Origin of the sequence: Hymenobacter mellowenesis (genome assembly GCF_030581005.1) — a bacterium.
In the GTDB taxonomy this organism is placed as follows: domain Bacteria; phylum Bacteroidota; class Bacteroidia; order Cytophagales; family Hymenobacteraceae; genus Hymenobacter; species Hymenobacter mellowenesis.
This window is the reverse complement of the sequence record NZ_JAUQSX010000016.1, coordinates 1-115343: the sequence shown is the minus strand read 5'-3', so window position 1 is coordinate 115343 and position 115343 is coordinate 1. Positions and strand designations below refer to the sequence as shown.

General features: G+C 62.8%; 81 protein-coding genes and 1 tRNA gene (1 of these 82 running past the window's edge). 46 read left to right on the top strand and 36 right to left on the bottom strand.

The features are described 5' to 3' along the window. The 4 genes from Q5H92_RS23690 to pxpB all read right to left on the bottom strand — a co-directional run. Positions 1-634, bottom strand: the 5' portion of a protein-coding gene (locus tag Q5H92_RS23690; RefSeq protein WP_305014054.1) for an NRAMP family divalent metal transporter. It extends 569 nt beyond the left edge of the window; 634 of the gene's 1203 nt are visible here — the first part of the coding sequence; it begins with the start codon at positions 632-634; the stop codon falls past the left edge of the window. Beyond that, positions 631-1413 carry a LamB/YcsF family protein gene (locus Q5H92_RS23685; protein WP_305014053.1) on the bottom strand — a complete coding sequence of 261 codons (783 nt, stop codon included), beginning with the start codon at positions 1411-1413 and terminating at the stop codon, positions 631-633. The genes Q5H92_RS23690 and Q5H92_RS23685 overlap by 4 nt, the downstream gene beginning before the upstream one ends. A 132-nt stretch (positions 1414-1545) precedes the next feature. Then, positions 1546-2553: a 5-oxoprolinase subunit C family protein gene (locus tag Q5H92_RS23680; RefSeq protein ID WP_305014052.1), complete on the bottom strand. Its 1008-nt coding sequence runs from the start codon at positions 2551-2553 to the stop codon at positions 1546-1548. Beyond that, the gene (gene pxpB / locus Q5H92_RS23675) at positions 2543-3289 is read right to left on the bottom strand and encodes a 5-oxoprolinase subunit PxpB (protein ID WP_305014051.1); all 747 of its coding nucleotides are present in this window, start codon (positions 3287-3289) and stop codon (positions 2543-2545) included. The genes Q5H92_RS23680 and pxpB overlap by 11 nt, the downstream gene beginning before the upstream one ends. Positions 3290-3333: 44 nt before the next feature. On the opposite strand from pxpB, the gene Q5H92_RS23670 reads away from it, so the two are divergent. From Q5H92_RS23670 to Q5H92_RS23660, 3 genes are read left to right on the top strand one after another with little or no spacing between them, the layout of a single operon-like run. Further along, positions 3334-6036, top strand: coding sequence for a M1 family metallopeptidase (locus Q5H92_RS23670; protein ID WP_305014050.1), 2703 nt, complete (start codon positions 3334-3336; stop codon positions 6034-6036). 31 nt (positions 6037-6067) lie between these two features. Further along, positions 6068-6607, top strand: coding sequence for a hypothetical protein (locus tag Q5H92_RS23665; protein WP_305014049.1), 540 nt, complete (start codon positions 6068-6070; stop codon positions 6605-6607). Between the two features lie 57 nt (positions 6608-6664). Further along, positions 6665-7357 carry a hypothetical protein gene (locus tag Q5H92_RS23660; protein ID WP_305014048.1) on the top strand — a complete coding sequence of 231 codons (693 nt, stop codon included), beginning with the start codon at positions 6665-6667 and terminating at the stop codon, positions 7355-7357. Here Q5H92_RS23660 and Q5H92_RS23655 read toward each other — a convergent pair. Continuing rightward, on the bottom strand, positions 7354-7911 hold the full coding sequence (locus Q5H92_RS23655; protein WP_305014047.1) for a GNAT family N-acetyltransferase: 558 nt from the start codon (positions 7909-7911) through the stop codon (positions 7354-7356). The two genes, Q5H92_RS23660 and Q5H92_RS23655, sit on opposite strands and share 4 nt — an antisense overlap. A gap of 379 nt (positions 7912-8290) precedes the next feature. On the opposite strand from Q5H92_RS23655, the gene Q5H92_RS23650 reads away from it, so the two are divergent. Then, complete coding sequence (locus tag Q5H92_RS23650; RefSeq protein ID WP_305014046.1) at positions 8291-12289, top strand: HYR domain-containing protein; 3999 nt, start codon at positions 8291-8293, stop codon at positions 12287-12289. 186 nt (positions 12290-12475) lie between these two features. On the opposite strand, the gene Q5H92_RS23645 is transcribed toward Q5H92_RS23650, so the two are convergent. The 3 genes from Q5H92_RS23645 to Q5H92_RS23635 form a co-directional block, all read right to left on the bottom strand. Then, a complete protein-coding gene (locus Q5H92_RS23645) occupies positions 12476-14047 on the bottom strand; it encodes an ABC transporter permease/substrate-binding protein (RefSeq protein ID WP_305014045.1) in 1572 nt (523 codons plus the stop codon). Beyond that, entirely contained in the window at positions 14035-14967 is a 933-nt protein-coding gene (locus Q5H92_RS23640; protein ID WP_305014044.1) for an ABC transporter ATP-binding protein, read from the bottom strand. Before Q5H92_RS23640 ends, Q5H92_RS23645 begins: the two co-directional genes overlap by 13 nt. Before the next feature lie 139 nt (positions 14968-15106). Further along, positions 15107-15460 carry an ASCH/PUA domain-containing protein gene (locus tag Q5H92_RS23635; RefSeq protein WP_305014043.1) on the bottom strand — a complete coding sequence of 118 codons (354 nt, stop codon included), beginning with the start codon at positions 15458-15460 and terminating at the stop codon, positions 15107-15109. Positions 15461-15843: 383 nt separating this feature from the next. Between Q5H92_RS23635 and Q5H92_RS23630 the strand changes: the two genes are divergently transcribed. From Q5H92_RS23630 to Q5H92_RS23580, 11 genes are all read left to right on the top strand, one after another. Then, the gene (locus Q5H92_RS23630; protein ID WP_305014042.1) at positions 15844-17496 is read left to right on the top strand and encodes a M28 family peptidase; all 1653 of its coding nucleotides are present in this window, start codon (positions 15844-15846) and stop codon (positions 17494-17496) included. Between the two features lie 215 nt (positions 17497-17711). Next, on the top strand, positions 17712-18830 hold the full coding sequence (locus tag Q5H92_RS23625) for a glycoside hydrolase family 43 protein (protein ID WP_305014041.1): 1119 nt from the start codon (positions 17712-17714) through the stop codon (positions 18828-18830). Between the two features lie 286 nt (positions 18831-19116). After that, positions 19117-19539 carry a BrxA/BrxB family bacilliredoxin gene (locus tag Q5H92_RS23620; protein ID WP_305014040.1) on the top strand — a complete coding sequence of 141 codons (423 nt, stop codon included), beginning with the start codon at positions 19117-19119 and terminating at the stop codon, positions 19537-19539. Positions 19540-19726: 187 nt separating this feature from the next. After that, positions 19727-21850 carry a TonB-dependent receptor plug domain-containing protein gene (locus Q5H92_RS23615; RefSeq protein ID WP_305014039.1) on the top strand — a complete coding sequence of 708 codons (2124 nt, stop codon included), beginning with the start codon at positions 19727-19729 and terminating at the stop codon, positions 21848-21850. A gap of 162 nt (positions 21851-22012) precedes the next feature. After that, positions 22013-22636 carry an HmuY family protein gene (locus Q5H92_RS23610; RefSeq protein ID WP_305014038.1) on the top strand — a complete coding sequence of 208 codons (624 nt, stop codon included), beginning with the start codon at positions 22013-22015 and terminating at the stop codon, positions 22634-22636. 60 nt (positions 22637-22696) lie between these two features. Further along, positions 22697-23530: a heme/hemin ABC transporter substrate-binding protein gene (locus Q5H92_RS23605; RefSeq protein ID WP_305014037.1), complete on the top strand. Its 834-nt coding sequence runs from the start codon at positions 22697-22699 to the stop codon at positions 23528-23530. A 153-nt stretch (positions 23531-23683) separates the two neighbouring features. After that, on the top strand, positions 23684-24802 hold the full coding sequence (locus tag Q5H92_RS23600) for a FecCD family ABC transporter permease (RefSeq protein WP_305014036.1): 1119 nt from the start codon (positions 23684-23686) through the stop codon (positions 24800-24802). 29 nt (positions 24803-24831) lie between these two features. Then, positions 24832-25239 carry a DUF8817 family protein gene (locus Q5H92_RS23595; protein WP_305014035.1) on the top strand — a complete coding sequence of 136 codons (408 nt, stop codon included), beginning with the start codon at positions 24832-24834 and terminating at the stop codon, positions 25237-25239. Positions 25240-25374: 135 nt separating this feature from the next. Then, positions 25375-26178: a heme ABC transporter ATP-binding protein gene (locus tag Q5H92_RS23590; protein WP_305014034.1), complete on the top strand. Its 804-nt coding sequence runs from the start codon at positions 25375-25377 to the stop codon at positions 26176-26178. Positions 26179-26316: 138 nt separating this feature from the next. Continuing rightward, positions 26317-27354 (top strand): hemin-degrading factor, encoded by a 1038-nt coding sequence (locus tag Q5H92_RS23585; protein WP_305014033.1) that lies wholly within the window; start codon positions 26317-26319, stop codon positions 27352-27354. A 37-nt stretch (positions 27355-27391) separates the two neighbouring features. Continuing rightward, a complete protein-coding gene (locus Q5H92_RS23580; RefSeq protein ID WP_305014032.1) occupies positions 27392-27781 on the top strand; it encodes a DUF6686 family protein in 390 nt (129 codons plus the stop codon). Positions 27782-27787: 6 nt separating this feature from the next. Here the strand turns inward: Q5H92_RS23580 and Q5H92_RS23575 are convergent, their stop codons facing one another. Together Q5H92_RS23575 and recQ are read right to left on the bottom strand one after the other, a co-directional pair. Continuing rightward, the gene (locus Q5H92_RS23575) at positions 27788-28297 is read right to left on the bottom strand and encodes an EamA family transporter (RefSeq protein ID WP_305014031.1); all 510 of its coding nucleotides are present in this window, start codon (positions 28295-28297) and stop codon (positions 27788-27790) included. 164 nt (positions 28298-28461) lie between these two features. After that, the gene (recQ, locus tag Q5H92_RS23570; protein WP_305014030.1) at positions 28462-30666 is read right to left on the bottom strand and encodes a DNA helicase RecQ; all 2205 of its coding nucleotides are present in this window, start codon (positions 30664-30666) and stop codon (positions 28462-28464) included. Between the two features lie 326 nt (positions 30667-30992). Here recQ and Q5H92_RS23565 point away from each other — a divergent pair, with 326 nt between their 5' ends. The 3 genes from Q5H92_RS23565 (at position 30993) to Q5H92_RS23555 (ending at position 33839) form a co-directional block, all read left to right on the top strand. Further along, entirely contained in the window at positions 30993-32009 is a 1017-nt protein-coding gene (locus Q5H92_RS23565; RefSeq protein ID WP_305014029.1) for a KpsF/GutQ family sugar-phosphate isomerase, read from the top strand. Between the two features lie 195 nt (positions 32010-32204). Next, on the top strand, positions 32205-33287 hold the full coding sequence (locus Q5H92_RS23560) for a mannose-1-phosphate guanylyltransferase (protein WP_305014028.1): 1083 nt from the start codon (positions 32205-32207) through the stop codon (positions 33285-33287). A gap of 24 nt (positions 33288-33311) precedes the next feature. Beyond that, the gene (locus Q5H92_RS23555) at positions 33312-33839 is read left to right on the top strand and encodes a hypothetical protein (RefSeq protein WP_305014027.1); all 528 of its coding nucleotides are present in this window, start codon (positions 33312-33314) and stop codon (positions 33837-33839) included. Positions 33840-33962: 123 nt separating this feature from the next. On the opposite strand, the gene rlmB is transcribed toward Q5H92_RS23555, so the two are convergent. From rlmB to Q5H92_RS23530, 5 genes are all read right to left on the bottom strand, one after another. After that, positions 33963-35024 carry a 23S rRNA (guanosine(2251)-2'-O)-methyltransferase RlmB gene (gene rlmB / locus Q5H92_RS23550; protein ID WP_305014026.1) on the bottom strand — a complete coding sequence of 354 codons (1062 nt, stop codon included), beginning with the start codon at positions 35022-35024 and terminating at the stop codon, positions 33963-33965. Next, the gene (locus tag Q5H92_RS23545) at positions 34961-36259 is read right to left on the bottom strand and encodes a GWxTD domain-containing protein (RefSeq protein WP_305014025.1); all 1299 of its coding nucleotides are present in this window, start codon (positions 36257-36259) and stop codon (positions 34961-34963) included. Before Q5H92_RS23545 ends, rlmB begins: the two co-directional genes overlap by 64 nt. A 170-nt stretch (positions 36260-36429) precedes the next feature. Next, positions 36430-39435 carry a glycosyltransferase family 117 protein gene (locus tag Q5H92_RS23540; protein WP_305014024.1) on the bottom strand — a complete coding sequence of 1002 codons (3006 nt, stop codon included), beginning with the start codon at positions 39433-39435 and terminating at the stop codon, positions 36430-36432. A 287-nt stretch (positions 39436-39722) separates the two neighbouring features. Further along, positions 39723-40373, bottom strand: a complete 651-nt coding sequence (locus Q5H92_RS23535) for a T9SS type A sorting domain-containing protein (protein ID WP_305014023.1) — start codon at positions 40371-40373, stop codon at positions 39723-39725. A gap of 251 nt (positions 40374-40624) precedes the next feature. Further along, positions 40625-41383, bottom strand: a complete 759-nt coding sequence (locus Q5H92_RS23530; RefSeq protein ID WP_305014022.1) for a biotin--[acetyl-CoA-carboxylase] ligase — start codon at positions 41381-41383, stop codon at positions 40625-40627. 67 nt (positions 41384-41450) lie between these two features. On the opposite strand from Q5H92_RS23530, the gene rsfS reads away from it, so the two are divergent. From rsfS to Q5H92_RS23495, 7 genes are all read left to right on the top strand, one after another. Continuing rightward, positions 41451-41831 (top strand): ribosome silencing factor, encoded by a 381-nt coding sequence (rsfS, locus tag Q5H92_RS23525; RefSeq protein ID WP_305014021.1) that lies wholly within the window; start codon positions 41451-41453, stop codon positions 41829-41831. 252 nt (positions 41832-42083) lie between these two features. After that, positions 42084-44210, top strand: a complete 2127-nt coding sequence (gene ftsH, locus Q5H92_RS23520; RefSeq protein ID WP_305014020.1) for an ATP-dependent zinc metalloprotease FtsH — start codon at positions 42084-42086, stop codon at positions 44208-44210. 74 nt (positions 44211-44284) lie between these two features. Next, positions 44285-44932, top strand: coding sequence for a LutC/YkgG family protein (locus Q5H92_RS23515; RefSeq protein ID WP_305014019.1), 648 nt, complete (start codon positions 44285-44287; stop codon positions 44930-44932). Between the two features lie 126 nt (positions 44933-45058). Continuing rightward, the gene (locus Q5H92_RS23510) at positions 45059-45844 is read left to right on the top strand and encodes a UDP-2,3-diacylglucosamine diphosphatase (protein ID WP_305014018.1); all 786 of its coding nucleotides are present in this window, start codon (positions 45059-45061) and stop codon (positions 45842-45844) included. A 163-nt stretch (positions 45845-46007) separates the two neighbouring features. Then, positions 46008-46901, top strand: coding sequence for a hypothetical protein (locus Q5H92_RS23505; RefSeq protein ID WP_305014017.1), 894 nt, complete (start codon positions 46008-46010; stop codon positions 46899-46901). Between the two features lie 114 nt (positions 46902-47015). Further along, complete coding sequence (locus Q5H92_RS23500; protein ID WP_305014016.1) at positions 47016-48182, top strand: zinc-dependent alcohol dehydrogenase; 1167 nt, start codon at positions 47016-47018, stop codon at positions 48180-48182. Positions 48183-48286: 104 nt separating this feature from the next. Then, on the top strand, positions 48287-50920 hold the full coding sequence (locus tag Q5H92_RS23495; RefSeq protein ID WP_305014015.1) for a S8 family serine peptidase: 2634 nt from the start codon (positions 48287-48289) through the stop codon (positions 50918-50920). 84 nt (positions 50921-51004) lie between these two features. Here the strand turns inward: Q5H92_RS23495 and Q5H92_RS23490 are convergent, their stop codons facing one another. Next, on the bottom strand, positions 51005-51694 hold the full coding sequence (locus Q5H92_RS23490) for a M57 family metalloprotease (RefSeq protein WP_305014014.1): 690 nt from the start codon (positions 51692-51694) through the stop codon (positions 51005-51007). A gap of 510 nt (positions 51695-52204) precedes the next feature. On the opposite strand from Q5H92_RS23490, the gene Q5H92_RS23485 reads away from it, so the two are divergent. Both Q5H92_RS23485 and Q5H92_RS23480 read left to right on the top strand, forming a co-directional pair. After that, positions 52205-53965, top strand: a complete 1761-nt coding sequence (locus Q5H92_RS23485; RefSeq protein ID WP_305014013.1) for a PSP1 domain-containing protein — start codon at positions 52205-52207, stop codon at positions 53963-53965. A gap of 37 nt (positions 53966-54002) precedes the next feature. After that, positions 54003-54494, top strand: coding sequence for a gliding motility lipoprotein GldH (locus tag Q5H92_RS23480; protein WP_305014012.1), 492 nt, complete (start codon positions 54003-54005; stop codon positions 54492-54494). Positions 54495-54654: 160 nt separating this feature from the next. Here Q5H92_RS23480 and Q5H92_RS23475 read toward each other — a convergent pair whose 3' ends face one another. Beyond that, on the bottom strand, positions 54655-54849 hold the full coding sequence (locus tag Q5H92_RS23475) for a cold-shock protein (protein WP_305014011.1): 195 nt from the start codon (positions 54847-54849) through the stop codon (positions 54655-54657). A gap of 158 nt (positions 54850-55007) precedes the next feature. Here Q5H92_RS23475 and Q5H92_RS23470 point away from each other — a divergent pair, with 158 nt between their 5' ends. Beyond that, positions 55008-56204: a hypothetical protein gene (locus Q5H92_RS23470; protein ID WP_305014010.1), complete on the top strand. Its 1197-nt coding sequence runs from the start codon at positions 55008-55010 to the stop codon at positions 56202-56204. Between the two features lie 161 nt (positions 56205-56365). On the opposite strand, the gene Q5H92_RS23465 is transcribed toward Q5H92_RS23470, so the two are convergent. Then, positions 56366-57343, bottom strand: coding sequence for a hypothetical protein (locus Q5H92_RS23465; RefSeq protein WP_305014009.1), 978 nt, complete (start codon positions 57341-57343; stop codon positions 56366-56368). A 116-nt stretch (positions 57344-57459) separates the two neighbouring features. On the opposite strand from Q5H92_RS23465, the gene Q5H92_RS23460 reads away from it, so the two are divergent. Continuing rightward, a complete protein-coding gene (locus Q5H92_RS23460; RefSeq protein ID WP_305014008.1) occupies positions 57460-58059 on the top strand; it encodes a DinB family protein in 600 nt (199 codons plus the stop codon). Positions 58060-58069: 10 nt separating this feature from the next. On the opposite strand, the gene Q5H92_RS23455 is transcribed toward Q5H92_RS23460, so the two are convergent. After that, entirely contained in the window at positions 58070-58882 is an 813-nt protein-coding gene (locus tag Q5H92_RS23455; protein WP_305014007.1) for an outer membrane beta-barrel protein, read from the bottom strand. 202 nt (positions 58883-59084) lie between these two features. Between Q5H92_RS23455 and Q5H92_RS23450 the strand changes: the two genes are divergently transcribed. Both Q5H92_RS23450 and Q5H92_RS23445 read left to right on the top strand, forming a co-directional pair. Then, on the top strand, positions 59085-65285 hold the full coding sequence (locus Q5H92_RS23450; protein WP_305014006.1) for an alpha-2-macroglobulin family protein: 6201 nt from the start codon (positions 59085-59087) through the stop codon (positions 65283-65285). Positions 65286-65415: 130 nt separating this feature from the next. Then, positions 65416-66105 carry a hypothetical protein gene (locus Q5H92_RS23445; protein WP_305014005.1) on the top strand — a complete coding sequence of 230 codons (690 nt, stop codon included), beginning with the start codon at positions 65416-65418 and terminating at the stop codon, positions 66103-66105. A gap of 254 nt (positions 66106-66359) precedes the next feature. Here the strand turns inward: Q5H92_RS23445 and Q5H92_RS23440 are convergent, their stop codons facing one another. The 5 genes from Q5H92_RS23440 to Q5H92_RS23420 all read right to left on the bottom strand — a co-directional run bounded on the left by Q5H92_RS23440 (position 66360) and on the right by Q5H92_RS23420 (position 73078). After that, the gene (locus tag Q5H92_RS23440; RefSeq protein WP_305014004.1) at positions 66360-67925 is read right to left on the bottom strand and encodes a family 43 glycosylhydrolase; all 1566 of its coding nucleotides are present in this window, start codon (positions 67923-67925) and stop codon (positions 66360-66362) included. Between the two features lie 541 nt (positions 67926-68466). Then, positions 68467-69783: an Ig-like domain-containing domain gene (locus Q5H92_RS23435; RefSeq protein ID WP_305014003.1), complete on the bottom strand. Its 1317-nt coding sequence runs from the start codon at positions 69781-69783 to the stop codon at positions 68467-68469. A gap of 83 nt (positions 69784-69866) precedes the next feature. Continuing rightward, positions 69867-71519, bottom strand: a complete 1653-nt coding sequence (locus Q5H92_RS23430; RefSeq protein WP_305014002.1) for a sensor histidine kinase — start codon at positions 71517-71519, stop codon at positions 69867-69869. Positions 71520-71563: 44 nt separating this feature from the next. Then, the gene (locus Q5H92_RS23425; RefSeq protein WP_305014001.1) at positions 71564-72013 is read right to left on the bottom strand and encodes a hypothetical protein; all 450 of its coding nucleotides are present in this window, start codon (positions 72011-72013) and stop codon (positions 71564-71566) included. Between the two features lie 12 nt (positions 72014-72025). After that, positions 72026-73078, bottom strand: a complete 1053-nt coding sequence (locus tag Q5H92_RS23420; RefSeq protein ID WP_305014000.1) for a hypothetical protein — start codon at positions 73076-73078, stop codon at positions 72026-72028. A 362-nt stretch (positions 73079-73440) separates the two neighbouring features. Between Q5H92_RS23420 and Q5H92_RS23415 the strand changes: the two genes are divergently transcribed. From Q5H92_RS23415 to Q5H92_RS23405, 3 genes are all read left to right on the top strand, one after another. Then, complete coding sequence (locus Q5H92_RS23415; protein ID WP_305013999.1) at positions 73441-74121, top strand: PA2169 family four-helix-bundle protein; 681 nt, start codon at positions 73441-73443, stop codon at positions 74119-74121. A gap of 304 nt (positions 74122-74425) precedes the next feature. Beyond that, a complete protein-coding gene (locus tag Q5H92_RS23410) occupies positions 74426-74665 on the top strand; it encodes a helix-turn-helix domain-containing protein (protein ID WP_305013998.1) in 240 nt (79 codons plus the stop codon). Between the two features lie 76 nt (positions 74666-74741). Beyond that, a complete protein-coding gene (locus Q5H92_RS23405) occupies positions 74742-75173 on the top strand; it encodes a hypothetical protein (protein WP_305013997.1) in 432 nt (143 codons plus the stop codon). A gap of 20 nt (positions 75174-75193) precedes the next feature. Here the strand turns inward: Q5H92_RS23405 and Q5H92_RS23400 are convergent, their stop codons facing one another. Continuing rightward, the gene (locus Q5H92_RS23400; RefSeq protein ID WP_305013996.1) at positions 75194-76126 is read right to left on the bottom strand and encodes a DNA adenine methylase; all 933 of its coding nucleotides are present in this window, start codon (positions 76124-76126) and stop codon (positions 75194-75196) included. Positions 76127-76687: 561 nt separating this feature from the next. Between Q5H92_RS23400 and Q5H92_RS23395 the strand changes: the two genes are divergently transcribed. After that, entirely contained in the window at positions 76688-77092 is a 405-nt protein-coding gene (locus Q5H92_RS23395) for a hypothetical protein (RefSeq protein ID WP_305013995.1), read from the top strand. A gap of 152 nt (positions 77093-77244) precedes the next feature. Here Q5H92_RS23395 and Q5H92_RS23390 read toward each other — a convergent pair whose 3' ends face one another. Together Q5H92_RS23390 and Q5H92_RS23385 are read right to left on the bottom strand one after the other, a co-directional pair. Then, positions 77245-77643: a hypothetical protein gene (locus tag Q5H92_RS23390; RefSeq protein ID WP_305013994.1), complete on the bottom strand. Its 399-nt coding sequence runs from the start codon at positions 77641-77643 to the stop codon at positions 77245-77247. A gap of 778 nt (positions 77644-78421) precedes the next feature. Then, the gene (locus Q5H92_RS23385; protein ID WP_305013993.1) at positions 78422-80731 is read right to left on the bottom strand and encodes a GH92 family glycosyl hydrolase; all 2310 of its coding nucleotides are present in this window, start codon (positions 80729-80731) and stop codon (positions 78422-78424) included. A 97-nt stretch (positions 80732-80828) separates the two neighbouring features. On the opposite strand from Q5H92_RS23385, the gene Q5H92_RS23380 reads away from it, so the two are divergent. Both Q5H92_RS23380 and Q5H92_RS23375 read left to right on the top strand, forming a co-directional pair. Beyond that, positions 80829-82853: an IPT/TIG domain-containing protein gene (locus Q5H92_RS23380; protein WP_305013992.1), complete on the top strand. Its 2025-nt coding sequence runs from the start codon at positions 80829-80831 to the stop codon at positions 82851-82853. An 18-nt stretch (positions 82854-82871) separates the two neighbouring features. Next, the gene (locus Q5H92_RS23375) at positions 82872-83384 is read left to right on the top strand and encodes an HNH endonuclease signature motif containing protein (protein ID WP_305013991.1); all 513 of its coding nucleotides are present in this window, start codon (positions 82872-82874) and stop codon (positions 83382-83384) included. A gap of 43 nt (positions 83385-83427) precedes the next feature. Here Q5H92_RS23375 and Q5H92_RS23370 read toward each other — a convergent pair. Both Q5H92_RS23370 and Q5H92_RS23365 read right to left on the bottom strand, forming a co-directional pair. Next, a tRNA-Arg gene (locus Q5H92_RS23370) sits at positions 83428-83499 on the bottom strand. Positions 83500-83530: 31 nt separating this feature from the next. Further along, positions 83531-84889, bottom strand: coding sequence for a Pycsar system effector family protein (locus tag Q5H92_RS23365; RefSeq protein WP_305013990.1), 1359 nt, complete (start codon positions 84887-84889; stop codon positions 83531-83533). 196 nt (positions 84890-85085) lie between these two features. Between Q5H92_RS23365 and Q5H92_RS23360 the strand changes: the two genes are divergently transcribed. From Q5H92_RS23360 to Q5H92_RS23340, 5 genes are all read left to right on the top strand, one after another. Then, complete coding sequence (locus Q5H92_RS23360; protein ID WP_305013989.1) at positions 85086-89195, top strand: metallophosphoesterase; 4110 nt, start codon at positions 85086-85088, stop codon at positions 89193-89195. A gap of 328 nt (positions 89196-89523) precedes the next feature. Continuing rightward, entirely contained in the window at positions 89524-90837 is a 1314-nt protein-coding gene (locus Q5H92_RS23355) for a M43 family zinc metalloprotease (RefSeq protein WP_305013988.1), read from the top strand. 284 nt (positions 90838-91121) lie between these two features. After that, positions 91122-92888, top strand: a complete 1767-nt coding sequence (locus tag Q5H92_RS23350) for a GEVED domain-containing protein (protein WP_305013987.1) — start codon at positions 91122-91124, stop codon at positions 92886-92888. A 382-nt stretch (positions 92889-93270) separates the two neighbouring features. Next, on the top strand, positions 93271-99258 hold the full coding sequence (locus Q5H92_RS23345; RefSeq protein WP_305013986.1) for a right-handed parallel beta-helix repeat-containing protein: 5988 nt from the start codon (positions 93271-93273) through the stop codon (positions 99256-99258). 370 nt (positions 99259-99628) lie between these two features. After that, a complete protein-coding gene (locus Q5H92_RS23340; RefSeq protein ID WP_305013985.1) occupies positions 99629-100237 on the top strand; it encodes a porin family protein in 609 nt (202 codons plus the stop codon). A gap of 74 nt (positions 100238-100311) precedes the next feature. Here Q5H92_RS23340 and Q5H92_RS23335 read toward each other — a convergent pair whose 3' ends face one another. The 5 genes from Q5H92_RS23335 to Q5H92_RS23315 all read right to left on the bottom strand — a co-directional run bounded on the left by Q5H92_RS23335 (position 100312) and on the right by Q5H92_RS23315 (position 104563). Then, positions 100312-101274 carry a hypothetical protein gene (locus tag Q5H92_RS23335; protein WP_305013984.1) on the bottom strand — a complete coding sequence of 321 codons (963 nt, stop codon included), beginning with the start codon at positions 101272-101274 and terminating at the stop codon, positions 100312-100314. 12 nt (positions 101275-101286) lie between these two features. Beyond that, positions 101287-101733, bottom strand: coding sequence for a DUF6932 family protein (locus Q5H92_RS23330; protein ID WP_305013983.1), 447 nt, complete (start codon positions 101731-101733; stop codon positions 101287-101289). A gap of 233 nt (positions 101734-101966) precedes the next feature. Then, a complete protein-coding gene (locus Q5H92_RS23325) occupies positions 101967-102968 on the bottom strand; it encodes a Fic family protein (protein WP_305013982.1) in 1002 nt (333 codons plus the stop codon). Positions 102969-103261: 293 nt separating this feature from the next. After that, the gene (locus Q5H92_RS23320; protein WP_305013981.1) at positions 103262-104107 is read right to left on the bottom strand and encodes an alpha/beta hydrolase family protein; all 846 of its coding nucleotides are present in this window, start codon (positions 104105-104107) and stop codon (positions 103262-103264) included. Positions 104108-104311: 204 nt separating this feature from the next. Beyond that, positions 104312-104563 (bottom strand): HNH endonuclease signature motif containing protein, encoded by a 252-nt coding sequence (locus Q5H92_RS23315; protein ID WP_305013980.1) that lies wholly within the window; start codon positions 104561-104563, stop codon positions 104312-104314. 207 nt (positions 104564-104770) lie between these two features. On the opposite strand from Q5H92_RS23315, the gene Q5H92_RS23310 reads away from it, so the two are divergent. The 3 genes from Q5H92_RS23310 (at position 104771) to ppk1 (ending at position 109934) form a co-directional block, all read left to right on the top strand. Continuing rightward, on the top strand, positions 104771-107032 hold the full coding sequence (locus Q5H92_RS23310) for a pectate lyase family protein (RefSeq protein WP_305013979.1): 2262 nt from the start codon (positions 104771-104773) through the stop codon (positions 107030-107032). Positions 107033-107200: 168 nt separating this feature from the next. Next, positions 107201-107695, top strand: coding sequence for a SixA phosphatase family protein (locus Q5H92_RS23305; protein WP_305013978.1), 495 nt, complete (start codon positions 107201-107203; stop codon positions 107693-107695). 157 nt (positions 107696-107852) lie between these two features. Next, positions 107853-109934 carry a polyphosphate kinase 1 gene (gene ppk1 / locus Q5H92_RS23300; protein ID WP_305013977.1) on the top strand — a complete coding sequence of 694 codons (2082 nt, stop codon included), beginning with the start codon at positions 107853-107855 and terminating at the stop codon, positions 109932-109934. A gap of 187 nt (positions 109935-110121) precedes the next feature. On the opposite strand, the gene Q5H92_RS23295 is transcribed toward ppk1, so the two are convergent. Then, positions 110122-113181, bottom strand: a complete 3060-nt coding sequence (locus tag Q5H92_RS23295; protein WP_305013976.1) for a beta strand repeat-containing protein — start codon at positions 113179-113181, stop codon at positions 110122-110124. Positions 113182-113470: 289 nt separating this feature from the next. Further along, on the bottom strand, positions 113471-114577 hold the full coding sequence (locus Q5H92_RS23290) for a DUF6268 family outer membrane beta-barrel protein (protein WP_305013975.1): 1107 nt from the start codon (positions 114575-114577) through the stop codon (positions 113471-113473). 350 nt (positions 114578-114927) lie between these two features. Between Q5H92_RS23290 and Q5H92_RS23285 the strand changes: the two genes are divergently transcribed. Then, positions 114928-115343 (top strand): hypothetical protein (locus tag Q5H92_RS23285; protein WP_305013974.1); only part of this gene is annotated, 416 nt, incomplete at its 3' end.

The window sequence follows — 115343 nt, the reverse complement described above, 5'->3', positions numbered from 1 at the left end:
CCGCATCGAGCAGCCGGTGCGCGCCCGAAAACGTGATGTAGCCGCCCACCGTGCCGCCCACGATGGTAACAATGGCCGCCGCGCTAATCTGTGTGGGCAGTACCGTGTGGTGCAGCGCCTGCAGCAAGGGCGGGTGCGCGCTGACGGCAATGCCCAGGGTGAGCAGAATCTTCACGGTGCCCAGAATCTTGGTGAAGCCGTCGAGCATCTTCCCTACCTCCTGCACCCAAAACAGCAGCAGCGCCACTGCGCAACTTATCAGGGCGCCCTGCTCATAGCTCAGGCCGGTGAGCACATTCAGACCCAGCCCGCAGCCGGCAATGTTGCCGATGTTGAAAGCGAAGCCGCCCAAAATCACCATCGCGGCCAGGAAGTAGCCCAGGCCCGGCAGCAGCTTGTTGGCCAAATCCTGGGCCCGCAGCTCGCTCACCGTGAGAATGCGCCAGGTATTTAGCTGCGCGCCGATATCGAGCAGCACCGAGAGCAGAATGACGAACCCGAAGCTGGTGAGCAGCTGCTGGGTAAACACCGTGGTTTGGGTCAGAAAGCCCGGACCGATGGACGAGTTCGCCATCAGAAACGCCGCGCCGAGCGTGGCCCCGCCCCACCAGCGGGCCTTGGGCAGCGGCCTCATGGGGCCACGGCCGGGCGGGCCGCTTGCAGCTGCACACCGGCGGCGCGCAGCTCGTGGTGCAGGCGCTGGGCAAATTCGAGGGCGTGGGCGCCGTCGCCGTGCAGGCACACGGTATCGGCGCGCAAGGCCACGTCGGGGCCCTGCTGGGAGCGGACCTGGCCGTCCATCACCAGGCGCAGCACCTGGGCAATGGCAGCGGCGGCATCGGTGATGAGGGCGTCGGGCTGGCGGCGCGGGGTGAGGGTGCCGTTGGCCTGGTAGGTGCGGTCGGCAAATACTTCGTGGGCCGTGCGCAGGCCCAGCTTCTCGCCGGCCCGGGTTAGCTCCGAGTTGGCCAGGCCGTAGAGCACCAGCTCAGGGGCGACTTTGTACACGGCTTCAGCAATGGCTTCGGCCAAGGCGGCGTTGGTGGCAGCCATGTTGTAGAGCGCGCCGTGGGGCTTGAGGTGGTGCAGCCGGCCGCCCTCGGCCTTCGCCACGGCATTTAAGGCACCCAACTGGTAGGCCGTCATGTCGAAAGCTTCTTCAGGCGAGATATCCATATTGCGCCTTCCAAAGCCCACCAAATCGGGCAGGCCGGGGTGGGCGCCGAGGGCCACGCCGTGCCGGAGGGCGGCGCGCACGGTTTGCCGCATCACGCCCGGGTCGCCGGCGTGGAAGCCACAGGCAATGTTGGCCGAGGTGATGAAAGGCAGCAGGGCCGCGTCATTGCCCAGGGTCCAGGCACCGAAGCTTTCGCCCATGTCGCAGTTGATATCGATGGTAGGAGTTGGGGGCATAGAGGGAAGATGGGCGGAGTATTCAGAACGTCATGCTGAGCGCAGTCGAAGCATCTCTACCTCAATACTAATCCAATCGGCTCAATGAAGCGGTAGAGATGCTTCGACTGCGCTCAGCATGACGTTCCTAGATTAGCTGCCGAATACAGTTGCAATCCCCCGCCGCAACGCCCGCAGCGCCCGCTCTTGCGCAAGGTACAGCGCCTGCGCCTCGTACAACGACACCTCCTGAAACCACAGCTGCTGCCCCAGCCGCACCTGCGCCAGCGCCGAAAAATCGGCCGAAATCACCTGCGCAATTCGCGGATAGCCACCGGTAGTCTGGTGGTCGGCCATGAGGACGATAGGCTGCCCGCCTGCCGGCACCTGCACTGTGCCAAACGTGACGGCGCTCGACAGCATCTCACCCTTGGTTTGGCGCACCAGCCCTAGCCCCTGCAGACGGTAGCCCATGCGGTCGGCCTCGGGCGTGACGGTGAAGGGCTGCGTCCAAAAAGCACATTGGGTTTCCGGCATGAACTCGCCGTATTCCGGCCCTGCCACGGCTCGGATGGTGGGGTTCGGCTGGGGCGTGGGGCGTAGCGCCGGGCCGGGCGTCCAGGCGGCCTGAGCCCAGGACTGGGAAGCTGCGGTAGTAGCTAAAGCGGCTATCAGTTTCCGGCCCACCGGGGTAGGCGCGCCACAAGGAATTACATCGCCGGACCGCAGCGCGCGGCCGTGCAGCCCGCCGAAGCCGGCCCGCAGGTAAGTGCTGCGGCTGCCCAGCACTGGCGCCACGGCCACCCCGCCCGCCACCGCCAGATAGGCCCGGCTGCCCGCCACCGGCGCTCCAAAAGCCAGTTCGGTGCCGGCCGCCACCCACACGGGCCGGTGTTGGCCCACCGGCCGGCCGTCGAGGGTGGGGGAGAGGTGGGCGCCGGTGAGGGCGATGAGCAGGTCGGCTTCAAACCGAATTTTGGGGCCTAGCAGCGTAATTTCTACGCCCGCGGCATTCTCCGCATTACCCACCAGCAGGTTGGCTACGCGCAGGGCGCGGGCGTCCATGGTGCCGCTCACGATGATGCCGTCCTGCTGGTAGCCGAAGCGGCCGAGGTCCTGCACGGTGGTGAGCAGGCCGGGACGGAGGATGCTAAGACTCATGCCGCTGGAGTTGCTGAAATTCGGCCTCGCTGATGGGCACGAAGCGCAGGTGCTGCCCCGCCTGGAGGCGGCTGGGCTGCGGCCATTCAGGATTAAAAAGCCGGAGCGGCGTGCGACCGATGAGCTGCCAGCCGCCGGGCGTGGGCAGCGAATAGATGCCGGTCTGGGCACCCGCAATGCCCACTGCGCCGGCCGGCACCAGCGGGCGCGGCTGGGTTCGGCGCGGGGTGGCCAGCCGCGCATCAATTCCGCCCAGGTACGGGAAGCCGGGCGCAAAGCCAATCAGGTGCACAAGGTATTCGGGCGCCGAATGTCGGGCAACTACCTCTTCGCTGCTCAGCCCGGTGTGCGTGGCCACTACTGCCAAATCAGGCCCGAACGCGCCCCCGTAGCAGACCGGAATTTCCACCAAAGTCGCCTCCGTAGACACTGCAGTAGCCAGCGCGGCGGGCAGCAGCTGTCGCAGTAATGCCGCCACCCGCTCATAGGGCGGGTAGCGGCCATTGTCGCTCAACTGCCACGGGTCGTAGTATAGGGTGAGGGTGGTGAAGGCGGGCACCAACTCGCGCAGACCCGCAAAGGGCTGCTGCGTGAGGTAGCCGCGCACGGCTTGGATGGCGCAGTGCGTTTTGGGGCTGATGCTGGTGCCGAATTCAAGCACCACGGCCGCGTCGCCCAGCGGAAACAGCCGCACAGAGGCAGGCAGCGTAGGCAGGGGCTCGGGCGTGGGGGACACGGGTTGGCGGTTACTTTTGGGCTCGTTGCACCGAGCTTTTGTCGATGAATTTTAGCTTCCGTAAATATGGCAGAGCCGGTGGGTTTCTGCTGGCGATGCTGGCCGTGGCCTGCCAGCGTACGCCCATTGTTCAGACCGGGCTGCCCGCCGCTGATACCGCTTCGGCGGTACCGCCGCGCCCGCTGCCGCCCGTCGAAAAAGGGGTTTCGGAAACGCTGGCCGTGGCGCGCAAGCAGAACATCAGCGGTGTAGCCTACCAGCTCAGCCTGCATATCCCGGACAAGAAAGCCGACCCCATTGCCGCCGAAGAAACCGTGAGTTTCACGCTGCGCGACAGCCGCGACCCGGTGCAGCTCGATTTCAAAGCGCCCACCGCCAACTTGCACGGCCTAAAGGTGAACGGCCAAATCGTGGCCATCGACCACCGCAACGAGCACCTCGTGCTGCCCGCCGCCACCCTGAAAGCCGGCCGCAACGTGGTCGAAATCAGCCTCGCCGCCGGCGAGCAGTCACTCAACCGCAACGCCGACTACCTCTACACGCTGCTCGTGCCCGACCGCGCCCGCACCGTCGTGCCAGTCTTCGACCAGCCCGATTTGAAGGCCACGTTCAAGCTGTCACTCACGGTTCCGTTAGCGTGGCAGGCCGTGGCCAATGCGCCGGTGCGCGACTCCGCCACAACGTTGGACGGGCGAATACCCGGTTCAAAAACTTACCGATTCGCCACTTCCGACAGCATCAGCACTTACCTGTTTTCCTTCACGGCCGGCAAGTTTACGCGCCTGAGCCGCACGCTGAACGGGCGGCCGATGACGTTGCTGCACCGCGAAACCGACCCGGCCAAGCTGCGCCTGAGCCTCGGCCCCATCTTCCAGCTGCACGCCGATGCGTTGCAGTTTATGGAACAGTACACGGGCATTCCGTACCCGTTTCAAAAGTTCGATTTCACAGCCATTCCCGACTTTCAGTACGGCGGCATGGAGCACGTCGGGGCCATCGATTACAAGGCCTCAACCTTGTTTCTGGACGAGGGCGCGACGCAGGACCAGGTGCTGGCCCGTTCCAATCTGGTTTCGCACGAAACGGCCCATATGTGGTTCGGCGATTTGGTGACCATGCGCTGGTTCAACGACGTGTGGATGAAGGAGGTGTTTGCCAATTTCATGGCCGATAAAATGGTGCCAGAAGAAAAACAGCGGCGTATTGACCCGGAAGAGAATTATTGGCTTGGCAGAGAGTTGAGTTATCGGCCACTACCTCGGCAGTTACAAGACCTTAAATTTGTCGTCGACCACTATCCGGCCGCCTACGGCATCGACCGCACGGCCGGCGCCAACCCCATCCGCCAGCCGCTGGCCAACCTGCAGGACGCGGGCTCGCTCTACGGCAACATCATCTACCACAAAGCGCCCATCATGATGCGCCAGTTGGAGCGCCTGATGGGTCCCGCAGCCTTCCAAGCCGGCCTGCAGGAATACCTGCGCAAATACGCCCACGGCAACGCCACCTGGCCCGACCTCATCGAAATCCTGGATGCCCGCACCCCCGCCGACCTGCAGGCCTGGAACCAAGTGTGGGTGAACCAGCCCGGCCGCCCCCTGTTCAGCTACCGCATCAGCGGTGGCCACGACCAGCGCTACGGCCTGTATGTGACGCAGACGGCCGAGGACGGCTCCGACCGCCTGTGGCCGCAGGAGTTTGAGGTCCTGATTGAATCGGCCAGCGGCGAGCAACAGCAGCTGAGCGTGAAAATGGAGGGGAAAGAAAAGGGCATCCGGATTCCTTTCCTGCCGAAGCGTATTGTGTTCAATTCCACGGGTGTGGGCTACGGCGTGTTTCCGGTGGCGCCGGAGTTGCTCAGCACCGTGACACAGCTGAAAAACCCGGTGACGCGGGCGGCCACCTACGTCAACGTTTATGAGAACATGCTCCGCGGCGAAACGGTCAAGCCGCTGGAACTGCTCACGCGGTACCGCCAGGCCCTCACCCGCGAGCCCGAAGAGCTGAACCTGAAGCTGCTCACGGGCCAGGCCAGCGCCATTTTCTGGCAGTTTCTCACGCCGGCCCAGCGGCAGGCCGTGGGCCCGGGCCTGGAAGCCGACCTGTGGGCCGCGCTGCTGAAAAATCCGGCGGCGAATTCCAAAAAGCAGCTTTTCAAGACTTATCAATCCATTGCCCTCACCAAGCCGGCCCAAACGCGCCTCTACCAAATCTGGCAGTCGCAGCAGGCCACGGCCGGCGTCAAGCTCACCGAGGACGACTACACCGCCCTGGCCCTGGCGCTGGCCGTGCGCGACTATTCGGCCACTACGCCCATTCTGCCCCAGCAGCTGGCCCGCATCAAAAACGTGGACCGCCGCCAGCGACTTGAATTCCTGATGCCCGCCCTCGCGTCCGACGTGGCCACGCGCGACGCCTTTTTTGCCACCCTGAAAGACGAGAAGGGCCGCGAAAAAGAAGCCTGGGTGACGGCAGCGCTGGGCTACCTGCACCATCCGCTGCGCCAGGCCACGTCGGAAAAATACCTGCTCGCCAGCCTCGATTTGCTGGAAGAAATTCAGCTCACGGGCGACATTTTCTTTCCCTATTCGTGGTTGCAGGCCACGCTGGGCAGCTACCAGTCGGCCACGGCCGCCGCCACGGTGCGGGCCTTCCTGGCCGCCCACCCCAGCTACAACCCCCAGCTGCGCGCCAAGCTCCTGCAAGCCGCCGACGACCTGTTTCGGGCCGAAAAGCTGGCGCGGTAGGCCGGCCTGCGCCACTATTCCTCCCCAGCCAATGGCCGCCACCATCCAACGCCTGAAACGCAGCTTTCGGCATTCCATCCGGCTTGGTACCGGCCGTGCCCACCTGCTGGCCTGGGCCCACCCCGAAATCGATTTCTCGCCCTATATCATCGAGGCGGCGCGGAAGAATTTTGCCTACGACGGACAGGCGGAGCCCAGTCGCGCTTCCTACCTCTACGAACTGTACGGCCATTCGGCGCAGCGGGCCCGGATTCGTCGGGCCGTGCTGAAAGCCCTCGCCACCGAGCAGGCTGATACCTGGACGCTGACGCAGCTGTTTGCGCTGGCGCGGCTCTTTGCCCGGCAGGGCGATGCCCAGGCCCGCGCGGCCATTTACCGCCGCTTTCTGAATCGTCCGATTGAGGGCTCCGACTGGGTTGGTGAGCAGGAGATTATCGAGCTGGATGGCCTGGCCGGCCTGCAATACATTGCCCGTAAGTACGGGCGGGCTTTCGCGAAAAACCCCCAGCTGTGGACGGACGACGGGCTCATTCGCTCTTTCCAGGAAATGTACCCGGCCGTGGATGCCTAGGCCGAGCTGCGGCAGCTGGCGACGCACGACGCGGCTGTGCGGCGCTACCTGCAGTTCGTGCAAGCCACGCTCGACCTCCGCGTCGCGCCCGCGCCGCCCGCCGCCGCGTCCAGCCTGGAAAGCCTCCTGCACACCACCAGCCGCGCCTACGGCCGCTTCGCGCTCCGCCGCAAAGCGCTGCAACCACCCGAAATCCAGCAGCTGGCCGAGCGCCTGCTGACGGAGGAAAACCCGGTTGTGCGCCGGAACCTGCTGCACATTTTCACCCGGGTTAAATTCCCGTTGGACTACCGGCCCATTCTGGCGTTGGCGCGTCAGAAAATGACCAGCGGCAACCGCCTCGCCACCGAATACGCCATCGAGGACCTGCAGCACCTGCGTGCGCCCGCCATCCGGGCATTTGCGCTGCAGCGGCTGGCCAGCACTACCCAACCCGGCCGCTACGCCGGCCTGCTGGTGAGCAACTACGAGCCGGGCGATGCCGCGCTGCTCACGGCGCTGGTTGGCCGTTTCCACAACGAGCACACGGTGGAGGCGCTGGCCGTCAGCTGCGTCGATATTTACCGGGCCAACCCCACGCCCGAGTGCGCGGCTCCCTTGCTGGCCCTCTACCACAAAATGAACTGCGGCCTGCACCGGAAAGAGGTGGTGCAGCTGCTCCTCGAAAACGACGTGCTGCCCACCGAAGTGAACGAGGAAATCGCCTTCGACAGCTTTCTTCCAACCCGCCAGCTGCACCGGCCGGCTTAGCCAGCCATTGGGCCCGGGGGTGCCTGGGCTTCGACCAGGCTTTTCTCCAGCACCAGCAGCGTGAGCGGCTGCCGCGGCACGCCGAAGCGCGGGTCGGTGGGAAAGGGCTCGGTGGCGCCGGTGGGGCGGTAGCCCTGGCGCGCGTAGTAGGCCAGAAGCTCGGCCCGCACCGAGATGACGGTCATCTTGCTGGTGGTGCAGCCGTGCTGCCGGCCGTAGTCCTCGGCGGCATGGATGAGGAACTTGCCCACGCCGTTGGTTTGGCGCCCTGGCTCCACGGCCAGCATGCCGAGGTACACCTTCTCGCCCGTGGCGTGGGCGTAGAAGCTGCCCAGCAGCTCATCGTTCGCGCCCAAACACATGAGGATGGCGGCGCCGGGCACGGCCAGCATTTCGCGCAGGCCGTCTTCGTCGATGCGCTGGCCGTCGAGCAGGTGGGCCTCGGTGGTCCAGCCTTGGCGGGAGGCGTCGCCGCGGTAAGCGCGGTTCACGAGGCGGGTGAGGCGGGGCACGTCGGCGGTGGTGGCAGTTGCGAGATACAAGGGAACGGTCATGCGGCGCAGATTCAGAGTATCTAACAGCACTTTTAGCTCAGAGCACTACGGATAAAATGAGCCTTGGATTTTAATTATTTCAATAAAAAAAATAAAATATTGTTTGCAATACATTCAGCCCATCTATATTTGTAAATTGAATTAAAGTAAGTTGAAAAATAACTTTAGTCTTTCTGGCTCTCAAATTCTCATTGCCTGCCATTTTCCCAACTCCTGTATGCAAAAACACTTTTACGCAACATCTGCAACCGTTCCGTTAGCGTCTGCAGTTGCCCCTAGCCATCGGGGCTATGCCGCGCTACGGCTCCTGGTTCTCTGCTTTGTCCTGGCGTTTGGGGCAACCGCGCCCGCGCTGGCCACGCACTTTCGCTACGGCAGCATGACGTGGCGCACGGTGCAAACCGATGCGACCAAGCGCACCGTGCAATTCAAGGTGAGCATGGCTTTCCGGCGGTCTTATTTCGGCACCCCAGCTATTGGCGCCACGGTTAATACCGGTGTTCCGCTGATGTTTGGCCACGCGGCGGTCACGGGCTCGCCCACGTCTGCCACTATCAACCTGACGGTTACGTCGGTTGATGTGACGGCGGATATTCTGTACGGAGAAGCGACTATCACCCACGTTTATCCGGCCAGCATTGCCTACACGGCTTATTTCACGCAATGCTGCCGCATCACGGCGGCGGTCGGCCTGATGAACAATGCGGAGAAAGATTTCACCGTGCGCACGGTGGTGAACGCCGGAACGGGCAACAATTCGCCGGTATCGACGCTGACGCCGATAGTGAATTTGTCGGTGGGGCAAGCGGCGGCATCCTTTCTACTGCCGGCCAGCGACCAGGACGGCGACCCGCTGACGTTCAGCCTGGCTACTGCTGCGGACCTTGCGCTGACAACGGCTACTTTCGTGAATGCACCTGGTCTGGCCGTGAATGCAACGACGGGCAACGTGACGTTCAACACGGTGGGCCTGACCATTGGCAAGCTCTACAACGCGGTTATTAAGGTGAGCGACGGCAAAACCAGCACGCTGGTAGACTTCCTCATCAAGGTAGCGCCCGTGTCGAACGCGCCGATTTTTGACTACAGCGTGACGCCGCCCAATGCCTACGTCTACAAAGTGGCTCCCGGCGACCCCATCGCCTTCACGGTGCGGGCCACCGACAGCGATGCCGGCGATATCGTGACGCTGCAGGCCATTGGCCTGCCCACAAGTGCCATTATGACCCCCGCTCTGCCCGTGAGCGGCAACCCGGTAGCCAGCTCGTTTTCCTGGACGCCCACTACGGCCAACCTGGGCACCACCATTGTGAACTTTGTGGCGCAGGATGCCCAGGGCGTGCAGCGCAACAGCTCGGTCACCATTCGGGTGAGCCAGGACCCCGTGTTCAATGTGCCGCCTACGCCAGCCAATGGCAGCGTATTTCAGGTGACGCCCGGCACAGCGCTGAACTACACCATTCAGGCTTCCGACCCCGACCCAACGGACCGGGTAAGCCTGGTGGGAGCCACGGGCCTGCCCAGTGCCGCGGTTTTCACGCCGGCTCTGCCCACAGCGGCGGCTAACCCGGTCACTACGCAGCTCAACTGGACGCCGGTGCTGGCCGATTGGGGACAACACGCCGCCGTATTCACGGCCCGCGATACCTACGGCGATGAATCGACGCACACCCTGAACCTGATTGTTAACTCGGCACCGTCCTTCATTTCGACGCCCGGCACACTGTCGGTGGTGGCGGGGCAGGTGTTCACCTACGACATCGCGACCACCGACCCCGACCTGCCCTACGGCGACGAGCTGGAAATTGAAACGCCGGTTTTGCCCGCCTGGCTGACGCTGGTAGACAATGGCGACGGCACGGCCACCCTCAGCGGCACGCCCACCGTTGCCGATGCGGGCGTGAACCCGGTTTCGCTGGTGGCGGCTGATATCTACCACCACGGGGCCAGCTACGGCCTTATCCGGCAGTCGTTCGACATCACCGTGATTCCCTGCAACACCCAGCTGAGCGCCACTGGCACCAACGTGGACTGCAACGGCAAGAGCAACGGCAGCATTGCGCTGGCCGTGAGCGGCGGCACCGCCCCCTACAGCTACGCCTGGACCGGCCCGAACGGCTACACCTCGGCCGCCCAAAGCCCCAGCGGCTTGGCCGCCGGCACCTACACGGTGACGACCACCGACGCCAATAACTGCCACGAAACCACTCAAATCACCCTAACTGAGCCGGTGCTGGAGCTGCCGCAAATCAGTTGCGCGGCCAGCGTGGCGGTGGGCAATGACGCCGGCGCCTGCGGGGCGGTGGTGAGCTACGCCGTGCCCCAGGGCACGCACTCCTGCCGCAACGTGACCACGACGCTGACCGCCGGCCTGGCCAGCGGCGCGCTCTTCCCCCTCGGCATTACTACCGTTACCTACACCGCGACCGATGACGCGGGCAACACCGCCGCGTGCAGCTTCACGGTGACCGTGACGGACACGGAAGCGCCCACCATCACGGCTCCTGCTGCGCTCACGGTGAGCACCGATGCCGGCCAGTGCGCCGCTACTGGCGTGGCCCTGGGCCAGGCTACGGCAGCTGATAACTGTGCGGGCGTGACGGTAACCAACAACGCCCCCGCCACTTTCCCCAAGGGCCTGACGACCGTAACCTACACCGCTACCGATGCCGCTGGCCTCACCGCCACCGCCACGCAGGTAGTAACCGTGACCGATACCGAAGCGCCCGTGGTAGTAGCCCCGGCCGCCGTAACGGTATCGGCTGATGCCGGCCAGTGCTCGGCCAGCAACGTAACCCTTGGCACCGCTACCGCCGGCGACAACTGCGCGGGTGTGACGGTAACCAACAATGCCCCTGCCGTATTCCCCAAGGGCACCACCACCGTCCGCTGGACGGCGACGGACGCCACGGGCCTTACCGCTACTGCCACGCAGGTGGTGACGGTGGTTGATGCCGAAAAGCCAACCATCACGGCTCCAGCCGCCCGCAGCGTGAGCACCAACCCTGGCCAGTGCAGCGCTACGCAAGTGGCCCTGGGCACGCCCACGGTAGCCGACAACTGCACTGGCGTGACGGTGGCGAATAACGCCCCCGCCACCTTCCCGAAAGGCACTACCACCGTAACCTGGACGGCTACTGATGCGGCCGGTAACACGGCTAATGCCACGCAAGTAGTGACGGTGAACGATACCGAGCGGCCTGTGCTAGCTGCCTTGGCTAATATCACTGCCAACGCGCCCGCCACGCAGTGCGGCGCCGTGGTGAGCTTCAGCCCCACTGCTACCGACAATTGCGCCGGCGCTACGGTGGTAGCCAGCTCGGCTTCGGGCAGCACCTTCGCCGTGGGCATTACCACCGTGAACGTAACCGCTACCGATGCCAGTGGCAACACCAGCACCGGCAGCTTCACCGTGACGGTGCGCGACGTGACTGCTCCCACGGCCCTCGCCAAAAACGTAACTGTGACGCTGGTTAACGGTGCGGCTTCGGTGACGCCCGCCCAAGTGAACAACGGCAGCGCCGACGCCTGCGGCATCGCCAGCGTGACGCTGAACAAGACGACCTTCACCTGCGCCAACATCGGTGCCAACCCCGTGACCCTGACCGTGACCGACGTGCACGGCCTCGTGAGCACGGCTTCGGCCGTAGTGACGGTGACGGGCACGGTGCCCACGCCCGGCATCACGGTGACACCCGCCGGCAGCGTGTACACCGGCGGTGTGGCCACCAACCTGTACCTGGGCTATGGTGCCCAGAGTGTTACGCTCACGGCAACCGGCGGCGTGAGCTACGCCTGGAGCCCGTCGGCTGGCCTGAGCAACTATAAGGCGGCCAACCCGACGTTCACGGCCAGCACCCCCGGCACCTTCACCTACACGGTGACGGCGACCAATGCCTACGGCTGCACGGCCACCAAAACGGTGACCCTGCGCGTAGTGGACGTGCGTTGCGGCAACAACAACGACAAAGTCATTGTCTGCCACAACGGCCACGAAATCTGCATCTCGCCCAATGCCGTGGACACCCACCTCACCGGCCACACCGGCGACCAGTTGGGCACTTGCTCCAGCGCGGCCCGCGGCGTGGCTGAAGCGGCCTCCGTTGCTGTAGCTGCCAAAAACGAGCTGTCGGCTTTCCCAAATCCGGTGACGGAAAATGCCACCGTGGCTTTCCGCACGGCCCAGGACGGCCCCGCCCAGGTGCTCGTGTACAACGAGCTGGGCCAGCGCGTGGCCACCTTGTTCGACGGTGCCGCTACAGCCGGCCAGCAGTACTCACTCACGCTGAACGGCCAGCGCCTGACTTCCGGCCTGTACGTGTGCCGCTTGGTGACCAACGGCAAAACCGAGACCCTGCGCCTCACCATCGTGCGGTAAGGATTAGGTTTTAGGTTAATGAAAAGCCCCTGTCGGAATTTCCGGCAGGGGCTTTTTTGTGCGGCGATAGATGCTTGGCGGCTGTCATCCTGAGTGCCGCGAAGGACCTTTTCACATTTGAACAGATGGTTCAACCGATAGATGCTTGACAACACTCAGGATGACAGCTACCAAATGCCGCCCCACCTACTTTCGCAGGTACCCGCCCAAATCCGACACGCTGGCAATGCCTAGCGCCTGCGCCTGCTGCCCGCGCATCAGCAGCGCATACGTATTGTTGAAGCCCAGTGGCGCCAGCCACTCCAGCCCGTAGCGCCGCCGGAATTCGGCCCGCACGTAGCCCAGCACCGCCGCCGGGCGCCCGCCCAGCGAGTCGATGACCTGCGGCCGGGGCTGAAGCAGCACCAGCAGGCCAGTGCCGGTGTACTCGGGATAAAGGTCGATGGCGCCGGTGCGCAGGGCCTCGAAGCAGATGCTGGTGGCGCCCAGGCCGGTTTTGATTTCCACAGCCAGGTCGGTCTGGCCCCGGATGAGGGCGGCGTACATCTCGATGAGAATGTATTGCTCAGCAAAAATCTTGGAGCCCAGCCGCACCACGGGCGCGCCGGGCACGGCCGGCCGCGCATCACGCCACAGCCCGCGCCGCCGCAGAAAAGCTTCGGCAATGGCCCTGGGGTCCTGGTGCAGGTAGTCGGCCCGGTAGTTCAGCTCGGTCATGGCCGAGTCGGAAATCTGCCCATCGAGCTGGGCCAGCACCGGGCGCAGCTCGGGGTGTTCGCGCAGCAGGGCGGGGCGCACCACGGGCACGGCGTAGTAGGGCGGAAACACCCGGCGGTCGTCGCGCAGCACGCGCAGGCCGTAGGCCCGGATGCGGCCGTCGGTGCTGTAGCCGTCGATGACGTCAACGTTGGCGCTGTGGGCAGCTTCGTACACCAGCGCGGGGGCCAGCACCACGCTGGGCAGGTGCGTGAGGCCATAGGCCTTGGTGAGGCCGGGCAGACCGTCGGCGCGGCCCACGAATTCGGGGCTGAAGCCGGCCAGCAGCTTGCCCGTGGCCCGGGGCAGCAGGTAGGCGCCGGCCAGCAGCGGCAGCGCCAGCAGCAGCGCCGCGCCGGTTTGGCGCAGCCGCCGGGCGCTGAGCTTCTGCACGCCGCCCAGCAGCGCATCGAAGGCCAGGGCCAGCCCGGCGGCCGGCAGCGCCCCGGCCAGTATCATCACCGGGTTGTTGAGGTTGATGCCGCCGAAGATGAACTCGCCCAGCCCGCCGGCCGCCACGTAGGCCGCCAGCGTGGCCACGCCCACGTTTATTACCGTGGCCGTACGAATGCCGGCCATGAGCACCGGCAGCGCCAGCGGCAATTCCACCTGCCGCAACACTTGCCCGTCGGTGAGGCCCAGGCCGCGGGCGGCTTCCACCATGGCCGGCGGCACGCCCTGAATGCCCGCCAGCGTATTGCGGATGATTGGCAGCAGCGAATACAGAAACAGCGCGAAAATGGCTGGCTTCGGCCCAATGCCCAGCAGCGGAATCAGGAAGCCGAGCAGCGCGATGCTGGGCACCGTCTGGAGCACGCCGGCCAGGCCCAGCACGGCTGGGGCCCAGCGCGGCCGACGCGACAAAAACAGCCCCAGCGGCCCGCCCACCAGCACCGCCAGCAGCAGCGACGCCGCCGTGAGGCCGATGTGTTGCAAGGTTTGCTCGCCCAGTTTCCCCGCCTGCTCGTGCCAGAAAGTGAATAGCGCGCTTAGCGTTTCCATGCGTCCTCCTCTCGTTGCAGGGCTTCGCCAAAAGCGGCCATCAGTTGAGCGACGGTGAATGTATCCGAGCCGTCGGCGGCTGCGCCTGTCAACTGCTCCAGCGCCTCGTGCACGGTGGTGGTTCGATTGGCTTCAGTTAGATTTTCTTCCCCAAAAACGTCGCCCAGCGTGAGGACGCGCAGCTGCAGCGCCAGCCGCTCGGCCGCGAAAAAGAGGCGCACAAAGTCGTTGGCGGGCCGAAAAAGCAGCTCGCGCGGGGTGCCCATCTGCTGCACCCGCCCGGCGTCGAGCAGCAGAATGCGGTCGGCCAGCTCGAAGGCCTCCGTTACGTCGTGCGTCACGAGCACCACGGTTTTGCTCCGCAGCTCGTCCAGCTCCCGAAACTCGCGCCGGATGCTGGCCCGGGTAATGGGGTCGAGGGCGCCAAAAGGCTCATCCATCAGAATGATGGGCGGGTCGGCGGCCAGGGCGCGGGCCAGGCCCACGCGCTGCTGCTGCCCGCCCGAAAGCTGGTGCGGCAGCTGCCCGGCGTAGCGGGCGGGCGGCAGGTGCAGGCGCGTGAGCAGCGCCTCGGTGCGCGCCGCGATGGCGGCCGGGGCGTGGCCCAGCAGCTTGGGCACCACCGCAATATTCTCGGCCACGGTGTAGTGCGGCAGCAAGCCCACCTGCTGAATAACGTAGCCCATGCCGCGCCGCAGGACCTCGGGGCGCTGCGCATGCACGTCGCGCCCGTTGATTTCGACCGTGCCGGCGTCGGGCTCAATCAGGCGGTTGAGCATTTTGAGCAGCGTGGTTTTGCCGCAGCCGCTGGGGCCCAGCAGCACCAGCGTTTCGCCGGCGGCCAGCTCGAAGGACACGTCCTGCACCACGGGCTGGGCGCCGTAGCGTTTGTGGAGGTTCGTGGCGCGGATGGTGGTCATTGGTAGGGGCGGAGAGGTAGAGGAACGTCATGCTGAGCGCAGCGAAGCATCTTTACCGCAATGGTAATCCAATCGAAAGGTTTACTACTACGGTAAAGATGCTTCGCTGCGCTCAGCATGACGTTCCTTTCCTAGCTCCTCACCACAGCCGGATATCCGTCATGCCCGTCGGGATGGGCGGCACGTCGCTGAAACCCAGCACGCACCAGTTGTCCTGCACGCCGAAGGCCCCACCTTCCAGCACGTAGCTCACCCAGCGGGTGATGGTGTGGCCGGTGTACTGCCCGGTTTCGGGCTCGAACTCGCGCAGCAGCAGCTCGTCGCCGATTTGAAAGCCTCGGTCGTTTTCGCGCACGTCGAAGGGCTTGTTGCCGGCCTTCACCGCCGCGAAGCAGGACGGCCAGATTTTCAGCTCGTGGTTTTGGTGCTGCGAGGGGTTGGTGATGTGAAACTGGGGAACGAATTGGTCGGCAAAGGTCAGGTTCGAAGTCATGGGGAAGAGATGTTGAGGAAGGAGCGGCCGGCCGGCGGGCTGCCCGTTGGGGCGGCATCGGAGGCGGGGCTTAGGCTCCCTCGGGTGAAGAGTTGTTTTACTCAAGTTAAGCAAAAAACAAGGCCAAGATGCTTCAACGCCAAGGAAATCAGGAGGGTTCCGGCGCAATTGTCGGCGGGACTCAGGGCCGGGTAGCGCTGATTCGGACCCGTCCAACGGCTCACACAATCGATTGAACGCCCCGCGTTAGAGGCTTTTTATACCGAATTGAGGCTGGCGCCAGCGCCGACGAAGAGCCTGCTGCGGCCAGCCAGCCGACGCGAAAAAATAATAGTGCCGCGCCTGTCATGCCGTTCTTTGGTACCTCACTGCACATGCTATTTATGAAAACGCGTTTCCCGACTCTTGCCCTTTTCAGCCTCCTGCTGGGCGCTGCGGCCCACGCCCAGGCCCCGCTCACCGTGCCCAAGCCCGTGACCGCCGCCCTGGAGCAGGTGCGCCCCGCCGACATCAAAGCCCACATCGCCTACCTGGCCGACGACCGCCTGCAGGGCCGCAAAGCCGGCACGCCCGGCTACCAAATGGCCGTCGACTACGTCACCCAACAGCTCAAAACCCTGGGCGTGCAGCCGGCCGGCGAGGGCGGCACCTACCTCCAGAAAGTGCGCCTGCGCCGCGCCTTCCTGCAACCCGGGGCCACCTTCGAGGCGCACGATGCCCAGGGCGCCGCCCTGCCCCTGGCCGCCGGCCCCGACTACGTGCTCTACCCCAGCCCCGAGCTGCCGGCCACCCGCGTCAGCAGCGCGCCGCTGGCTTTCGCGGGCTTCGGCATCAGCGCCCCCGAGCTGGGCTACGACGACTACGCCGGCCTCGACGTGCGCGGCAAGGTAGTGCTCATCGTGCGCGGCGCGCCCCGCACGTTCGTGTCCACGGTGGCCTCGGCCAGCCAGGATTTGGCCGTGCTGCTCAAAACGGCCGTCGGGCACGGCGCGGTGGGGCTGCTGGTGGCTTCCACCCGCGCCGCCGCGCCGGCCAGCGTCAAGGCCGGCACCTACAGCTTGCTGGGCGCCAATGGCCGGGTGGCGGCCTCGCGCACCTTCGCGCCCGGCAGCCAGCAGCAGCTCTACGGCGCGGTGAATGCCGTGGCGCTCCAGCGGTTGCTGCAAACCTCGGCACTCGATACCACGGCGGTTTTTGCGGCCATTCGGGCCGGCCGGCCGGCCTCGGCCGTGCTCAAAGCCACCATCTCGGCCAGCGCGCAGTCCCGGTATCAGGACCTGGAGAGCTACAACGTGGTGGGCCAGTTTCCCGGCTCCGATGCCAAGCTGAAAAGCGAGTACGTGGTGCATTCGGCCCACCTCGACCACCTCGGCATCACGGCCCCGGTGCGGGGCGACTCCATCAACAACGGCGCCCACGACAATGCCTCGGGTGTGGCCTGCGTGCTCGAAATCGCCAGAATCTACTCCAAGCTCAAGGCGAAGCCCAAGCGCACCATGCTTTTCGTGTTCATGACCGGCGAGGAGCTGGGCCAGTTGGGTTCCACCGCCTTCGCCACCAGCCCCACCGTGCCCAAGGCGAGTATCGTGGCCGACATCAACATGGACATGCCCACCCTCATTGCCCCGCTGCTGAGCGTGGTGGCGCTGGGCGCGCCGCATTCCACCCTCATCGAGCCCGTGAAAAAGGCCTGTGCCTACATGGCCATCGACCTCGAAGACGACCCCGAGCCCGAGCAAAACCGCTTCATCCGCAGCGACCAGTACAGCTTCGTGACGGCCGGTATTCCGGCCCTGCACCTCAAATACGGCAACAAAACCGCCGACGGGAAGAACAACCTCAGCGCCGAAGTGCAGCAGTGGCGCGCCGTGACCTACCACAAGCCGCAGGATGACATCAACGGCCGCTTCGACTTTGACGCTGGCCGCAAGTACGTGCAGCTCTGCTTCCTCATCGGCTACCAGGTGGCGCAGGACGCCACGCGCCAGGCCTGGAACAAGGGCGACTTTTTTGGGGTGCGCTACGGCAAGCGGTAGGCTGGCCGAACGACGGCGCGGCGGGCCGTTTGCCGGCTGGCTATCGGCATCGATTGCGGTAGATTGCGGCTAAAATGACTTAAAAATCAAATGGTTGAGCGGGCGAAAGGCGCGTCTATATTTGCGCGAGCTCATGCCTGGCCCCGTATTGGGCGGCCGTTAGTCTAAAGCTGCGGCCGGAGCTTTTTCCGCGTTTTCAACCCCTAAAATTCCCCATGCGCAACCCCTTGAAATTGAAAGCCCCGGCCTCGGCCCTGGCCGCCTCACTGGCCCTGCTGGCCGCCTGCCAATCCACCGAAACCAAACAGGAAACTACTGCCGCCACTGCCCCCACCGAAACCTCCAAAGCGGACACTGCCGCCGCCAAAAAGTATCTGTCGGAGCCGCTGGTGAAAGAAATTTATACCGCCGACCCCTCGGCGCACGTCTTCAACAACAAAATTTACATCTACCCCTCGCACGACATCGAGGCTGGCATTCCGGAAAACGACAAGGGCGACCATTTCGCCATGAATGACTACCACATTCTGTCGATGGACAGCGTGGGCGGCAAAATCACCGACCACGGCGTGGCCCTGGCCGTGAAGGACATTCCCTGGGCCGGCCGCCAGCTGTGGGCCCCCGACGCGGCTTTCAAAAACGGCACCTACTACCTCTACTTCCCGGTGAAGGACAAGCAGGACGTCTTCCGCATCGGCGTGGCCACCAGCAAGTCGCCCGCCGGCCCCTTCGAGGCCGAGGCCACGCCCATGGCCGGCAGCTTCAGCATCGACCCGGCCGTATTTCAGGACACCGACGGCCAGGCCTACATGTACTTCGGTGGCCTCTGGGGCGGCCAGCTGCAGCGCTGGCAAAAAGGCGCCTACGACGCCAACGCCCCCGAAAAAGAGCCCAACGGCGCCGTGCCCGCCCTCAACGCCCGCGTGGGCAAGCTCAGCGGCGACATGAAGCATTTCGACGGCCCGGTGCGGGAAATCCAAATTCTCGACGAAGCCGGCAAGCCTCTGCTGGCCAGCGACACCAAGCGGCGCTTCTTCGAGGGCGGCTGGCTGCACAAGTACCAGGGCAAGTACTACTTCTCCTACTCCACCGGCGACACGCACCTGCTGGTGTACGCCACCAGCGACAAACCCACCGGCCCCTTCACCTACCAGGGCGTCATCATGGAGCCCGTGCAAGGCTGGACCACCCACCACTCCATCATCGAAAAAAATGGCAAGTGGTACATCTTCTACCACGACACCCAGCTCTCGGGCAAAACCTGGCTGCGCAACATCAAAGTAACCGAGCTCAAGCGCCGGGCCGACGGCGGCATCGAGACGATAGTGCCGTAGCGACTCGCCGGGCGAAACCTCACCCCCGGCCCCTCTCCTGCGGAAAGGGGAGCCTGACGAAACTGACGAAAGCCTCGGTTTAATTTTGAGTCGAGGCTTTTTCATGCAGAATAGAACGTGCTATAACGTCCCGCCGGGGCTCCCCTCTCCGCAGGAGAGGGGCTGGGGGTGAGGTTTCGCCGGGCGAACGACGCGCGCCGAAACTTTCCCCGGCCCTCATTGCTTTAAGCATTCGTATTTTTGCATCCTCACGCGGCCCGGCCGCTTTTTATAAATCATTACGACAATGGCAGTTTATCCCGAATACATGGTGGCGCCCATCCGCCAGGACCTCACCGAGGTTGGTTTTGAGCAGCTGATGACCCCCGAAGAGGTTGATTCCACCTTTGCCTCGAACGAAGGCACCGTGCTGGTAGCCGTGAACTCGGTGTGCGGCTGCGCCGCCGCCAAGGCTCGCCCCGCGCTCAAAATGGCCCTCGCCAGCGCTGAGAAAAAGCCCGGCAAACTCGTAACGGTGTTCGCCGGCATGGAAACCGACGCCGTGGCCAAAATGCGCGAGCACCTGCTCCCGTACCCGCCCTCGTCCCCTTGCATCGCCCTCTTCAAAGACGGCGAGCTGGTGCACATGATTGAGCGCTACCACATCGAAGGCTCCGACGCCATGCGCATCGTGAACAACCTGCAAGGCGCGTTCGAAGAGTACTGCTAACGGTCCTTTCAGCTGATTATAGCTGATTGGTTGCACGAATTTCAAACACAAAAAAGCCGCTTCCATCATGGAAGCGGCTTTTTTGTGTTTGAAAAGTTTATTTAGAATTATTCTAAATAAACTTTGGCGGAATGATTTCCGCGAATACCTTTGCCACTGTTTAGAATAATTCTAAATAAGCAACTCAATGGCTTTCGCTCGTTTCTTCTGCATTTCGTCGCTGTCTGGGCTGGCGCTGCCGGCCTTGGCCCAGCAGCCCACCGACACGCTGCGCCGCCAGCAGCTGGGCGAAGTGGTGGTGACCGCCACGCGCACCGAGCGCAGCATCTCCGAAGTGCCCATTCCGGTGACGGTGGTGGGGGTGAAGCAGATAAAAGCCATGGGCGCGGTGCGGCTGAACGACGTGCTGGGCGAGCAGACCGGCCTGAGCATCGTGGCCGACCACGGCCGCGGCGTGCAGATGCAGGGCCTCAACCCCGAATACACCCTGATTCTGGTGGACGGCGAGCCGCTGATTGGCCGCACGGCCGGCACGCTGGAATTGTCGCGGGTGGCCGTGGGCAACATCCAGCGCGTGGAAATCGTGAAGGGCCCGGCCTCGGCGATGTGGGGCTCGGAGGCGCTGGCGGGCGTGGTCAACATCATCACCCAGAAGCCGCAGGACGGCACCAGCGGCACCCTGCGCCTGCGCTACGGCAGCAACCGCACCGCCGACGTGAGCGCCAGCGTGAACACACAGGGCGAGCGCCTGGGCCTGACCGCGTTTGTGAACCGCTACAGCTCGGCGGGCTACACGCTGCGGCCCGAGAGCGGCACGGCCAGCGTGCCGCCCTTCGCCAACTACACGGCCCAAAGCCGCCTGACCTATAAACTGGGCGAGCGCACCAGGCTGAGCGTGTCGGGCCGCTATTTTACCGAAAGCCAGGCTAGTACCTACCCGGTGGCGGCCGGCACCGGCACCGCCAGCGTGCGCTACGAAAGCCGCCAGCAGGACTACAGCTTCAACCCCGTGCTGACGCACGGCACGGCCAACGGACGGCTGTTTGCCACGGCCCGCTTCTACCTGGCCGGCTACCGCACCCGCGAAAACTACACCTACGCGGCCGACGGCGCGCCCTACGACAACACCTACTTCAACCAGACATTCCTGCGGCCCGAAGTGCAGCTCGACTGGCGGCTGGGCAGCAAGCACACCCTGACCGGCGGCGCGGGCTACATCAACGAAGGCGTGGAGGCTACGCGCTACGATGCCGTGCAGCACATGCAGTCCTACTACGGCTTCGTGCAGGACGACTGGACCCCGCTGCCGGGCCTGAACATCGTGGCCGGCGCGCGCTACGACGGGCATAACCAGTACCCGGGGCAGCTGAGCCCGAAGGCCTCGGCGCGCTACCAGGTGCGGCCGTGGCTGGCGGTGCGCGGCTCGGCCGGGCGGGGCTACCGGGCGCCGGATTTCCGGCAGCTGTATCTGAATTTCTCCAACCCGGTGGTGGGCTACAGCGTGTTTGGTACCCAGGAAGTGCGCGCGCGGCTGGCGGCCCTGGCCGCCGCCGGCCAGCTGGTGCCGGACCCCGCCACGGGCTTGCCGCTCATCAACAACGCGCTGCTGGACCGGGCCAGCAGCCTGCGGCCCGAAAGCTCGGTGGCCTACAACGCCGGCCTGCAGCTTGACCCCACCGACAAGCTCAGCCTCACGGCCAGCTACTTCCGCAACACCCTGCGCGACCTGATTGAAACCACCCCGTTGGCCCAGAAAACCAACGGCCAGTCGGTGTTCACCTACTACAACGTGAGCCAAGCCTACACCCAGGGCGTGGAGGCCGAGGCCGGCTACCAGCTACGGCCGGGCCTGCGCCTGAGTGGCGGCTATCAGTTCCTGCTCGCCAAAGACCAGGCCGTGGAAGCCCGGCTGGCCACCGGCGACGTGTACCGCCGCGACCCCACCACGCTCATCACCGAGCGGGTGAAGGCGGCCGACTACGGCGGGCTCTTCAACCGCTCGAAGCACTCCGGCAACGTGAAGCTGTTCTACGAAAGCCCGGCCAAGGGCCTCACGGCCAGCCTGCGCGGCATCTACCGGGGGCGCTATGGCTTTCAGGATTTGAACGGCAACGCCATTCTGGACACCGACGCCGAATACGTGCGCGGCTACACCCTCTGGAACGTGGCCGCCAGCAAAACCTGGCAGCAGCGCTACACCCTGCAGGTGGGCGTGGACAACGCGCTGGGCTACACCGACCCCGCCTACATCAGTACGCTGCCCGGCCGCCTGCTCTACGCCAGCGTGGAGCTGCGCCTTAGTAAGAAATAAATAACCGAAAACACTGAGCCGTCATGCCGAGCGCAGCCGAGGCATCTCGCGTGTGGTAGTAAACCAATCGAATGAATTGCGCTGCGCAAGCGAGATGCCTCGGCTGCGCTCGGCATGACGGTCTACGAATCCTAAACACCAAATATCCAGCACTTAATTTTCATGAAAACCACTTCCACCTTTGCCCTGCTCGCTCTCGCCATTGGTTTCAGCTCCTGTTCTGATGACAAGGACGAAACTGCGGTGGCACCCGCGCTGCAAGCCACCACGGTGAACAACCTCGCCGCCGGCGTGACCACCGCCAACGGCGGCGGCGGCCAGCCCACGTCGGCCACCAAATACACCTTTTTCAGCTTCGCCAACAACGCCCAGGTAGCCACGGCCGACTCCAACACCACCAAGTGGGACGTGGGCTTCCGGGGCACCACCATCATCATCAACGGCGGCAACAGCGGCCCCGGCCAAGGCGGCGCGCTGGTGCAGTCGGGCCTGTTTGCCGACATTGCCACGGCCCCCGAAACGGGCTTTAAGGTGGATGCCGCCAGCGGCAAAGCCATTACCACGGGCTCGGGCATGGGCTGGTACAACTACGACGGGGCCACCAACATCGTGACGCCCATTGCGGGCAAGGTCATTCTGGTGCGTACGGCCACGGGCAAGTACGCCAAGGTGGAAATCGTGAGCTACTACCAGAACGCCCCTGCCACGCCCACGGCCACCAGCGTGAGCCGCTACTACAGCTTCCGCTACGTGTACCAGCCGGACGGCTCGCGCAATCTGAAGTAGGCCGGGGGTGAGGTTCCACCGTCCGCGCCATTCGCATTTACCCTTTTGTCTTTCTGAGCAATGAAAAATCCCCTGTTAAAATTCTGCCTGCTCCTGCTAGGCGCCCTGCTGAGCATGGGCCTGGCGCAAGCCGCGCCCGCGCCGCGCGTCGTGTCGTTGAGTGGGACGACCAGCGAAATCATCTGTGCGCTGGGGCGGCAGGGCCAGCTGGTAGGCGTGGACGTAACCAGCACATATCCCGCCGCGCTGGAAAAGCTGCCCAAGGTGGGCCATTCGCGCAACATCTCGGCTGAAGGCGTGCTGGCCCTGACGCCTACGCTGGTTATCGGCACCACCGAGTCGCTGAAGCCTGAAGTCGCCGCGCAGCTGAAATCGGCCGGCGTGGCGGTGCAGCTCTTCAAGCAGGACTACTCCGTGGCCGGCACCAAGCAACTGGTGAAAGACGTGGCCGCCGCTTTTGGCGCCACGGCCCAGGTGCCCGCCGTGCTCCAGAAGCTTGATGCGGATTTGGCCCAGGCCCGGAAGCCCGCCAAAGCCCCAAAAGTCCTCTTTATCTACGCCCGGGGCACAGGCACGATGATGGTGGCCGGCACCGGCACCCAGGCCGCGAAGGTCATCCAGCTGGCCGGCGGCCAGAACGCCGTCACCGATTTCGCCGATTTCAAGCCCCTCACCGCCGAAGCCCTGGTGGCCGCCAACCCCGACGTGCTGCTGCTCTTCGACAGCGGCTTGGCCAGCCTGGGCGGCCCGGCCGGCCTCCAGAAAATCCCCGGCATCGCCCAAACCACCGCCGGCAAAACCGGCCGCGTGGTGGAAATGGACGGCCAGTTGCTCACCGGTTTCGGCCCGCGCCTGGGCCAGGCCGTGACGGAACTGGGCCAGAAGCTGAAGTAATAGAACGAGCTATAAGAACGTCATGCTGAGCGCAGCGAAGCATCTCGCGTGCCGCCACTACTCCTTTTTCAACGATTGAGTTACTGCCACACGCGAGATGCTTCGGCTGCGCTCAGCATGACGTTGAAATAAAAACCACATTCATCCCCCAAAATGCCCGCCACCGCCACCCAACCCGTTCTCACCCCGGTAGCGCCGCCGCTGCCCAAGCCCACGCGCCGGCCGCGGCTGGTGCTGCTGGCGCTGGCCGTGTTGCTGGTGGCAGCGGTGCTGCTGGGGGTAGGCATTGGGGCAGTGAGCATCCCGGCGCCGGCGGTGGTGGGCATCTTGCTGGGCAAAATCGGCATCACCGGCTGGGCCTTCGAGCCGCAGCAGGAGGGCGTGCTGATGGCCATTCGGCTGCCGCGGGTAGTGCTGGGGCTGCTGGTGGGCGCGGCGCTGGGCTTGTCGGGCGCGGCCATGCAAGGGCTGTTTCGCAACCCGCTGGCCGACCCTTCGCTGCTGGGCATTTCCTCGGGCGCGTCGTTGGCGGCGGTGGCTACCATTGTGATGGAAGTAAAAATCCTGGCCGCTTTTCCGGCGCTGGCCGGGGCGGCGGGCGCGCTGGGGCCGTACGTGCTGCCACTGGCGGCGTTTGTGGGCGCCAGCCTCATCACGCTTTTCGTGTACCGGGTCTCGCGGGTAGGAGGACGGGTGGCGGTGAGCACCATGCTGTTGGTCGGAGTGGCCACCAATGGCTTGTCGGGCGCGTTCACCGGCCTGTTCACCTACGCCGCTACCGATGAGCAGCTGCGCAACATCACCTTCTGGGGGCTGGGCAGCCTGGGCGGGGCCTCGTGGGCCACGGTGGGCACGCTGCTGCCGTTGCTGGCCGTGCCGCTGCTGTGGCTGCCGCGCCTGGGCAAGCCGCTCAACCTGCTGGCCCTGGGCGAAGACCAGGCCGCTCACCTCGGCCTGCCCGTGGCCCGGCTGAAGTGGCAGCTCGTGACGCTGGCCACGCTGGCCGTGGGCGCCTCGGTGGCGCTGGTGGGCACCATTGGCTTCCTGGGCTTTCTGGTGCCGCACCTGCTGCGGTCCATCGTCGGGCCCGACCACCGATTCGTGCTGCCGGCCTCGGCCTTGGGTGGCGCGCTGGTGCTGGTGCTGGCCGATACGCTTTCGCGCACCGTGGTGGCCCCGGCCGAGCTGCCCATTGGCATCCTCACCGCGCTGCTGGGCGCCCCGGTTTTCCTCTGGATGGTGCTGCGCGAACAACGTAATCTGAGCCGCTGATTAATTGTTTGTAAAGTGATTTTGTGAAAATGTCTCCCGCTGTTATCACCGCCATTGTTCCGCAGCTGCCCAGCACTTGCCTGGAGAGCACCAGCCGGTTTTACCGGCAAAAGCTCGGCTTTCGGGAAGTGGGCCGGTACCCCGATTTGCTTATTCTGAAGTGGGAAGAACAGGAGCTGCAATTCTGGCTGGCCACCGATGCCTCACTGGCCGAAACCAGCTCCTGCTACGTGCGGGTGCGGGGCATTGAAGCGCTCTACAAAGCCTACGCGGCCATCCCCGATTTGCTCCGCGCCGAGCACGCCTTGGCGGTACGGGCCTGGGGCATGAACGAGTTCTACGTCCTCGACCCCGACGGCAACCTGCTCAAGTTTGGCGAGGCGGTGCCGTGGGAGCCGGACGCGGGCAAGCTGCCGGAGATGCCTGGTTTTATATGAATGCTTGGTCGGTCATGCTGAGCGCAGTCGAAGCATCTCTACCGCTTCGTTGAGCCAATTGATTTACTACTGCGATAAAGATGCTTCGACTGCGCTCAGCATGACGTTCTTTTTGTTGAAAACTCCCTTCCCACCATGTTTGAATTCACCAACCTGACCTACAAAATCGGCTCGAAAACCCTGCTGCAACAGGTTTCGGGCTGCGCCCGTCCCGGCGAAATACTGGCCGTGGTGGGAGCCAACGGGGCGGGCAAATCGACGCTGCTGCGCCTGCTCAGCGGCGACCTGAAGCCCAGCGGCGGCGAACTGCTATTCGGCGGTGGGCCGCTGGCGAAGTGGCCGCTGGCCGGGCTGGCGCGGCGGCGGGCGGTGTTGGCGCAGCAGCACTCGCTGGCGCTGGCCTTTGAGGTGCGCGAGCTGGTGCTGCTGGGCCGCTACCCGCACTTCGGCGGCCAGCCCACTGCCCACGACCACGCCGTGGTGGCGGCAGCCCTGGCCGCCGTGGGCCTCGCGCACCTGGCCGAACGCAGCTACCCCACGCTCTCGGGCGGCGAGCAGCAGCGGGCGCAGCTGGCCCGTGTGCTGGCCCAGGTGTGGGAGGCCGAAGCCGGCTTCCTGCTGCTCGACGAGCCCCTCACCGGTCTCGACCTGCGGCACCAGCACCACACCCTAGAGGTGGCCCGCGACCTGGCCCGGCAGCGCGGCTTCGGCGTCATCGCCGTGCTCCACGACCTGAACCTGGCCGCCCAATACGCCGACCAGATTCTCATGCTGCGGCAGGGCCGGCCTGTGGCCTGTGGCCCTGCCAACGAGGTGCTGACCTGCGAAAACATCCACACCGGCTTCGGCCTCGAAGTCGAGCTGCTGGCCCATCCGCGGCTGGGCTGCCCGCTCATCGTGCCCTGCCCGCGCCAGTCCACAGTAGCGTGGACTCTGTGAGTCCGCGTCTCGTTGCCGCGCGGCGAAAGCGGATTCAAATGAATAGCCGCGCAAATAGACTGTAATTATTCGCCGCGCTGCGGCGAAACGCGGACTCACAGAGTCCACGCTACTTTTTCAACTTAACTACTTCTCGTTATGACTCCCGAAACCCTCGTTTCCGACCTCGCCGCCCGCTGGGCCGACTACAAAGAAGCCAACCCCAAAGGCCGCATCCGCGACGCGGCCAAGGCCCTGCAATCCAGCGAGGCCGAGCTGCTGGCCACCCAGGTCACCGGCGAAGCTGATTCCCCGGTGGTATTCCTCACCGGCGACTTCCGCGAGCTGCTGAAAGAGGTGCCCACGCTGGGCCACGTCATGGCCCTGACCCGCAACGACAGCGTGGTACACGAGCGCCAGGGCACCTACCACGACATTTCCTTCCAAGGCCCCATGGGCCTGGTGCTGGGCGAGGACATCGACCTGCGCCTGTTCATGATGCATTGGCAATTTGGCTTCGCCGTGAGCGAAAATGGCCGCCGCAGCCTCCAGTTTTTCGCCGCCGATGGTGAGGCGCTGCATAAAATATACCTCACCGAAACCAGCGACGCGGCGGCCTACGACGCCCTGGTGGCCCGCTACCGCTCGGCCGAGCAGCCCACCACCCTCGCCACCGTGCCCGCCCCGGCCGAAAAGGAGGAAGCCCCCGACGACACCATCGACGTGGCCGGCTTCCAGGCGGCCTGGCGCGGATTGCAGGATACGCACGCCTTCTTCGGCCTGTTGCGCGAGTTCGGCGTGAGCCGGACTCAAGCCCTGCGCCTCGGCCCGCCCGAGCTGCTGCGCAAAGTAGAAAACGATGCCATCGAACGGGCCCTGCGCGCCGCCTCGGCCCAGGAGCAAGCGGTGATGATTTTCGTGGCCAGCCGCGGCTGCATCCAGATTCATACCGGCCTCACGCAGCGCATCGTGCCCACCGGCCCCTGGCTGAACGTGCTCGACCCCGAATTCAACCTTCACTTAAAAGCCGGCGACGTGGCCGAAAGCTGGGTGGTTCAAAAGCCCACCGCCGACAGCGTGGTGACCTCCCTGGAGCTGTTCGACGCGCAGGGCCGCAACCTGCTGCTGCTGTTCGGCAAGCGCAAGCCCGGCATCCCCGAGCAGGAATCGTGGCGCGAACTGGTGGCGGCTTTGTAAGTGGTGAACTTGTGAGGTGTGAGGTGGTGAGTTTGATGTGCTACCTGCACCAGTCGAAATTCTGAACATCAAGCTCACCACCTCACCATTCACACCTCACCTAAATATGTGCCGCTACCTGCACCACAACGACCTGGGCTGCATCTCACGCTGCTCCACGGGCTGCTGCCTGCACCTGTATTTCGGCAACGTGGCCCTAAGCCTGAAACGGGCCGAACTGCCCGAGTGGCGCAGCACCGTGGCCATGCTCTACGAGCGGCACGCCCTTACGCTGCCCGACCCGCTGGCTCGCTGCATCACGCTGCCCGGGCCGGTCAGTTATCAGGCGTTCGTCTTCAACCTCGAAGAGGTTTTTCACCTGCACGACCTGCTGATGAGCGCCAGTCTGTTGCTGGAAGCCGAGGCTTTGCTCGCGCCGGCTGCCTAGCAGAGACTAAGCGGACGGCTTTGATTCGTAGATGGTCGCTCCGCTGGCGGGGCGACCATTTTTTGTGCTGCTTTCTTTCTTTTCGGATTGGTCGGAGGGTTTGGTGGTGGCGATGAGGATGGCGCCGGCCACCATCAGGCCCGCGCCCAGCAGCACCTGCCACGTCAGCTTTTCTTTGAGAAAAAGCGCCGCCAGGAATACCGAAAAGATGAGCGCCGTATTCGTGAGTGGCGACACGCGCGAAGCATCGCCCAACGACAGCGCCCGGAACGTGAGCAGCGACGAACCCGCCGTGAGTACGCCCGCTGCTACCAGGAAAATCCAGCTCCGGCGGTCAATTTTCGTAATTTCGGGCAACAGCCCTTCCCACAGCACCGCTCCCCACGACACCAGAATGATGAGCACGGCCTGAATGGCAAACGCCAGACTGGGCGGCACATTTTTCACCCCTGCTTTCGACAGCGTAACGACGGTAGCCGACACCATCGCCGCTAGCAAAGCAAAAACTATCCACATATATCAACCCTGAAATACCTGCAAAACAGCAGAATAGCTGCACCTGTTAATACCCCATCGGAGGATTATTGTTCAAAGTGCCGGCCATTGCAAAAAAAAGCCGCTTCCTGAGAAGCGGCTTTTCACAATTGTGGGGTGGCAATGGCACCCCGAATCAGGAGCCGCTAGTTGGCTACTTCGCTCAGAAATTTCACGCGCACCAGCCGCAGCTCCTCCTCGGTGAAGTCGTCGCCCAGCTCCTTCATGGCCACGGCAATGTTGTCGGTGCTGGCCGACATGAAGTAGTTGTAAATCTCGTCGCGCACTTCCTCCTCCACCATGTCTTCGAGGTAGTAGTCGATGTTGAGGCGGGTGCCGGAGTAGCAGATGTGCTCGATTTCCTCCATCAGCTCGGCCATCGTGATGCCTTTGGAGGAGGCAATGTCCTCCAGCATCATCTTCTTGTCAATCTGCTGAATGACGTAGATTTTGATTTTCGAGCGGTTCACGGCCGACTTCACCACCACGTCCTCGGCGGTTTCAATGTCGTTGTCTTCCACGTACTTCTTGATGGCGGCTACGAACGGCGCGCCAAACTTCTGGGCCTTGCCCTGGCCCACGCCCGACACGTGCGTGAGGTCGTGCAGCGAAGTGGGGTAGGTGGTGGCCATTTCCTTCAGGCTCGGGTCCTGGAAAAGGACGTAGGGCGGCAGGTTTTTCTGCTTGGCCACCTGCTTGCGCAGCTCCTTGAGCTGCGTGAACAGGGCTTCGTCGTGGCCAGCGGCGTGCTGCACTTCCTCCTTTTCCTCGTCGGCCTTCTGCTCCTCGTCGAAGTTGTGGTCGCGGGTGAGGGTGATGGACGTCGGATTTTCAATGAAATCCATGCCTTTGTCGGTGATGCGGACCAGGCCCAGGCTGTCGATGTCCTTTTCCAGAAAGCCGTTCAGCAGGCACTGGCGCAGCACCGAGTGCCAGAACTGCGCGTCGCCCAGCTCCTTGCCCTGCCCATAAATCGGCAGCGCATTATGCGCATAACTCTCAATGTGCGGGTTCATCAGCCCCAGCAGCACCTGGCCGATGTGGTTGAGATTAAACCGCGCCTCCGTCTGTACCACGGCGCGCAGGGCTAGGCCCACGGCCGCCTCGCCCTCAAACCGCTCCTTGGGGTGCTTGCAGTTGTCGCAGAAGCCGCAGTCTTTCTCCAGTACCTCGCCGAAGTAGTGCAGCAGCTGCCGCCGCCGGCATACCGAGCTTTCGGCGTAGTTTGTCATTTCGGCCAGCAGCTGGTGGGCGTTGTCGCGCTCGGTCACCGGCTTGTCTTTGCTGAATTTTTCCAGCTTCAGAATATCATCGTAGCTGTAGAACATCAGGCAGTTGCCTTCCAGGCCGTCGCGGCCGCCGCGGCCGGTTTCCTGGTAGTAGCCCTCAATGGATTTAGGCGCGTCGTAGTGTACTACGAAGCGCACGTCGGGCTTGTCGATGCCCATGCCAAAGGCGATGGTGGCCACAATCACGTCGCACTCCTCGTTGAGGAAAGCGTCCTGGTTATCAATACGGGTATGCTGGTCGAGGCCGGCGTGGTAGGGGCGGGCGCGCACATCGTTCACGCGCAGCAACTCCGCTATTTCCTCCACCTTCTTGCGGCTCAGGCAGTAAATGATGCCAGCCTTGCCCTTGTGCTGCTTCACGTATTGAATCAGCTGCTTTTTGGTGTTGTGCTTGGCGCGCACCTCGTAGTAGAGGTTGGTGCGGTTGAAGCTGGTTTTGAAGACGCTGGCGTCGTCCATCTGCAGGTTTTTCTGGATGTCCAGCTGCACTTTGGGCGTGGCCGTGGCCGTGAGGGCGATAATCGGCACGTTGCCGCCCAGGTTGTCGATAATTCCCCGAATCTTGCGGTACTCAGGCCGGAAATCGTGGCCCCACTCCGAAATACAGTGGGCCTCGTCGATGGCCACGAAGCTGATGGTCGATTTCAGCAGAAATTCAATGGTGTCGTCCTTGGTAAGGCTTTCTGGGGCCACGTAGAGCAGGCGCACCTCGCCGCTCATCACGTCTTTCTGCACCCGCTTCATCTCGGTTTTGGTCAGGGTCGAATTGTACACCTGGGCATTCACGCCGAAGGCGCCAAGCTGGTCGACCTGGTTCTTCATCAGGGCGATGAGGGGCGAAATAACGATGGCTGTGCCCGGCAGCACCAGCGCCGGCAGCTGGTAGCAGAGGCTCTTGCCCGCCCCCGTGGGCATGATAACGAAGGTGTTGCGCCCCGCCAGAATATTTTGAATAACAGCTTCCTGGGTTCCCCGAAACTGGCCGTAGCCGAATACTTCCTTAAGTGTATGTTTCAAATCGGCCGTCAGGACCGGGGATTCTTGGAGGGCAACTGTTGACATAGTTCGAGAGCTCAAATGAGAGGCGTATGGAAGCGCGGTTCTTAACGAAGATAAGCACGCGTATTGGTTTTTATCGTGAAAAATGGTGTTTTTCTTGAATTGTGGAAAACAATTTTATCACGCCGAATACGCAATAGTTCGCTCAGTAAAAAGCAAATGGCAGACGGACAGCCGTTTTTAAACCAGCTGTGGAATATCAAGCATTTGTTGCTTGAAAAACGATTGTTCAGCCAACGGAATTACCTGTCTGAAGCTTTGGCTTGGCATCCTCGCTCGTGGCTAAGTTTCTATCCCCGAATTTTGCCGGGTCATTTCCCGCTCCGCTTATGTCTGTGCCTTCCGAATCCGCCCATTCTGTTACTGCCGCCACTTCTGCTTCGGTTGATGTGCTGCGAATTGCGCGCCACGTGCTGCACGAGGAAGCCGCTGCATTGCACGACGTGGCCGATGCCATTGCCGCCACGCCCGATTTCGAGCGCTGCGTGCAGGCCATTCTGCAATTGAAGGGCCGCGTGGTGGTCACGGGCATTGGCAAAAGCGCCCACGTAGCGGGCAAGATGGTGGCCACGCTCAATAGCACCGGCACGCCGGCCCTGTTCATGCACGCCGCCGATGCCATTCACGGCGACCTGGGCATGATTCAGCCCGAAGACTTCGTCATCGCCATCAGCAAGAGCGGCGACACGCCCGAAATCAAGGTGCTGGTGCCGCTGCTGCGCCGAAAAGGCGTGCCCCTGGCCGCGTTGGTGAGCCGCGCTGACTCCTACCTGGGCCAGCAGGCCACCTTCATTCTGCACGCCCCCGTGGCCAAGGAGGCCTGCCCCAACAACCTGGCGCCTACCACCAGCACCACCGCCGCTCTGGCCCTGGGCGATGCCCTGGCCGTGTGCCTGCTCGAAAGCCGGCAGTTCACCGCCGCCGACTTTGCCCGCCTGCACCCCGGCGGCACCCTCGGCAAGCGCCTCTACCTGAAAGTGGGCGACCTCAGCCGCCAGAACCAGCGCCCGCAAGTGCTGGAAGATGCGCCGCTAAAGGAGGTATTGCTCGAAATATCGGGCAAACGCCTGGGCGCCACCGCCGTGCTGGCGGCCGATGGCGCGCTGGCCGGCATCATCACTGACGGCGACCTGCGCCGCATGCTGGGCAGCTTTTCGGACCTAGAAAAGCTGCGCGCCCGCGACATTCTCACGCCCCGCCCCGCCACGATTGATATCGAAGATTTTGCTGCCGAAGCCCTGGCCCGCATGCAACAGCGCAACATCACCCAACTGGTGGTGACGGAAGACGGGGCGTTTGCCGGCTTCATTCACCTGCACGATTTGCTGCGCGAGGGGCTGGTGTAGCTGGTGCCTACCGGCTAACAGCCCTTTATGCAGAGCGCAGCGAAGCAGCTCGCGTGCCACCACCGACTTCATTCGATAGAATTAGTGGTGGCACGCGAGCTGCTTCGCTGCGCTCTGCATGAGGTTCCTTTCGCTCACTGCTTGTCCAAATAACTCTGTCGTCGCACGTCCGGCTTCGGCCTTACCTTTGCGGCAATGAATTCCACCTATCTCGTCGTAATGGCTGGCGGCATCGGCAGCCGCTTCTGGCCTTTCAGCCGCACCCACCACCCCAAGCAGTTTCATGACGTTCTGGGCGTTGGGCGCTCCATGCTTCAGCTTACCGTCGACCGGTTTGCCGGCGTGTGCCCCCGCGAAAACGTCTTCGTCGTGACCAACCGCGACTACACCCAACTTGTGCAGGAGCACCTGCCCGACCTGCCCGCCGACCAGATTTTGGGCGAACCCATTGGCCGCAACACGGCCCCCTGCATCGCCTACGCCAGCTACCGCATCACGCAGCGTGACCCGCAGGCTACCATCATCGTGACGCCGGCCGACCACGCCGTGCTGCGTGAGGACGAGTTCCGTCGCCTCATCAGCAAGGCCATCGCCGCGGCCCGGGCCAGCGACGTGCTCATCACGCTCGGCATTCAGCCTTCACGGCCCGATACCGGCTACGGCTACATCCAGTACATGGACGAGCAGAGCCTGCCCGGCGGCGAGCTGCACAAGGTGAAGACCTTCACCGAAAAGCCTAATCTGGAGATTGCGAAGATGTTTGTGGACAGCGGCGACTTCCTCTGGAATTCGGGCCTGTTCGTATGGCGGGCCGATGTCATCATCAACGCTTTCCACCAATACCTGAGCGACATCGCCGAGGTATTTGATGAAGGCGCAGCGGTGTTAGGCACCCCGGCCGAAGAAGATTTCATCGGCGAGGCCTACTCGCGCTGCCGCAACATCAGCATCGACTACGGGGTGATGGAAAAGGCCGATAACGTGTACGTGCTGCCCGCCGATTTCGGCTGGAGCGACGTGGGCACCTGGGATTCGCTGCACCGCATCGGCGAGCACGATGCCCACGGCAACATGGTGAGCGGCGACGTGCTGCTTTACGACACCACCGGCTGCGTCATTAAAACGCCCTCGGAGCGCCTAGTGGTGGTGCAGGGCTTGGAAGACTACATTGTGGCCGAGTACGACAACGTGCTGCTCATCTGCAAGCGCAGCGAGGAACAGCGCGTGAAGGAGTTTGTGGCCGACGTGAAAGCCAAGAAGGGCAGCGGCTACAACTAACCCGCTGCAAAGCCCACTGTAACGGTGAAACCCAGTTCCACCTTTTGCTTGCTCGGCAGCAGCTTGCTGCTAACTGCCAGCGCCCCGCCCAAACCAGCTAATCTGAGTTGGGCCGGGGAAACGGTTATTTTTTCCTTCGCAACCAAAACGGGCAAGACGGCTGCCCTCTGCCGGGGGCCTAAAGGCGCCTACTTGGTGTACCGTTTCGGCACGGCGGCCAACGTGGAGCTGCAATACCCCGCCAAGCTGGACGCCAGCAGCTGGCAGAAGTTCACGTACTGGTCTTACCAGCGGGGAAATCCTTACCTCGGAATCGCCGAGCTAAAATTTCAAAACCAAGGCGTACAATACACGATTTCCGACCATACCTCGGCCCAATACGACAAGCAACACGAGGAAATTTACCCCCGGGCAGTAAGCATCTGGGTGACCGTGAAAGGCAAAGAAGTTAGTGTCGTGGGCAATTCGGATACGGCGGTGGGCGAACTGGATGTTGTGCGTAACGACCACAAAGTGAAGCTAGAGAAGGGCATGGCGGAAGGCTCTGAATAAAGAAAAAGCCCCGGCACTGCGCAGTGCCAGGGCTTTCTAATAAAAGGGCGTTTGTGGTGTTGACAGGACGAATTGCTTCGTCGCCGCTTGATGCGCGGAATGCTCGCAATAACAGGCGGCCCCTTACGCCTGCGCCACCCGCTGCCGGGCCACCTCAAACAGCATGATGCCAGCTGCCACGCCCACGTTCAGGCTTTGAATCTGGCCGGTCATGGGCACTTTCAGCTTCACGTCGGCCAGATTCAGCAGGTCGGGCGAGATGCCGTCTTCTTCCGAGCCCATGAGCACGGCTACGGGACCGGTGAAATCAATTTCGGCGGAACCCACGGCGTCCTCGGCTTTCTCGGTACAGGCCACTACCGTGATGCCCGACTGCTGGAGGAAGCGGATGGTTTCGTGCAGGCTCACCTCGCGGCACACCGGCAGGATGTTGAGCGCGCCGGCCGACGTTTTGAGGGCGTCGCCGTTGATTTGGGCGGCGCCGCGGCTGGGCACCACGATGGCCTGCACGCCCAAACATTCGGCCGTGCGGGCAATGGCGCCGAAGTTGCGCACGTCGGTGATGCGGTCGAGCAGCAGCAGGAAGGGCACTTTGCCTTCCTCAAACAAGCCGGACACGATGTTGTCGAGCGGGGCGTAATCGATGGGCGACACAAAGGCCACGGCGCCCTGGTGGTTTTTGCGGGTCAGGTTGTCGAGCTTCTCCACGGGCACCAACTGTACCTGAATGCCGGCCTCACGAGCGGCGGTGGAGATGTCCGTGACGAGGCTGTTTTTGGTGCCGCGTAGCAGGAAAATCTTTTCCAGCGTGCGGCCCGCGCTCAGCGCTTCCAGAATGGGGCGCAGGCCAAACAGCATGTCGATGCTGGACGCCTGGGCCGGGCGGTTTTCGTAGCGCGGGCGGTCGGAGCCGCTACGCGGGCCGCCTTCGCCGCGCTCGCGGTAGGGGGGGCGGCTGTCGCCGCGCTCGGAGCGGTTTTCGGAGGCGTCGCCCTGGTTGTCGGAGCCGCCGCGGCCGCGGGGGCGGGCGGGGCGGTCGTCAAACTCGCTGCCGCCGCGGTCGGGGCGGAACTGCTTGGGGGTGACGGGCCGGTTGGCACCATCGTAGAAGCGGCGGCCGGCTACCGGGCGGGCAGGGCGTTGGGGGCGTTCGGGCCGGTCAGGGCGGTCGGTGGGGTTCTCCATTTTTCAACGGCGGCATACCAGGGCAGTTCGTACTCAGGTCGGCGCACCAATTCGTAGTAATCAGGGGCAAAGGTACTCGGCCGGGGCCGGAAGCTGTAGGTGACGGGTCCGCCGTCGAGGTTGCCGTCGGGATAATACCACCGCTCCTCGCCATCGAACAGGCGCCGGACGCTGGGCGGCGGCCCCAGCACCACGTAGAGCAGGCCCCTATCTGTAAGCCAGCCGGCCTTGTGGGCAGCAAAAAGCTCGTTGGCCGCTATCACGCGGCCATAGTAGCGCCGAATCAATTCCTTTGCCAGCTTCTGGTTGCCCTTGGCGATGTCGAGCCAGAATTTATCGACGGCGCGCTTGGGGTTGGGCGCGTCGGTGAGCTTCTGGCGCTCCTGGCTGGTGGTGAGGTAGCGCAGCGGCTCAATCAGCTCGGCCGCGGTGGTGAGGTCGGGGTACTGGTTGGCGGCCACCGTCACAGCCAGGGTGCGGGGCACCACGCCGCCGGCCCCGCCTACGCGCAGGGCATACAGGCCGGGCTCCTCAAAGCGCAGGGGCTGCCCGGGCCGGGTGCTGGCCGAGTCGAGCACGGCTAGGGTGCGCGGGCCGGCGGGCATGGCGGCCGGGTTGGTCATGGGGGGCAGGGCGGGGGCGGGGCTCACGGCGTAGCGCTTCCAGCGCACGGGCTGATAGAGGCCGAAGCAGTCGACGCCGAAGGGCTCGCCGGCCTGCACGTAGCGCCGCAGCAGGGGCTGGCCCACCGAATCCACGAGCACGAAGGGGCGGGCCAGCATGGCCTCCGTCAGGCGCAGCCAGGCCGTGGTGGTGGCTTCCTGGTAGTCTTCCTTGGCATCGGGCGGGGCGGTGCTGAGCTGCAGCACGGTGCCGGCTGGCAGCCGGCTCGCGGCTACGCAGAAGCTCAGGCGCACCCCGTCGGGGAAGGGGATGGGGCGCTGCTGGCGGCGGGGCACGCTGTCCTGCCACAGGGGCTGGCGGGCCTCGTAGCTGGGCCAGGCGGTGAGGCGCAGCGGGTGGCCGGGGCCCAGGCGGGCGGGGGCGGGCAGGCGCAGGTAGAAGCGCAGGCTGTCGCCCTCGCGGCGGGTGTCCACGTCGAGGTGCTGCACGTCGCGGTAGAGGCCGGCGTAGTCGGGGCGCGGGGCCAGGGGATGATGGGCCACCCCGGCCGCCAGCGTGGCCCAGAGCCCGAGGCCGATGGCACCTAGGCCGGAAATGCGTTTTAAAGCCATGATGATGCGGGGCGCGGGTAACGGAAGTACCTCAAAGTAGCGGTTTTTCCTGGCAAACGCCCGGAAGTGGCCATTGTTTCAGTTGAACCAGAAAAACGATATTCAATGAAAAGGCCGGCCCGCACTGCGCGGACCGGCCTTTACTCATTTACTCAGTTGCCAACTTACCGCTACCGCGGGTAGTACTGGCTCATCAGCCCATAAGCCTTCTGGCCGCGGGCGCTGTCGCCGCTCATTTCGGCGGCGCGGTACACGCTTTGCAGGCCCAGCAGGTAGCCGCGCATGTCGTCTTCAAACAGGCTGGCGTCGGGCTTGCTGGTGTAGTAGGCCAGCATCTGCGTCGAGCGGGCTGTCATAGTGTCCAAAATCTGGTTGGCTTTGGCTTTCTCGCCGCCGGCCACCAGGGCGGGCACCAGCTGCGGCGAGTAGTAGTCGTAGGGAATGGCCGCATCGGGCATCAGCGCCAGGCACTTGTCGGCCACCTCCTTGGCTTTGGCGGTGTTGCCGGCGGCCAGGTAGGCGTTGGCCAGGCGGGCGAATTTGTCGCGGTAGTTGGCCGGGAAGCGCAGGTTGTTTTCGTCGTAGAAAATGCTGGCGTCGGTCAGGCCGCGGTAGCTGAAGTCCTTCAGCAGACGCTGGTAAGTGAGGTCTTTCTCCACGTAGCCCTCCTCGCCGGAGCGGGGGTCGTAGTTCGGGTCTTTGAGGGGCAGCAGGCGGTAAGCCATGCCTTCGAGCTGGAAGTAAGGCTGCAGGTTCATGTAGTCCTGCGGGGCCACGGTGCTGCTGAAGTAGATGGGGCGCTGCCAGTTGTTGGTGGCAATCATGTCGAGAATCACCAGGTTTTTCTTCTCAATGGCGCGCTTGCCCATGCTCCATTCCATACGGCCCACCAGCTGGTTTTCGCGGTCTTTGGGGATGATACCGAGCTTTTTCACTGCCACCGTGTCAATGGGCAGGAAGAAGTTGGGCGTCGGGAAAGAGTTCATGCTCGGGCCGCCTTCCTGGTACTGCACTTGCAGCAGCGGGTTGTTGGAGTTGATGAGCTGCAGGAATTCCTTCAGGTTCACGCTGGGCACGGCGGGGTTGGCGGCGAAGGGCAGCATGTCGTTGGTGCCTTGGGCGTAGGCCTCGGGACCCATGCTGATGGGGAAGGGCTGCGACTTGTAGGCGCGGCGCTTCATCTGGGCAATGTACCAGTCGGTGTTCAGGTAGCTGAGCACGGCCACGCGCACGTCGGTACGTACGCCTTCCACCTCCTGGGCGTACCAGAGCGGGAAGGTGTCGTTGTCGCCGTTGGTGAACAGGATGGCGTTCGGGGCGCAGGAGTTGAGCAGGTTTTTGGCCGAATCCACCGAGTTGTAGCGGTCGGAGCGGTCGTGGTCGTCCCAACCCTGGGCCACCATAATGCCCGGGATGAGCAGGCCCACCACCAGGGCCAGGCCAGCGCGCAGCCCGTCGTTTTTCACCGCTTTGCCAAACAGCTCGGCCAGCCCCAGTACCCCCAAGCCTATCCAGATGGAGAAGGCAAACGTGGCGCCGGTGAAGGTGTAGTCGCGCTCACGTGGCTCGCGCGGCGGCTGGTTGAGGTAGAACACGATGGCCAGACCCGTCATGATAAAGAGCAGGCCCGTCACCCAGGCGTCTTTGCTGTCGCGGCGGCTCTGGAAAAACAGGCCGATAAGGCCCAGAATGAGCGGCAAAGCCAGGAAGTTGTTGTGCGCCGGGCTCTCGCCGATGCGGGCGGGCAGCCCCGCGCTGGAGCTAAAGGGCGTCACGACGCCGGCCTGCTGAATGTCGGATTCGCGGCCTACGAAGTTCCACATGAAGTAACGCCAGAACATGTGACCCATCTGGTAGCGGAACAAGAAACCCAGGTTCTGGCCCATGGTCGGCTTCACGCCATCCTGAATGTCCACCCACTTTTTGTAGTTGGCAATCTGGTCGGGTTCGTAGCTGTAGATGCGCGGGATGAGCATCTTGTCCTCGTCGGCGTAGGTGTAGTCGGGCTGCGGGGGCAGCTCCTTGTACTTGCCAGTCTTGACATCGCGGGCGTAGCGGGGCGCGCCGGGCTCCTGCCCGTTGGGCTGGGCGTTGAACTGCGGGCCGTAGAGCAGCGGCCGCGAGCCGTACTGCTCCCGCTTGAGGTAGCTCACGAAGCTCAGCACATCCTCGGGGTCGTTTTCGTTGATGGTGGGCTGAAACGAGCTGCGGATGGGCACAATCAGATACGACGAGTAGCCAATCAGAATGAACACGAAGCAGAGCATGGCCGTGTTCAGCAGCTGGCTGCGGCGCTGATAGGAGAGGCGGAAGCCAAACCAAATCAGCCCGATAAACACAATAAGGAAGATGAACAGGCCCGAGTTGAACGGCAGGCCGATGCTGTTCACGAAGAACACCTCGAAGCTGCCCGCCAGCGTGGGCAGGCCCGGAATGATGCCTACCAGAATAGACCCCACGATAATCATGCTCACCACCATCACCATAATGCCGCCCGTGAACGAGGGGTTGGCCGTGCGGCGGTAGTAGTAAATGAAGCCCAGCGCTGGCAGCGTCAGCAGGTTCAACAAGTGCACCCCGATGCTCAGGCCGATGACGTAAGCAATGAGCACAATCCACTTATCAGAATCGGGCTCGTCGGCGTGGCCCTCCCACTTCAGCATCAGCCACACCACGGCCGCCGTGCAAAGGGCCGACATAGCGTACACCTCGCCCTCCACGGCGTTGAACCAGAACGAGTCGGAGAAGGCAAAGGCCAGCGCGCCCACCACGCCCGCGCTCAGAATGAGGAAGGTTTGGCCCTGGCTGGGCTCAATACTTTCGGCCGCCAGGTTGCTGTTGCCCACGGCCTCGCGCAGCACCAGCTTGCGGGCCATGCGGGTGATAATCCAGAATAGAAACAGGACGGTAAAGGCGCTGCTTAGGCCCGACAGGGCGTTGATGAGCACAGCCACCTTCGTCACATCGCCAAACGAAAAGAGCGAGAACAAGCGCCCCAGCAGCAGGAAGGTGGGCGCCCCGGGCGGGTGCGGCACCAGCAGCTTGTAGGAGCAGGCAATGAACTCGCCGCAGTCCCAGAACGAGGCCGTGGGCTCCAGGGTGAGCAGGTAGGTGATGGCGGCAATGGCAAAAACCAGCCAGCCCACGAGGTTATTCAGGCTTTTAAAAGAACGCATACAATCGAATGAGGCACGCAACACCGGCCGCCGACAGGGGTGCGGGGCCGGAAAAAGAAGTTAGTATGGAGTAGCAAGTAGTGAGTAATGAGATAGGTATGCAGCAGGAAGCAAAGCAAGACGTTTGCTTTACTCATGACTCAATACTTATTTCTCACTACTCTCCTAAAGGGCAAAAGTAGGCAACGCAGGGTTGCACATTGCACGAACCCGGGAACCGATTCAGATCAGAAACACAAAAAGCAGCCATTGGCTGCTTTTTGATTCTTGATTCAGGCAAAGAAAGCTCAATTCTGCAAGACGAGTCGCTTCGTGCTCACCACCTTGCCATCAACCAGCAGGCTGTAGACGTACATGCCGGCGTGCAGGTCGCTCAGGTCGAGGGGCAAGCCGGCGGCGGTCAAATCAGGCTTGAGGGCTACGGTGCGGATTTCCTGGCCGATGATGTTGCTCAGGCGTAGCTTGTAGTCGGTACCGGGCTTCTGGTCGAGCTTCACCGTCACCTGGCCGCGGCTGGGGTTGGGGTACACGCTGAGCGTCACACCGGCCGCGACGGGGTCGAGGGTGGCGGTGGTGACGGCTCGCACCGTCAGCACGCCGTACTGGCCCGCGCCGGGGGCGCCATGGGCAGTGCAATGGTAAGGGTACACACCCACGGTGTTGAAGGCGGGCAGCGTAACCGAGCGGCTGCTGGCGTTCATCTGGAAGGTGGCCCAGGCCCCGTTGTCCGACATGGTGGGGTGGCTAGACTGGCCCGCGTAGGTGAACGTCACCACGTCGCCCACGTTGATGGTGCGAATGTCGGCGTCGTTCGAGGTGTTGCCGGGGCCGTGGTAAAAGTTGTCGCCCACCACAATGGTGATGTTAGCGGCCAGCACTGGCGCCAGAGGCATGGCCAGAATGGCGGCCACAGCTAAAATACGAGTAAAGAGTTTCATCAGAGAAAAGCAGAAAATGCGTAAGGTGACGGGGAAGTTACGGGTCTAAAACGGAAATACAAGCACCGTGCCGGGTTGAGTAACCAACGCCGGGCCAGCCGTTTCGGTTTGATGGACTGTCGAAATAGCCAAAAGTTGTTTGGCGTCGGAAACAACTCGGCAAAAAAGGCAGTCCGGTTGCCTCTACTCAAAATTATTTTATCAATAAATTTGAATATACCTGACAGATGTCAAAACGACCGGCAGGGTTGCTACACGTGCCGGATTTCTTGCAAACCGAACCGCCGCAGTTCGCTGCCAATGGCCACCGCCAGCCGGCCGTCTTCCTCCACGCCCACAATCTGGCCAAGCACGGTTTGCCCGTTCACTTCAAAAAAATGGGTTTCCTGGTAGCGGTAGAGCACCCGCAGATAATCCTGCCGCAACTGGTCGGTCTGCCCGGCTCGGAGTTGCAGATAGCGCCGCTCCAGGAATTCGAGCAGGCGGGCGGCCACGATGGCGCGGTTGTACACCCGCCCCGTGAGCTTAGCCAGCGACGTGGCCGTGCGCACAGCAAATTCCTGTTGATTGATATTCAGGCCAATACCAATGATGCTGTATTGAATCTTTGGGCCGCTCAGGGTGTTTTCAATCAGGATGCCACCCACTTTCTGGTCGCCGTAGTAGAGGTCGTTGGGCCATTTCAGGCGCAGCTTGGGGTCGGGTCCGAGCAACTTAGCGGCCCAGTCGTGCACGCCCAGGGCCACAGCCTGGCTGAGCCGAAACTGCTGGGCGGCGGCCAGAAAAGTGGGCTGCCACACCACCGAGAGCATGAGGTTTTCGGCGGGGGCGCCTTCCCACTGGTTGCCACGCTGGCCCCGGCCGGCCGACTGAAAGTCCGTAATGACGGTGCAGCCCTCACTGGCCCGGTTTTGGACAATCAACGCCTGCGCCTCCGAATTGGTGGAGGGGCAGGCCGGCAACCAGATAAGCTGCTGGCCCGTGAACAGGGTTTGAGGGGTGACAACCACGGCCTTCTTTCTCGTTTCGTTAACTTCGTAGACTTTCGGCTGTAAAGCTCACACCTAACACCACAATATGAAAAGCACGTTGGTCCGTCAGGATTCAGACACATTGGCAGATTTAGTCGTTCGCGGCATGCAGGACAAGAAGGCGTCCGACATCGTGGTGCTGAATCTGAAGGAATTAAAAAACGCCGTGGCAGATTATTTCATCATCTGCTCGGCCAACTCCGATACCCAACTCGAAGCCGTAGCCCGCTCGGTGGAAGAAGAAATTGAAAAAGTAACCGGCGAAAGCCCCTGGCAAACCGAAGGCCGCACCAACCGCGAGTGGGTACTGCTCGACTATGTGGACGTGGTGGTGCACGTGTTCCTGCGCGACCGCCGCCGTTTCTACGCGCTCGAAGAGCTGTGGGGCGACGCCGACATCAGCTACATCGAGTCGGAGCCGGCGTAATATAGGCTGGGTTGTCAAATAAAAAAGCACGTCATGCTGAGCGCAGCCGAAGCATCTCTACTGTGATGGTAAATAATTGCATTGCGCGGTAAAGATGCTTCGCTGCGCTCTGCATGACCGTTCTGGCTTGACGTTCTTTTTTCAGCCTGTCCAAAATAAAAACCCTGCCGCTGCGTCTTCTGCATCACCGAACATTTGCTTTCGAGGCGGTGTTAGGCCCGTAGTTATACCAGATTCTAACTAGCTATTTTCATGTCGGATAAAAATCCTAATAACAGCAAGAAAAAGAAGCCCCTGACCCCGGCGCCCAACCCGCGTCCGGGCTTGCAGCTTTGGGTACTGGCCGGCTTGCTGGTGTTCGTGTTCGGGGTGTTTGTGATGGGCAGACTGAACGAACCCGCCAAAATTGACCAGCAGAAATTCGAAACCATGCTCGCCGCTGGCGACGTGAAGGAAATCACCATCATCAGCAACCAGAAGGTGGTGGAGGTGCGCCTCAAGCCCGAGGCTCTGCAAAAAACGGAGTATCGCCAGGAGCTCACGCGCCGCACGCCTTTCGGCACGGCCACCACGGGCTCGCAGTTCTACTTTCCAATAGTGGACGCCAAGGTCTTCAAGGAAGACCTGGACAAGCTGCAGAAAGACGTGCCCGGCGCCCAGCGCCTGGGGCTCAATATTGAGGAGCGCAACAGCCCCGGCGATTACCTCGGCAGCTACGGCCTCATTCTGCTGATGATTGTTGGCTTCTGGTTCGTGATGCGCCGCATGGGCAGCGCCGGCGGCCCCGGCGGCCAGATTTTCAACATTGGCAAAAGCAAAGCGGCACTGTTTGAAGGCGGCGACAAGGTAAAAATTACCTTTAAAGATGTGGCCGGCCTCGAAGAAGCCAAGGAGGAAGTGCAGGAGATTGTGGAGTTCCTCAAGAACCCCAGCAAGTTCACCATCCTCGGCGGCAAGATTCCGAAAGGCGCGCTGCTGGTTGGCCCTCCCGGTACCGGCAAAACCCTGCTGGCCAAAGCCGTAGCTGGCGAAGCTGATGTGCCGTTCTTCTCCCTCTCGGGCTCCGACTTCGTGGAGATGTTCGTGGGTGTGGGCGCGGCCCGGGTGCGCGACCTGTTCAAGCAAGCCAAAGCCAAAGCGCCCTGCATCATCTTCATCGACGAGATTGATGCCGTGGGCCGCAGCCGTTCGCGCGGCTCGGTGCCCGGCGGCAACGACGAGCGCGAAAACACCCTGAACTCGCTGCTGGTGGAAATGGACGGCTTCGGTACTGATTCGGGCGTCATCATCCTGGCCGCCACCAACCGGCCCGATACCTTGGATTCGGCCCTGTTGCGTCCCGGCCGCTTCGACCGTCAAATCAGCATCGACAAGCCGGACATCAACGGCCGTACCGAGATTTTTCAGGTGCACTTGAAGCCCCTGACGCTGGGCCCCGACGTGGACGCCAAGCGTCTCTCGGCTCAGACGCCGGGCTTTGCCGGCGCTGAAATTGCCAACGTCTGCAACGAGGCGGCACTCATTGCGGCCCGTCGTGACAAGAAATTCATCACCGATCAAGACTTCACCGACGCCATCGACCGTGTGATTGGCGGCCTGGAGAAGAAGAACAAAATCATTTCGCCTGGCGAGAAGCGCATCGTGGCCTACCACGAAGCCGGCCACGCCATCGCGGGCTGGTTTCTGGAGCACGTCGACCCGTTGGTGAAGGTGAGCATCGTGCCGCGCGGCGTGGCGGCGCTGGGCTACGCGCAGTACCTGCCGAAAGAGCAGTTCCTCTACAACACCGAGCAGCTGATTGACGAGATGTGCATGGCCCTGGGCGGCCGCGCCGCCGAGGAACTGGTGTTTGGCAAAATATCGACCGGCGCGCTGAGTGACTTGGAGCGCATCACCAAGATGGCCTATAGCATCGTGACGATGTATGGCATGAACGCCAAGCTCGGCAACGTGTCGTTCTACGACTCAAAAGGTCAGAACGAGTACGGCTTCTCGAAGCCTTATTCGGAGGCCACGTCGCAGATGATTGACGAGGAAGTGCGCAGCATCATCGAGCAGGCGTACACCCGCACGAAGGAGTTGCTCACGGAGCGGCGCCACGAGCTGGAAGTAATTGCCAAGGAGCTGTTGGAGAAAGAAGTGCTGCAACAGGAAGACCTAACCCGCCTTGTGGGCCCACGCCCCTTCGACACCCAGACCAACTACCAGGCCCACATGGCCGGCACCGACCGCAGCGAAACTGCCAGCGAGGTGAAAGGCGAACAAGCTGCTGGCGGCAAGCTCGGCAGCGACCTGCCCGACCTGAACCTGCCCGGCATGGACGACAACGGCCGCAACAACGAAGCAGCGTCGCCCAGCGGCAGCGCGGTGGCTGGTTAATTCGATAAAATGTGTTTTGAAGAGCCAGCCCTTTTGCGGGGCTGGCTTTTTTATTTTACCGGTACTTTTGCCCCATGTCCGAATCTTCCCGCGACGCTGTTCTCGCCCGCATCCGTCAGGGGCTGGCGGCTGGCCCGGCGCTGCTGCCGCCGCGCCCCGATTTCACTGTCCCCGTGCACCCGCCGCTGGCCAATGCCGACCTGGTGGTGGCATTTGCCGAGAGCTTCCAGCGCGTAGGCGGCGAGTTTTACTACTGCGAGTCGCTGCCGCACCTGGCGGCGCAGTTGGCGGGATTCCAGAAGCGGCAGCAGGTGGGCGTGCCGTTTGTGTGGGAGCCGGAGATGCAGGCGCTGCTCTATAAAGCCGGCGTGGCATTTCGGGCCGATGAAACGGAGTTTATTGAGAAGGCTGATTTGGGGCTGACGTCCTGCGAGGCGCTGGTGGCGCGCACGGGTAGCGTGCTGGTGTCGGCCGCCACAGCCAGCGGGCGACGGCTCAGTATTTACCCCGACCAGCACTTGGTGCTGGCCCGGCCCAGCCAGGTGGTGGCCGAAATCGGCGACGCGTTGCGGCTGATGCAGGCCCGTTACGGCGCGCAGATGCCTTCGATGGTATCGCTCACCAGCGGCCCCAGCCGCACGGCCGACATTGAGAAAACGCTGGTGCTGGGCGCGCACGGGCCGCGCCGCATTGCGCTGTTTTTGCTGGAAGAAGAGGAATAATGAACAGGCCCCGGCCGTCATGCAGAGCGCAGCGAAGCATCTTTACCGCCATAGTAAATAATTGCGTTGCGCGGTAAAGATGCTTCGCTGCGCTCTGCATGACGTTTTGATTATCACGCTTACCGAATGAAGCAACCCCTTACCCTGCCCGATTTGGCGCTGCCGCCCGGCAAAAAGGTTTATTTCGCCTCCGATTTTCACCTCGGCGCGCCCGATGCGGCGGCTTCGCTGGCGCGGGAGCGGCGCATTGTGCGCTGGTTGGATGAGGTGGCGCCCGATGCGGCGGCCATCTACCTGTTGGGCGATTTGTTCGACTTCTGGTTTGAGTACAAGCACGCTATTCCGCGGGGCTTTATCCGGCTGCAGGGCAAGCTAGCGGAACTGACGGACGCGGGCATGCCCATTACCATCTTCACCGGCAACCATGACATGTGGATGTTCGGCTACTTCACCCAAGAAATGGGCATTCCGGTGCTGCGGCAGGAGATTTCGCAGCGCATCGGCAACCAGTTGTTCCACATCGGGCACGGTGATGGGTTGGGGCCGAAGGACTATAGCTACAAGGCGCTGAAACAGGTGTTCACGTCTGGACTGGCGCAGTGGCTGTTTGCCCGGCTGCATCCCAACTTCGGCATCGGCATGGCCAATAAATGGAGTCGCCGCAGCCGCATGCAGGCCGGCAAAGACGACACCAAGTATTTTGGCGACGAAGAATGGCTGCTCCAATACTGCCGCGAGGTCGAAGCCCGTTCTCACCACGACTACTACGTGTTTGGTCACCGCCACCTGCCGCTCGATGTGGAAGTGGCGCCGGGCAGCCGCTACGTCAATCTGGGCGAATGGGTCAATTATTGCAGCTATGGCGTGTATGATGGCAAGGAACTGGCTTTGCGGCATTTTGAGCAGGAGTGAGGACGGCGCCAGCCGTTCACCTCACCCCCTGACCCCCTCTCCTGAGGAGAGGGGGCACCGGTTCGTAAAGACGATTCTTCCCACTATTTCGTCAGGAGCAAATCCAGTGCCCCCTCTCCGCAGGAGAGGGGGGCAGGGGGTGAGGTTGGCCGTGTGCGCCGTCTTGGCATTAGTTCTAACGCCAGCTCACGCCCAAGTCACCGTCCCTTCCGCCGCCTCTACTGCGCCTGCTTCTCAGCAGGTAGTAGCCCCCATAACCCCCGCGCCCGCGCCCCAGGCCGATGCCAGCGCCGCGCCCACCGCCGCACCCTGGAAGCTACTCCGCGACATCAAGCTCCGCAACCCCGGTGCGGCATCGCTGGACCGGCGTGGGGCGCTATATGTGGCCGATGCCGACAACAACCTGCGCCAGTACGGCCCCGAAGGCCTGCCCCTGAATACCTACGCGCCCACGCAGCCGGGCCACGCCGCCCAGGTGGAAGCCTGGAATGTGACCACCACGCTGGTCTTCAACGATGACCGGCAGCAGCTCATTCTGCTCGATAGGTTCCTCTCGCTCATCAGCGAAGTGCGGCTGGCGGACTTTGTGGACGGCACCATTCGGGCGGCCACGCTGGCGCCCGACAACCGCATCTGGCTGCTTGATGAAAGCAACCTCGTGCTGCGCGCCTTCGACCCCAATACCCAGCGGATGGTGCAGAACACCCCGCTTGACTTGCTGATTGGCCGCTCCCGGCCCGACTTCCGTTTCCTGCGCCAGTATCAGAACAATATTTACCTCGTGGACCGCAGCACGGGCATCTACGTGTTCGACAACCTGGGCAACTACAAGAAAAAACTGCCCTTCACCGGGCTGAGCATGATTGGCTTTCGGGGCGATGAGCTGTATTACCTCGACGCCGGGGCGCTGCACTTTTTCCACCTCTACAACCTGACCGAGCGCCGCGTGGCCCTGCCCGTCGGCCTCGACCCGGCGGCGGTACGCCAAGTGCTGGTGGGCGAAACGTACGCGTATATTTTCACGGCGGCGGGAGTGGCAGTCTATCAGATGCCGTAGGGGTGGCCAATGGTTGAGGCTAGCGGCAGCGACGGCTGAGCCGTAGCAACCTGCATGAGGAGGGGCCGTTAGGAAGTACAGTTCTTCCTTTCCACTTCCAATCCTCTTTTTTATATGAAAGCTCTCCGCATTCACGGTGCCCGCGACGTCCGGGTTGATACCGTCGACGACCCTGAGATTCAGGACTCGCGCGACGCCATTATCCGCGTCACCAGCACGGCCATTTGCGGGTCGGACCTGCACATTTACAACGGCAGCATTCCGCAGCCCCGCCCCATGACGCTCGGCCACGAGTTCATGGGCATTGTGGAGGAAGTGGGCAAGGGCGTGACCAACCTCAAGCGCGGCGACCGGGTAGTGGTGCCCTTTCCTATTGCCTGCGGCCATTGCCTGTTTTGCAACCACGAGCTGCCCGGCCACTGCGAAAACTCCAACCCCGAGCACTACGGCCCCGAGGGCGGCCTGATGACCGAAAAAGGCGGCGCCCTCTTCGGCTACACGGATTTGTATGGCGGCTACGACGGCGGCCAGGCCGAATACGCCCGCGTGCCCTACGCCGACTTCGGTCCCCGCAAAGTGCCGGATAACCTGACCGACGAGCAGGTGCTTTTCCTCACCGATATCTTCCCGACGGGCTACTCCGGCATCGACTGGGCCAACGTGAAGGGCGGCGAAACGGTGGCCATTTTTGGCGCCGGTCCAGTGGGTATCATGGCCGCGAAATCGGCTTGGCTGCGCGGCGCCTCGCGCGTCATGATTATCGATACCCAGCAGTACCGCCTCGACCTGGCCGCCAAAGCCGCCCGTGCCGAAGGCATCCTCTGGGAAAGCCACGACCAGGTGGTGGACGAAATCCGTAGCAAAACCCGTGGCTACGGCGCCGATGTGGTGGTGGAAGCCGTGGGCTTCGAGCCCGACCGCAGCCTCGGCGACCGCGCTAAAGCCGTCATCAACCTCGAAAAAGGTTCCGATAAGGTGCTGCTGGCCTGCATGAGCGCCGTGCGCCGCGGCGGCTTCGTGTCGGTGCTGGGCGTGTATTCCTCGCCCTTCGACAACTTCCCCATTCACCAGTTCTTCGATAAGGGCATCATTATGCAGGCCGGCCAGGCCCCGGCCCACAAGCACATCGACAAGCTGCTGAAGCACGTATCGGACGGCGACGTACGGCTCGATGACATCATCTCGCACCGTCTGCCGCTCTCGCAGGCGCCGCACGGCTACGACATCTTCCGCCACAAAAAGGACAACTGCACCAAGGTGGTGCTCAAGCCCGGCTCGTAAGCGGCTGAGTTGCTTTTGAAGCCAAGAGAAACGCCCCGGCCGGTTTGGTCGGGGCGTTTTCTGTGAGGCTTGAATACCTTTGAGTTGCATCGATTACAAATTTTATGAGCCACTGCCCGAAGCGCTGGTCTTTGCTGGCGCTGCTGTTGCTACCTGAGCTGCTGTGGGCCCAGAGCACCGCCCCGCGCGCGCTGCCCGCTAAGCTCGCTCCCGGCCTGCAAGTCGCTAACCGCAACACCCCGCAAACCGTGCGCGTCCGCGTGGCCGACCCTGCCGCTTTTCGCGCTTGGCTGCATCAGCACCTGCCTAATGCCCAGGTTTCGCAGCCTAGTACCTCGCCCTGCACCCTCACCGTGGCCGGCCTCGATGCCGCCGCGCTGGCCCAGCTAGCCGCCAGCCCGTTGGTTGATTTTGTGGATGTGCCCGACCGCCGGGCCCACGAAGAGCGCCGTCTGAATAATTCCGACTTGTCGGTCAACGGCTTCACCGCTGCCCAGGCCCGCTACCCGCAACTCACCGGGCAGGGCCTCACGGTGTCGGTAAAAGAACAGCCTTTCGACCCCAACGATATTGATTTCAAGGGCCGCGTGGTGGCGGCCGGCGCCTTTCCAGGCCCGGCATCCGACCATGCCACGGCCATGGCCACGCTCGTCGGCGGGGCTGGCAACTCCGACCCGCTGGGCCGCGGCGTGGCCCGCGAAGTGCGCTTGGCCACTTCTGACTTCGCCCGCCTGCTGCCCGACGACGGCCCGCAGCTCGCCCAAGCCGGAATTTCTATCCAAAACCACTCCTACGGCGTTGGTATCGAGAATTACTATGGTGTGGAAGCCCTGGAATACGACCGGCAGTGCCAGCAGTACCCGCAGCTACTGCACGTGTTTTCGTCTGGCAATTCGGGCACGGCGGCCAGCCCCAGCGGTACCTACCAGGGTCTGGCCAGCTGGGCCAACCTCACCGGCCAGTTCAAGATGTCGAAAAACACCCTGAGCGTGGGTGCCACCGAACCCGGCGGCCAGGTGGCAGCCCTGAGCTCGCGCGGCCCCGCCTACGATGGCCGCGTGAAGCCCGAGCTGGTGGCTTACGGCGAAGGCGGCTCCTCCGAGGCCGCCGCGCTGGTATCGGGCCTCGGCGCTTTGGTGCAGCAGGCCCACCGCGACCTGCGCGGCAGCCTGCCGCCCGCCGCCCTCGTGAAAGCCGTGCTGCTCAACAGCGCCGACGACCTCGGCCGCCCCGAAGTCGACTTCATCAACGGCTTTGGCCAGGCCGACGCGGTGGGTGCCCTTGCCACGGTGCGCGAAGGGCGTTTCTTCAATGGCAGCGCTACGCAGGGTTCCGTACAAACATTTGCCATCGTCGTGCCCGCCGGCCAGCAACAGCTCAAAATCACCCTGGCCTGGAGCGACCCCGAAGCGGCTGCCAACGCCAGTCAGGCCTTGGTGAACGACCTCGACCTGGAGCTGTTGGATGGGAATGCCGCCCAGCGCTGGCTGCCGTGGGGCTTGAGCACCGCGCCGCGCGCCGATTCCCTGGCCCTGCCCGCCCGCCGTCGCCCCGACCACCTCAACAACGTGGAACAAATCACGCTGGCCGCGCCCGCGCCGGGCATCTGTTTTCTGAAGGTGCGGGGCTTTGCCGTGCCGCAGGGGCCGCAGGCTTTTAGCCTGGCTTACGAGTACAGCCCCGTAACGCTGGAATGGCACCGCCCGCCCACGCCCGGCAACGTGCCGCCCGGCGCGTCCACCACGCTGCTCTGGCACTGGAATGGCTTTGCTGCCGCCACCGGCCGCCTCGAATACCGCCCGCTGGGCCGCACCCAATGGCGGCTGGTGAGCCCCGCCGTGCCGCTGGCGCCCAACCGCTACGCCTTGGCCGTGCCCGATACCACCGCGCTGGCTCAGTTGCGTTTCGTGGTCGGCAGCCAGAATTTTCCTTCCGATACCTTCGCCATTGCGCCCGCGCTAGCCCTGCGGGTCGGCTACACCTGCCCCGACGAAACCCTGCTGCAATGGCGCCGCGTGCCCGGCGCCACCGGCTACCAGGTGTACCAGTTGGGCGCTATCACGTTGGTGCCATTGGGGCTGCCCGTGGTCGATACGGCCCTGGTTCTCAGCCGCGCCCAAATGGCCCAGACGCGCTACTACGCCGTGGCGCCGCAGCTGCGCGGCACCATAGTGCGGCCCGGCACCACCATCGACTTCGCCACCCAAGGCACGGCGTGCTACTTCCGCTCCTTCCTGCCACGCCAATTGGTCGATGAGACTATTCGGTTCGATGTAGTGCTGGGCACGGTGTTTCGCCTAAAATCGGCCACGCTAGAGCGCCAGCGGCCCGATGGCAGCTTCGAGGCCGTGCAAACCATCAGTCCGGTTGCCAGCCCCACGTTTGCGTTCAGCGACCAGCCGCCGGCCGCCGGCCGCTACCTCTACCGCGTGCGCCTCGACAACGTGGCCGGGCAGCAATTCTACAGCAATACCGAGGAGGCATTCCTGCTCCGCGCCGGCCTCATTCAGGCCTACCCCAACCCCGTGCAAGCCGGCGCCCCGCTCACCGTAGTGGCCAACAGCACGGCCCCCGTCACCATCCGCCTCTACGACATGCTGGGCCGGTTCCAGCGCACAGCCACCGCCGAAGGACTTATCAATTTGATTGAAACCACTGGACTGAAGCCCGGGCTTTACCTGCTACAGGTGCAGCAGGACAACAAATCCGGCCAAACGCTGAAGATTGTTATTCAGTAGGCCCGCCGGATTGGGCTGCGGCCAAACAGCAAAAAGCCCCGACTCGAAGGAGCCGGGGCTTTTTGTTTGAAGCACTAACCGAAGTTAGTAGATGTAGTTCAGGGCCGTGAGGTCATTGCTGGTGAAGGGCCGGTTCACGCCGTTGCCCACGCAGGCAAGCATCCAGGAATTGGGCTCGGCTGCCGAGGGCGTGCCGGGAATGAGAATGGCGCCCACCGAGCTGGCGCCTTCGTTGGAGGCGCTGCCGCCGCAGCTGTAGGCGCGGTTGTAATAGTCGGTGTGGCGCATGCCGATGCAGTGGCCCATCTCGTGGGCCATGATGGTGGCAATGTAGTTAACGTTGGTGCTGTTGATGACATTCGGCACCAGCGTGAAGCCCGGTGCGGGGTTGCCGCCGCTGGGGAAACCGCCCGACTGGCCCAGCACGCCCGTGCCCAGGTTCGACGAGTACTTCACTGGCATCTCGGCCCCCGAGCTCACGCGGCGGAAGGTTACCCGCAGGCCAGCGGCGTTGTAGCGCCGGATGGCCTCGTCGATGGCCGACACATAGGCCGAGGGAAACGAGCTGCTGATGCTCACGGTGAGTACGCGCGGCAGGCTGCCCACCAGGTTGGTGGTGCGGTACTGCTCCTCGCCGCCCACGCGGAGGGTGGAGTAGCCGGGGGCACTGGCCAGCAGCTCATTAGTCAAGAGCATGTCGCCCTCCACCACGTAGCCGCCGTCCACGGCTTTCACGTCGGAGGTGCTGAAACCCAAGGCTTTGATTTGAGCCATGGTATCTTGTGAAACGGCCGCTGGGGCAGCGGCAGCCGTTTCCTCTTTTTTGCTGCACGAGGCAAGGGATAGAGTTGCGCCGGTTAGGGCGAGCAGGGAGAGAAGTTTGAGGTTTTTCATAGAACTTTTTGGGGTGAGGTTTTGGTGAAGAATGGGCGAATATATAGAGAGCCAATTGCGAATCGCATCACGGTTAAGCAGAAATTTTAAAATAATTTTAACATAAACCCATTTTATTGGTATTGCAGAGGCTTTTTTAGGCTTTTTAATTGCGAAAAATGACAAAATTTTATAAGTAGCAGTCTAATAAGTTATTGTAATAATTACACGCTTCACAAAGGCGCAAGAAGCTGTTCGAGGGTAACGAAGCCGGCCGTGCGAGCGGCTTGGTCTTGGCCCAATACCCCGGCGGAAGCGCCTGTGCTATTTGTGTATCTTTGCTAGGAACCGAATTTTCGCGGAAAACCAGGCGCTACTGCCATTTTCCCTCAACTATATAATCTCAGCCTCATGGCTTGCTCAACTTGTTCAACCGGTGGGGGCTGCGGCACCACCAAAGTAGGAGGCTGCGGCTCCAAAGGCGGCTGCAGCTCCGGCGGCTGCACCCGCATGAATGTGTTCGATTGGCTCCAGGACGTGGAGGTGCCCGATTCATTTGCCGGGTTCGACATGGTCGAAGTTCGCTTCAAGGGCGGCCGCAAGGAATTTATGCGCAACGACCTGCGCCTGCCGCTCGTGACCGGCGATGCCGTGGTGGTAGATGCCGCCGGCTCCGGCTGGCACCTAGGCCACGTGTCGCTCAAGGGCGAGCTGGTGCGCCTGCAGATGCGCAAGAAGAAAATCCCCACCGACTCCAAGGAAATCCGCAATATCCTGCGCATTGCTACTCCCGACGACGAGGAGCGTTGGCAGGCCGTGCGCGACCTCGAAACCGGTACCATGTTCCGGGCCCGCGCCGTGGTGAGCGAGCTGCGTCTGCGCATGAAGCTCAGCGACGTGGAGTATCAGGCCGACCGTACCCGCGCCCTGTTCTACTACTCGGCCGAAGACCGGGTGGACTTCCGCGAACTCATCCGCCGCCTGGCCGACGAGTTTCGGGTGCGCGTGGAGATGCGCCAGATTTCGCTGCGGCAGGAAGCCGGCCGCATTGGCGGCCTCGGCATTTGCGGACGTGAGCTGTGCTGCTCGACATGGCTCACGGACTTTAAAACGGTGAGTACCACCGCCGCCCGCTATCAGAACCTGAGCCTCAACCCGCAGAAGCTGGCCGGCCAGTGCGGCCGCCTCAAGTGCTGCCTCAACTATGAGCTGGATGCCTATCTGGATGCGCTGAAGGACATTCCGCAGGTGCAGCGCCCGCTGAAAACCAGCAAGGGCGAAGCCTTTTTGCAGAAAACCGACATCTTCCGCCGCCGCATGTGGTTTGCCTTCAAAGGCGACAACAACTGGGTGATGCTCGACACGGCCCGCGTGAAAGAGCTGCTGGAAATGAACAAGCGCGGCGAAATCATCGAAAGCCTGCTGCCACCCCGCGAGGAAGCGCCCGAGCCCGAAGTTTCGGCCATCGTAGAGGGTTCTTTGGACCGTCTCGACGACAAAATCAAATCGAGCAGCAAGCGCAGCAAACGCAAAAAAGGCAAAGGCGAAAAGGAGGGCGACGCCCCCGAAGCCCGCGCCCCGCGCGAAGGCCGCGAGCCCCGCGCTCCGCGCCCCGAGCGTGAGCCCCGCGCCGCCCAGGAGCCAGGCGCCGAGCAGCCGCGCGAAGCCCGCGAGCCGCGTGAAAACCGGGAGGGCCGCCCACCCCGCGAGGGCCGCGAAGGCCGCGCCCCGCGCGATGGCCGCCGTCCGGCTGGTGCCGCACCCGGCGGCCCGCGCCCACCCGAGCAAATGACCAGTCCCGGCCCCGGCGACGCCGATAATACGGTGCCGGCCCTCGGCGATACGCCCGAGCAGCGCGGCCGCCGCGGTGCCGCCGCCCGCCCCCTCAACCGCCGCGGCGGCCGGGGCCGCGACGGTGCCCCGCGCTCCAATGCTAAAGACGGCGCTGCCCCCACCGGCAGCTCCGAGCCGCGCCCCGAAGGCGGCCGCAACCGTCGTCCCAACGCCGAAGGCGGCGAGTCCCGGCCCCGCCGCGAAGGCTCCGAGCCGCGCGCTGAGGGCAGCGGTGGCGAGCGCCGCGAAGGCCGTGGCGGGCGCAATCGTCGCGGCGGCCGGGGCCCAGCCGGGGAGGGCGGCGCGGCCCCGTCAGCGCCCGCACCGGCGGGTTCGTAGACAGTGGCTTTATTGATTTTGAATGCTCATTCTTCGCATGAACCAGCGTTTTGCCTTCCGGGCGGCCATTGTGGCCGTGCTTCTTTGCGTGCTTTCGGCCTGCGACCCCAACCGGGTGTTCGAGAAGAACATCGACTTCCCGAATAACTCTTGGGACGTGCAGCAGAAGCCCTCTTTCACCTTTGCCATTGAGGACACCACGGCGGTGTACGACGTGCATTTCAACGTGCGCCACGCCTCGGCCTACGGCTACTATAACCTCTACGTGAAGCACACCCTGACCGGTCCCGCCGGCCCGGTGGGCCAGCCGGGCCTGCACCAGATGCTGCTGATGGACCCCAAAACCGGCGAGCCCAAAGGCAGCGGTACCGGCGACATCTACGACATCCAGTTTCTGGCCCTACCCAAGCAGCATTTTGCCAAAGCCGGCAACTACACCCTCACCCTTGAACAATACATGCGCCAGGACCAACTGCCCGGCCTCATGGCCATGGGCGTGGAAGTGACGAAGCACGTGGAGAAGAAGTAGGCCCGGGGTGTAGGCTAGATGTTCAAAACGAAAGAACGTCATGCGGAGCTTGTCGAAGCATCTCTACCGCGCAAGTAATTAAGTTTACTGCTGCGGTAGAGATGCTTCGACAAGCTCCGCATGACGTTCTTTTTGCGCGATTTATAGCGCGATTCAATACCTATTGAATACGGGCGACGTCCACGGCGTTCGGGCCTTTTTTGCCGGCTTTGATGTTGAATTGTACCCGGTCGCCTTCCTGAATTTCGTGGATGAGGCCGGTTTGGTGAACAAAGATTTCTTCTTGGTTATCGTCGGCGACGATGAAGCCGAAGCCTTTGGTGTCGTTGAAAAACTTAACGGTGCCGGTGAGCATGTGCGTGGGGTGATGAGAATGGATGGCCGGTCGAGGAGCCCGACGCTGCGCCGATGGCCCAGCTTGGGCAAAGGTAAAATGGGTACGCTGAACCGCGGCTGCACCGGCGCGTATAGCCAGAGAGTTTATTCCTCACCGATTCCCGCCCCAGCCCTCTCATGGACAACGAGCAATTGAACCTGAACACCGAACCCAACGACATCGCCGGCAACCGCATCGACGGACCGGTGGGCAACACCGCCACGCAGCACACCGCACCGGGCGCCGGGGTGGGCCAGCCTGGCGGGCCGCCCGCGTCGCAAAAAGCTTCCAATGCCACCCCCGATGTGAGCAGCCCGGCCGCGCCCGCGTCGAGCGAGTCGCTGGCCGATTCGGAAACCAGCGTGGGCGAGGGGGCCGTGGAGGCCAACCCGAAGCCGCAGGAAAACAAAGAAGCCGACCCTGCCGACCTGGCACCCGAAGGCGCTTACGGCGGTAATTTCAGCAACAGCACCCAGGACAGCTTCAACGACCAGGCCCGCCGCGATAACCAGGACAGCGCCGCCGCTCGTGGCGAGTTCGGCGCGCAGGGCGAAGGCGGCAACACCCACGGCGGCTTCGGCAACCAGAACCGGCTGGCCGACTACGAGCCCCGCAGCTCGGCCGAAGATAAATACTATGGCGGCCCCGGCGCCCCCGGCCCGCAGGACAATGCCTACCGCGACTACGACGGCCACGACCAGCGCCCCGATGCCCGCACCGAATACGGCTTCGAGGCCGGCAATACCGTTTCGCTGGACCCCAGCGCGAAAACCGCCGACACGAACGACAACGGCTCGCCGAAAGGCACCGACAGCGGCTACGCCAGCGATTACGGCCACACGTCGCTGCGGTCGGCCGCAAGCAGCACCCCGCAAGGCGATGCAGCCGGCCTCGACCGCCGCAACCAGACCGAGGATTACATGCCCGCGCCCGCCAGCCCCGCCAATGCCACCGCCGGCACCGCCAACCCCGAAGCCGGCAGCCAGCACTCCGCCAGTGGCCAGGGCTACGGCGACCGGGGCCGCAACCAGCCCAACGAAACCGCAAACCCCAGCACCGGCGACGCCCGCAACGGCTACAACAGCACCGAGGTCAACAAGGGGGACGAAAACAAGGGAATCGGCTCGAAAGGCGGGTCGTACAACGACCAGTACGACGACAGCCAGCCCAACAGCCGCGCCGGCTCGCCAGCCAAAGGCGAGGAACGCACCGAAGACCGCGCCCAGAACTACGGCCAGGAAGCCCGTCAGGAAAACCGCGCCGGCGAGGACAATGCCGCCGACCACGGCGCCCCCAACCGCAACGCCGGTCGTGACGGCGAAAAGGACGAGTAAGGGCGGTGAATGCCTGAAAAACAGAACGTCATGCTGAGCGTAGCCGAAGCATCTCGCGTGTGGTAGTAACTCAATCGGTCAAAGATTTTGATTACTGCTGCACGCGAGATGCCTCGGCTACGCTCGGCATGACGTTCTGTTTAGGCCGCTACGGCAACCTTTTACCGATGCACCTTTACCTTGATATCGTATTGATAGCGAGGCTGCCCGCCGAGCGGGATGGCGAAGAAAGGGAGGGCCGTATCGTATTGGTCGGTCACGTACATCACCATGTCGTTGGGGGCGGGCTTGGTGGAGGTGAGGCGGAAATCGAGGCTGAGGCCGTGCTCTTTGTCGGCAATGGGCAGGGTGCTGCTGGTCCATTCGCCGTCGCCGCTCATGGCGCCGGGCTGGCCGTTTTTGGCGATGCTGAACACGTTGAGCGTGGCCGCGTTGTCCACGTCAAAGTTGCTTTGCTTGATGCTCACCACCTTGTCGTTCACGAAAGGGTAGAGGTGGACCGTGGTTTTGCTGGCCGTGGCCGGCAGCCGGAAGCAGTACTCGTAAGTAAAAGCGTTGCCTCCCTCCACCGACACATTCGCCGTGGGGCTGGTGCTGAAAAAGTAGCGGTACAGGTTGCCGTCGTTGCCGGTGAGGCCGCGGGCCACCAGCTTAAAGACACGGCCTTTGAATTCGTCGACCTGTTCGCCCTCCAAGGGGTTGAGCGGGCCAAAGGTGTACCACTTGCCATCGTATTTGGCGTCGTTGCCAAAGGTCTGGCTTTTGAGCAGGCGGCCGGTGGGGTTGGGGTTGGTGGGGCGCGGGTCGCGCGCCTGGGGGCCGCTGAAGGTGCTGGGGCCGCCGTAGAGGCTGAACGACGTGGTGGTGTTGGCAGCGCCTTTCAGGTCGTCGTTCTGGCCGCCGCAGTCGGGGTCCCACACGCGGATGTAGACGGGGGTGCGCTGGTTTTCAGGGATGAGAAAGAAGAAGGTCTGGCTGAAATCGTCGTCGCCCCACTGCTTGTCCGACTGCGCGCCGAAAGTGACGAGGCTTTCCACCCGCTCGCCAGGATTGGGCACGGCCTGGGCCCGGGCGCCGGCCAGCGGAGCGGCCAATAATGCCACAAAGGCACTCTGAATTAAAAAACGGTGTTTTCCCATGCAGCCAAGATACCGAACGCCGGCCAATTGCCTCCCTACGGCGGAGGTATTATGCCGACGAGTAGGCGGAATCGGTTGCTAAATTGTATGTTTACGGTTCGTTAGTCCCTGCGCCCATGCCTGCTGCCGTTCGCGCCACCGCTGATTTTTTTGACCAAATAACCAACGACCTGCTCGTTCTGCGCGTGGTGGCGCAGCAGCGTTTTCGCCCCCTGAGCGCCGAGGAACTCAACCGCCGCCCCAGCCCCAGCCGCTGGAGCGCCGGCCAGTGCCTCGAGCACCTCAACATTGTGGGCGGCTACTACTTGCCCAGCATTGCGGCCCGCATTGCCAAGGCCCAGGCCCGGGGCTCGAAGCCCGCGCCGTTTGTGAAGCAGGGCTACATTGGCCGCCGGTTTATTGAGGCCATGCGGGCGCCGGTGAGCGTGAAAGCCTACACCTCGCCCCAGCGCTACGCCCCCACCGGCACCCGGCTGCCGCGCACCGTGGCCGAGGTTTTCAGCCGCCAGATTGACGAGCTTTTGCGCCTCGTGCTGCTGGCCCGCCAGGTAAACGCCAACGCCGTGCGAATCCCCAACGCTATTTTTCCGCTCCTGCTGTTTCGCCTCACCGACCAGCTGGAGTTCATGGTGGTGCACATCCAGCGGCACGTGGCCCAGGCCGAAGCCGTGCTGCAAGGCAATGGTGTGGTGGGGGCCAGCGCTTCGGCGGCGTAGCGCCAGGGCGCTATTTGCCGGATAAAAAGTAAGTGGCCGTGAGCTGCAGGCTGCGAAGCGTGCCGGCTTGGTTGGGCATCTGGTAGCTGGCCGGGTAGTCGGGGTTAACGTTCAGCAGGCCAAAGCTGTAGCCCAGCTGGGCCTGCACAGGGCCCACGCGGTAGCCCACGCCGGCCGCCACGCCCGCATCGAAGCGGCGCGCCATGGCGCTGGCCTCGCTGCTGCCCAGGCCGGTGCCGCCGCTGCCGCCGCCCGTGGAGGTCATGAAATCAGGAAACTCATTGCCGAAGGCGAAGCCCACGGAAGAGCTTTCCGATTCGTTGAACGTGGTGCCGGGCTGGCCGGGGCTGGAGCCGCTGACGCTAATGGTATAGTTGGCTTTGCCGCCCACCCCGACCGCCAGATACGGCCCCGCGAAGAACTGGAGGCCGTGGTCGCCGCCCGGCGTGTACACCACGTTGAGCGGCAGCACCAAGTAGTTGACGCGGCAGGTGGCCGTTATATCCTCGCGCAGCTGGATGCCGAAAAAGTCGGCCGTGACGCTGGCTTGCTGCTTCACGCCCTGCTGCGAAAACAAGAGGGCCGGCTGAAAGGCCCATTTATCCCACTGCATGTTGAGCACCAGGCCAATTTGCGGGGCGACGATGGACGACTTGCTATAGTTGTAGGAAGTGCCCGGGGCGACGGTCGTTTCCAGGGTGTTGAACGTGGCCGTGGCCAGGTTGGCACCCACGCGCGGGCCGAACGTGACTTGCGCTTGCGCCTGCGCGCGCGAAACCAGCCCCGCGAGCAGAAGACCGGAAAAAAGTAGCGTTTTCAGCATAACCAAAATGGTTGGGGTTGGGTAGAAACACGGCTGGCTGTGGCGCTCAGCCGAAGCAAATCTACAGAAGTTTGCGAACCATCATGGGGCGCGAAACGGCGGAGTGCTTCGGCCAGCCGGGCCACTATTATGCTGCGTGTGCAATAAAACCACTTGGGGCATCTTTATAACCTCAACCATGCCTTCGTGCTTGTTCCGGCTTATGCGTTTCCTCCTCTTTGCCTGCCTGCTCCTGACCATGTTTTTCAGCGCCGACTCTGCTTCGCCTCCGCCTACCGGCCCCTACGCGGCGCGCTGGAAGAAAATTGACGCCCTGCTGGCCAAAAACCAAACCGCCACGGCCGCGCCGCTGGTGCAGGCCATCTACCAGCAAGCCAAAAAGGCCGGCGACGACCCCGCCTACGTGCGGGCGCTGCTCTACAAAATCCGGCTGCTGCAAGCCAAAGAGGACGATGCCGAAGAAAAGGCCATTGCCTTACTGGAAAGCGACTTGAAAACAGCCACCTTTCCGGCCCGGCCCATCCTACACTCGCTGCTGGCCGAACTCTACACCAACTACCTCAGCCAGAACCGCTACCGCCTCTACCAGCGCACGGCCGGCGCCCAGCCCACGGCTGACGGCGACCAAAAAATCGCTGACGGCGGCACCGGCCTCGCCACCTGGGACATGGGCCGGCTGGGCACAGCCATTGTGCAGCACTACTACCAATCGGTGGAAGACGAGCCCCAGCGTCAGCTCCAAACCACGTTGGCCCAGCTCGGCGACCTGGCCACGGCCGGCGACGCCGAAGGCCGCGCCCTGCGCCCCACCCTCTACGACCTGCTGGCCCACCGCGCCATTGAGGGCCTGAAGAATCAGGAGCTATACATCACTAAGCCCGAGCAGCAATTCCAACTTACGGAGCCCAAGCTGTTTGGTACCGCGCAGGAATTTGCGGCGCTGAAGCTGACGGCCCCGGCCGGCGACTCGCTCAACGGCCAGTTTCATGCGCTGCGCTTGTTGCAGCGCCTCACGGCCGCACGCCTGCCGCTGGCGGCGCAAAACCCGGCCGCGCTGGCCGACGTGGACCGGAGCCGCCTCGACTACCTGCACAGCATCACCGACAACGGCGCCCTGGACGACCAGTACGAGCCGGCGCTGCTGCGGATGATAGAGGCTTACAAAGACCTGCCAATCAGCACGGAGTTCATGGTTGATTTGGCCGAAACCATCCGTACCAGCCGGCCTAATGAGAGTGGTAACGTGGCCGCGCTGGATTGGGTCAAAAAAGCCGAGGCGCGGTTTCCAAAGTCGCGCGGCGCAGCGCGGGCGCGATTGGTGCGGGAGGAAATTGAAGAGCCGGAAGTGGCCTTTGAAGCGTCCGAAATCGTCGTTCCCAACGAACCCTGGCGGCTGGACCTGAAGGCCCGCAACGTGACCGGGCTGCACGCCTGGGCCTACCGCATTTCGTTGAAAGAGTGGGAGAAATCGAAGCAATACGACGAGAAAAACCGCACCGTAGCGCAACGCTATGCCCGCGCCTTGCGGGCCGCGCCGGCCGCTACCTGGGCGGTGCCCGTGCCCGCGCACCCGCAGGACTATAGGGAGTTGAAATTTCCGGTGGCGGGCGCGGCGCTGCCTGTCGGGTACTATTTGGTCATCATCAGCAACCAAGCCACGAAGCCCACGGAGGCGCGGGCCGGTGCGGTGAGCAGCTATGGCTTTGTGGGGGCGAGCGAGCTGAGCGCGGTAAACCGGCGGGATGGTGCTACAGGAGCTGCTCAGCTGCTGGTGTTGCAACGTCAGAGTGGGCAACCCTTGGCCGGGGTGCAGGCGCAGGCCACTTACCAGTATTACGACCGGAAAACCAATAAGTCGGTGACCAAAGTAGGCGCTGCTACTCAGACAAATGCCACGGGCGAAACAGCCTTACTTAATCCGGAGAACTCGACGGCCGACCCGCTTGACTACAGCAGCCGCATCAGCACCGTGCGTATCTGGCGTGGACGCGATACGCTAAAGCTGACCAACATCAACGGCTACTACCAACTCAGCCGACCCGACCAGGCCCAGCGCCACACCTTCCTCTTCACCGACCGGGCCATTTATCGGCCAGGCCAGACAGTTTATTTCAAAGGCATTCTCACTGAAAGCCGGCGCGGCAAGGCCAGCCTGCTCAAAAAAGAAACCGTGAGCGTGCAGTTGATAGATGTGAACGGCCAGACCGTACAAACGCTGCCCTTCGCCACTTCCGATTTTGGCTCCTTCAATGGCTCGCTGGTGCTGCCCACGGGCCTGCTGAACGGCGAAATGCAGCTGCGCACCGACCACGGCAGCCTCAGCTTCGCGGTGGAAGACTACAAGCGGCCCACCTTCTTGGTAACGCTCGACTCAGTGCCCGGCCGGCCGACGCTGGGCCAGCCGCTCACCATTGGCGGGCGGGCGCGGGCCTACGCCGGGCAGGCCACCGATGGCGCCGCGGTGAGCTACCGCGTGACGCGCCGCGAGCTGTTCCCGTTGTTTTACGGCTACGGTGGGCGCGGGCGCTACCTGCCCGGCGCCAACCGCGGCGGCCAGGAAATTGCCCACGGCACCGCCACCACCGACGCTGAGGGTCGGTTCAGCATCACCTTCACGCCGCCGTTGGTGCCCAAGCCTACCGGCCGCCGCTGGGAACCCGGCTACATGTTCGAAATCACGGCCGACGTGACCGACGCGGCCGGCGAAACCCGCACCGGTACCCGCAGCGTGTCCATCGGCCGCAACCCGCTTAGCCTGCAGCTCACCGGCCCCGAGCTGGCCGACAAGCAGCACCTACCCATCTTCCGCTTGCTGAGCACTAACGCCACCGGCGAGCCGCTGCCCGCCACCGGCACTCTGCGCCTGCTGGCCCGCCGCTACCGCCCCAACCCGCCCGGCGTGCCCGGCCCGGCTCCCGAAACCGAGGACAACGAGGCCCCCGCCGAGCTGGTGAAAACGCTGACCTTTGACACCAAAGCCAGCCCGGTGCTCGACCTACAAGCCGCGCTGGCCGCCCTGCCCACCGGCCGCTACCGCCTCGAAGCCTTCACGGCCGAAACCGACACGGCCCGGCACGATTTCACGCTCTACGATTCGCAGGCGGCCACCATACCCTTCGCTACGCCCGATTGGTTTGTAGAACCAGCTGATACCGTGGCGCCCGGCCAGCCAGCCACCCTGCTGCTGGGTAGCAGCGAAACCGACGCCCGCATCCTGCTGGAAGTGGAGCGCGAAGGCCAGCTGCTGCGCTCCGAATGGCTGACGCTGCGCGCCAACGAGCAGCGCCGCCTGAGCATCGAAAGCGGCCCGATAGCGGCCGTGGGCCCGCTCTACATCCACACGCTGCAAGTACGCGACGGTCGCCTCTACCGCCACGATGCCACCGTGCAGGTGGCCGAGAAGCCCCAGCCGTTGCAACTCAGCATTGCCACCTTCCGCGACAAGCTGCAACCGGGGCAGAAGGAAACCTGGCGCGTGAGCATCCATCAGGCCAACGGCAAAGCGGCCGATGCCGAGCTGCTGGCCACGCTGTATGACCAAAGCTTGGACTTATTCCGGTCCCACAGCTTTATGGGACTGGATTTGGGCCAGGCGTATTATCCAGCGCGGTTTGGGTGGCAGGGGAATTTTGAGGAGGTGAATTCGGACCGACTGTTTGGAGACGGAGTGATGGAATTTGATACGCCGGTTCGTTATCCCATGCTGAAAATATGGGACAGCTATGCGGAAGAAGTGCCTGACCAGGAAGAACTAAAAGAAAAATCGGTGAGCCGAGTGACAGTGCGCGGAAACGCAGTCATGAGAATGGATGCAGATATGATGATGGCGGCCCCAGCACCAATGGCCTCGGCAGCAATGTCTGACAAATCAGTAAGAAGCCAGGGCTCGGGCTATATTAATATGAATCAAGAGTCTGAAGCAGGTCTTGTTAGCCAAGTAAATAAGCCCGACCTCACTGCCGTGCCCACCCGCACCGATTTCCGCGAAACGGCCTTCTGGATGCCTGCTCTGCACACCGACAAGAACGGCGACGTGGTACTCGAATTTCAGATGCCCGAGGCCGTGACGCGCTGGCAGCTGCTGGCCCTGGCCCACGACCAGAACCTGCACAGCGGCCAGCTGGCCCGCCAGCTCGTCACCCAAAAGGAAATCCAGATTACGCCCAACGCGCCGCGCTTCCTGCGGCAGGGCGACACCTTCACCTTCCCCGCCAAGTTCTCGAACCTGACCGACCACGCCACCAGCGGCACCGCCCAACTCTTTCTGCTCGACGCCGCCACCGGCCAGGACCTCACCAGCCAGCTGCTGAAGGGCCCGGCGCAACAGTCTGTATCGGCCGCTGCGCACCAAAGCGCCGCGCTGGGCTGGGAAATCAGTATTCCGAATGACTTCGCGCCGGCCGCGGTGACGTATCGGGTCGTTGTTAGTTCTTCGTTGTCAGTTGTTAGCGCAGGTGACACGAAGAAAGGCAAAAAGAAGAAAGGTCTGACAACTGACAACCAACAACCAACAACTAGCTACTCCGACGGCGAGGAAAACACTCTCCCCGTTCTCCCCAACCGCATTCTGCTCACCGAGAGCCTGCCGCTGCCCATCGTGGGGCCCGGCACGCGCACGTTTGAGCTGAGCAAGCTCACGAGTACCAGCAGCCCCACGCGGCGCAACTACAGCCTAACGCTGGAAATGACGGCCAACCCCGCTTGGTACGCCGTGCAGAGCTTGCCCTACCTGATGGAGTACCCCTACGAGTGCTCCGAGCAAACCTTCAGCCGCCTCTACGCCAACCTGCTGGCCGCCCAGATTCTCAAAGCCAACCCGCGCTTCAAAACCGTGCTGGCCGAGTGGAAGCGCCAGGCGCAAAGCGGCACCGCCGCCCAGAAAAACGCCCTCAGCAGCAAGCTGGCCCAGAACCAGGAGCTGAAAAACCTGCTGCTGCAGGAAACGCCGTGGGTACGCGACGCCCAGGGCGAAACTGAGCGACTGGCCCGCCTCACCGAGCTGTTCGATGAAACCCGCTTGGCCGGCGAAACCAGCCGCGCCCTGCTCAAGCTGCAAAAGATGCAGCTGCCCAGCGGGGCCTTCCCGTGGTTTGAGCGCATGCCCGACGACCGGTACATCACCCAGCTCATCGTGGCCGGCTTCGGCAAGCTGAAAAAGCTGGGTGCCTTTGATGCCAGCCAGGACGCCCGCGCGGGCGATATCCTGGCCAGTGCCGTGGGCTACCTCGAAGCTGGTCTGGCCCGCGACTACGCTGAGCTGCGCCGGCAGAAAGGCGTGAAGCTGGCCGACAACCACCTCGGCGACGAGCAGATTCAGGCCCTCTACGCCCGTAGCTTCTGGCCCCTGCTGCCCGAAACGCCCGCCGCTAAAGCGGCCTTCGCTTACTACCGCGAGCAAGCGGCCAAGTACTGGCCCGCCCAAACGCGCTACCTGCAAGCCCAGATTGCCCTGGCGCTGAACCGCCAAAAGCAAGCCGCGCCCGCCGCCGAAATTCTGCGCGGCCTCTCCGAAAACGCCCTGCACTCGCCCGAATTGGGCATGTACTGGAAGGAAGTACGCGGCGGCTACTACTGGCGCGAAGCCCCCACCGAAACCCAGGCTACCCTCATCGAAGCCTTCGATGAAGTCAAAAACGACCAAAAGTCGGTGGACGAGATGAAGCTCTGGCTGCTCAAGCAGAAGCAGACGCACAGTTGGGAAAGCACCCGCGCCACCGCCGATGCCTGCTATGCCCTGCTGCTGCGCGGCTCCGACTGGCTGATGCCCGCCCAGCCCCTGCAAATCACTGTGGGCGGGCAGCCCATCAAGCCCGAAGCCGCGCAAGCCGGCACCGGCTACTTCAAAACCAGTTGGCCCGCCGCTGAGGTGCAGCCGGTCCAAGGCAAAGTGACGGTGACGAAGCCCGACGCGGGCGTGGCCTGGGGCGCGCTCTACTGGCAGTATTTCGAAGACCTCGACAAGGTGACGGCTGCCGCCACGCCGCTCAGCCTGGAGCGCGAGTTCTACCGCGAAACCCGCACGGCCGGTGGCCCGGTGCTGGAAAAGCTCACGCCCACGTCGCCCCTGAAAATCGGCGATGCGCTGGTGGTGCGCCTCGTGCTCCGCACCGACCGCGCCCTCGAATACGTGCACCTCAAAGACCAGCGCGCAGCCGGCCTGGAGCCCATCGGCCAGACCAGCGGCTACCGCTACCAGAACGGCCTGGGCTACTATGAAAGCCCGCGCGACGCCGCCACCAACTTCTTCCTAAGCGAAATGCCGCGCGGTACCCACGTCTTCGAATACCGCTTGCGGGCCAGTCAGGCCGGCGACTTTTCGGGCGGCCTTAGCCAGGCGCAGTGCCTGTACGCGCCCGAGTTTGGGGCCCATTCGGCCGGGGGGCGGCTGCGGGTGGCGCGGTAGCCGCTCATCGGGGTAAAATAGGCCGCTGGGCCTCAGAAATGGCCTCTATAGCGTTTAAAACCACTTTGGCCTTGCATTTAAACGGGGCAGCGTGTAGATTTGTCTTCTGTTGGATTTATAATATTCGTTCATGAAGCATCTGTTAGTAGTCCTTTTGGCCGTGCTCACGTGGAGCAGTGCCCAAGCCCAAAACGAGAAGCAAACGCCCGTCACGAAGCTCCCCGGCGAAGAAAATCTGAGCCTCCGCGAGCGTGCCGAACGTGATTTTCTGATGCCGGTGCGGCGCAAGAAAATCGTGACCGAGGCCCCCAAAGTTGCCGACGACAATACCGCTGCCCCTGAGTCCGACGCTTCTGCCCACTACTCCGAAGCCACCGACGAATCGGCTGCCGTGACGGCCCGCACCGCCCGCAGCTACGAAGCCAGCCACGCCGAAGCCCGCGCTGCCCGCCGGGCCGCCGCCCGCCGCGAGGAGGCCCGCGCCGAAGCTCGCGCAGAGGCCCGAGCCGAAGCCCGCGCCGAGGCCCGCCGCGCCGCCCGCCACAGCAAGTCGAAGTCGCACAAGTCGTCGTCGCACAGCAGCAAGTCCAGCAAGGCGAAGTCGAAGAAATCTTCTTCGCACAGCAGCAGCAAATCGAAGTCGAGCAAGTCGAAATCCAAAGCCAAATCGGAGTCACATTCGAAGTCGAGCAAGTCGAAGAGCAAGAGCAGCAAAGCCAAGGCTTCGTCCTCATCCAAGAAAAGCGCTTCGCACAAGTCTTCTTCGAAGAAAAGCACCCCTTCCAAGTCGAAGAGCAAATCGAAGAAGCACCGCCGCTAAGCCGGTAGCTCAGGCCGCCAAACAGAAACGCCCGACACTGATGTGTCGGGCGTTTTTTTATTTATGGGGGCGTAAGAACGTCATGTAGAGCCGCGACACTTCGCGTCTTATTGTTCGCGCCATTTGGGTGATGTTCGGGCATAAGCTGTCCAACGACGAGACGCGAAGCGTCGCGTCTCTACACCGTTCTATTGGCACAAACAGGCCCGGCCATCATAGGATAGCCGGGCCTGTTTGTTACTACTGTAATCAGCTTACCGCTTGTTGCGCACGATGAAGTTGTTGAACACCGCCGCCGTGCCTTCGGCGCCCTGGGCTACGAGGGCCACGCGCACGCCGCGGTCCCAAGGCGGAAGGTAGGTGCCGTTGAGGGAGAAGCTTTCGGTGGGCAGGGGCTGCCAGGTGGCGCCATCGGTGCTGTAGGCGAAGCGGTAGCGCTGGCCACCCCACACTTCAAGGCGCAACGTGAGGGTGTCGCAGGGCTCGACAAAGAGCTGAGCCAGGCACTGCTGCTTGCCACTTTTGACGTGCCAGATTTGGACCTGGCCGTTGCCGGCCATCAGGGCCAGGGCATTGTAGGGGTCGCCTACGGCGGCAATGCCGGCGTAGGTATCGACGGGCAGGTTGGCGAAATCGAGGGTAGTGGCAGCCTTGTATGTGGCTACATGGGTGCGCCGGGCCACCAGATTGCCGAGGCGCGAAGAACCGGCGGCGAGATGCAACTGGCCGCCGCGCATGGCGGTGTGCGGCTTGGGCGCCGTGATGGGCCACTGCCATTCGAGGCCGAGCTGGTCGCCCTCGAACTCCTCAGCCACGTTGAGGCGCGTCACGTCAGTGAGGGGGGCGGCCTGAGGGCTGCGGTTCACGAACTCGGGCCACTCCTGGGCGTTCCAGGTGAACTCACTCAGCAGGCCCTGGCGGCCCACGAACTCGTGGCTATCGGCCAAGTAGGCGTGGTGGAGCAGGAACCAGCGGCCATCTAGTTCGGTCACCGTCCCATGGCCGGGGCATTTCCAAACGTTGTTGCGGTCGAGAATGGGGTTTTGCGGGTGCTTTTCCCAGGGGCCGAGCAGCGTGCGCGAGCGGGCCACGCCGGTGGCATAGTTGCAACCCTTGCCGCAGCAGCTGTTGCCAGCATAGAAGTGGTAGAACCAACCGTTGTGGCGCACCAGGGCCGAGCCTTCCACCAGCGGGCCTTCCCATTTCACATCATTGGTAAACAGCTCGGTGGCTTCGCCGATGAGGGCAGTGCGCTCGGGGTTGAGGCGCTGGGCCCAGATGGGGGTTTCCTGCTGGCAGGAGTTGCCGTCTTCCTTCCAGACGAGATAGAGGTCGCCGTGCTCATCGGGCATAGCGAAGCCGTCGATGGAGCCGGCTTCCTGGCCTACCAGGATGCCGTGGTCGCGGTAGGGGCCGGCGGGGTGGTCGGCGCTGGCTACGGCTACGCACAGCATGCCGCCCTGCTTGCTGCGGGCGGTGTAGTACATGAAGGTGCGGCCGTTTTCGTGGTGAAACTCGGGGGCCCAGAAGTTGGAGCTGGCCCAGTCGGGCTGCCGGTCGGGGAAGACGTGGCCGACCAGTTCCCAGTCGAGCAGATTCTTCGAGGAGAAGATGGGGAAGATGGCGCCCCACTCGGCGGTGGTGGCGCTGGCCCAGTAGGTGTCGCCAATTTTGGTGACGGTGGGGTCGGGGAAGTCGCCGGGGAGCACGACGTGGTCGTAGCTGATGCGGGCCGGCAACGTTTGGGGGGCGGCGCCTACGGAAACGGGGGCCAGCGGGGCGGTGAATTCTAGTTCGATGGACACGGTGGGAGGGTGCAAAGAGGATAGAAAAGAAAGCTTTCCCCGTAGGGAACAGCTTTTCATGCTAGCAAGGTAGGCGTTTAATTTAAAATCGGCGTCGAAACAGGAATTTTTTAGGACGAGCCACCTGAAATAATCGGCGAGTGCGTCGTTTCGCTAAGCGAATTAATTACGAATAAACACGTAGGGTATTAATCGACGAATAGCCCTGCGTAATTGAAAAAGGCTATATGCCAGCTTGCTTAAGGTTGGGAAATACGTAAGCAGATTTGGGGCCAGGCTGGCACCTAAAGCAGGGTTAGGAAAGATGAAAATTACATTTTGCAAAGAACGACCAAATTCAATTGTTCTGTATTTGGGCTTTTTGACGAGGGGGTAATGGCGAATAAGGGTAGTTTTTATCGGCTGTAACTTGCGAAATGGAGGGGCTAACCTTCACAAATTGTCAGTTTTCGATGGGTGGGGCTTGGGAATAGGGAACAAGTCGCCTCTAATCCATTAAGACTGCTGAACCTTTCTTGCCAGAGCCGCAGCGTGGATGTTCGTCCGTTGAACCCCGCTATTCCCGCGTCCGAAACTGCACCACGTAAGGCACCAATGGGTGACCATCGAGGGCTTGGAAGCCGCTTTCGAGAGTGAAGCCGTAGGTGCGGCCGGGCTGCAGAGTGACCCGGTAGGTGTAGGATTTGCGGTCGGCGGAAAAACCGGTGCGGCCCGTGACGGGGAACTGGTCTTTGCCGCCGGGGCCGTAGCCGGTGCCCGTGTAGGGCCCCATAGGGGCGGAGAAGGTGAAGCGTAGCTCCTTCACGGAGGCATCGAGCAGGCCGTCGGGTGAGAGGGCGGGCGTCATGCTTACAACGGTAGGGTTGCGGGCGGCGTAGGCGCGCAGCAGCTGGGCGCGGTCCAGCGGCTCCGGGTAGTAGTGGCTGTCGCGCAGCAGGGCTTCCACGGCGGCGCCGGAGCCATAGTCGAGCTCGATGAGGCGCTTGAGGGCGGCGGGTTTGTCTTTGGCTTGCCGGTAGTAGGCCCTTGTGATGGCATAGCCCATGTAATAGCCCAGGTCGGACACGTGGGCGGGGTTGTCGGACTGCTGGTTGTAGAACCAGTTGCCGATGGCGGGCGAGAACATTTCGGCCTTGAACTGCTGCTTGAGCGCGGCCTCGTGGGCGGGGCCGTAGGCCATGTAGGGCTGGGCGGGCACGCGGCCGGTCACGAGCTCAGCCACGAGGTCGCAGGTGCCTTCGTAGAGGGCCAGGCTTAGGAGCGGGTCGCCGGGGAGCTTCTGCTGGGTGTGCACGTATTCGTGCACGTTGGTGAGCACGGCTTTGGGCACGGCATCGCCCTGGTAGCTGCGGGCGAGGGTGGCGCGCAGGCCGGGCGGAAACTCCGAGAGGTCGACGCCCGCCCCGCCCAGGGTGAGTTCGGAGCCGATGAGGACCGCGCCATCCTTGATGGTGCCGCCGGAGCGAAACAGGCCCACGGTGAAGTAGATGGGGGCCGGGCGCAGGGCGGGGTAGAGCTGCCGGAGCTTCGTGAGGTATGGCGCGAGGCCGGTGGCTACGGCCGGGGCCTGCCGCGTGTAGGGCCGCAGCGAATTCCAGAACCGGGGGTAGCGCCGGATGGCGCTGATGTACTCCGGGGCGGTGTAGCGGCGGGCTTCCATCATGCTTTGCTGGCCGGGCGTAGCGTTGGCAATGAAAAGCCGCTGCAGGTACCGAAGCTGCCGGAGGCTGTCGGGGGTGGTGCGGATGCTGTCGTAAGCCGTCCAGAAGTGGTCGAGGTCGGAGTAGAAGACTGGCTGGGCAGTGCTTTGGGCGAAGGCGGGAGCGCCGCCGAATAGGCCCAAGAGGAGCAGACGGTAGAAGCAGGGTTTCATAGCGCGAAGTTGGTTATCCAAACTCAGAGCGTGCCGTGCTTTTAACATTCCCAAATAGGCTGGACGGCAAATGCCCGCATCCTTCAGCTCACGGCCACGGAGGTGGTGGCAGGCAGATTGATGGTGAACGTGGTGCTCACGTCCGGGCTGGATTCCACAGTGATGTGGCCTCTGTGCGTCTTCACGATGTCCTGGCTGATGAACAGGCCCAGGCCGGTGCCTTTGGAAGTGGGCTTGGTGGTGAAGAAGGGCGAAAACAGCTGCTCCCGCTCCACGGCCGAGATGCCCGCGCCATTGTCCTGCACCTGAATTTCGACGCCCGCCTCCTGAAAAACCGTGACCACGGTGAGCGCGGCCCGGAAATCGGGGTTGCGCAAGGCCTTTTCGTGCACGGCGTACATCGCGTTGTTGAGCAGGCTGAACAGAACCGCACTCATCTCCGTGGGCACCATTCGGATGGTCATAGTCTCCAAATTGTCGCCCTTCACCAGCGCTAGCGGAATGGCCCGGTAGGCGTCGTCCAGCTCCTGCCGGTACGCGGCCAGCTGCTCCTCCACAAACGCGTTGGGGTCGGTGTCCACGAACTGGGTGGATTTGGTTTGCAGCAGCTTGTCCATGCTGCGCACGATGCGGGTGAGGCTGGAACCGTGCTGCTTGATTTTGCCGATATTGCTTTCCACCATCTCCAGCAAGGGTACCAGTTCGGCCTGCAGGTGCTCATCGGCGGCGTAGGGCGCGGCAGCGAGCAGTTCGCGGCACTCGGCCAGCAGCTCGGTCGAGACGTCCGAGAAATTGTTGACGTAGCTCAGCGGGTTCAGCAGGCGGTCGACCAAGCCCTTGGTGAGCTGGCCGATGGACGCCAGCTTTTCCTGCCGGATGAGCTGCTCCTGGGTGTCGCGCAGGTCGGCCAGGGTGCGCTGGAGGCCTTCGAGCAACTCGTCGGACTTGCGCTTTTCCACCATCAGCTCGCTGGTGCGGGCTTCGAGCTGCTGGCGGGTGGTTTCCAGGTCGGTCACCATTTTGTTGAAGGCAACGCCCAGCTCGCCAATCTCGTCGTGCGAGTTGCTGGCCACGCGCTGGGTGAGGTCGCCGCGGCCCACTTTGGTGGCGGCGTCGCGCAGCTTGAGCACCGGCACCGAGATGTTGCGGGCCAGCACGAAACCGATGCCGATGCCGATGCTGAACACCAGGAGGCTGAAAAACAGCGAGGTAATGCGAATCTGCCGCTTGCTTTGCACGATTTCGCGGGTGGAGAAGGCCAGCATGATTTCGCCGCTCATCATGGGCGTGCGGAAAGCGGTGCGCTTCACCACCGTGGAGTCGTTGGAAGCGGCCTCGACGTCAATCTTTTTGCGCTCGGGGTAGGTTTTGAATTCCGCGCGCTTGATGCGGAACCGGGTGTGGGTCGCGTTCCAGACGGTGTCGGTCTGGAGCAGGCTCACGAACTGCAGCAGCGGGTCCTTCTTCACGAAGTCCATGGCCGTTTGCACACCCTGGAAGTTCTGCTCGGTCATGGCGATTTTCACGCCCAGCGCCACGGTGTTGGCGTGGTTTTGCACGTCCTTGTTGAAGTTGTTCAGCAGGCTGCGCTCCTGAATGACGGGCAAGTAGAGGAGCACAAAAAACGAGAACAGCAGCACGATGCTCGTCACGGCCAGCCAGATTTTGGTCTTGACCGTGAGGCGCAAGTGACGGCCGATGCGCCGAATGGCCGGATGACGGAAGCTCTGTACCATGGCGGGCCCGCTTAATTTAGGAGCAGAAGGGGTTGGGGCGGTGCTTAAATGGACTTCTTGCCTTCGATGGTGATGGTTTTGCTGCTGGGCACGGGCTGGTTCACCACGCCGATGGCGCCGGCGGTCTGGGCCACGAATTCGGCCAGCTCGGCTTCGGAGTTGAAGAAGTTGGGCGCGTCGGCCTTGCCCTGAAACACGAGGGCCAGCCAGTACTTATTCAGCTCGTTGGCGCTCATGTTGTAGATTTTTCGGCTGGTGCTCTGGCCAATGGGCGTGGTGGTTTTCAGCAGGGCGATGACCACCTTGCTGCCGTCGGGCCAGCGCAGTTTTTCGCCGCGCATGGTAGCCTTCAGCTGGGCCAGCTTCATTTCGCTGGGCACGCCCTTGCCGTTGCCAATAATCACGAGGTTCTGGTCCTGCGCCCAGGCCGGGGCACGGCCCGCCACGAGGAGGAAGAGAAGGAGAAAAAACGTCAGTCGGGAAAGCCAGGCCATGTGCATCACGAGTTAAAAGCCAACGGCGATTTGAAAGGTTACCTTGTCGGCCGTGGGGTACATGTGGCTTTTGGTGCGCTGGTACTCCAGTTTCAGCACGGCCAGGTAGCTCATTTCGTAGCGCAGGCCCCCCACGAAAGACTGGGTTTTGTTGTCCATGAAGTACACCTCCCGGTTCTCGGTGAACCGGATGTCATCGACGCGGACGTAGGGAATAATCTTGTCGGTGAGGCGCAGGCCCGCGTACACGTAGGTGGCCATGGCGCGCTGCGTGCCCAGGCTGTCGGAGCGGTTGTTGACCATGCTGGTTTCGGCCAGCAGCTCAAACTTCTTGGAGAAAACCGAGTCGTTGTAGGCAATGGAGCCCGTCAGGATATCCTGGTTGACGCGGGTGAGGGCCACCGGCGTCAGCCCGCCCCCGTGGTTGTGGGCGGTGCTGCCCTTCGAGATGGCGTCGTGGTAATACGAAGCGCCCAGGCGCATGCCGTCGGTGGGCTTCACGTGCACGGCCAGCGTGAGGGATTTCACGGGGTTGTTGTCCACCACATCCCCCGAGCCGATGCCGTTGCCCACCATGGCGTCGTAGCCGAAGCGCAGGGCGCCCAGGTTCTGGCCCTGCAGGCTCACGCCGGTGGTGTGCAGCGGAATGATGCCCTGGGCAAATAGCAGGGGCCGCTCGATGGTGGGGAAGAAGACCCGGCCGTGGTGGTAGGTGTCGTTCCAGTAGTTGATGGGCGTGTGGTGCTTGCCCAGCAGCACGCTGTGGTTGCCGGCGTAGTTGTATTTGAGGATAATGCGCTCGACGCTGATGTTGAAATCGGTGGGCGAATCGGGCGAAAACTTGAACACGGTTTCGCCCAGAAACGACAGCCGCTCCGTTATCACCGACGTGATAAACAAGTCCTGCTCGCCCAGGCCAAAGCTAACCTTGCCATCCTGATAGTAGGCCAGGGCATCCACGAAGCCCCGGATGTCCGTGCGTTGGGTTTGGGCCCGGGCCCGCGGCGCGGCGCCCAGCAGCAGGCCCAGCAGCAGAATAGCAATGGAGTAATGGGTTGTTTTCATACGCAATACGTCACATTTAGAACAGAGCAGAACCAGAGGTAATTTATTATTCCTTCGCTGGCAGGCACCAAGACAGATGCACTGGTTTGGCGCTGTAAAGGCATTGACGCATGGCGAGGCCAACTTGCCAAAGGTAATTCAATAAAAAATTATTTTAGTGCCAAAAGCCGTTTTAATTGCCAGCGGCACAATCAGCCGACATTACCCAATCCAGTATGGAAACCCTGACTTGCTAAAGGCGGCGTCAGTGCGAATCATCATGGGAAAGAGAGGGCCAGCTAGCATTATTCGGGCCCAATGCGAACCACGAAGGCTACCTGCCGTAAGACAGGGAGTTTTACAATCATCTGTTTTTTAGGATAATGAATTCACCCGAAATAAATCCCAATACGGCCGATAAGGCTACTAACGTGTTCGAACAAGCCACTGGCGCGGCCACCGATACTGCCAACGAACTGCTGGCCCAGGTGCCCGACTCGGTGAAAGAAGCCAGCGACAAGGCCCTTGGCGCGTTCAAGAACCTGACCACGACCCAGAAGGTGGTGGGCGGCGCACTGTTGGCAGCCGGCCTGGCCTACCTGGTAGCTCCCAAGAAAAAGGGCAAAGCCAAACGCAAAGCGGCGGCGCTCGACGAGCTGCTGCTGTTCGTGAACGACCGCATCGAGGGCTACAAGCGGGCCGTGGACGAAACCAAGGACGGCGACCTGCGCGCCTACTACCAGCAGCTGGTGAGCCAGAGCCGGCAGTTTGCCGACGAGCTGAACCGCTACCTGACCCGCGAGGGCGGCGAGCGCGAAACCGGCACCACCTTCAAAGGCAAGCTCTACCGCAAGCTGATGGACGCCCAGGCCGTGGTGACGGCCCGCAACGAAAAGGCCATTCTGGCCGCCAACCTCTACGGCGAGAAGTGGGCCATCAAAGCTTACAAGAAGACGCTGCGCCGCAAGGCCCTGAAAGGCGACATCCGCGATGCGGTGCGCAAGCAGTTTGCCCAGTCGAAGAAGACATATAAGAAGCTGAAGCAACTGGCAGCGCAGCAATAATTGCCGTTGCTGCCGAGTGAGCCCCGCCGGGCCGAACCCTTTGCGGGGACGGGCCGGCGGGGCTTTTTGCGTGAGGAGTATATTGGGCCATCCGCTACAACGGCTACACGCAGGCCCACAAGATTATCAACTCCGGCGGCGGGGGCGGCAAGGAGAAACCGGCTGCGGCGTAGGTTTCGGTAGATTTGGAAACGAAGCCGCCCGCTTCAGGTGGGGGAGCGAGCGGGTTTTTCTATTAAGGGCGGTGTTTGAAATGCTACTTATTGTCGGTTGTTGTGCCGACAATAAGTAGCGTGTTTTGAGGGTGCGGGAACAAACATTAAAAGCATTTGGGCAAGAGGTTCGCCACTGGCGCATTGAGCAACATCTTTCGCAGGAAGAACTGGCTAGCCGGTGCGGCTTTCATCGAACTTACATTGGTCAAATAGAGCGCGGTGAACGAAATCCATCACTGCTTAATATCCTGACTTTGTGCCGGACGTTGGGTGTTTCGTTGCCGAAATTTTTTACCCGTTACGAATCAGCTATTGATACGCCCATTTAATACTTCCGGTGGCGGTGCTAACACCAATCGCAATGGATTGGAATTTGAACGCAGTACGGAATTACGTGATGCATTCTTGGAACATCCACGCTATGCGCTACACGGCGATACCGTGGTGGACCGGGCTACGACGTTGCCGGTGGGCGTATTGTTTGAAAAAAACAAGCTCTACAAAAATCTGCTAGCGGCCCGGGGCATTGATTACACGCAACTGGTAAGCAAGCGGCTATTGCCCGATGGAGCCGTTTTGGTCGGCGGTACGCTGTACATCATCGAGAAGAAATTCCAGGCTGGTTCGGGCTCGGTAGATGAGAAGCTCCAAACCTGCCATTTCAAAAAGCGGCAATACGAGAAGCTAGTGGCCCCGTTGGGCCTGCGCGTAGAATTTTATTACCTGCTGAATGACTGGTTTCGGGACCCGTCTTACCGCGATGTGCTGGAATACATTGAGGAAGTGGGCTGTCGCTATTTCTTCAAGGAAATTCCGCTGGAAGAATTAGGGTTGTGAGTAGTTGCGAGCCAGCGGAATTAGGCAAATTGCGCTTCCGGCGCGGGCACGTAGTTGCTAATCAATAGCTCACTTATTTTGCCTCGGCCCTCTGCTTTGGAATTGATGTGCCGCTTGGCCTGAATTCGCCGGATGGTGAAATCGGCATACAAATCATCAAAATAAGAATCGGCGGCATCGGTGTTTTGCGGGTCCGAGTTGCTCAGGAGCCACTGGTTTCCTCGTGCATCCAGCTCGCGGCAGAAGGTGGCCAACCGCTCCTGCGAGGTGGCATCGAAGGTTTCGGTAGCGTAGGCGTTGAAAGCGGCAGTCTTGCTCAGCGGCTTGTAAGGCGGGTCGAAATAGAAGAAGCTGTTGGCGGGCGCGTGGTCCAGGACCTGCGCAAAATCGCCCTGCAGGATAGTGACGCGGGCCAGCAGCTGGCTATCGGCCAGAATGGTTTGCGGGTGGCAAATAGCCGGCTGTTCGTAGCGCCCAAACGGCACGTTGAACCCGCCTTTGCTATTGACGCGATAGAGGCCATTGAAACAAGTCCGGTTGAGGAATATGAGCACGGCAGTATTGCGCACGGCCTCCAGTGGCCGCGTGTTGAACTCGGCGCGTAGCTCCTCAAAGTAAGCGCGACGGACTATTTCGGAAGGCAGGCGATAGTAAGCCTCTTGGATAGCCATCAGGGCTTTGATTAATTCCTGCGGGCGCTGCTGAACGACCTGATAGGCGGTTGCCAGGTCAGGGTTAATGTCGTTGATAATGGCCTGCCGAATATTGGGATAAGCTTGAAGCATCCAGAACAGCACCGCCCCGCCGCCAATAAATGGCTCGACATAGGTCAGGTTATGCGCATGGCGTAGGCTGTCCGGCAGGGCGGCTTGAATGGCGGGAATCAGCTGACGCTTGCCACCCGCCCATTTTAAAAATGGCTTTGCGCCCTGCATTTCCTCAAACAAGTCCATAGCTCAAAGATACAGGTCAGTGGATGGATTAGTAGACAATAAGTATCTTTTGTTGTTTGAGATACAGCAAGCGTTAGTGTTTACTTGGTCGGCCGTGACCCCATCACAAATACCAACACGCCGCCCTTGGCCACGTCCTGTTGCGCCGGAAACGGCTGCGTGAGCCTTTACGGGTTTGCGCAACTATAATGGTTTCCACGTTCCTTTTTTGAAGTACATGTTGCCAAACTTCGGCTGGTTAAACGCCAAGAAGAACCTCCGCACGTCGCGGTATACGGTGGGGGCGGTGGTTAGCATGTGGTGCGCCGTCACCATGGGCCACTGGACTGCGCCGCCGGGGCCCTAATCGGTGCCGGTGAAACGGGCCATGGGGGCGGAAAAGTCGACGCGGATTTCGGTGATGGCGGCATCGGGTAGGCCGTCGGGGCCGGGGGGAGGCGGATGACGACGGGGCGGGCGGGTTCGGCGGGAGTCTGAACAATGCCGAAGGTAAATAATTGGGAACGTGCGCTTCGGTCTTGCCGTAAGTAGCGGTAAACTCAACCATTACGACCCACTGTCATGAAATTGCCCGAAGCCCTCAACGACGCCGCCGACAAAGCCAAAGACCTGCTCGACGACGCGACTTCCGCCACCTCCGATAAAGCCAAGGACTTGCTCGACAAGGCCGCTGATGTGAAAGACGACCTGCTCGACAAAGCCGCCGACCTGAAAGACGACCTGCTCGATAAGGCCGCTGATGCAAAAGACAGCCTGCTCGACAAGGCCGCCGACGCCAAGAGCAAACTGTTCGACAAAGCCGCCGACGCCAAAGACGCCGTGCTCGACCACACGCCGGACTACGCGAAGAAAGTCGGCGAGAAGCTGGTCGATGCGTTCGAGGACCTGTCCACGACGCAGAAAGTGGTGGTGGCTGCCCTGCTGGCCGCCGGCCTCACGTTCCTGCTCACGCGCAACAAGCGCTAAGGTCGCACGCCGGCAGTGCCGGTGCTTGTTTTTAGGAGCCCCGTCGGGCCGTTTCCAGCAGTGGGGGCGAGCCGGCGGGGCTTCTTTGATTGGGCAAATGCCAACTTGCTTTCAGTAGCGCTGTGTTAATTGTAGAGCGTCGGCCGATGGCGTTACAGCGGTTGCCATTTGCCTTTCTTGAAGTACATATTGCCGAATTTGGGCGAGTTGAACACCAGAATAAAGCTCCATATACTGCGGTACACGGTGGGGTTGGAGGCCAAAACGTGGTGCGTCGGCGCGGGCATGTGAATAAGGAGCCGGGCGGAACCGTAGGGAGCGGAAGTTGAAATACGTCCTTCATACACTGTTGCCGGCCCATCCTTGGGAGTTGAGTAGAAGCGGATGGAATTATCGGGGTTAATGGTGAAGTGGAAGTTGTTGTATTGCCAGTCGGCTTGTTTGCCCGGGAAATAGCTGCGGTCAATGACGTACTCGCCATAGTAGTCTTTCTGCTTGAGAACTTTCTTCTCAAACAGGGGCCGGGCAATGGTTGAGAAAACACCAAGCATTATGACAGAAAGCCAGATGACGCCCAGCGCTTTGCCAAAAAAAGCTTTCCTGGTTAGCGCCCAAACTGCCAGTAGCAATAAAGTCAGCGGGATGAGAAAGAGGCCGGCAAGCATGCTGTATTAGTTGCTAGTAGGGCAATAATTTATTTCCGCGCCGGCCGCGCCCCCATCACAAACACCAGCGTGCCGCCCTTCGCCACGTCTTGCTGCGCCAGAAACGGCTGCGTCAGCTGTTGTCCGCTGAGGGTGACTGCTCTATTTAATGGTAAAGGGAAACCCATTCGAGACTAAGGTGCCGGTAAATGCCTTGCAGATTTGGCCGCCGCAGATGTCATGATGATTTAGATGCAGCTTTAGTCTATATGAGTGGCGAGGGAGTAAAGGACGATTGAAGCTTCGGCTTTTCAACTTCATTGTGAAACTGTAGCTGCTATCGGGCGCTACGGTTACTGTGTTCTTATCAGTGAGAGCAATGTGGTCTAAGTCTGCAACCCACTTGCAGGGAAAATATACGCTTTCCTTCTTGGTCTTCGAATCAAGAAGTTCTACATAAGTTAACCGATGGCAGAAATCTCCGTCTCCTTGAGGCTTCAGGAATGTCCGCGTGGAATCGTCGTTTTGCACCTGACCTGTCAGAGTCAGAAAGCCCTCTTTTGTGTCATAGGCAGCTTTTGTTACTGTTAGGCGAACATTATGCTGTTGTGCTCGCGCCAAATTTGGAATCAGCCACGGCAAGAGTGCTACGAGTAAGTGACGGCATTTCATGGCGCACTATTAATTACTTCCGCGCCGGCCGCGCCCCCATCACAAACACCAGCGTACCGCCTTTCGCCACGTCCTGCTGCGCCAGAAACGGCTGCGTGAGCCGCTGCCCGTTGAGGGTGACTTGCTGCACGTAGACGTTTTTGGGGCTTTGGTTTTTGACCTGGATGGTGAAGGACTGGCCGTTTTCGAGGTGCAGCACGGCGCCGTGCACGAGGGGGCTGCCCAGCGCGTACTGGCCCGAACCGGGGGCGACGGGGTAAAAGCCGAGGGCCGAGAAGAGGTACCAGGCGCTCATCTGGCCGCAGTCGTCGTTGCCGCCAAGGCCGTCGGGGGTGGGGTGGTACTGGCGGGCGAGGATGTTCCGGACCTGGGCCTGGGTTTTCCAGGGCTGGTCGGTGTAGTTGTAGAGGTAGGCGGCGTGGTGGGCGGGCTCGTTGCCGTGCACGTAGCCCCCGATGATGCCCTCGCGGGTGATGTCCTCGGTTTCGGCGAAGAACGAGTCGGGCAGGTGCATGGTGAAGAGCGAATCGAGGTGGGGCACGAAGACGCGGTTGCCGCCCATGAGGGCGATGAGGGCCTTGGGGTCGTGGGGCACGGCGAGGCTGTAGTTCCAGGAGTTGCCCTCGATGAAGCCCTGGCCGTTGGTGCTCAGCACGTCGAATTTCTCGCGGAAGTTGCCGTTGGCCAGACGCGAGCGCATGAAGTTGTGGCGCGCGTCGAACACGTTCTGCCAGAAGCTGGCGCGCTTGCTGAACTCCTTTTCCAGGTCGGCGTGGCCGAGCTTGCGGGCCAGCTGGGCAATGCACCAGTCGTCGTAGGCAAACTCCAGGGTGTTGGAGACGGAGGTGCCGCTGCGCTCGTTGGGCACGTAACCGAGGTCGAGATACTCGCCCAGGCCGTCGTACCAGCGGTGGCGGGCGGTGGCCACGCAGGCGGCCAGGGCCCGCTCGGCCTGCGCGGGCGGCACGGCGCCATTGAGGACGCCATCCGCCACGACCGAAACGCTGTGGTAGCCGCTCATGCACCAGTTTTCGTTGGCGTGGTGGCTCCAGACGGGCAGCATGTGCTCGGCGCTCTGGTCGTAGTGGGCCAACATGGACTGCACCATGTCAGCATTACGCTTGGGTTGGATGAGGTTGAAGAGCGGGTGCAGGGCCCGAAAGGTGTCCCAGAGCGAAAAGGTGGTGTAGTTGGTGAAGCCCTCGGCACGGTGGGTTTGCTGGTCGAGGCCGCGGTACTGGCCGTCGGCGTCCTGGTACACGGTGGGGCTGAGGCAGGCGTGGTAGAGGGCCGTGTAGAAGTTCTCCTTATCAGCCCGGTTGGGCGTTTGGATGGTGATTTTACTCAGCTCCTGCTGCCAGAGCTGCTGGCCGGCGCGGCGGGTCTGGTCGAAGTTCCAGCCGGGCAGTTCGGCGCGCATGTTGGCCACGGCCCCGGCCATGCTCACGGGCGAAAGGGCAAACTTGACTTTGATTTTCTCGCCCGCCACGGTGCTGAAATCAAAGTAGAGACGCAACTGGCGGCCGGCCTGCTCGGGCCAGTTCTTGCTCTGGTCGAAGCGGCCCCAGAAGCCCCGGTAAGTTTCCTTCGCATCGTATTTCTTCGCGCCATAGCTGCGGAAGGGCTTCGAGAACTGCATGGCGAAGTACTCGGTGCGGGTGCGGCCCCAGCCGGTGGTCTGGCGGTACCCGGTCACGAGCGAGTCGTTTTCGATGCGCACGTAACTCCACACGTTCTTATCGGGGTAGTTATAAATGCCGGCCATCATATCGAGGATGACGTGCGCCGGTTCGGTACCCGGAAACGTGTACTGGTGGAAGCCCACGCGGGTGGTGGCGGTGAGCTCGGCGAGGATGTTGTGGTCGTCGAGCTTTACCTTGTAGTAAGCGGGTTCGGCCACCTCGTTCTGGTGCGAGAAGGCGGAGCGGTAGCCGCTCCGGGGCCGGTCGGCGGTGCCGGGGTTGAGCTGCAGCGGGCCGGTGGTGGGCATGATGAGGAAGTCGCCCAAATCGGAGTGCCCCGTCCCACTGAAGTGCGTGTGGCTGAAGCCGACGATGGTTTTGTCGTCGTAGTTATAGCCCGCGCAGTACTTGTAGATGTCGGGGTTGTACTTGCCGTTCTGCTCGTAGCTAATAGTGTCGGTATCGGGCGAGAGCTGCACCATGCCGAAGGGCACGGTGGCACCGGGGTAGGTGTGGCCCATCTTCTGCGTGCCCACCATGGGGTGGGCGTATTGGACGAGGTTTTCGGGCGCGGCAGGGGCTTTTTGGGCGAAGGCGGAAGCTGTGGTGAGCAGCAGCAAAGGCATCAGAAGTTGCTTCATGCAGCAAAGTAGGCAGCGCGGCTAAAAAGGCCGTTTGCCGGCTTACTTTTAACGCGCTGAAATGCCCCCTTTAGCAGCCTTTCTTTCTACACACCTAATGAATACAACTTCTACCAATTGCCGCTGCCGCCTGAACAGCAATCTGTTTCCTGCATTTTCGGCCTGTTGTTCCAAAGCCCGGCGGCTCTGGCTGCGGGCCGGGCTGCTCACCGTTTTATTGGCGCTGCTAACCTTCGTGGCCCAGGCGCAGTTTCCGGGCTTCGACTACGCCACCGCCAGCGGGCCCGTAGACGAATCCAACAACCGCATTGCCGCCGATGCTCAGGGCAATACCTACGTGACGGGCTATTTCCACGACACCACCCACTTTGGCGCCTTCACGCTCACCACGCCCGGCCTGCTGACGACCAACCTGTACGTGGCCAAGTTCGGCCCCACGGGCCAGTGCCTGTGGGCGCAGCAAATCGGCGGCAACACCGGGGCTACCGGCTCCGACATTGCCGTGGACGCGGCCGGCTCAGTGTACCTCACCGGATTCGTGGGCGGTGGCACCCTGTCGTTCGGCACCGTCCGCGTGAGCAGTCCCGCCACCGGCGCCCCATTTGTGGCCAAGCTGGACGGCACCGGCCGCTGGCGCTGGGTGAGCCTGGGCAGCGGTACGCAGGTGGGCATCAGTGCCATTGCGCTTGATGCGCAAGCGGGTGTGTTCATCACGGGGACTTTCAACGGGCCCAGCGCCACGTTTGGCACCACGGTGCTGCCCAACTCCGCCGGGCCGGGGCAGTCCATCCGCAATGTGTTTGTGGCCCGGCTGGATAGCGCCGGCGCTTGGCAATGGGCCAGCTCAGGCGGGCCTCTGGTAGCGGCCATCGACGAAGTGGCCGAAGGCCGGGACGTGGCCGTCGATAACCGGGGCAATGTGTTCATCACCGGGCTCTTTGCCCACACCGTGGCTTTTGGCAACACCAACCTCACCAGCGCGGGCAGCATCGATATTCTGGTCGCCCAGCTCAACGCCACCACCGGGGCCTGGCAGTGGGCCCGCCGGGCCGGTGGGGCCGACGAAGACGCGGGCCTGAGCCTGGCCGCCGATGCCACTGGCCACGCCTGCGTCACGGGCACTTTCTACAGCTCGGGGGCGCAGTTTGGCCCGCTACGCGTAAACCCCAGCTACGGCATGTCCGATGTTTTTGTGGCCCGCCTCGATGGCCGCGGCACTTTTCAGTGGGTGGCCACCGGCGGCGGCACTCAGGAAGATTTCGGCAACGCCATCGTGGTCGATGCCAGCGGCGCCGCCTACGTAGCCGGCCAATACCGCGAGGTGCTGGCGCAGTTCGGGCCGTTCCTGCTACCGCACCAGGGCCTGAGCCTCGGCGTGGTCGATATGTTCGTGGCCAAACTCGACTCCATGGGCACTTACCAGTGGGCCGTGGGCGGCGCCAGCCGCGGCAACGACCACGTGGACGGCCTGGCCCTGGCCGGCCCCACCGACGACGTGGTGCTCAGCGGTTGGTTCGAGAGCGACTCGGCCCGCCTGGGCCTGAACGTGCTGGCCGGCGACTCCAACCGCTGGAACCACTTTATTGCGCGGCTCTCGGCCGGCCCGCCGCTGCTGCGCACCGTGGTGCCGAGCACCGGGGTCACGGGGCAGGTGGTGTCGCTCACCGGGCAGCACCTTTCCAACGTGACGGCCGTGCTGTTCAACGGCGTGCCATCGCCGGCGTTCACCGTCCGCTCCACCTCCCAATTACGGGCTACCGTGCCCGTGGGCGCTGGTTCGGGTACCGTCAGTGTGCGCACCGCTGCCGGCCAGAGCGCCGCGGGCCCTACGTTTCAGGTGCAGGGCCTACCCAGGGTGCTCCCCGCCGAGGCGGCCGTAGATGTATGGCCCAACCCCACGGCCTGGGGCGGGGCGCTGCAGGTGCGGCTGCCCGAAACCATGCGCCTCAGCGGCCCCACGCAGGCGGAACTGCGCAACATCCTCGGCCAGGTGGTGCGGCGCCAGCAGTTTGCGGGGCGCCGCGCCCGGGTGTCGGTGCAGGGCCTCGCGCCGGGCGTGTACCAGTTGGCGCTTTTGCCGGCGGGGCAAGCGGTTGTGCGGTGCCGCGTGGTGGTTGAGTAGGGCTAACTAATCTGACGCATGAACACCTGCCTGCACTGCGGTACCCTCACGGCTAATGCCAAGTATTGCTCCCGGTCTTGCGCTAATCGGGTAAATGGAAGCTTGTTTCCCAGCCGCAAGCGTTTGGCTCGACAATGCAAACATTGTGGCACGGCACTGCAAACCCGCCGAACCACATGCGACAGCTGCAACCCCAGCTTCGTTGATTGGCGACTGGTGCCGCTACAGCAACTCAAAGCGAAGGCGCTGCAGCAATACGCAGCCCAAATCCGCAGCCTAGCGCGGGTGGCCTATCGCAAATCAAGCCAGCCCAAAGCGTGCGCGGTTTGCGGCTATGATACCCATTACGAAGTGTGCCACATCAAGCCCATCAACGAGTTTCTGCCCACCGACTTTGTGGCCGACGTAAACAAGCTGAACAACCTCGTGGCGCTGTGCCCCAATCATCACTGGGAGTTTGACCACGGCTTGCTTTCTATCACTGTTATTCTTGCTGCTACAGCCGTCGAAAGTTTGCCATGCAATCAATAAAAAAACCCGCTTTACGCACTGTAAAGCGGGTTTTCAACCAATGTAGCCGCGACGAGAATCGAACTCATATCAAGCGTTTAGGAAACGCCTATTCTATCCGTTGAACTACGCAGCCGTAGCGCAAAGATAAGAACGGACGCCCCAGCCTACATCTTATACAGCAGCGCGATGCCGAACGAGAGCGCCGTCAGAATCAGGCCCACCATGAAGATGGTGTAGCTGGTGCGCAGCAGCCGGTACTTGCGCGTCAGCACCTCGCCGAGGTAGTAGATGTCGGTCACCATGTTATTGTAGAGCATGTCTTTCGTGCGCATCAGCTCGCGCATGCCGCCCTGGAAGTTGTCGAGATTGAGCTTAGTGAACTGGCCGAAGAACAGCAGGTTGACGCGGCGGTTGGTGGCAATTTCGGGGCTTTTCTTGAGCCACGCAAAGCTCGTCACATCGGGCTGGGCCGAGAGGATGGCCGTGATGACCGAACCCAGGGCCGTCACCAGCAAAATGCTGATGGGAATGCCCAGCACAGGGTTGCCGCTCATCATGGGGCCCAGGGCGCCGGCCTTGCCCATTTTGGCGCCCAGGTAGGTGATGATGACCGACATGAGCACGGCGTTGAGCTGAATCATCATGCTGGCCTTTTTGTCGGCCATGTCGCTCAGCTTCATGTGGTTCGAGTACATGGTGCGGAACATCGTTTCGATGCCCCGCTTGGGCTCGGCGAAGGTGTCGGTCTTCTCCTTGTTCTTTTTCTTGTCCTTCTTCTCGCGCTTTTTCAGCTCGTCACGCTGCTCCTCAATGTTGGCTTTGAAATCCTTTTTGTAGCGCTCCTTGCCGGCGTCGGAGTGGTACTTGTGAGCCAGCATGAAGTTGAGCTGCAGCTCGGCCCACTCGGGGTTGGAGTACGATTTGCCCAGCACCAGCTCCCACTCGGTGCGCAGCAGCTCGGCGCGGGAGCGGAAGTCATCGCGGGCCAGGTTGCTCATGTCGGCATCGACGAGCAGCTTTTGCAGCTCAGTTTCGGGTTTTTCGTCGCGGTGCGTAGCCTTTATCATATCCTGCACCTGCTTGATGCGGTCGGGAGCCAGGCCTTTCTCCGTGAGCCAGGCGCCGGCCCGCTCCATGCTGCGGAACTCGTGGCCGTCGTACACGTCGAGGTAGCCGGCGTCGTGAAACCAGGCGGCCAGCAGCAGCAGCTCGGTGTCGTCGGGGCTAAGGTTGGCGGCGGGGGCCAGGGCGCGGGCTTCCTTCACCACGGCCTCGGTGTGGGCGATGGAGTGGTAGGTGAGCTGGGCCGGCATCTCCTTGGCAAACAGCTCGGTGAGGTAGGTTTCGGCTTCCTTCACCAAAGGTGAGGCTTTGGCTTTGGGCGGCTTGCCGTCGGCCTCGGGCGCGGCCGGTACCGGGGCGCTGGCGGTGCCAGCAGCAGCGGCGGGCACGGCGGTTTCCGCCGGGGCAGGCTGGGCAGGGGCGGGGGCCGTTTCGATGGTTTCGGGGGTACTGTCTTTCATAACTTGCGAGGCGCGGGCCGGCTCATCCGGCAGGCTCGCCGGCTTTCAACGCGAAGCGCCGGGCGTAAGTTAAAAACCCGGCCTTAACCGCACGGCTGTGCTTTGCGTAACGGGCGCTACCGGCCCGTCGGAGCCGGCCATTTATTTATCGTCAACTCCCGGCGTTTGCCCCGGGATTTGGCTCGTACTTCGTTCCATGACCTTACTTCGCCGCCTCACTTTTCTGCTGGCTTGCTGCGTGCCCGTCGGGGCTATTGCGCAGGCCCCCAAGCCGCCCAAGCCGCCCAAAGAAACTCAAAAAGAGATACCCTCGCCCGGCGAATCGGACCAGAACCCGCACAACAGCCGCCCCAACTACCGCAAAACCGGCGTGAACTGGGAGCGCAACACCCCGCCCGATTCGAGCCGCATCCGCTACCGCGTATTCCTGATTGGCGATGTGGGCAACCCCATTCCGACCGAGAAGGGCGGCGAGCCCAGCCTCAACTACCTGCGCCAGCAGATTATGAAGGCCGGCAAAAATAGCACGACCATCTTCCTGGGCGACAACGTGTACAACTACGGCATGCCCGAAGAAGGCGCCTACGACCGGAAAATTGCCGAGAAGCGCCTCACCATGCAGCTCGATATTTTCCGGGGCTACCCCGGCGAGAAGTACATGACGCCCGGCAACCACGACTGGATTCAGGGCAACATCGGCGGCTTGGAGCAGGTGAACCGCGAGCAGGCTTTCGTGGAAAACTACATGATGAAGGACTCGACGGCCTTCAGCTACACCGGCGACTTCTTCGTGCCGCGCGACGGCTGCCCCGGCCCCTTCGAGGTGCGCGTGCAGGACGACCTCGTGCTCATTGCGCTCAACTCGCAGTGGTTTGTGACGCCGCCCGCCAACCGCCCCTCGGGCCGCGACGGCAACTGCGGCGCCGAGAATGAGGACGATGTGTACGCGGCGCTTGAAGAAGTCATTGCCCGCAACAAGGACAAGCACATCATGGTGTTTGCCCACCACCCGCTGTTTTCCGACGGCATTCACGGCGGCTACTTCACGCTGGCCGACCACATTTTCCCGCTCAGCATCGTTTTCAAGTACGCTTTTCTGCCGCTGCCCATTATCGGCTCGATTTACCCGTTCGCCCGCAAGTACGGCGGGATTAACCAGGACATTCCGCACCCGGCCTATCAGGCCTACCGCAAGGGCCTGCTCGATATTTTTGCCCGGCACCCGAACGTGATTTACGCCGCCGGGCACGAGCACAACCTGCAGTACTACAAGGAAGGCAGCACCCACTTCATCGTGAGCGGCTCGGGCTGCAAAACCCAGCACGTGAAGCCCGGCGACGGCGGCGGGGCCATTTTCTCCGACAAAGAGAAGGGCTGGGCCCAGGTGAACTACTACGACGACGGCCAGGTGTGGACCGAATACTTCATCCCGCAGGGCAGCGGCACCACGGCGCGGCGCGTGTTCCGCACGCCGCTCTACGCCAAAACCACGGGCGCCATTGCCACCCAGCCGGCCCAGCCCATTTCTGAAACGGCCCTGACCACCACCAACGGCACGCCCGACGGCAAGAAGCTGCCCGAGACGGAGGACGCCATCAAGCAGAAGAAAGAGGACAAGAAAAAGAAGAAAGAAAAAGACGCCGAGGCCATTGCCAAAGCCCCTATCCCGACCAAGCGCCCGGACTACCGCGACAGCACCGTGACTGTGGCCGTGAAGCCCGAGTACGACAAGCACGGCGGCTTCCACAACTGGCTGCTGGGCGAGCATTACCGCAAGGAGTGGGCCACGCCCGTGAAGTTCCGCGTGCTGGATTTGGCTAATGACAAGGGCGGCCTGATGCCTTACAAAACCGGCGGCGGCAAACAAACCGCCTCGCTGAAAGTGCGCAACGACGCCGGCTACCTCTACACCCTGCGCGGCATCGACAAAGACCCCGCCGCCGTGCTGCCTGAGCAGCTGCGCACCGGCCTGGCCAAGGCCGTGCTGCAGGACCAGATTTCGGCCCAGCACCCGTATGCCTCGTTCGTGCTGCCGCCGCTGGGCACGGCCGCCGGCATTCTGCACACCAACCCCACGCCGGTTTATATTCCGCAGGACCCGCTGCTGGGGCAGTACTACGCGCAGTTTGCCAACCTGCCCGCCGCTTTGGAGGAAGACGCCAAGGACAGCCAGGACAACGTGGCCAGCCTGGGCTTCGCCAAAAACCTGGTGAGCACCGACAAGATGCTCACCCGCCTGATTGACGACAACGACAACCAGGTGGACCAGGTGGCCTTTGCCCGCTCGCGCTTGTTTGACATGTGGATTGGCGACTGGGACCGGCACGAGGACCAGTGGCGCTGGAGCGAGAAAAAAGACAAGGACGGCGACCGAACCTTCACGGCCGTGCCCGAAGACCGGGACATTGCCTTCTTCAAGGGCGACGGCGTGCTTCCCTATCTGATTTCGCGCAAGTTTGCGGTGCGCAACTTTCAGAATTTCGGCTACGACTACGCCGACTTCCGTGGCCTGAACCAGACGGGCATGAGCAACGACCGGGTATTCATGAGCGCCGTGACGCGCGAGCAGTGGATAGCCCAGGCCGACTACATGAAAAGCCACCTCACCGACGAGGTGATTGAGAAGGCCTTCCGCGAGAAGTGGCCCAAGGAGATTTACGACCTGCACGGCAAGGAAATCATTGCCAAACTAAAAAGCCGCCGCGACCTGCTGCCCAAGCTGGCCGGTGACTACGCCGACGTACTGGCCGAAATTGTGGAAGTGCGCGGCTCGAAAAAGCGCGAGAAGTTCATCGTGGAGCGCCTGCCCAACCGCAAAACCCACGTGGTGATGCGCAAAATCAACAAGGAGGGCAAGGTGAGCAAGGTGCTCTACGACCGCACCTTCGACGACGACGTGACCGATGAGGTGCGCCTCTACGGCATCGACGGCAAGGACGTGTACGACGTGCGCGGCGATGTAAATCGCGGCGTGAAGCTGCGCATCATTGCCGGCAAGGGCCGCGACACCATCACCACCCGCGACCACGTGGGCGGCCTGCTTCACAAAACCCAGATTTACGACGCCGACACCGGCAACGTCATCAACCCCAGCTCCGAAGCCCGCCTGCGCCTGGAGCCCGGCTACGAGGTGAGCCGCTACGACTACCCGCACCGCTTCGACCTGAAGGACTACCGCCTCGACTACGTGGGCCCGGCCCTGTACTTCGGGTACAACATTGACGACGGCATCCTGCTGGGCGGCGGCGTGACCTACCGCCACTACGGCTTCCGCCGCGAGCCGTATTCGTGGGAGCAGACCATTGCGGCCAACTTCGCGCCGGCCCGCGAGGCCTTCAACATCCGCTACACGGGGCAGTTTACGCGCATTTTCAAGAAGACGGATTTGCACATCGCGGCCCAGTACTACGGCCCGCAGCTGCTCTACAACTTCTTCGGCATCGGCAACAACACCGCCAACCTGGCTACCGAGGACGAGCAGAAGGGCCGTGTCACGGTGCGCTCCGTGAACAGCGCCTACCGCGTGCGCTTCGAGCGGCTCACCATCGCGCCCACTTTTGAGCGCAAGCTGTTCACCTTCCTCAAGTTCGGCATCGGCCCGCAGTATGACCAGTTCCGCATCGCGAAGGACCCCATCGGCTCGGTTATCAAAGACAGCCTGACCAAGGGCGGCGTGACGACCTATGAAAACCGCCGCTTCGGCATCCGCTCCTCCGATTTCCAGACCAACCAGTACCTCGGCGGGCTGATGTACCTCAACCTCGACGCCAGCTCCTCGGCCAAGAACCCGCGCATCGGCCTGCGCTGGTACAACGAGTTCCAGTACAACTTCCAGCTCAACCAGGAAAGCCTGAGCTTCGGCCGCATCAGCACCGAATTCCGGGCCTACCTCACGCCCAATTTCCCCTTCCACCTCACCTACGCCGGCCGCATCGGCTACCAGCGCAACTTCGGCGACTACCGCTTCTACCAGGCCAACACCCTGGGCGGCACCACCAACCTGCGCGGCTACCGCCGCACCCGCTTCGCCGGCCGCACGGCCGTGTACGCCAACTTCGAGCCGCGTCTGGAGCTGTTTTCCTTCAATGCCTACCTCTTCCCCGGCAAGTTCGGCATCATGGGCCTGGCCGATGTGGGCCGCGTGTACTCCGACAACGACACCGGCGAGTACACCGGCATCAACGCCTTCCACAGCGGCTTCGGCGGCGGCATCTACGTCGACATTCTCAAGGCGGCCGTCATCAACGCTACCTACTCGGTAGGGGAGGAGAAGCTGGTTTTCGTCGGGTTCGACTTCCTGTTCTAAGGCGGCGGCTCGCCTGAAAAAAAAGGTTCGCCCCCAGGCTTTGGCAACTTGCCGAAGCCTGGGGGCGAACCTTTTTTCGGGATGCTAAGCGTGCAGAATTATGGGGCGCTTCGCGGGGGGCAAAGTCGGTTTGGGCCACCTGTAGTCATATTCAATTTTGAAAAAATCAGAATTTGCTCAGAATTATTGAAATGAGTAAGGCAATTTGCCTGATGTAATGTGCGAAATGGCAATCAATAGGTGCAGTTAGCCAAATTTTTTTACTAGATTGGCGCCTCGTAATTCTCATTTATCAACTCCTTTCCCACAACCTATTTCGCACAGCTACATGAAAAAAACTTACCTCTCCGCGCTGGCCCTGCTGGGCAGCGCAAGTCCCTTGCTGGCTCAGAACGTGGCCAGCCGCGCCGCCCAGCCAGTTATTGAAGACATTTCGCCGGTTATCCTGCACCGCTCCTGCGCGTCCAATGACGTGCTCCAGGCCCAAATGGCCGCCGACCCGGCCCTGGCCCAGCGCATGCAGGCCATCGAGGCCCAGACGCAGCGCTTTGTGGCGGCTCGGGCGGCGGCCGCTGCTCAGCAGCGCGCCATAGGCGGCACTACGGGCGGCACCGCGGCGCTGCTCAGCGGCCCGGTCACCATTCCGGTGGTGGTGCACGTGCTTTACAACACGGCTGCCGAAAACATCTCCGACGCCCAAGTGCAGTCGCAGATTGCCGTGCTGAACGAAGACTTCCAGAAGCTTAACGCCGACCGCACCAACACCTACCGGTACTCAGGGCTGGCGGCGGCCGCGCCCGTGCGGTTTGTGCTGGCCCCCAACGGCATCGTGCACAAATCGACCAAAACCCGCTCGTGGAGCACCAACGACGCGGTGAAGAGTTCCAAGCGCGGCGGCGACGATGCCTGGGATACTTCTAAATACCTCAACCTCTGGTCGTGCAACCTGGGCAACGGCCTGCTCGGCTACGCCCAGTTTCCCGGCGGCGCTGCCGCCACCGACGGCGTGGTAATTCTGTACTCGGCTTTCGGTAGCCGCGCCAAGTACCCGGCCGGCACCTACAGCACTCCTTACGACCTGGGCCGCACCGCCACCCACGAAGTGGGCCACTGGATGAACCTGCGCCACATCTGGGGCGACGATAACGGTGCCTGCACCGGCTCCGACCTGGTAGCTGACACTCCCAACCAGGGCGCAGAGAACTACGGCTGCCCGGCCGCTACTAAAGCTTCGTGCAGCAACGGCGGCGACATGTTCATGAACTACATGGATTACACCGACGACCGGTGCATGTTCATGTTCTCGCAGGGCCAGGCCACGCGCATGACTGCCGTATTCGATGCCGGTGGGGCCCGCTCCAGCTTTGCCACCAACAGCGGCGTGCTGCGCCAGGCTGCTACGGCTACCGTCGTAACCATCTTCCCGAACCCCGGCCGCGAAGCCGTGAGCCTGACTGTGCCCGCCGGTGCTGACGCCGCCCGGTACTCGGTGCGCGTGTACGACCTGAGCGGCCACGAAATGCGCCAAGCCCGCTACGACGGCCAAGGCCAACTGCAAATCGAAGCCCTGCCCAAAGGCCTGTACTACATCAGCATCAACGACGGCGTGAACACCTCGCGTCAGCGCTTTGAGAAGGAGTAGACTGGTCAAACTCCATCAGTTTAACTAACGCAACGCCCTGCCCCACCGGCAGGGCGTTGTTGTTTTTCAGGGTTTCGCAAAAGAAAATTTCGGAGTGCAGACTGAGAACAAACGATTGCAGGAGTAGCTGTTAACGAGTTTATTAAAAATTTATATTATTTTTTAATAGTAAAGTAAAAATTGTTGCGAATTATACAGGTTTAGCCCGAATTTTATTGTCATTATTTTAAATAATTTTCAATAGCTTGCCGGCGTAATTTTTTCATAATCACAACATTTTTTACATGAAAACAACTGTTTACGCAGTAGCCCTGGGCTTACTTGGACTGTCGTTGGTCGCTACCCCGGCCCACGCCCAAACGGCCCCGCACCGCACCTGCGCCAGCGACGACGTGCTGAAAGCGCAGCTGGCCGCCGACCCCGCCCTGGCCCAGCGCATGACCACCATCAACCAGCAGGCGTTGCAATACGCGGCGGCCCACGTGGGCACGGCGCAACGTACCTCGGCCATCACGGTCACCATTCCGGTAGTGGTGCACGTGCTGTACAGCACGGCTTCGGAGAACATTTCGGACGCCCAGATTCAGTCGCAGATTGATGTGCTCAACGAGGACTACCACAAACTGAACGCCGACTACACCAAAACCCCCAGCGTCTTCGCCGGGCTGGTGGCCGACGTAGGCATCCAGTTCACGCTGGCCAAGCGCACCCCGAGCGGCGTGGCCACCACCGGCATCGAGCGCAAAAGCAGCACCATCACCACCTGGGGCACGGCCGATAAAATCAAGAAAGCCAGCACCGGCGGCCTCGACGCCTGGAATTCGAGCCAGTACCTCAACCTGTGGGTGGGTACCATCGGGGGCGGCATTCTGGGCTACGCACAGTTCCCGGGCGGCGCGGCCGCTACCGACGGCGTAGTGATTTCGCCCGTGTACTTCGGCCGCACCGGCTCCGTGACGGCGCCCTACAACCTGGGCCGCACCGGCAGCCACGAAGTGGGCCACTGGCTGAACCTGAATCACATCTGGGGCGACGATGGCACGGCCTGCACCGGCACCGACAACGTGAGCGACACCCCCAACCAGGCCGACGAAAACTACGGCAAGCCCACCTTCCCGCAGGTGAGCTGCTCGAACGGCCCGAACGGCGACATGTTCATGAACTACATGGACTACGTGGACGACGCGGCCATGTTCATGTTCTCGACCGGTCAGAGCTCGCGCATGAACGCCTTGTTTGCCAGCGGCGGCGCCCGCGCCAGCCTGCTCACCTCGCAGGGCGGCGTGGCCCCCGGCGGCACCACGCCGCCGCCCACCGTCACCTACTGCACCAGCAAGGGCGGCAGCGTAGCCTACGAGTACGTGGACCTGGTGCAGCTCGGCAGCATCAACCGCAGCTCGGGGGCCGATGGCGGCTACTACAATGGCACGGCGCTGAGTACCAGCCTGGCCGCCGGCTCGGCCCAGACCATCTACTTCTCGGCTGGCTTCGCCGGCACGGCGTATTCGGAGTACGTGAAAGTGTACATCGACTACAACCAGAACGGCGTGTTCACCGACGCCGGTGAACTGGTGGTGAATGCGGCGGCCAGCAGCAGCGCCGCCACCCGCTCGGGCTCCTTCACGGTGCCCACCACGGCCAAAACCGGCGCCACCCGCTTGCGCGTGGTGCTGAGCGACAACAGCGGCACCACCAGCTGCAACAGCTACAGCTACGGCGAAACCGAAGACTATACCGTGAACATCACCGGCGGCACGGCCCGCACCGACGGCACGGCTGTGGTGGCCCGCACCAGTAACGCCAACGCCCTGCCCGACCAGTACACCCTTTTCCCGAACCCGGCCACCGACGTGCTGCGCATTGCCCGCCCGCTGAACGCCGACCCCGAGCAGCCTTTCACCGTGCGCGTGTTCGACCTGCGCGGCGCCGAAATCAAGGGCCTGCGCCTGGAAGACGGCCAGCTGAACGTGGCCGAACTGCGCACCGGCATCTATATGCTAAGCGTGAGCGACGGCAGCCGCACCACGCACCAGCGCTTCGTGAAGCAATAGCCCGCATGTGAAGTGCGGCTTGCGCTTCCCTTCATCACAAAAAGCCCCGGCTGCATGGCCGGGGCTTTTTTGCTTTTGGGCGGGTGGAAGCTGGCATTTGGAAGCGGAGCATAATTTTTCCAAAGAAGCCAGAATCTTTTGATACTTAAGGATTCAACTGAAAATTCATCAAATACTCATCATTTTTTGAATGGACGGGCATTTTATTAAAAATGTATCTGATAGCAGGCAACCTGTATTATTATTAAAATGAGATTAAAACAGGGCTTTATTACGCTTTTGATAATTTTTTTGTAACTATGGTATGCTGATTTGTGGAAATCGCAAAACTTTCCATTGCGGTTTTACAGGCAGCAATGTATTTCTCACTCTCCTTTTTTATATGAACACAAATACTTTGTCGTCAACCAAGACGCCTGCATCGGGACGCCAAATGGCCCGGCGCACCAGCCGCTGGGTAGCGCTGATGGCGCTGATGCTGGCCGGACCAGCGGCCTTCGCGCAGCTGGCCGGTACTTACACCATTAACAGAAACGCCGCGACGGGCGGCACCAACTTCGCCTCCTTCACGGAGGCCGCCACGGCGCTGAATACGTCGGGCATTTCGGCCTCGGTGCGCTTCAATGTGCTCAACGGGCCATACAACGAGCAGTTTTCGCTGGGCCAGGTGGCCGGCGTGAGCGCCACCGACACCATTGTGGTGGACGGCGGCGCCAGCAAGCAGACCCTGACCTACACCGGCGTGGTGGCCCAGCCAGCGGCCGTACTGCTGAATGGCACCGACCGCATCACCCTCCAAAACCTGACCATTGACGCCTCGGCGGGCGCCACCTACGGTATTGGTGTGCTGCTGGTGGGCCAGGCCGACAACAACCGCGTGGCCAACTGCGTGGTGATGGGCCCGGCCGCCGCCACCTCGACCACGGCCGATGCAGCCATTGCGGCCAGCGGCGGCGTGACCTCGGGCACCTCGGCGGGCAATGCCAATAACCTGCGCATCGAGAACAACGTGCTCAGTGGCGGCTACTATGGCGTGATTCTGACCGGCACGAGCGCCACGGCGCGGGCTACCGGCCTGCGGGTGACGGGCAACGAAATCCGCGACTTCTACGGCTATGGCCTGGACGTGGAAAACCACAGTGGGGCGCGCCTCCTCAACAACAACATTCACCGGACGAACCGCACCGGCGTGACGGCCTTCTACGGCGTGTATTTGAACGGCTGCGCGGGCACGGCCGTGGAGCGCAACCGCATCCACGACAGCTTCACGGGCAACCCGGCCAGCACCTCGGCCGCTTACGGCATCTATTTCACGGCTTCGGATGGCACGGCGGGCACCGAGAACGACGCGGTGAACAACCTCGTGTACAACTTCAACGGTGCGGGCACGGAGTACGGCGTTTACAACAGCAGCTCGGACTTTGCCCGCTACTACTACAACACGATTTCGCTGGACAGCCAGGCGGGCACGGGCGCGACCCAAACCACCTACGGCATTTACCAGACCACGCTGGCCACGGGCATCGACATCCGCAACAACGTGGTGAGCGTGACGCGCACCGGCGGCACGGGCGAGAAAAAGGCCCTGGGCTTCAACACGACGACTTCGACCATTAGCTCCAACTACAACGACCTGTACATCGGTACCGGCGCCACCTACTTCACCGGCGCTTACGGCACGGCTGATTTCGTGACGCTGGCCAACTGGCGCACCGCTAACGGCGGCATTTACGACGCCAACAGCGTGCAGGTGAACCCCGAGTTTGTGGGCGCCACGCTGGTGCCTTCGGCCAGTCCGCTCAATGGCACGGCCACGCCGCTGGCCCGCGTGCCGCGCGACTTCACCAACGCCTTGCGCAGCACCACGGCCCCCGATATGGGCGCCTACGAATTCACCCCGGCCAGCAACGACGTGGCCGTGGAAAGCATCGACTCGCCCGCCGCGCCGGTAGCCACCGGCGCCCGCACCGTGACGGTGACCATTCGCAACAATGGCCTGGTGCCGCTGAATACCGTGGTGCTTACCTACACCCTGAACGGCGGCACGCCGGTAGCGCAGACTTTCACGCTGACGCCGGGCCTGGCAGCCGGCGCCACCCGCGCCGTGTCCTTCACCACTCAAGGCACCGTGGTGACCGGCCTCAATACCTTGAGCGTGACGGCCAGCCTGCCCAACGGCAGCACTGACTCCAACCCCGGCAATAACACCCAGACGTCGAGCTTCTACCCGGCGCTGGCCGGCACCTACACCATCAATAAGAACGTAGCGACGGGCGGCACCAACTTCGCCAGCTTCACTGAGGCGGCTACGGTGCTGAACGGGGGCGGCATTTCGGCCTCGGTGCGCTTCAATGTGCTGAACGGGCCATATGCTGAGCAATTTGTGCTGGACCAAGTGGCCGGCGTGAGTGCCACCGACACCATTGTGGTGGACGGCGGCGCCAGCAAACAGACGCTGAGCTACACCGGCACCGTGACCCAGCCGGGCGCGGTGGTCCTGAACGGCACCGACCGCGTGACGCTGCAAAACCTGACCATCGACGCCTCGGCCGGCGCCACGTATGGCGTGGGCGTGCTGCTGGTGGGCCAGGCCAACAACAACCGCGTGGCCAACTGCGTGGTGATGGGCCCCACGGCGGCCACCTCCAGCGTGGCCAACGCGGCCATTGCGGCCAGCGGCGGCGTCACCTCCGCTTCTTCGGCCGGCGACGCCAATAACCTGCGCATCGAGAACAACGTGCTCAGCGGCGGCTACTACGGCGTGGTGCTGACCGGCGCCAGCGCCACGGCCCGCAACTCCGGCATTCGGGTGATGGGCAATGAAATCCGGGATTTCTACCTCTACGGCCTCGACGTAGAGAACCAGAGCGGCGCGCAGCTTATCAACAACAACATCCACCGCACTACCCGCCCCGGGTTGAGCACCTTTTATGGGGTGTACCTGGTGGGCGTGGCGGGCACGGCCGTGGAGCGCAACCGCATCCACGACAGCTTCACGGGCAATACGGCCAGCACCTCGGCCGCCTACGGGCTCTACATCTCAGCCGACGGCACGGCCGGCGCCGAGAATGACATGGTGAACAACCTGGTATACAACTTCAACGGCTCGGGTACGGAATACGGCATCTACAACGTGGGCTCGGACTATGCCCGCTACTACTACAACACGGTGTCGCTGGACAACCAGGCGGCCACCGGCGCCACGCAGTTGACCTACGGCTTCTACCAGACCACGCTGGCGACGGGCATTGATTTTCGCAACAACGTGGTGAGCGTGACGCGCACCGGCGGCACCGGCAGCAAGTACGCGCTGTACTTCAATACCATTACGTCGAGCATCACCTCGAACTACAACGACCTGTACGTGAGCACGGGCGCGCTGTACTTCACCGGCCGCTACACCACCGACTTCGTGACGCTGGCCGACTGGAAAGCCGCCAACGGCAGCGCCTTCGACCAGAACAGCGTGCAGGCAGACCCGCAGTTCCTGAACCTGGCCGCCGGCAACCTGCAACCCACGGCCAGCTCCCTCAATGGGGCGGCCACGCCGCTGGCCCGCGTGCCGCGCGACTTCACCAACGCCCTGCGCAGCACCACGGCCCCCGACCTGGGCGCCTACGAATTCACCCCGGCCACCAACGATGTGGCGGTCGAAACCATCACCTCGCCCGTCGCGCCGGCCACGCCCGGCCCCCGCACCGTGACGGTGACCATCCGCAACAACGGCCAGGTAGCTTTGAGCACCGTGCGTCTGGAATATTCTCTGAATGGCGGCACGGCGGTAACCCAGACCTTCACGCTGAGCCCAGCCATTGCGGCTGGCGCCACCGGCACTGTGTCGTTTACGACGCCGGTGACGCTGGTGAGCGGGGCCAACCAGCTGGCCGTGACGGCGAGCCTGCCCAACGGCACCACCGACGCCAACCCCAACAACAACACCCAGACCGTGACCCTGTACACGGCGCTGGCAGGCACCTACACCATCAACAAGAACGCGGCCACGGGCGGCACCAACTTCGCCAGCTTCACCGAGGCGGCGGCGGCGCTAAACGGCGCCGGCATCGCGGCTTCAGTGCGCTTCAATGTGCTGAATGGGCCCTACACCGAGCAGTTTTCGCTGGGCCAGGTGGCCGGCGTGAGCGCCACCGACACCATTGTGGTGGATGGCGGCGCCAGCAAGCAAACCCTGCGCTACACTGGCGTGGTGGCCCAGCCAGCCGCCGTGCTCCTCAACGGCACCGACCGCCTGACGCTGCAAAACCTGACCATTGACGCCTCGGCGGGCGCCACCTACGGCATTGGCGTGCACCTCGTGGGGCAGGCCAACAACAACCGCGTGGCCAGCTGCGTGGTGATGGGGCCGGCCGCCGCTACGTCGAGCACGGCCAACGCGGCCATTGCGGCCAGCGGCAGCGTGACCTCGGCCACCACGGTGGGCGACGCCAACAGCCTGCGCGTCGAAAACAGCGTGCTCAGCGGCGGCTACTACTGCCTGACGGTGACGGGCGCGAGCACCACAGCCCGCAACACCGGCCTGCGCGTGACCGGCAACGAGGTGCGCGACTTCTACTTCTACGGCATCGATGTGGAAAACCAGAGTGGCGCGCAGGTTATCGGCAACGACGTACACCGCACGACCCGCGCCGTGGTAAGCACCTTCTACGGCGTGTACCTGAACGGCTGCGCGGGCACGGCCGTGGAGCGCAACCGCATCCACGACCCCTACACCGGCGACCCCACCGACACGGGCATCGCCTACGGCCTGTACTTCACGGCCTCGGACGGCGCGGCCGGCACCGAGAACGATGCGGTGAACAACCTCATCTACAACTTCACCGGTTCTGGCACGCAGTACGGCATCTACAACGCCAGCTCGGATTTTGCCCGCTACTACCACAACACGATTTCGCTGGACAACGCCTCGGGCGGCGCTACCCAGACGACCTATGGCTTCTACCAAACCACGGTGGCCACGGGCATTGATTTCCGCAACAATATCGTGAGCGTGACGCGCACCGGCGGCTCGGGGAGCAAATACGCGCTGTACTTCGTGACGACGACTTCGGCCATCACCTCGAACTACAACGACCTGTACGTGGGCACGGCCGGCACCTACTTCACCGGCCGCTACGGCACCGCCAACTTCGCCACCCTGGCCGACTGGCGCACGGCCAACGGCAATGCCTACGACCAGAATAGCGTGGCCGCCGAGCCCCGCTTCGTGAACGTGGCCCAGGGCAACTACCGGCCCACCACGGCCCCGCTCGACGGTGCCGGCACCCCGCTGGCCCGCGTGCCGCGCGACTTTGCTGGCGTGTTGCGCAACTCGCCGCCCGACCTGGGCGCCTACGAGTTTGCTCCCATCACCGACGACGTGGCCCTGGTGAGCATCGACTCGCCCAACACCACGGCCACGCCCGGCGTGAACCCGCTGCGCGTCACCATCCGCAACAACGGCGCGACCACGCTCACCTCGGTGGTGCTCACCTACACCCTGAACACCGGCACACCGGTAGCCCAGACCTTCGCGGGCCTCACGCTGGCGCCCAATGCCACCCAGCAGCTCAGCTTCACGCCGGGCCTGAGCGTGCCCCAGCAGGGCACCAACACCCTGACCGTGAGCGCCAGCCTGCCCAACGGCAACCCCGACGGCAACACCACCAACAACACGCTCACCATCACCTTCGACCAGCCCACCCCGCCCAACGACGAGCCCTGCGGCGCCGTGGCCCTCACCAACGGCACCACCACCAGCAGCAGCAACGCCGGGGCCAGCACCAGCGTGCAGAGCGGCATAAACTTCCCGAACTGCGGCGGCGGCCAGCTGCCCCGCGATGTGTGGTTCACCTTCGCCCCGGCGGCGGCCAGCATGACGCTCACCCTCACCGGTGCCCCCGCCGGCACGGTGCGCGTGTACAGCAGCCCCAGCTGCTCGGCCGGGCCGTTCAACCTGGTGCAGTGCGCAGGCAGCGGCGCCAACAGCACCAGCGTGGGCGCGGTGGCCGTGACCGGCCTCACGCCGGGCCAGACCTACTACATCGCCGTGAGCAACTTCGGCTCTTCGGACCCGGGCGGCTCGTTCACCATCACGCCCACGGTGCTCTCGGGCACCCGCAGCGCCAACAGCACGGCCCTGGCGGTGTACCCCAACCCCAGCGCCACCGGCCAGCTCACGCTGCGCCTGGCCACGGGCACGGCCGGCACCGGCAGCGTGGAGCTGCTCAACGCTCTGGGCCAAGTGGTGAAGCGCCAGCCCCTGGCCGGCACCGGCGAGCAGCAGGTATCGACCCTGGGCCTGGCCGCCGGCCTCTACACCCTGCGCGTGCAAGCCGGCGCCGAGGTGCTGACCCGCAAAGTGGTGCTGCAATAAGCGGCGCTGCGTTGTTCTGAGCTATTCTTTCAAAGTTGAAAAGCCCCGGCCGGTTGGTCGGGGCTTTTTTTATGGGGAGAAAGCGCGAAATCTACAGCGGTGAAGCGTCACCTAAAAAGCCCCTGTCATTCACGTAGCCGAAGCTTCTTGGTTGGTGAAAGGGAGGCGGAGCGCATGATATGGAAAGAGTGGGGGATGATATATGTCCTTTTATTTATTCGCCGTCGCTGGACTCGTTGAACCCGTTGATTAAGCTGCGAATTTCTTGAATGCCGGCTGCCAAATCCGCGCTTGTGCGCCGGGCCGGACGTTTCGTCAGCGCCTATCTTGCGGCCCCATCCTTCCATTCCACCCCATCTCCTCCCAATTTATGAAACGGTTTCTTCTACTGGCCACGCTGGCCGGGACGGCTATCGGTATGCCCACCGCCCAGGCTCAGGGCGTACGCTTCGGGCTCAAAGGCGGTCCTTCCTACACCACGGTCGTGGGCGCGCACGTCGACGGGGCGGCCTACAAGTGGGGCTTCCACGGCGGGGTGCTCGTCAACATTCCGCTCAACGACCGGCTTTCGCTCCAGCCCGAGGTGCTGTATTCGCAGAAAGGCGCCCACGAAGAGAACAGCAGCACCCGCATCCGGCTCAGCTACGTGGACGTGCCCGTGCTGCTGCGCCTGGCCACCGGCGTCGGCGGCCTGTTCGTCGAAGCCGGCCTGCAGGTGGGCTACCTGGCCGGCTCGGAAGCCAGCATCGACACCCGTAAGCCGCTGGCGCGCGTCACCTCCGACTTTGCCGGCAGCTACCCTCCCTTCGACGTGGGGTACGCCGCCGGCTTCGGCTACCAGCTAGCCAATGGGCTGGGCCTGGGCCTGCGCGCCAACGGCGGGCTCCGGCACGTGGTCAAAGGAGCCACGGCCGACGACACGGCCCGCAACTTGGCGTTTCAGCTCTACCTGTCGGCCATGGTGGGCCGGCGCGACTGAGGCCGTCCGGCCCGGTTGGGCAGCCGCGAAAGAAGCCCCGGCTGCGTGTGCGGCCGGGGCTTCTTTTGTTGCTACTATATGAGTACTGTATACTGATTTTCTTCTCGAGGGACAATGTTACCCAGCACGAAGCTGGACTTGCGCAGCCCAGTGGTGGTATGAACTACAGTTTGCTTTACCATCGTGCCACTGCATTCTTGCCCAACGTGCAGCCGCTGAATGGACGGCAGGAGAACATCGAAATAGCGCGCTACAATGCGTCCCTGCCTATTTTCTTCTATTTCAACCACGCCTTTTAAGCTCAAACTAATAACAATGCCAGTGAAGGAAAAAGTGACGGGGGCCTCTTGGGTAAGACGGCCCAACATGCTGCTGAGCGAAACTAGGCGGCTTTTGTCTCCATACCAGGTACGGTAGCTGTGCGCTGGGGTATCCCAACTCATTTCGGCTTCAAGGCCAAAGTTGTGCAAGCCCCGCAGATAGCGCTGCAATGCCACTACGCTGTGATGCCCCACTGCCGAAACCTGGTCGAGTACGGCCACGGGCGCTTCGGCAGCTAACAAGTCGAACGTATGGTCAAGGGTTTGGGTGAGGAGGCTGTAGCCAAACAGGTCGGGGCTGGTTTGGCCGGAAATGAATAGGCGAGTAGAACCCGGTGCCACGCTAGCCAAGCGCAAATCGAGGCGCCGCCGCACATCGGCCTCCAGCATTTTGCTTTGCCGGGTGCCAGCCACGGAGTAACGGGAGATGCGCTGCACGGTATCAGAAAATGAACTGGCGATGACCGCCAGCGCATCCAGGGGCAAGGTGCCCCGGCTGGCCGTTTTACCAACGAGGCGGACTTCAACAATCTCCTTTTCGCGCTGCCGCTGCAATTCGATGATTTCGGCCGTCAGGTTATCGCTGCGCTCTTTGGCCTGCCGGTAAGTGAGGCGATAAAACACGTTGTCCGGCGATTGGTCTGCTAGTAGCTCGTGCTCCTGCGCCTGGGCCAGGGCTGCCTCCCGAAGGGCTTGCAGATGGGCGATGCTGCTCATGCGAAAGGCGCGTTAAAGGGTGAGGGTAAAAATGCCTTTGGGCGTGTTGTCGTGGTTGGTTGCGAACTGCTGGGTCCAGCGGTGGCGTTCGGCGGCGTCGCCGATGTCGGCGTGGTATACGTCGCAGGCGTAGCGGATGCGTAGGCGCTCATTGAGCAAAAAACTGAGGCGTATTTGCTCGGCATGAGCCAGCCGGGCTACTTCCCGGTACGAAAGCAGTACCACGAGGTCAATGTCATTCGGCTCGGGGCAGCGGGTGGTGAACGAGCCGTCGAGCCAGATTTCCATCGTCAGGCCCAGCGCGGCCAGGTCGTGCAGGTAGGCCGCCAGCCGGCCCAGCAGGTAGCGCCGGCCGGGCTGGTATTGAGCCTCGAAGTCATCGACAAAGTAGGCCGCCAGTTCTGCTTCGGTGAGCGGATGGAAGCCGCTGGGCGAAATAGGAGTCCACGAGCGTTTCATAGGCAGATGCAATAACGCAATTTAAAACGCATCAAAGAGAGTTGAACAGTTGCGTTAAGTAGGCTGTAGCCCCCCTGCGCCCTCCGATTCTCCCGCCCCGGCCACCACTCTGGCCGCGGGGGTAGCCGCAGCGCCTGCCCCTCGAAGCGGCGGATGCCGTAGTCGGCCCCGCTGAGCTCGCCTAAATCGTCGGCCACGCGCACGCGGTAGTCGGCGTCAATCCAGCGCAACGGCTACCCCAGCCGCGACAGCAGCTCAAATAGCGGCTGATTGACGTAGTAATGAGACGTTACCTGTTTGTGCTTGGTGAGAATGCCGTCTTTGGCCAGTTGGTTGAGGTAGCTGGCGGCCGTGGGTCGGCTCACGTTCAGCTCCTGCTGCAAGAACTCGATGCGGGTATAGGGATGCCGGAACAGGTTATTGAGCAGGTCCTGGCTGTAGAATTTATAGGGGCGCAGCCGTTCCCGGGTGGCTTGCATAAGCTCGCGCATCTCCCGAATCAGCACGATGCTCTCGCGGGCCGTCTCTTCTACGCCGGTGAGCATGTACAGCAGCCAAGGCTCCCACGCGCCGGTGTCGCGCACGGCTTGCAGGTGGTGGTAGTAGTCGGCTTTGTGGTGCGTAATGAACCGGCTGAGATAGAGCACCGGGATATCGAGCAGGCCTTTCAGCACCAGATACAGAATATTGAGAATCCGCCCCGTGCGTCCGTTGCCATCATAAAACGGGTGGATGCTTTCAAATTGAAAGTGCAGCACGGCCATTTTCACCAAGGGGTCGACATCGTGGAGGGAGTCGCCGTTGAGGTACTGTTCCAGGTTGGCCATTAAGTCCAGGATGACGGTCGAATCTTGCGGCGGGGTGTACACGACTTCGCCGCGTTGGTTCGTGAGCTTGGTGCCGGGCTGCTTGCGGTAGCCTCCCTGGTCGCGCTTTAGTTCTTCCTGTATTTGCGCAATGTGATTGGTGCTTAGGAAGCCGAACTGTTTCACCAGCCTGGTGCCCAGCCGCAGCGCTGACGCGTACCGTTGCACCTCTTTGGCGGCTTGCGTCTCGCCCAGATGCAGTTCGGCGTTATACAGTTCGTCGTGGGTAGTAATGATGTTTTCAATGGCGGAGCTGTCTTTTGCTTCCTGCAAGGGCAGCGTGTCCAGCAGAATGCTCTCGTTGGGAATGGCCGAAACCAAGCCCTTGAGCTCCGCGAGGGCGCTGTGAGCGCCCGGCAGCTTTTTCAATACGGCTCGCGTCTCCAACTCGTCAATGGGCGGGAGCGAAGATGGTTGCCAAATAGCCTGCATTAAGGAGCTGCCAGAGGGATGGGGGCTCCAGCTTTGTAAAGAAACTTGATTTTTCTTTACAAAGGGTCTTGGTATATGTAAAAGAAACTGGTCTTTTCTTTACAGAGGTTGGCTCGTTCTCGCCTGCGCCCTCAGATTCCCCCGCCCCGGCCACTACCCCGGCCGCTGGAGCCACCTCAGCGCCTGCCCCGTGAAGCGGCACACGCCGCCGGTTTCGCGCTACTGCTCCCTCAGTGCAAAAGGCCTTTGAGTTCTTGTTGGACGGCTTTGCCCAGAAAAATTTCGTGGCCAAGCCCCGGCAGTTCGTGCAGGGTGGCCGGGATGCCTTGCCGCTGCAGCCGACGGTAATAATCTTCGGTTAGCCCTTTGGGGGCAATGGAATCGGCGGTGCCCACGAGCAGCGCCACCCGCGTGGTAGCCGGGATGCGGGCCACGACTTGCTCCGGCGACACGCTGGCCACGGGCTGGTCCCAGATGGCCCCGCCGCCGGTGTGGCGTTTCATGTGGGTGCGCCAGGCGGCTACGTTGCAGGGGCAGGCGGCCAGCAGCGCCGCGTCGACCCGGCCGGGGTGGCGGCCGAGCAGGTCGGCCGTGATGGCGGCCCCGCCGGAGTGGCCGGCCACCACCACCCGCCCGGCGTGGTAGCGGGCCCGGAGCGTGTCGAGGGCCGCTGCAATAGCGTCGATGACGGCGGGGGTGTAGTTGTCGCCGGTGGTTTCGCCGCGCTCCCCGTCGGACTGGTGCCCGGCGGGGTCGGTGTAGCCGGGGCGCAGCAGGGCCACGGCCACCACGTCGGCATTGGCCTGGGCGGCCTGCCGGGCCACGGTGTACTGGTATTCGGGCTTGTTGAAGGGGGCGTCGCCGTGCAGCACGAGGAGCAGCGTGGGGTGGGCGCTGCGTTTCGCGCTGGGGTAAACCTGCGCCCATAGCTGGTGGCCGGTAGCCCCCAGCCACTGGCCTGGGCCGGAGGCTTCGGAGGCCGCGCGGGTTTGGTCGGTCTGGGGCTGGCAGCTGGTCAGGGCAAGCGAGGCAAGCAGCGAGGCGCTGGCAGTCAGGAGGCTTCGGTGATTTCGCATGCCGTAAATAACGGTGCTAAGCCCCGCTTGCTCATTGATTTGAGGGACTTGGTTTCGTTGGGCTGCCGGGTTATCCCGCCCCGCCCACCGCCCCGGCCGGCGGGGTAGCTGCAGCTCCTGACCCTCGAAGCGGCGCACGCCGTAGTCGCCGCCGCTGAGTTCGCCGAAGTCGTCAGATAGGCACACACGGTAGTCGGCGTCAATCTAGAATAGGTGGCGGTTGAAGGCGCGGTGCAGGTTGGGGCAGAGGGCGAGGCCGTTCGACATGGTGTCGTCGTGGCTCACGGCCCAGGGCACGATGTGGCAGGCGTCGAGCAGGGGCACGGGGCTGCTGTGGGTGCTGAGCAGCTTGAGGCCCGACACGGCGCAGGTGTATTCGTAAGCTTCGAGCCCCACGCGCTTGAACACGCCGCAGCCGCGCTGCTCCGGCAGCCACTGCCTCTGTAGTCGCGCCAAATTGCCTGTTTACGCGGGAAGTAGGCGCGGTGTCCCGAAAGTATTTAGTTGCGCAAACGATGCCGGCAACGATGCCGGCATCGTTTGCATAAGTTTATAGATGCCCCTTGCTTTTTACATGCTCATTTGCTGAAGCTTAGCGGTAGGTTTGTAGGAACCCGTTCTCCCGGTGGCATTTGCCGCTACCCATCCAAAATTCCCCCTCCTATGAAGCGACTGCTCTCTTTACTCTTGTTGCTGCTGCCGCTGGCGCTGCGCGCTCAGACCGTAAACATCCTCGAATCGACCGGCTGGCTCGAAACGGCTTATGTGCGCTGGCAGCCCCTTGCCACGGCCCAGAGCTACAACGTGTACTACACCGGCGGCGGCCTCGTCAACCAGAAGCTCGACGACCAGCTCATCCGCAACTACGGCGCCTTTTACCGGGCCGATGCCCTGGGCCTGGCGCCCGGCGCCTACACCCTCAAAATAGCGCCCGTGGTGGGCGGGGTAGAGGGCACGGGCACCGTGACCACCTCCCTCACGGTGCGGGCCCAGGACCGGACCGGTTTTGCCTTCAGCAACGGCCGCGTGCCGGGCGCCTACAACGCCAACGGCACTGTGAAAGCCAACGCCGTCATCCTCTACATTACCCAGAACTCCAAAAACACCGTTTCGCTCAACGTGACCGGGGCCACCACCAACCCCTGCGTGGGCCTGCAAACCATTCTCGACGGCTTCAAGAAGGGCCGCGATGCCCGCCCGCTGCTCGTGCGCTTAGTGGGCCAGATTACCGACCCGAGCTACCTGCTGGCCGGCGACCTGGTGATTGAGAACAATAATTTCGCTACCGGAGCCATCACCCTCGAAGGCGTGGGCAACGACGCCGTGGCCGATGGCTGGGGCATTCGCGTGAAAAATGCCTCCAACGTGGAAATTCGCAACATCGGCACGATGAACTGCGACTCCGACGAGGGCGACAACATCGGCCTGCAGCAGGACAACGACTACATCTGGGTGCACAACTCCGACTTTTTCTACGGCCACGCCGGCTCCGACCCCGACCAGGTGAAGGGCGACGGCGCGCTGGACTGCAAACGCTCGACCTACGTCACGTTCTCCTACAACCACTTCTGGGATACGGGCAAGTCGAACCTGCTCGGCCTGAGCGAAAACACCACACAAAACCTGTACATCACCTACCACCACAACTGGTACGACCACTCCGATTCGCGCCACCCGCGGGTGCGTTTCTACTCGGCCCACGTGTTCAACAACTACTACGACGGCAACTCGAAGTACGGCGCCGGCTCCACGGAAGGCTCCTCGGTGTTTATGGAAGGCAATTACTTCCGCAACTGCAAGTACCCGATGCTGACCTCGATGCAGGGCACGGACGTGTTCAACCCCGCCACGCAGACGAACAACTACACCACGATGCCCATCTTCTCGAACGAGGACGGCGGCACCATCAAGGCGTTCGACAACTTCATGACCGGCCAGCTGCGCTTCGTGCCCTACGGCGCCACCGGTTTTCCCCGTTCCACGGTCGACTTTGATGCTTACGTGGTGACCAGCCGCAGCCAGACCATTCCCAGCACCGTGACGTCGGCCTACGGCGCCAACGCCTACAACAACTTCGACACCAACCCGGCCATCATGTACACCTACACGCCCGACAGCCCCACCGCGGGCCGCGATAACGCGGTGCTGTACGCGGGCCGCGTGAAGGGCGGCGACTTCCAGTGGACCTTCAACAACGCCGTGGACGACGCCTCTTCCACCGTGAACACCCCGCTGCAAACGGCGCTGGTGAACTACGCCACCGGCCTGGTGTCGGTGCAGGGCGATGCCGCCGCGCCCCCCGTGACGCCCCCGAATCCCGGCGGCGGCGGTAGCACTTCCGGCATGGTGCACAACTTCACCACGGCCGGCCTCACCAGCACGTTCTACACCATCACCGGCAACCTGTCGACTTCGCAGGGCACGACGACCTACAACGGCCTGACCCTGACGCAGTGCCTGAAACTGGAGTCGTCGACCAACATCGCCTTCACCACCACCGCCAGCGCCACGCTCACGCTGGTGTTCAATACGGCCTTCAGCGGCACGGTTCGCATCGACAACACCAACCAGACGGTGAGCGGCGGCCTGTACACCATGACGCTGCCGGCCGGCGTGCACCAGATTGCCAAAGGCACCACCGCCAACCTCTACTACATGAGCACCGCCTACGCGGGCACCCTGGGCACCCGCGCCCAGCAGGATGAGCTGGCTGTTAAAGTATTCCCGAACCCGGCAGCCGATGAAGTGACAGTGGCCTGGAAGAGTAACCGACCGTTTGCGCTCTACTCCATCACGGGCGCCCTGCTGAAAACCGGCTTCACCAACCAGTCTTTCAACTTGAAAGACGTGAAGCCCGGCTTGTACCTGATTCAGATGCGCGACGAAGACGGCTACCTGCGCACTGGCCGCCTGCTCAAGCAATAAGCCTAAGTGGCCTGAATCAGCAGGCTGCGCACAAGCCCCAGCGGGGCGACACTCGGCCCCCGAGTGTTGCCCCGCTGGGGCTTTGCCGTGCTTTTCGGCCAATAAGTTGTCTTTGGATAACCTTTTCCTAATGCCCGCGGTAAGCCAAACGCCCCTAGCTTCGCCCCCATGAAAACCCTCTATCTCCTCCGCCACGCCAAATCCAGCTGGAGCTTCGACGAGCTCAGCGACCAGGAACGCCCGCTCAACGACCGGGGCCGCGACGACGCACCCGCCATGGGCAAGGCCCTGGCCAAGCGCCGCATCTGCCCCGATGTGGTGGTGAGCTCGCCCGCCGTGCGCGCCATGAGCACGGCCGTGCTGGTAGCCCGCGAAATGCAGTACCCGCACGATAAAATCACGGTGGAGCCCGGCATCTACGGCGCCGATGTGGACGGCCTGCTGGCCATTATCCGCGAGCTGCCCGACGCGGCCGGCTCGGCGCTGCTGGTGGGCCACAACCCGACCATCACCGAAACGGCCAATGCGCTGTCGCCCACGTCGTTCAACGAGATGCCCACGGCCGCCGTGGTCTGCCTGCGTTTCAATACTGAGAAGTGGGAGGAAGTGAGCAAGCAGAACGCCGAGTTTTACTTCTACGACTACCCGAAAAACGGGGAGTAGAGGCTGGCAATCGGACTTAACGAAAAAAGAACGTCATGCTGAGCGCAGTCGAAGCATCTCTACCGTAGAAGCAATTAATTACTTGCGCGGTAGAGATGCTTCGACTGCGCTCAGCATGACGTTCTGTTAATTCATCCAACCACTCCGCCCAACTCAATTGAAAGCCCTATCCCGCGACCTGAGCTGGCTGCGTTTCAACGCCCGCGTGCTGCAGGAGGCCCAGAGCGACAACGTGCCGCTGCTGGAGCGCCTCAAATTCCTGGCTATTTTCAGCAGCAACCTCGACGAGTTTTTCAAGGTGCGGGTGGCCACGCTGCGCCGCCTCACCAAGCTGAAAAAGAAAACCCGCGCCAAGCTGGGTGAAAGCCCCCGCCGCGTGCTGAAAGAGGTGCTGGCCGAAGTGGGCCGCCAGCAAAACGCCTTCGGAGCCACCTTCCGCGAGCAGCTACTGCCGGCTCTGAACGAGCAGCACATCCACCTGCTGAGCGAGGCTGAGCTGACCGACAAGCAGCGCGAATGGACGCTGCGCTACTTCGAGAAAAACGTGCGCGACCTGCTCTCGCCCGTGGTGCTCGATGACACCCTGCACCATTTGTTTCTTAAGGACCAGGCCGTGTACCTCACCTTCTTCCTGCGCCAGCCGCACGACCGCAAATCCAAGCTCGAAGCCGAGCGGGTGCTGACGATGGAGCTGCCCACCAAGCGCCACGGCGGCCGTTTTGTGCGCCTGCCTGACGAAGGCCAGGAGCGCTACGTGCTGTTTCTGGACGACGTTATTCGGGTGGGGGCGGTCGAGCTGTTTCCGGCTTATAAGGAGGTGACGGTGAACGCCATTAAGCTCTCGCGCGATGCCGAGCTGGACATTGAGGAAGAAGTGTCGGGCGACCTGATGGAGAAAATCCGCAGCAGCCTGAGCAAGCGCGCCACCGGCTTCCCGGCCCGCCTCCTCTACGACCCCGAGATGCCCGCCGACGCCCTGCGCGCCATCAAGCAGAAAACCGGCATCACCGACGAGGAGCTGGTGGCCGGCAGCCGCTACCACAACTTCCGCGACTTTTTCGGCTTCCCCGATTTTGGCGAGGCCGATTTCCATTACCCGCCGCGGCCGGCCCTGCCGCACCCCACGCTGCCGCGCACGGGCAGCCTGCTGGCCGCCATCGGGCAGCGCGACCACCTGCTGCACCCGCCCTACCAGAGCTTCGACTACGTGACGCGCCTGCTGCGCGAAGCCGCCGACGACCCCGGCGTGTCCAGCATCAGCATCACGCTCTACCGCGTGGCCAGCAAAAGCGCCGTGGTGAAGGCCCTGCTCAAAGCCGCTAAGCGTGGCAAGCAGGTCACGGCCGTGGTGGAGTTGAAAGCGCGGTTTGACGAGGAGTCAAACCTGTTCTGGGCAGACAAGCTGAAGCGCGCGGGCGCCAACGTCATCTTCACGCCGCCCGAGCTCAAGTGCCACAGCAAGCTGCTGCTCATTGCCCGCCGGGAGGCCGACGACACCGTGCGCCGCTACGGCTACTTCAGCACCGGCAACTTCAACGAAAGCACCGCCGACCTCTACACCGACCACGGCCTCTTCACGGCCGACGAGCGGCTCACGCGCGAGTCGGCGGAGGTGTTCCAGTACTTAGTCGACCAGAGCGTGGTGCCGCAATTGGAATACCTGCTGGTGGCGCCCTTCGGCTTGCGCACGGGCCTCAACGCGCTGATTGACTACGAAATCAAACAAGCCAAAAAAGGCCACGATGCCTACATCATCCTCAAGGTGAACGCCGTGGAAGACGCGGCCATGATTGCCAAACTCTACGAGGCCAGCAAGGCCGGCGTGCGCATCGAACTCATCGTGCGCGGCATTGGCCGCCTGGTGCCCGGCCTGCCCGAGTGCAGCGCCAACATCAGCCAGCGCGGCCTCGTGGACCGCTACCTGGAGCACAGCCGCGTGTACGTATTCGGCCACGGCGGCGAGGAAAAAGTGTACGTCTCGTCGGCCGACTGGATGACCCGCAACCTCGACCGGCGCGTGGAAGTAGCCTTCCCCATCCTCGATGAAAGCCTGCGCGCCGAAGTACGCCACCTGCTCGACTTCCAGCGCCACGACAACGTAAAAGCCCGCGACTTCGACAACAACTTCATTGCCGCCGCCGCCGGCGAAAAGCCCCTGCGCGCCCAGGAAGCCACCTACGCCTGGCTGAAAGGCCTGAAGCGGCGGCAGCAGAAAAAGGTCAGTGCTAAAGCCGGGTAAAAAAGCTCGTCATGCTGAGCGCAGCCGAAGCATCTCTACTGCACAACTAATCAATTTTAGTATTGCGGTAGAGATGTTTCGGCTGCGCTCAGCATGACGGGCTTGAGTGATTCCCTGGTACTACTCCAAAAAACGCCCCCGGGAATATCTTTCCCGGGGGCGTTTGAGGTTTTTACCGAGCGATGCGCTAGTGCCGCAGCACCAGGCGGCGCGTCAGCCACTGGCCCTGGCCCAGGTCGAGGCGCAGTAGGTACACGCCGCTGGGCAGCTCGTGCAGGTCTACAGTCTGGGTGAGCGGGCCGGCGCCGGAGGCGGGCAGCACTACGCGGCCCACTTGCTGGCCCAGCACGTTCAGCACCGTGCCCGTGGTGGCGACGGGGCGGACCGCGCCGGTCAGCGTGAGCGTAACCAGGCCCGTGCTAGGGTTGGGGTAAAGCGAAAGCTCGGCGGTCGGGGCCGCGCCCAGCGTGGCCGAAACCGGGCACGCGACGCTCGTCACAGTGAGCTGCTGGGTGGCCGTGGCCGTGCAGCCCTGGGCGTTGGTGGCGGTGTAGGTGATGGTGTAGGTGCCGGGGCCGGTGGCGGCGGCGCTAAACACACCATTGGACACGCCGGTGCCGCCGTAGGTGCCCCCCGCCGGACTGCCCCCGCTGAGCGTGAGCGGGCTGGCCGTGGCGCACAGCGAGGTAGCGGGCAGCGTAAGCGTGGTGGCGGGCAGGGCGTTCACGGTCACCGTCACAGTGGCCGTGGCGGTGCAGCCGCTGGCGTTGGCCCCAGTCACGGTGTAGGTGGTGGTTTGGGTGGGCGTCACGGTCACGAGCGGGCCGGTGAGCGTCTGGCCGCCGCCCGTCCAGGTGAAGGTGCTGGCCCCGCTGGCCGAGAGCGTGGCCGACTGCCCGGCGCACACCGCCGCCACGCTGGCCCCCGCCGTGATAACCGGCACGGGGTTCACCGTCACCGTCACGGTGGCCGTGCTGGTGCAGCCGCCGGAAGTGGTGCCCGTCACGGTATAAGTCGTAGTTTGAGTTGGGGAAACCGTGACCGTGGCGCCGGTGAGCGTCTGGCCTCCGCCGCTGTAGGTGTAGGTGAGGCCGCCGGTAGCGGTGAGGATGGCGCTTTGCCCGGCGCAGAGCATGGGCTGGCTGGTCGTCACGGCCACGTTGGCGCCGGCCGTAAGTGTGACGGTGGTGGTGGCCACCGCCGAGCAGGTGCCGCCGCTGCCCACCGTGTTGGTGATGGTGTAGGTGCCGGCCGTACTGGCCGTCAGGTCGATGGCGCCGGTGGTGGCGTTCAAACTCAGCCCGGTGGCAGAAGTAAACGTGCCGCTAATGGCTCCGCTGGCCAGCGTGGGCACGGCCGTGCCGCCCCCGAGGCAGTAGGTGGCGTTCGGATACTGGAACGCGGCGCTGGGCGTGGTCGTCAGCGTGACGGTGTTGGTGGCGGTGCTGGCGCAGGGGCCGTTGGTAGTGTACGTCACAGTGTAAGTCCCCGGCGTGGAGGCTGAGGCGTTAATCTGCCCGGTGGTGGCGCTCACAAATACCAGCCCCGCCGGCGCGGCCGTGAAGGTGCCCGCGGCCGTGCCGCTGAGCGTGGGCGTGGGGTTGCCGGCGGCCGTGCACAGCACGGCGGCCCCGTAGCTGAAGCCGGCGTTCTGCGTCGGGTTCACCGTGACCACGACGGTAGCCGTGCTCTGGCAGCCGTTGCGGCTGGCCGTGAGGGTGTAGGTCTGGGTGATGGGCGCGTTGGTGGCGTTGGGCAGCGTCACGGTGGGGTTAGCCACGGTGGCGCTGCTCAGGCCGGTGGTGGGGCTCCACGAATACGTGACGCCCGCCACCGCCGTGGTGCCCAACTGGCCCGGCTGGTTGGGGCACACGCTAATGGCCGGGCCGGGCGTGGCCGTCACGGCCGGGTTCACCGTGACCTGGGTCGTGCTGGTGCTCACGCAGCCTGAGGCCGATACCACCGTGAGCGTATAGGTGGTAGTGCGCGCCGCGTTGGTGGTGTTGGTGGGGGTGAGGGTGGGCTGGGCGGCGCTGGTGTTGCTCAGGCCCGTGCTAGGGCTCCACGAGTAGGTGAGGCCGGCTACGGCGGTCGTGCCCAGCGTGGTGGCCTGCCCCGAGCACAGCACCTGGGCCGGGCCGGCGTTAGCCGTGGGCGGGTTCTCCACGGTCACCGTCACCTGGCTGGTGCTGGTGCAGCCGTTGCTGGTGCCGGTCACGGTGTAGGTGGTGGTTTGGGTGGGCGAGGCAATTGGATTGGCCGCAAACGGGTTGTTCAGCCCCGTGGTGGGCGACCATTGGTAGTTCTGCGCGCCGGTAGCCGCCAGCGTCACCGACGTGCCCGCGCAAATGGACGGCGCGGTCGGGCTCACGCTCACCGTCGGCGTGGCGCGCACGGTCACCGTCACCTGGGCCGTGTTGGTGCAGCCCGCCGCCGAGGTAGCCGTCACAGTGTAGATGGTCGAGGTGGTGGGCGAGGCCACCGGATTAGCAATGGTGCTGCTGCTCAGGCCCGTGCTGGGGCTCCACGAATACGTGGCGCCGCCCGAGGCCGTGAGCTGCACCGACGAGCCCGAGCAGATGGCCGCATTATTAGGCGCGATGTTGACCACCGGCAGCGGGCTCACCGCCACCACCACCTGGGCCGACACCGAGCAGCCGTTGGCCGCCGCCGTCACCGTGTAGGTGCCCGAGCGGTTAGTGCCCACGTTGGCAATGCTGGGGTTGCGCAGCAGCGAGGTGAAGCCCGCCGGCCCGGTCCAGGAGTAGCTGGCGCCGGGCACCAGGCTGGCCGTAAGCAGCAGGTTGTCGCCTACGCACAGCGGCGTGTTGGCGCTGGCCGTGAGCGTGCCCAGGTTGTTCACCGTCAGGTCGGTACCGTTGTCGGTGCCCACGGTGGCCGGGGCCGAGCCCGTCACCCGGATGCGGTAGCCCGAGCCCGCCACCGTGCCGGCCGGAATCACGCCCTGCACGATGCCGTTGGAGGCGCCCGTGAGGCTGCCCAGGGTTACCGGCGCGGTGAATGAGCCGTTGGCGTCCGACAGTTCGGCCGTGAACACGTTGCCGCTGTTAAACGGCCGGTCGACGCTGTAGGGCACCCGCACCGTGGCCCCGGCGCAAAAGCTGGTGCCGCCCTGCACGGCCTGGGTAGTGATGACGTAGGCCCGGGCCGCGCGCGGCCCGGCCAGCAGCAACAAAAGCAGCGCCACCACCCCGGTGGCAGGCCGCAAAGCGAGAAATGGCTTCATGTACTTGTGTGGCATTCTGAGGTGATAAAAAAACCGCCAGAGCAAATGCTGCTCTGGCGGTCTAGATGGGCGTTGAACCGAAAAGTTTAACGCAACCCGCAGAATAAAATCTCAACACTAAGTAAGTATAGTCAATGTTTTACAGTTGGTTGCGTAAATGCACAACATCTCCAATGCAAAACAAAAGCCCTTGCATGAAATCTGCATGAGCACCGACAAAAAAGGCCCGCCTTGCAAGGCGGGCCTCCGAAAAAGATGAGGGCTGGCAGGGCCACCGCGTCCCGCCGTGCTACCGGCGCACGCCCGACTTCTCCAGCAGCTTGCGCGGCGGGGTGATGAACAGTTCCAGGCTGGCATAGGGTGCGCCGTTCAGCTGCGAGTCGATGATTTTTTCGCGGTCGGCGTTGGTGCGGTCGAAGGCGTCGAAGGCATAGTTGTAGCGGTAGCCCGCCTCGGCGCCCATCCAGAGGAAGCTGAGTACCTCGTGCTCCCAGCGGAGGCGGAATTTTACTTCCGTTTCGCGCAGCTCCAGGGTGCTGAGAGTGGCTTTGCTGAGGTCGGGGGTGCCGTCGGCGTTTTTGCGGGTGAGCGGAGCGCGGCTCAGGTTCACGATGTAGTTGTAGCCGTCCACGGTGTAGCCGACGTAGAAAATCGAGTTGTCGTTGGCGTTGTAGCGCAGCGTGACGCGGGCCGGCGCCAGCGCTTCAATGCCCCAGCGGCTGTTGAAGGTGCGGTTGTAAATCACGGCCGGATAAATGCTCAGACGGCCAAACGTGTAGCCGTACTGAAAGCCCACGCCCCACGAGAAATTCGGGCTGCGTTTCCAGCCGTAAATGGCCTCGGCCGAGAAGCGCGAATAGTCGGATTTGGTGAGCTGGTCGGAGGTGTAGTCGCCACTCAATTCGCCCTTGATGCGGGCCAGGTACCAGTGCACATCATCAACCGGCCGGATGACGGCCACCTGCACGGCAGTGCTTTTCAGTCCTTTGTTTTCGATGTTGTCGTAGAGCTCGTAGGTGGTGGGCAAGCTCGCAAACTGAAATTCCTCCCGCTCGTAGCTCAAGCCCACGATGACCTTGAGGTGAGGCCGGTTCCAGGCCGGAATGTAGCCTTTGATGGAAAGCCGGGCGTTTTTGGTGGCCTCGGTGCTGAAATCATTCAGCCCCTGCACCTGTGCCGACGACGACACCCCGAAGCGCGGCATTCGCTCGTAGCGCACAATCAGGCCTTTGCTCGGGCCCATGCCCAGCACCGAAGGGTTGGCAAATATCTGCTTGTCCGTGAGTTGTTTGCCGCCGGCGGCCGAGTCCTGTGCCGTGGGAGCGGCCTTCGGATACACCCGCTCCTGCACCTGCGCCCGCGCCACGTCTGCCGAGCTCCAAATAGCGGCTCCCATCAAGCCAGCGCGTAAAAAAAAGCGATACTGCATAGTCGGGAAAGGCCTTTTATGGACCAGTTTGCTCCCTTACGCGAAAATGCCCGATGCGGCTAACCAGCGGGCCGGCCAAATGAAAATTCCATGAAGGAAACCTGCCGCCTCCTGCTTTCTAAGCGTTGCCACAACGCGGGGAAAAGTCTTCAGCGCGTTCTGCTTAGCAGAAACCGACGCGAGCAGTGCGCAAAAATGCCGGGCCCAACAAGCTGCCTGATGCATTGCGGGAACACAATATGGCCGGTTAGTGTCTAATTGCGTGCAAAAATGATTGGATTACTTTCAGAATTTTGCTGCATTAGCCCCAAATCTGCATGATAAAAACAATATCGAACATTATCCTCCTGGTTGGTTGGGTGCTGGGCGTTGGTAGCCCAACTATCGTTTTTGCGCAGGAACCGGGCCCGGCCCGGCGGGTGACGCTCGACGTGTCGGCGTTTCGTCAGCAGCTGGCGGCCACGCCGGGCGCCAGTGCCCGGCGCGGGCCCGCGCCCACGTTCCGCCTGAGCCTGCCCACGCTGCGCGGCGTCCGGCCCTTCGTGCTCACCGAAAGCTTTGTGCTGCCGGCCGATGATGCGGCGGCCCGGCAGCGCATCCGCACGTTCATCGGGGCCGAGGAAGGAGCGCCCGGCCACCGCGTTTCGGTGGAGCTAACGCCGCGGGCCCTCACGGCGCAGGTGCTGGCCGGGGCCGAATCGGCCAGCCTGCGGCCCGCTGCCGACGGCAGCGG

Bases quoted from the DNA above. Each gene is read 5' to 3' on its own strand.
- Q5H92_RS23685 (WP_305014053.1), bottom strand. From the start codon at position 1,413: ATGCCCCCAACTCCTACCATCGATATCAACTGCGACATGGGCGAAAGC.
- Q5H92_RS23680 (WP_305014052.1), bottom strand. From the start codon at position 2,553: ATGAGTCTTAGCATCCTCCGTCCCGGCCTGCTCACCACCGTGCAGGAC.
- Q5H92_RS23670 (WP_305014050.1), top strand. From the start codon at position 3,334: ATGAATTTTAGCTTCCGTAAATATGGCAGAGCCGGTGGGTTTCTGCTG.
- Q5H92_RS23665 (WP_305014049.1), top strand. From the start codon at position 6,068: ATGGCCGCCACCATCCAACGCCTGAAACGCAGCTTTCGGCATTCCATC.
- Q5H92_RS23655 (WP_305014047.1), bottom strand. From the start codon at position 7,911: ATGACCGTTCCCTTGTATCTCGCAACTGCCACCACCGCCGACGTGCCC.
- Q5H92_RS23650 (WP_305014046.1), top strand. From the start codon at position 8,291: ATGACGTGGCGCACGGTGCAAACCGATGCGACCAAGCGCACCGTGCAA.
- Q5H92_RS23645 (WP_305014045.1), bottom strand. From the start codon at position 14,047: ATGGAAACGCTAAGCGCGCTATTCACTTTCTGGCACGAGCAGGCGGGG.
- Q5H92_RS23640 (WP_305014044.1), bottom strand. From the start codon at position 14,967: ATGACCACCATCCGCGCCACGAACCTCCACAAACGCTACGGCGCCCAG.
- Q5H92_RS23635 (WP_305014043.1), bottom strand. From the start codon at position 15,460: ATGACTTCGAACCTGACCTTTGCCGACCAATTCGTTCCCCAGTTTCAC.
- Q5H92_RS23630 (WP_305014042.1), top strand. From the start codon at position 15,844: ATGAAAACGCGTTTCCCGACTCTTGCCCTTTTCAGCCTCCTGCTGGGC.
- Q5H92_RS23625 (WP_305014041.1), top strand. From the start codon at position 17,712: ATGCGCAACCCCTTGAAATTGAAAGCCCCGGCCTCGGCCCTGGCCGCC.
- Q5H92_RS23620 (WP_305014040.1), top strand. From the start codon at position 19,117: ATGGCAGTTTATCCCGAATACATGGTGGCGCCCATCCGCCAGGACCTC.
- Q5H92_RS23615 (WP_305014039.1), top strand. From the start codon at position 19,727: ATGGCTTTCGCTCGTTTCTTCTGCATTTCGTCGCTGTCTGGGCTGGCG.
- Q5H92_RS23610 (WP_305014038.1), top strand. From the start codon at position 22,013: ATGAAAACCACTTCCACCTTTGCCCTGCTCGCTCTCGCCATTGGTTTC.
- Q5H92_RS23605 (WP_305014037.1), top strand. From the start codon at position 22,697: ATGAAAAATCCCCTGTTAAAATTCTGCCTGCTCCTGCTAGGCGCCCTG.
- Q5H92_RS23600 (WP_305014036.1), top strand. From the start codon at position 23,684: ATGCCCGCCACCGCCACCCAACCCGTTCTCACCCCGGTAGCGCCGCCG.
- Q5H92_RS23595 (WP_305014035.1), top strand. From the start codon at position 24,832: ATGTCTCCCGCTGTTATCACCGCCATTGTTCCGCAGCTGCCCAGCACT.
- Q5H92_RS23590 (WP_305014034.1), top strand. From the start codon at position 25,375: ATGTTTGAATTCACCAACCTGACCTACAAAATCGGCTCGAAAACCCTG.
- Q5H92_RS23585 (WP_305014033.1), top strand. From the start codon at position 26,317: ATGACTCCCGAAACCCTCGTTTCCGACCTCGCCGCCCGCTGGGCCGAC.
- Q5H92_RS23575 (WP_305014031.1), bottom strand. From the start codon at position 28,297: ATGTGGATAGTTTTTGCTTTGCTAGCGGCGATGGTGTCGGCTACCGTC.
- recQ (WP_305014030.1), bottom strand. From the start codon at position 30,666: ATGTCAACAGTTGCCCTCCAAGAATCCCCGGTCCTGACGGCCGATTTG.
- Q5H92_RS23565 (WP_305014029.1), top strand. From the start codon at position 30,993: ATGTCTGTGCCTTCCGAATCCGCCCATTCTGTTACTGCCGCCACTTCT.
- Q5H92_RS23560 (WP_305014028.1), top strand. From the start codon at position 32,205: ATGAATTCCACCTATCTCGTCGTAATGGCTGGCGGCATCGGCAGCCGC.
- rlmB (WP_305014026.1), bottom strand. From the start codon at position 35,024: ATGGAGAACCCCACCGACCGCCCTGACCGGCCCGAACGCCCCCAACGC.
- Q5H92_RS23545 (WP_305014025.1), bottom strand. From the start codon at position 36,259: ATGGCTTTAAAACGCATTTCCGGCCTAGGTGCCATCGGCCTCGGGCTC.
- Q5H92_RS23540 (WP_305014024.1), bottom strand. From the start codon at position 39,435: ATGCGTTCTTTTAAAAGCCTGAATAACCTCGTGGGCTGGCTGGTTTTT.
- Q5H92_RS23535 (WP_305014023.1), bottom strand. From the start codon at position 40,373: ATGAAACTCTTTACTCGTATTTTAGCTGTGGCCGCCATTCTGGCCATG.
- rsfS (WP_305014021.1), top strand. From the start codon at position 41,451: ATGAAAAGCACGTTGGTCCGTCAGGATTCAGACACATTGGCAGATTTA.
- ftsH (WP_305014020.1), top strand. From the start codon at position 42,084: ATGTCGGATAAAAATCCTAATAACAGCAAGAAAAAGAAGCCCCTGACC.
- Q5H92_RS23515 (WP_305014019.1), top strand. From the start codon at position 44,285: ATGTCCGAATCTTCCCGCGACGCTGTTCTCGCCCGCATCCGTCAGGGG.
- Q5H92_RS23510 (WP_305014018.1), top strand. From the start codon at position 45,059: ATGAAGCAACCCCTTACCCTGCCCGATTTGGCGCTGCCGCCCGGCAAA.
- Q5H92_RS23500 (WP_305014016.1), top strand. From the start codon at position 47,016: ATGAAAGCTCTCCGCATTCACGGTGCCCGCGACGTCCGGGTTGATACC.
- Q5H92_RS23495 (WP_305014015.1), top strand. From the start codon at position 48,287: ATGAGCCACTGCCCGAAGCGCTGGTCTTTGCTGGCGCTGCTGTTGCTA.
- Q5H92_RS23490 (WP_305014014.1), bottom strand. From the start codon at position 51,694: ATGGCTCAAATCAAAGCCTTGGGTTTCAGCACCTCCGACGTGAAAGCC.
- Q5H92_RS23485 (WP_305014013.1), top strand. From the start codon at position 52,205: ATGGCTTGCTCAACTTGTTCAACCGGTGGGGGCTGCGGCACCACCAAA.
- Q5H92_RS23480 (WP_305014012.1), top strand. From the start codon at position 54,003: ATGAACCAGCGTTTTGCCTTCCGGGCGGCCATTGTGGCCGTGCTTCTT.
- Q5H92_RS23475 (WP_305014011.1), bottom strand. From the start codon at position 54,849: ATGCTCACCGGCACCGTTAAGTTTTTCAACGACACCAAAGGCTTCGGC.
- Q5H92_RS23470 (WP_305014010.1), top strand. From the start codon at position 55,008: ATGGACAACGAGCAATTGAACCTGAACACCGAACCCAACGACATCGCC.
- Q5H92_RS23465 (WP_305014009.1), bottom strand. From the start codon at position 57,343: ATGGGAAAACACCGTTTTTTAATTCAGAGTGCCTTTGTGGCATTATTG.
- Q5H92_RS23460 (WP_305014008.1), top strand. From the start codon at position 57,460: ATGCCTGCTGCCGTTCGCGCCACCGCTGATTTTTTTGACCAAATAACC.
- Q5H92_RS23455 (WP_305014007.1), bottom strand. From the start codon at position 58,882: ATGCTGAAAACGCTACTTTTTTCCGGTCTTCTGCTCGCGGGGCTGGTT.
- Q5H92_RS23450 (WP_305014006.1), top strand. From the start codon at position 59,085: ATGCGTTTCCTCCTCTTTGCCTGCCTGCTCCTGACCATGTTTTTCAGC.
- Q5H92_RS23445 (WP_305014005.1), top strand. From the start codon at position 65,416: ATGAAGCATCTGTTAGTAGTCCTTTTGGCCGTGCTCACGTGGAGCAGT.
- Q5H92_RS23435 (WP_305014003.1), bottom strand. From the start codon at position 69,783: ATGAAACCCTGCTTCTACCGTCTGCTCCTCTTGGGCCTATTCGGCGGC.
- Q5H92_RS23430 (WP_305014002.1), bottom strand. From the start codon at position 71,519: ATGGTACAGAGCTTCCGTCATCCGGCCATTCGGCGCATCGGCCGTCAC.
- Q5H92_RS23425 (WP_305014001.1), bottom strand. From the start codon at position 72,013: ATGGCCTGGCTTTCCCGACTGACGTTTTTTCTCCTTCTCTTCCTCCTC.
- Q5H92_RS23420 (WP_305014000.1), bottom strand. From the start codon at position 73,078: ATGAAAACAACCCATTACTCCATTGCTATTCTGCTGCTGGGCCTGCTG.
- Q5H92_RS23415 (WP_305013999.1), top strand. From the start codon at position 73,441: ATGAATTCACCCGAAATAAATCCCAATACGGCCGATAAGGCTACTAAC.
- Q5H92_RS23400 (WP_305013996.1), bottom strand. From the start codon at position 76,126: ATGGACTTGTTTGAGGAAATGCAGGGCGCAAAGCCATTTTTAAAATGG.
- Q5H92_RS23395 (WP_305013995.1), top strand. From the start codon at position 76,688: ATGAAATTGCCCGAAGCCCTCAACGACGCCGCCGACAAAGCCAAAGAC.
- Q5H92_RS23390 (WP_305013994.1), bottom strand. From the start codon at position 77,643: ATGCTTGGTGTTTTCTCAACCATTGCCCGGCCCCTGTTTGAGAAGAAA.
- Q5H92_RS23385 (WP_305013993.1), bottom strand. From the start codon at position 80,731: ATGAAGCAACTTCTGATGCCTTTGCTGCTGCTCACCACAGCTTCCGCC.
- Q5H92_RS23380 (WP_305013992.1), top strand. From the start codon at position 80,829: ATGAATACAACTTCTACCAATTGCCGCTGCCGCCTGAACAGCAATCTG.
- Q5H92_RS23375 (WP_305013991.1), top strand. From the start codon at position 82,872: ATGAACACCTGCCTGCACTGCGGTACCCTCACGGCTAATGCCAAGTAT.
- Q5H92_RS23365 (WP_305013990.1), bottom strand. From the start codon at position 84,889: ATGAAAGACAGTACCCCCGAAACCATCGAAACGGCCCCCGCCCCTGCC.
- Q5H92_RS23360 (WP_305013989.1), top strand. From the start codon at position 85,086: ATGACCTTACTTCGCCGCCTCACTTTTCTGCTGGCTTGCTGCGTGCCC.
- Q5H92_RS23355 (WP_305013988.1), top strand. From the start codon at position 89,524: ATGAAAAAAACTTACCTCTCCGCGCTGGCCCTGCTGGGCAGCGCAAGT.
- Q5H92_RS23350 (WP_305013987.1), top strand. From the start codon at position 91,122: ATGAAAACAACTGTTTACGCAGTAGCCCTGGGCTTACTTGGACTGTCG.
- Q5H92_RS23345 (WP_305013986.1), top strand. From the start codon at position 93,271: ATGAACACAAATACTTTGTCGTCAACCAAGACGCCTGCATCGGGACGC.
- Q5H92_RS23340 (WP_305013985.1), top strand. From the start codon at position 99,629: ATGAAACGGTTTCTTCTACTGGCCACGCTGGCCGGGACGGCTATCGGT.
- Q5H92_RS23335 (WP_305013984.1), bottom strand. From the start codon at position 101,274: ATGAGCAGCATCGCCCATCTGCAAGCCCTTCGGGAGGCAGCCCTGGCC.
- Q5H92_RS23330 (WP_305013983.1), bottom strand. From the start codon at position 101,733: ATGAAACGCTCGTGGACTCCTATTTCGCCCAGCGGCTTCCATCCGCTC.
- Q5H92_RS23320 (WP_305013981.1), bottom strand. From the start codon at position 104,107: ATGCGAAATCACCGAAGCCTCCTGACTGCCAGCGCCTCGCTGCTTGCC.
- Q5H92_RS23310 (WP_305013979.1), top strand. From the start codon at position 104,771: ATGAAGCGACTGCTCTCTTTACTCTTGTTGCTGCTGCCGCTGGCGCTG.
- Q5H92_RS23305 (WP_305013978.1), top strand. From the start codon at position 107,201: ATGAAAACCCTCTATCTCCTCCGCCACGCCAAATCCAGCTGGAGCTTC.
- Q5H92_RS23295 (WP_305013976.1), bottom strand. From the start codon at position 113,181: ATGAAGCCATTTCTCGCTTTGCGGCCTGCCACCGGGGTGGTGGCGCTG.
- Q5H92_RS23290 (WP_305013975.1), bottom strand. From the start codon at position 114,577: ATGGGAGCCGCTATTTGGAGCTCGGCAGACGTGGCGCGGGCGCAGGTG.